This is a genomic window from Streptomyces prunicolor NBRC 13075 (assembly GCF_000367365.1).
GTDB lineage: Bacteria > Actinomycetota > Actinomycetes > Streptomycetales > Streptomycetaceae > Streptomyces > Streptomyces prunicolor.
Map to the genome: position 1 here is coordinate 1 of NZ_BARF01000042.1, position 115,343 is coordinate 115,343.

Annotated in this window: 99 protein-coding genes and 5 tRNA genes (1 of these 104 running past the window's edge); 63 read left to right on the forward strand and 41 right to left on the reverse strand. The window is 69.7% G+C overall.

What is annotated here, in order from left to right; all coding sequences use genetic code 11:
* Positions 1-42 precede the first annotated feature (42 nt).
* From SPR02S_RS18890 to gatB, 7 genes are all read left to right on the forward strand, one after another.
* A complete protein-coding gene (locus tag SPR02S_RS18890) occupies positions 43-1,050 on the forward strand; it encodes a methionine synthase (protein ID WP_019058558.1) in 1,008 nt (335 codons plus the stop codon).
* A 15-nt stretch (positions 1,051-1,065) separates the two neighbouring features.
* Complete coding sequence (gene ligA / locus SPR02S_RS18895) at positions 1,066-3,258, forward strand: NAD-dependent DNA ligase LigA (RefSeq protein ID WP_019058559.1); 2,193 nt, start codon at positions 1,066-1,068, stop codon at positions 3,256-3,258.
* A gap of 270 nt (positions 3,259-3,528) precedes the next feature.
* A complete protein-coding gene (locus tag SPR02S_RS18900; RefSeq protein WP_043258364.1) occupies positions 3,529-5,790 on the forward strand; it encodes a putative bifunctional diguanylate cyclase/phosphodiesterase in 2,262 nt (753 codons plus the stop codon).
* Positions 5,791-6,040: 250 nt separating this feature from the next.
* Positions 6,041-6,337, forward strand: a complete 297-nt coding sequence (gene gatC, locus SPR02S_RS18905; RefSeq protein WP_007384860.1) for an Asp-tRNA(Asn)/Glu-tRNA(Gln) amidotransferase subunit GatC — start codon at positions 6,041-6,043, stop codon at positions 6,335-6,337.
* A 5-nt stretch (positions 6,338-6,342) separates the two neighbouring features.
* Positions 6,343-7,845: an Asp-tRNA(Asn)/Glu-tRNA(Gln) amidotransferase subunit GatA gene (gene gatA / locus SPR02S_RS18910; RefSeq protein ID WP_019058561.1), complete on the forward strand. Its 1,503-nt coding sequence runs from the start codon at positions 6,343-6,345 to the stop codon at positions 7,843-7,845.
* Complete coding sequence (locus tag SPR02S_RS18915; protein ID WP_019058562.1) at positions 7,842-8,084, forward strand: hypothetical protein; 243 nt, start codon at positions 7,842-7,844, stop codon at positions 8,082-8,084. Before gatA ends, SPR02S_RS18915 begins: the two co-directional genes overlap by 4 nt.
* Positions 8,085-8,100: 16 nt before the next feature.
* Positions 8,101-9,618 (forward strand): Asp-tRNA(Asn)/Glu-tRNA(Gln) amidotransferase subunit GatB, encoded by a 1,518-nt coding sequence (gene gatB / locus SPR02S_RS18920; protein WP_019058563.1) that lies wholly within the window; start codon positions 8,101-8,103, stop codon positions 9,616-9,618.
* Positions 9,619-9,702: 84 nt separating this feature from the next.
* On the opposite strand, the gene SPR02S_RS18925 is transcribed toward gatB, so the two are convergent.
* Positions 9,703-10,491: an SAM-dependent methyltransferase gene (locus SPR02S_RS18925; protein WP_019058564.1), complete on the reverse strand. Its 789-nt coding sequence runs from the start codon at positions 10,489-10,491 to the stop codon at positions 9,703-9,705.
* Between the two features lie 116 nt (positions 10,492-10,607).
* Here SPR02S_RS18925 and SPR02S_RS18930 point away from each other — a divergent pair, with 116 nt between their 5' ends.
* From SPR02S_RS18930 to SPR02S_RS66155, 7 genes are all read left to right on the forward strand, one after another.
* Positions 10,608-10,910, forward strand: a complete 303-nt coding sequence (locus SPR02S_RS18930) for a hypothetical protein (RefSeq protein ID WP_026150684.1) — start codon at positions 10,608-10,610, stop codon at positions 10,908-10,910.
* A gap of 203 nt (positions 10,911-11,113) precedes the next feature.
* Positions 11,114-13,357 carry an MMPL family transporter gene (locus tag SPR02S_RS18935; protein ID WP_019058566.1) on the forward strand — a complete coding sequence of 748 codons (2,244 nt, stop codon included), beginning with the start codon at positions 11,114-11,116 and terminating at the stop codon, positions 13,355-13,357.
* Positions 13,335-13,910: a GNAT family N-acetyltransferase gene (locus SPR02S_RS18940; protein WP_019058567.1), complete on the forward strand. Its 576-nt coding sequence runs from the start codon at positions 13,335-13,337 to the stop codon at positions 13,908-13,910. Before SPR02S_RS18935 ends, SPR02S_RS18940 begins: the two co-directional genes overlap by 23 nt.
* 35 nt (positions 13,911-13,945) lie before the next feature.
* Positions 13,946-14,575 (forward strand): hypothetical protein, encoded by a 630-nt coding sequence (locus tag SPR02S_RS18945; protein WP_019058568.1) that lies wholly within the window; start codon positions 13,946-13,948, stop codon positions 14,573-14,575.
* A gap of 199 nt (positions 14,576-14,774) precedes the next feature.
* Positions 14,775-14,960, forward strand: a complete 186-nt coding sequence (locus SPR02S_RS18950; RefSeq protein ID WP_019058569.1) for a hypothetical protein — start codon at positions 14,775-14,777, stop codon at positions 14,958-14,960.
* 179 nt (positions 14,961-15,139) lie between these two features.
* Positions 15,140-18,220, forward strand: coding sequence for a helix-turn-helix transcriptional regulator (locus SPR02S_RS18955; RefSeq protein WP_020684187.1), 3,081 nt, complete (start codon positions 15,140-15,142; stop codon positions 18,218-18,220).
* 45 nt (positions 18,221-18,265) lie between these two features.
* Positions 18,266-18,712 (forward strand): DUF6191 domain-containing protein, encoded by a 447-nt coding sequence (locus tag SPR02S_RS66155; RefSeq protein WP_245607583.1) that lies wholly within the window; start codon positions 18,266-18,268, stop codon positions 18,710-18,712.
* Here SPR02S_RS66155 and SPR02S_RS18965 read toward each other — a convergent pair.
* Together SPR02S_RS18965 and SPR02S_RS18970 are read right to left on the reverse strand one after the other, a co-directional pair.
* Positions 18,669-19,823: a PQQ-dependent sugar dehydrogenase gene (locus SPR02S_RS18965; protein WP_019058572.1), complete on the reverse strand. Its 1,155-nt coding sequence runs from the start codon at positions 19,821-19,823 to the stop codon at positions 18,669-18,671. The genes SPR02S_RS66155 and SPR02S_RS18965 overlap by 44 nt on opposite strands.
* Positions 19,824-20,074: 251 nt before the next feature.
* A complete protein-coding gene (locus SPR02S_RS18970; RefSeq protein ID WP_019058573.1) occupies positions 20,075-21,073 on the reverse strand; it encodes an aldo/keto reductase in 999 nt (332 codons plus the stop codon).
* A 76-nt stretch (positions 21,074-21,149) separates the two neighbouring features.
* Between SPR02S_RS18970 and SPR02S_RS18975 the strand changes: the two genes are divergently transcribed.
* The 6 genes from SPR02S_RS18975 (at position 21,150) to serA (ending at position 31,115) form a co-directional block, all read left to right on the forward strand.
* Entirely contained in the window at positions 21,150-22,103 is a 954-nt protein-coding gene (locus tag SPR02S_RS18975) for a 2-hydroxyacid dehydrogenase (protein ID WP_043258365.1), read from the forward strand.
* Between the two features lie 455 nt (positions 22,104-22,558).
* Complete coding sequence (locus SPR02S_RS18980) at positions 22,559-25,537, forward strand: putative bifunctional diguanylate cyclase/phosphodiesterase (RefSeq protein ID WP_026150686.1); 2,979 nt, start codon at positions 22,559-22,561, stop codon at positions 25,535-25,537.
* 237 nt (positions 25,538-25,774) lie between these two features.
* Positions 25,775-27,628 carry an acetolactate synthase large subunit gene (locus SPR02S_RS18985; protein WP_019058576.1) on the forward strand — a complete coding sequence of 618 codons (1,854 nt, stop codon included), beginning with the start codon at positions 25,775-25,777 and terminating at the stop codon, positions 27,626-27,628.
* A gap of 20 nt (positions 27,629-27,648) precedes the next feature.
* Positions 27,649-28,176 (forward strand): acetolactate synthase small subunit, encoded by a 528-nt coding sequence (ilvN, locus tag SPR02S_RS18990; RefSeq protein WP_019058577.1) that lies wholly within the window; start codon positions 27,649-27,651, stop codon positions 28,174-28,176.
* Between the two features lie 120 nt (positions 28,177-28,296).
* Positions 28,297-29,295, forward strand: coding sequence for a ketol-acid reductoisomerase (gene ilvC / locus SPR02S_RS18995; protein ID WP_019058578.1), 999 nt, complete (start codon positions 28,297-28,299; stop codon positions 29,293-29,295).
* Between the two features lie 230 nt (positions 29,296-29,525).
* Positions 29,526-31,115 carry a phosphoglycerate dehydrogenase gene (gene serA / locus SPR02S_RS19000; RefSeq protein ID WP_019058579.1) on the forward strand — a complete coding sequence of 530 codons (1,590 nt, stop codon included), beginning with the start codon at positions 29,526-29,528 and terminating at the stop codon, positions 31,113-31,115.
* A gap of 85 nt (positions 31,116-31,200) precedes the next feature.
* On the opposite strand, the gene SPR02S_RS19005 is transcribed toward serA, so the two are convergent.
* The gene (locus SPR02S_RS19005; RefSeq protein WP_019058580.1) at positions 31,201-32,763 is read right to left on the reverse strand and encodes an MFS transporter; all 1,563 of its coding nucleotides are present in this window, start codon (positions 32,761-32,763) and stop codon (positions 31,201-31,203) included.
* Positions 32,764-32,860: 97 nt separating this feature from the next.
* Between SPR02S_RS19005 and SPR02S_RS19010 the strand changes: the two genes are divergently transcribed.
* Positions 32,861-33,436 (forward strand): TetR/AcrR family transcriptional regulator, encoded by a 576-nt coding sequence (locus tag SPR02S_RS19010; protein WP_019058581.1) that lies wholly within the window; start codon positions 32,861-32,863, stop codon positions 33,434-33,436.
* Here SPR02S_RS19010 and SPR02S_RS19015 read toward each other — a convergent pair.
* The 3 genes from SPR02S_RS19015 to SPR02S_RS19025 all read right to left on the reverse strand — a co-directional run bounded on the left by SPR02S_RS19015 (position 33,387) and on the right by SPR02S_RS19025 (position 35,189).
* Positions 33,387-34,619 carry an MFS transporter gene (locus tag SPR02S_RS19015; protein ID WP_019058582.1) on the reverse strand — a complete coding sequence of 411 codons (1,233 nt, stop codon included), beginning with the start codon at positions 34,617-34,619 and terminating at the stop codon, positions 33,387-33,389. The two genes, SPR02S_RS19010 and SPR02S_RS19015, sit on opposite strands and share 50 nt — an antisense overlap.
* A 118-nt stretch (positions 34,620-34,737) precedes the next feature.
* A complete protein-coding gene (locus tag SPR02S_RS19020) occupies positions 34,738-35,007 on the reverse strand; it encodes a DUF7848 domain-containing protein (protein ID WP_019058583.1) in 270 nt (89 codons plus the stop codon).
* Positions 35,004-35,189, reverse strand: a complete 186-nt coding sequence (locus SPR02S_RS19025) for a hypothetical protein (protein ID WP_019058584.1) — start codon at positions 35,187-35,189, stop codon at positions 35,004-35,006. The genes SPR02S_RS19020 and SPR02S_RS19025 overlap by 4 nt, the downstream gene beginning before the upstream one ends.
* 193 nt (positions 35,190-35,382) lie before the next feature.
* On the opposite strand from SPR02S_RS19025, the gene SPR02S_RS19030 reads away from it, so the two are divergent.
* The 3 genes from SPR02S_RS19030 to SPR02S_RS19045 all read left to right on the forward strand — a co-directional run bounded on the left by SPR02S_RS19030 (position 35,383) and on the right by SPR02S_RS19045 (position 37,129).
* Positions 35,383-36,210: a helix-turn-helix domain-containing protein gene (locus SPR02S_RS19030; protein WP_026150688.1), complete on the forward strand. Its 828-nt coding sequence runs from the start codon at positions 35,383-35,385 to the stop codon at positions 36,208-36,210.
* Positions 36,207-36,413: a DUF397 domain-containing protein gene (locus tag SPR02S_RS19035; RefSeq protein ID WP_019058586.1), complete on the forward strand. Its 207-nt coding sequence runs from the start codon at positions 36,207-36,209 to the stop codon at positions 36,411-36,413. Before SPR02S_RS19030 ends, SPR02S_RS19035 begins: the two co-directional genes overlap by 4 nt.
* A gap of 326 nt (positions 36,414-36,739) precedes the next feature.
* Complete coding sequence (locus SPR02S_RS19045; RefSeq protein WP_019058588.1) at positions 36,740-37,129, forward strand: hypothetical protein; 390 nt, start codon at positions 36,740-36,742, stop codon at positions 37,127-37,129.
* Between the two features lie 14 nt (positions 37,130-37,143).
* Here the strand turns inward: SPR02S_RS19045 and SPR02S_RS19050 are convergent, their stop codons facing one another.
* The 7 genes from SPR02S_RS19050 to SPR02S_RS19080 all read right to left on the reverse strand — a co-directional run bounded on the left by SPR02S_RS19050 (position 37,144) and on the right by SPR02S_RS19080 (position 44,825).
* Entirely contained in the window at positions 37,144-37,806 is a 663-nt protein-coding gene (locus SPR02S_RS19050; RefSeq protein ID WP_019058589.1) for an HAD family hydrolase, read from the reverse strand.
* 76 nt (positions 37,807-37,882) lie between these two features.
* Positions 37,883-38,770: a hypothetical protein gene (locus SPR02S_RS19055; protein WP_019058590.1), complete on the reverse strand. Its 888-nt coding sequence runs from the start codon at positions 38,768-38,770 to the stop codon at positions 37,883-37,885.
* Positions 38,767-39,789 carry a protein phosphatase 2C domain-containing protein gene (locus SPR02S_RS19060; protein WP_019058591.1) on the reverse strand — a complete coding sequence of 341 codons (1,023 nt, stop codon included), beginning with the start codon at positions 39,787-39,789 and terminating at the stop codon, positions 38,767-38,769. The genes SPR02S_RS19055 and SPR02S_RS19060 overlap by 4 nt, the downstream gene beginning before the upstream one ends.
* Before the next feature lie 11 nt (positions 39,790-39,800).
* Complete coding sequence (locus SPR02S_RS55945) at positions 39,801-40,505, reverse strand: vWA domain-containing protein (RefSeq protein ID WP_019058592.1); 705 nt, start codon at positions 40,503-40,505, stop codon at positions 39,801-39,803.
* 15 nt (positions 40,506-40,520) lie between these two features.
* A complete protein-coding gene (locus SPR02S_RS19070; protein WP_019058593.1) occupies positions 40,521-41,291 on the reverse strand; it encodes a hypothetical protein in 771 nt (256 codons plus the stop codon).
* A 9-nt stretch (positions 41,292-41,300) separates the two neighbouring features.
* The gene (locus SPR02S_RS19075; protein ID WP_158697841.1) at positions 41,301-43,013 is read right to left on the reverse strand and encodes an Hsp70 family protein; all 1,713 of its coding nucleotides are present in this window, start codon (positions 43,011-43,013) and stop codon (positions 41,301-41,303) included.
* Positions 43,014-43,307: 294 nt separating this feature from the next.
* Entirely contained in the window at positions 43,308-44,825 is a 1,518-nt protein-coding gene (locus SPR02S_RS19080) for a helix-turn-helix domain-containing protein (RefSeq protein ID WP_019058595.1), read from the reverse strand.
* A gap of 132 nt (positions 44,826-44,957) precedes the next feature.
* Between SPR02S_RS19080 and SPR02S_RS19085 the strand changes: the two genes are divergently transcribed.
* The 4 genes from SPR02S_RS19085 to SPR02S_RS19100 are packed head-to-tail and all read left to right on the forward strand — an operon-like array spanning position 44,958 to position 49,029.
* Entirely contained in the window at positions 44,958-45,884 is a 927-nt protein-coding gene (locus SPR02S_RS19085) for a proline dehydrogenase family protein (RefSeq protein ID WP_019058596.1), read from the forward strand.
* Between the two features lie 37 nt (positions 45,885-45,921).
* On the forward strand, positions 45,922-47,553 hold the full coding sequence (pruA, locus tag SPR02S_RS19090) for an L-glutamate gamma-semialdehyde dehydrogenase (protein WP_019058597.1): 1,632 nt from the start codon (positions 45,922-45,924) through the stop codon (positions 47,551-47,553).
* 54 nt (positions 47,554-47,607) lie between these two features.
* Positions 47,608-48,462, forward strand: coding sequence for an alpha/beta fold hydrolase (locus SPR02S_RS19095; protein WP_019058598.1), 855 nt, complete (start codon positions 47,608-47,610; stop codon positions 48,460-48,462).
* Between the two features lie 24 nt (positions 48,463-48,486).
* Positions 48,487-49,029 carry a GNAT family N-acetyltransferase gene (locus tag SPR02S_RS19100; protein ID WP_019058599.1) on the forward strand — a complete coding sequence of 181 codons (543 nt, stop codon included), beginning with the start codon at positions 48,487-48,489 and terminating at the stop codon, positions 49,027-49,029.
* Between the two features lie 7 nt (positions 49,030-49,036).
* Here the strand turns inward: SPR02S_RS19100 and SPR02S_RS19105 are convergent, their stop codons facing one another.
* Positions 49,037-50,038: an NADP-dependent oxidoreductase gene (locus tag SPR02S_RS19105; RefSeq protein WP_019058600.1), complete on the reverse strand. Its 1,002-nt coding sequence runs from the start codon at positions 50,036-50,038 to the stop codon at positions 49,037-49,039.
* Between the two features lie 104 nt (positions 50,039-50,142).
* Between SPR02S_RS19105 and SPR02S_RS19110 the strand changes: the two genes are divergently transcribed.
* Positions 50,143-51,036, forward strand: coding sequence for a LysR family transcriptional regulator (locus SPR02S_RS19110; protein WP_019058601.1), 894 nt, complete (start codon positions 50,143-50,145; stop codon positions 51,034-51,036).
* Between the two features lie 257 nt (positions 51,037-51,293).
* On the forward strand, positions 51,294-51,425 hold the full coding sequence (locus tag SPR02S_RS65715) for a hypothetical protein (protein WP_019058602.1): 132 nt from the start codon (positions 51,294-51,296) through the stop codon (positions 51,423-51,425).
* An 85-nt stretch (positions 51,426-51,510) separates the two neighbouring features.
* Here SPR02S_RS65715 and SPR02S_RS19120 read toward each other — a convergent pair whose 3' ends face one another.
* Positions 51,511-53,118 carry a purple acid phosphatase family protein gene (locus SPR02S_RS19120; protein WP_052347010.1) on the reverse strand — a complete coding sequence of 536 codons (1,608 nt, stop codon included), beginning with the start codon at positions 53,116-53,118 and terminating at the stop codon, positions 51,511-51,513.
* A gap of 152 nt (positions 53,119-53,270) precedes the next feature.
* On the opposite strand from SPR02S_RS19120, the gene SPR02S_RS19125 reads away from it, so the two are divergent.
* Together SPR02S_RS19125 and SPR02S_RS19130 are read left to right on the forward strand one after the other, a co-directional pair.
* Positions 53,271-54,314 (forward strand): 3-isopropylmalate dehydrogenase, encoded by a 1,044-nt coding sequence (locus SPR02S_RS19125; RefSeq protein ID WP_019058604.1) that lies wholly within the window; start codon positions 53,271-53,273, stop codon positions 54,312-54,314.
* A gap of 264 nt (positions 54,315-54,578) precedes the next feature.
* On the forward strand, positions 54,579-55,667 hold the full coding sequence (locus SPR02S_RS19130) for a branched-chain amino acid aminotransferase (protein ID WP_019058605.1): 1,089 nt from the start codon (positions 54,579-54,581) through the stop codon (positions 55,665-55,667).
* Here the strand turns inward: SPR02S_RS19130 and SPR02S_RS19135 are convergent.
* Positions 55,664-57,091 carry a cytosine permease gene (locus tag SPR02S_RS19135; RefSeq protein WP_019058606.1) on the reverse strand — a complete coding sequence of 476 codons (1,428 nt, stop codon included), beginning with the start codon at positions 57,089-57,091 and terminating at the stop codon, positions 55,664-55,666. The genes SPR02S_RS19130 and SPR02S_RS19135 overlap by 4 nt on opposite strands.
* Before the next feature lie 117 nt (positions 57,092-57,208).
* Between SPR02S_RS19135 and ureA the strand changes: the two genes are divergently transcribed.
* The 7 genes from ureA to cimA all read left to right on the forward strand — a co-directional run bounded on the left by ureA (position 57,209) and on the right by cimA (position 65,810).
* On the forward strand, positions 57,209-57,889 hold the full coding sequence (gene ureA, locus SPR02S_RS19140; RefSeq protein WP_019058607.1) for an urease subunit gamma: 681 nt from the start codon (positions 57,209-57,211) through the stop codon (positions 57,887-57,889).
* Positions 57,886-59,559: an urease subunit alpha gene (locus SPR02S_RS19145; RefSeq protein ID WP_019058608.1), complete on the forward strand. Its 1,674-nt coding sequence runs from the start codon at positions 57,886-57,888 to the stop codon at positions 59,557-59,559. The genes ureA and SPR02S_RS19145 overlap by 4 nt, the downstream gene beginning before the upstream one ends.
* Positions 59,560-59,582: 23 nt before the next feature.
* Entirely contained in the window at positions 59,583-60,602 is a 1,020-nt protein-coding gene (locus tag SPR02S_RS19150; protein WP_026150691.1) for an agmatine deiminase family protein, read from the forward strand.
* 25 nt (positions 60,603-60,627) lie between these two features.
* A complete protein-coding gene (locus SPR02S_RS19155) occupies positions 60,628-61,230 on the forward strand; it encodes a TetR/AcrR family transcriptional regulator (RefSeq protein ID WP_019058610.1) in 603 nt (200 codons plus the stop codon).
* Positions 61,231-61,354: 124 nt separating this feature from the next.
* Positions 61,355-62,605, forward strand: a complete 1,251-nt coding sequence (locus tag SPR02S_RS55950; RefSeq protein ID WP_158697842.1) for a TolB family protein — start codon at positions 61,355-61,357, stop codon at positions 62,603-62,605.
* Positions 62,606-62,635: 30 nt separating this feature from the next.
* Positions 62,636-63,895 (forward strand): TolB family protein, encoded by a 1,260-nt coding sequence (locus SPR02S_RS19165; protein WP_019058612.1) that lies wholly within the window; start codon positions 62,636-62,638, stop codon positions 63,893-63,895.
* A 310-nt stretch (positions 63,896-64,205) separates the two neighbouring features.
* Complete coding sequence (cimA, locus tag SPR02S_RS19170; protein ID WP_019058613.1) at positions 64,206-65,810, forward strand: citramalate synthase; 1,605 nt, start codon at positions 64,206-64,208, stop codon at positions 65,808-65,810.
* 13 nt (positions 65,811-65,823) lie between these two features.
* Here the strand turns inward: cimA and SPR02S_RS19175 are convergent, their stop codons facing one another.
* Genes SPR02S_RS19175 through SPR02S_RS19185 form a run of 3 tightly spaced genes read right to left on the reverse strand, consistent with a single transcriptional unit; the run spans position 65,824 to position 68,780 of the window.
* Positions 65,824-66,300 carry a hypothetical protein gene (locus SPR02S_RS19175; RefSeq protein ID WP_218006580.1) on the reverse strand — a complete coding sequence of 159 codons (477 nt, stop codon included), beginning with the start codon at positions 66,298-66,300 and terminating at the stop codon, positions 65,824-65,826.
* A 23-nt stretch (positions 66,301-66,323) separates the two neighbouring features.
* Entirely contained in the window at positions 66,324-66,866 is a 543-nt protein-coding gene (locus SPR02S_RS19180; protein ID WP_158697843.1) for a hypothetical protein, read from the reverse strand.
* 45 nt (positions 66,867-66,911) lie between these two features.
* The gene (locus SPR02S_RS19185; RefSeq protein ID WP_019058616.1) at positions 66,912-68,780 is read right to left on the reverse strand and encodes a ricin-type beta-trefoil lectin domain protein; all 1,869 of its coding nucleotides are present in this window, start codon (positions 68,778-68,780) and stop codon (positions 66,912-66,914) included.
* A gap of 134 nt (positions 68,781-68,914) precedes the next feature.
* Between SPR02S_RS19185 and SPR02S_RS19190 the strand changes: the two genes are divergently transcribed.
* Positions 68,915-71,932 (forward strand): glycoside hydrolase family 3 protein, encoded by a 3,018-nt coding sequence (locus SPR02S_RS19190; protein ID WP_019058617.1) that lies wholly within the window; start codon positions 68,915-68,917, stop codon positions 71,930-71,932.
* Between the two features lie 35 nt (positions 71,933-71,967).
* On the opposite strand, the gene SPR02S_RS19195 is transcribed toward SPR02S_RS19190, so the two are convergent.
* Together SPR02S_RS19195 and SPR02S_RS19200 are read right to left on the reverse strand one after the other, a co-directional pair.
* Positions 71,968-73,059: a sensor histidine kinase gene (locus tag SPR02S_RS19195; protein ID WP_043258366.1), complete on the reverse strand. Its 1,092-nt coding sequence runs from the start codon at positions 73,057-73,059 to the stop codon at positions 71,968-71,970.
* Positions 73,052-73,756, reverse strand: coding sequence for a response regulator transcription factor (locus SPR02S_RS19200; RefSeq protein ID WP_019058619.1), 705 nt, complete (start codon positions 73,754-73,756; stop codon positions 73,052-73,054). The genes SPR02S_RS19195 and SPR02S_RS19200 overlap by 8 nt, the downstream gene beginning before the upstream one ends.
* A 116-nt stretch (positions 73,757-73,872) precedes the next feature.
* Between SPR02S_RS19200 and SPR02S_RS19205 the strand changes: the two genes are divergently transcribed.
* Together SPR02S_RS19205 and SPR02S_RS63820 are read left to right on the forward strand one after the other, a co-directional pair.
* Positions 73,873-74,859 carry an endonuclease/exonuclease/phosphatase family protein gene (locus tag SPR02S_RS19205; protein ID WP_019058620.1) on the forward strand — a complete coding sequence of 329 codons (987 nt, stop codon included), beginning with the start codon at positions 73,873-73,875 and terminating at the stop codon, positions 74,857-74,859.
* A 39-nt stretch (positions 74,860-74,898) separates the two neighbouring features.
* Positions 74,899-76,269, forward strand: a complete 1,371-nt coding sequence (locus SPR02S_RS63820) for a hypothetical protein (protein ID WP_019058621.1) — start codon at positions 74,899-74,901, stop codon at positions 76,267-76,269.
* A gap of 87 nt (positions 76,270-76,356) precedes the next feature.
* On the opposite strand, the gene SPR02S_RS19215 is transcribed toward SPR02S_RS63820, so the two are convergent.
* The 3 genes from SPR02S_RS19215 to SPR02S_RS19225 form a co-directional block, all read right to left on the reverse strand.
* Positions 76,357-77,142: a S1 family peptidase gene (locus SPR02S_RS19215; protein WP_019058622.1), complete on the reverse strand. Its 786-nt coding sequence runs from the start codon at positions 77,140-77,142 to the stop codon at positions 76,357-76,359.
* Positions 77,143-77,339: 197 nt separating this feature from the next.
* Positions 77,340-78,011, reverse strand: coding sequence for a response regulator (locus SPR02S_RS19220; RefSeq protein ID WP_019058623.1), 672 nt, complete (start codon positions 78,009-78,011; stop codon positions 77,340-77,342).
* Positions 78,008-79,177, reverse strand: a complete 1,170-nt coding sequence (locus SPR02S_RS19225) for a sensor histidine kinase (RefSeq protein ID WP_019058624.1) — start codon at positions 79,175-79,177, stop codon at positions 78,008-78,010. Before SPR02S_RS19225 ends, SPR02S_RS19220 begins: the two co-directional genes overlap by 4 nt.
* A 107-nt stretch (positions 79,178-79,284) precedes the next feature.
* On the opposite strand from SPR02S_RS19225, the gene SPR02S_RS19230 reads away from it, so the two are divergent.
* Genes SPR02S_RS19230 through SPR02S_RS19240 form a run of 3 tightly spaced genes read left to right on the forward strand, consistent with a single transcriptional unit; the run spans position 79,285 to position 82,549 of the window.
* Positions 79,285-80,256, forward strand: a complete 972-nt coding sequence (locus tag SPR02S_RS19230) for an ABC transporter ATP-binding protein (RefSeq protein WP_019058625.1) — start codon at positions 79,285-79,287, stop codon at positions 80,254-80,256.
* Entirely contained in the window at positions 80,253-81,782 is a 1,530-nt protein-coding gene (locus tag SPR02S_RS19235; RefSeq protein ID WP_019058626.1) for a DUF1349 domain-containing protein, read from the forward strand. Before SPR02S_RS19230 ends, SPR02S_RS19235 begins: the two co-directional genes overlap by 4 nt.
* The gene (locus tag SPR02S_RS19240) at positions 81,779-82,549 is read left to right on the forward strand and encodes an ABC transporter permease (protein WP_019058627.1); all 771 of its coding nucleotides are present in this window, start codon (positions 81,779-81,781) and stop codon (positions 82,547-82,549) included. Before SPR02S_RS19235 ends, SPR02S_RS19240 begins: the two co-directional genes overlap by 4 nt.
* Here SPR02S_RS19240 and SPR02S_RS19245 read toward each other — a convergent pair.
* The 3 genes from SPR02S_RS19245 to SPR02S_RS19255 are packed head-to-tail and all read right to left on the reverse strand — an operon-like array spanning position 82,530 to position 83,877.
* Complete coding sequence (locus tag SPR02S_RS19245) at positions 82,530-82,805, reverse strand: DUF397 domain-containing protein (protein WP_019058628.1); 276 nt, start codon at positions 82,803-82,805, stop codon at positions 82,530-82,532. The genes SPR02S_RS19240 and SPR02S_RS19245 overlap by 20 nt on opposite strands.
* A complete protein-coding gene (locus SPR02S_RS19250) occupies positions 82,805-83,059 on the reverse strand; it encodes a DUF397 domain-containing protein (protein WP_019058629.1) in 255 nt (84 codons plus the stop codon). The genes SPR02S_RS19245 and SPR02S_RS19250 overlap by 1 nt, the downstream gene beginning before the upstream one ends.
* The gene (locus SPR02S_RS19255; protein WP_019058630.1) at positions 83,056-83,877 is read right to left on the reverse strand and encodes a helix-turn-helix domain-containing protein; all 822 of its coding nucleotides are present in this window, start codon (positions 83,875-83,877) and stop codon (positions 83,056-83,058) included. Before SPR02S_RS19255 ends, SPR02S_RS19250 begins: the two co-directional genes overlap by 4 nt.
* A 112-nt stretch (positions 83,878-83,989) precedes the next feature.
* On the opposite strand from SPR02S_RS19255, the gene SPR02S_RS19260 reads away from it, so the two are divergent.
* On the forward strand, positions 83,990-84,409 hold the full coding sequence (locus SPR02S_RS19260; protein ID WP_019058631.1) for an ATP-binding protein: 420 nt from the start codon (positions 83,990-83,992) through the stop codon (positions 84,407-84,409).
* Here the strand turns inward: SPR02S_RS19260 and SPR02S_RS55955 are convergent.
* Positions 84,400-86,553, reverse strand: coding sequence for a tetratricopeptide repeat protein (locus SPR02S_RS55955; protein ID WP_158697844.1), 2,154 nt, complete (start codon positions 86,551-86,553; stop codon positions 84,400-84,402). The two genes, SPR02S_RS19260 and SPR02S_RS55955, sit on opposite strands and share 10 nt — an antisense overlap.
* A gap of 329 nt (positions 86,554-86,882) precedes the next feature.
* On the opposite strand from SPR02S_RS55955, the gene SPR02S_RS19270 reads away from it, so the two are divergent.
* The 3 genes from SPR02S_RS19270 to SPR02S_RS19280 all read left to right on the forward strand — a co-directional run bounded on the left by SPR02S_RS19270 (position 86,883) and on the right by SPR02S_RS19280 (position 90,267).
* Positions 86,883-88,331 (forward strand): AAA family ATPase, encoded by a 1,449-nt coding sequence (locus SPR02S_RS19270; protein ID WP_174447551.1) that lies wholly within the window; start codon positions 86,883-86,885, stop codon positions 88,329-88,331.
* A gap of 120 nt (positions 88,332-88,451) precedes the next feature.
* A complete protein-coding gene (locus SPR02S_RS19275) occupies positions 88,452-89,204 on the forward strand; it encodes a DUF6461 domain-containing protein (RefSeq protein ID WP_026150692.1) in 753 nt (250 codons plus the stop codon).
* Positions 89,197-90,267, forward strand: coding sequence for a DNA glycosylase AlkZ-like family protein (locus SPR02S_RS19280; protein ID WP_019058635.1), 1,071 nt, complete (start codon positions 89,197-89,199; stop codon positions 90,265-90,267). The genes SPR02S_RS19275 and SPR02S_RS19280 overlap by 8 nt, the downstream gene beginning before the upstream one ends.
* A 22-nt stretch (positions 90,268-90,289) precedes the next feature.
* Here the strand turns inward: SPR02S_RS19280 and SPR02S_RS19285 are convergent, their stop codons facing one another.
* Positions 90,290-90,898, reverse strand: coding sequence for a YceI family protein (locus SPR02S_RS19285; RefSeq protein ID WP_019058636.1), 609 nt, complete (start codon positions 90,896-90,898; stop codon positions 90,290-90,292).
* Between the two features lie 447 nt (positions 90,899-91,345).
* On the opposite strand from SPR02S_RS19285, the gene SPR02S_RS19290 reads away from it, so the two are divergent.
* Positions 91,346-92,929 carry an acyl-CoA carboxylase subunit beta gene (locus SPR02S_RS19290; protein ID WP_043258367.1) on the forward strand — a complete coding sequence of 528 codons (1,584 nt, stop codon included), beginning with the start codon at positions 91,346-91,348 and terminating at the stop codon, positions 92,927-92,929.
* Between the two features lie 56 nt (positions 92,930-92,985).
* Positions 92,986-93,177: an acyl-CoA carboxylase subunit epsilon gene (locus SPR02S_RS19295; RefSeq protein ID WP_019058638.1), complete on the forward strand. Its 192-nt coding sequence runs from the start codon at positions 92,986-92,988 to the stop codon at positions 93,175-93,177.
* 65 nt (positions 93,178-93,242) lie between these two features.
* Here SPR02S_RS19295 and SPR02S_RS19300 read toward each other — a convergent pair whose 3' ends face one another.
* The 9 genes from SPR02S_RS19300 to SPR02S_RS19340 all read right to left on the reverse strand — a co-directional run bounded on the left by SPR02S_RS19300 (position 93,243) and on the right by SPR02S_RS19340 (position 107,275).
* Positions 93,243-96,347, reverse strand: a complete 3,105-nt coding sequence (locus tag SPR02S_RS19300; protein WP_043258379.1) for an NACHT N-terminal Helical domain 1-containing protein — start codon at positions 96,345-96,347, stop codon at positions 93,243-93,245.
* 104 nt (positions 96,348-96,451) lie between these two features.
* Positions 96,452-97,033 (reverse strand): GTP-binding protein, encoded by a 582-nt coding sequence (locus SPR02S_RS19305; protein WP_026150693.1) that lies wholly within the window; start codon positions 97,031-97,033, stop codon positions 96,452-96,454.
* Positions 97,014-97,589 carry a DUF742 domain-containing protein gene (locus SPR02S_RS19310; RefSeq protein ID WP_026150694.1) on the reverse strand — a complete coding sequence of 192 codons (576 nt, stop codon included), beginning with the start codon at positions 97,587-97,589 and terminating at the stop codon, positions 97,014-97,016. Before SPR02S_RS19310 ends, SPR02S_RS19305 begins: the two co-directional genes overlap by 20 nt.
* A gap of 94 nt (positions 97,590-97,683) precedes the next feature.
* Complete coding sequence (locus SPR02S_RS19315; protein WP_019058640.1) at positions 97,684-98,097, reverse strand: roadblock/LC7 domain-containing protein; 414 nt, start codon at positions 98,095-98,097, stop codon at positions 97,684-97,686.
* 10 nt (positions 98,098-98,107) lie between these two features.
* Positions 98,108-101,389, reverse strand: a complete 3,282-nt coding sequence (locus SPR02S_RS19320; protein ID WP_026150696.1) for a nitrate- and nitrite sensing domain-containing protein — start codon at positions 101,387-101,389, stop codon at positions 98,108-98,110.
* Between the two features lie 401 nt (positions 101,390-101,790).
* On the reverse strand, positions 101,791-102,366 hold the full coding sequence (locus tag SPR02S_RS19325) for a GTP-binding protein (RefSeq protein WP_006375318.1): 576 nt from the start codon (positions 102,364-102,366) through the stop codon (positions 101,791-101,793).
* Positions 102,347-102,745 (reverse strand): DUF742 domain-containing protein, encoded by a 399-nt coding sequence (locus SPR02S_RS19330; RefSeq protein ID WP_019058642.1) that lies wholly within the window; start codon positions 102,743-102,745, stop codon positions 102,347-102,349. Before SPR02S_RS19330 ends, SPR02S_RS19325 begins: the two co-directional genes overlap by 20 nt.
* 111 nt (positions 102,746-102,856) lie before the next feature.
* Entirely contained in the window at positions 102,857-103,270 is a 414-nt protein-coding gene (locus tag SPR02S_RS19335; protein ID WP_005479910.1) for a roadblock/LC7 domain-containing protein, read from the reverse strand.
* Positions 103,271-103,279: 9 nt separating this feature from the next.
* Positions 103,280-107,275 (reverse strand): sensor histidine kinase, encoded by a 3,996-nt coding sequence (locus tag SPR02S_RS19340; RefSeq protein ID WP_026150697.1) that lies wholly within the window; start codon positions 107,273-107,275, stop codon positions 103,280-103,282.
* A 572-nt stretch (positions 107,276-107,847) separates the two neighbouring features.
* Between SPR02S_RS19340 and SPR02S_RS19345 the strand changes: the two genes are divergently transcribed.
* The 10 genes from SPR02S_RS19345 to SPR02S_RS19390 all read left to right on the forward strand — a co-directional run bounded on the left by SPR02S_RS19345 (position 107,848) and on the right by SPR02S_RS19390 (position 112,526).
* Positions 107,848-108,033: a hypothetical protein gene (locus SPR02S_RS19345; RefSeq protein ID WP_019058645.1), complete on the forward strand. Its 186-nt coding sequence runs from the start codon at positions 107,848-107,850 to the stop codon at positions 108,031-108,033.
* 79 nt (positions 108,034-108,112) lie between these two features.
* The gene (locus tag SPR02S_RS19350) at positions 108,113-108,889 is read left to right on the forward strand and encodes a fumarylacetoacetate hydrolase family protein (RefSeq protein WP_019058646.1); all 777 of its coding nucleotides are present in this window, start codon (positions 108,113-108,115) and stop codon (positions 108,887-108,889) included.
* Entirely contained in the window at positions 108,882-110,366 is a 1,485-nt protein-coding gene (gene gltX, locus SPR02S_RS19355) for a glutamate--tRNA ligase (RefSeq protein WP_078622940.1), read from the forward strand. The genes SPR02S_RS19350 and gltX overlap by 8 nt, the downstream gene beginning before the upstream one ends.
* A 114-nt stretch (positions 110,367-110,480) precedes the next feature.
* The gene (locus SPR02S_RS19360) at positions 110,481-111,140 is read left to right on the forward strand and encodes a DUF4241 domain-containing protein (RefSeq protein WP_019058648.1); all 660 of its coding nucleotides are present in this window, start codon (positions 110,481-110,483) and stop codon (positions 111,138-111,140) included.
* A 49-nt stretch (positions 111,141-111,189) separates the two neighbouring features.
* Positions 111,190-111,921, forward strand: coding sequence for an HAD family hydrolase (locus tag SPR02S_RS19365; RefSeq protein ID WP_019058649.1), 732 nt, complete (start codon positions 111,190-111,192; stop codon positions 111,919-111,921).
* 91 nt (positions 111,922-112,012) lie between these two features.
* A tRNA-Gln gene (locus SPR02S_RS19370) sits at positions 112,013-112,084 on the forward strand.
* 42 nt (positions 112,085-112,126) lie between these two features.
* Positions 112,127-112,199, forward strand: a tRNA-Glu gene (locus tag SPR02S_RS19375).
* A gap of 61 nt (positions 112,200-112,260) precedes the next feature.
* Positions 112,261-112,333, forward strand: a tRNA-Glu gene (locus tag SPR02S_RS19380).
* 20 nt (positions 112,334-112,353) lie between these two features.
* Positions 112,354-112,425: transfer RNA gene (locus SPR02S_RS19385), tRNA-Gln, on the forward strand.
* Positions 112,426-112,453: 28 nt separating this feature from the next.
* Positions 112,454-112,526 (forward strand) — tRNA-Glu (locus SPR02S_RS19390).
* 50 nt (positions 112,527-112,576) lie between these two features.
* Here the strand turns inward: SPR02S_RS19390 and SPR02S_RS19395 are convergent.
* Positions 112,577-113,221: a MerR family transcriptional regulator gene (locus SPR02S_RS19395; RefSeq protein ID WP_019058650.1), complete on the reverse strand. Its 645-nt coding sequence runs from the start codon at positions 113,219-113,221 to the stop codon at positions 112,577-112,579.
* 79 nt (positions 113,222-113,300) lie between these two features.
* Between SPR02S_RS19395 and SPR02S_RS19400 the strand changes: the two genes are divergently transcribed.
* Positions 113,301-113,813: a DUF4188 domain-containing protein gene (locus tag SPR02S_RS19400; RefSeq protein WP_019058651.1), complete on the forward strand. Its 513-nt coding sequence runs from the start codon at positions 113,301-113,303 to the stop codon at positions 113,811-113,813.
* 63 nt (positions 113,814-113,876) lie between these two features.
* Here the strand turns inward: SPR02S_RS19400 and ndgR are convergent, their stop codons facing one another.
* Positions 113,877-114,593 (reverse strand): IclR family transcriptional regulator NdgR, encoded by a 717-nt coding sequence (ndgR, locus tag SPR02S_RS19405; protein WP_019068721.1) that lies wholly within the window; start codon positions 114,591-114,593, stop codon positions 113,877-113,879.
* Between the two features lie 191 nt (positions 114,594-114,784).
* Between ndgR and leuC the strand changes: the two genes are divergently transcribed.
* Positions 114,785-115,343, forward strand: partial view of a 3-isopropylmalate dehydratase large subunit gene (leuC, locus tag SPR02S_RS19410; RefSeq protein ID WP_019058653.1) — the 5' end (the start) only. The gene runs 866 nt beyond the window's last position; only the first 559 of its 1,425 coding nucleotides appear in the window; its start codon is at positions 114,785-114,787; its stop codon lies beyond the right edge, outside the window.

Genomic DNA, 115,343 nt, shown 5'->3' on the forward strand with positions numbered 1-115,343 from the left:
GGGGCGCCGCCACACCCCCGGAGGGTTCCGTAGTCTTCCGGGGTGAGCAACAACAGCCAGTTCAGCTTCGGCGCGGCCACCGGTGTCGGTTCCCTGCCCGGCACCGACGCCCGCGAGGCCGCGAAGACCGCGACCGGGGCCTTCGAGGACTTTCCGTTCCTGCCCGAACTGCCCGCCCGGGGACCCGGCGCGGACATGATCGGCCGGACCGCCGGACTGCTCGTCGAGGTGTACGCGCGTGTGGAGCCCAGCGGTTGGCGGATCGGGGACCGGCCGGGGCGGGACACGAAGCGGGCGTGGGCGTGGCTGGGGGAGGACCTCGACGCGTTCGAGGAGTTCACCCAGGGGTACGAGGGGCCGCTCAAGGTGCAGGCCGTGGGGCCCTGGACGCTCGCCGCCAGTCTGGAGTTGCGGAACGGCGAGGCCGTGCTCTCCGACCCCGGCGCCTGCCGCGACCTCGCCGGCTCGCTCGCCGAGGGCCTGCGCATCCACCTCGACGAAGTCCAACGCCGTGTCCCCGGCGCCCAGATCGTGCTCCAGCTCGACGAGCCGTCCCTGATCGGCGTACTGCGCGGACACGTCAGGTCCGCCAGCGGCTACCGCACCTACCGCGCCGTAGACCGCCAACTCGTCGAGAGTGCGCTCCGCGAGGTCGTCCGGGTGCACGTGGACAGCCCGGTCGTCGTCCACTCCTGCGCACCGGACGTGCCGTTCGCCCTGCTGCGCCGGGCGGGCGCGGCCGGGGTCTCCTTCGACTTCTCGCTCCTCACCGAGCGTGACGACGACGTGATCGGCGAGGCGGTCGAGGCCGGCACCCGGCTCTTCGCCGGTGTCGTGCCGGGCACGGACACCGCGTTGTCGGACCCTGCCGGTAGCGTCATGGGTGTCAGGACGCTGTGGCGCAGGCTGGGGCTGCGACCGGGACTTCTCGCGGAGTCGGTCACGATCACCCCGTCGTGCGGACTCGCGGGGGCTTCTCCCGAGTACGCGCGCCATGCCCTCGCCCACTGCGTCCGGGCGGCGAGATCCCTCGCGGACAACCCTGAGTGACGGAAGGACAACACGGTGGCCGGCGACAGGCAAGCGGAGACGACGGTGCCCGCAGAGGCACGGGAGAAGCACGCGCAGCTCGCTGAGCAGATCGAGGAGCACCGCTTCCGGTACTACGTGAACGACGCTCCGGTCGTCAGCGACGCGGACTTCGACAAGCTCCTGCGCTCCCTTGAGGCACTGGAGGAGGAGTACCCGGAGCTGCGGACGCCGGACTCGCCGACCCAGAAGGTCGCGGGGGCGTACGAGACGGAGTTCACCTCCGTCGTCCACCGCTCCCGCATGCTCTCCCTGGACAACGCGTTCGACGACCTGGAGCTCGCGGCCTGGGCCGAGCGCGTCCACAAGGACGTCGGCAGCGCCGAGCACCACTTCCTGTGCGAGCTGAAGGTCGACGGCCTCGCCGTCAACCTGACGTATGAGCACGGCCGCCTCACGCGCGCGGCGACCCGCGGTGACGGCCGTACGGGCGAGGACATCACGCCCAACGTCCGCACGATCGCGGAGATCCCGGACCGCCTCACCGGCGACCGCGTGCCCGACCTCGTGGAGATCCGCGGCGAGGTCTACTTCCCGATGGAGAAGTTCGAGGAGCTCAACGCCCGCCTGGTCGAGGCCGGCGACAAGCCCTTCGCCAACCCCCGTAACGCGGCGGCCGGTTCACTGCGCCAGAAGGACCCCCGCGTCACCGCCACCCGCCCCCTGCACATGGTCGTGCACGGCATCGGCGCCCTGGAGGGCTTCGCCCCCCTCACCCGCCTCTCCGAGGCGTACGGCCTGCTGAAGACCTGGGGCCTGCCCACCTCCCCGTACAACAGGGTCGTCGACGACCTCGACGCCGTACGGGAGTTCATCAGGTACTACGGCGAGAACCGCCACTCCGTGGCGCACGAGATCGACGGCGTGGTCGTCAAGCTCGACGAGATCCCCCTCCAGGGGCGGCTCGGTTCCACCTCCCGCGCCCCGCGCTGGGCGATCGCGTGGAAGTACGCGCCCGAGGAGGTCAACACCAAGCTCGTCAACATCCGTGTGGGCGTGGGCCGTACGGGCCGGGTCACGCCGTACGCCCAGGTCGAGCCGGTGACGGTGGCCGGCTCGGAGGTCGAGTTCGCGACGCTGCACAACCAGGAGGTCGTCAAGGCCAAGGGCGTCCTCATCGGCGACACGGTGGTGCTGCGCAAGGCCGGTGACGTGATCCCGGAGATCCTCGGCCCGGTCGCCGACCTGCGTGACGGCAGCGAGCGGGAGTTCGTGATGCCGGCCGAGTGCCCCGAATGCGGTACGCCGCTGCGGCCGATGAAGGAGGGCGACATCGACCTCCGCTGCCCCAACGCCCGCACCTGCCCTGCCCAGTTGAGGGAGCGCCTCTTCTACCTCGCGGGCCGCAAGGCGCTGGACATCGACCACTTCGGCTATGTGTCGGCCGCCGCCCTCACCAAGCCGCTGGAGCCGGCGGACCCGCCGCTGCGCGACGAGGGAGATCTGTTCGGCCTGACCATCGAGCAGTTGCTGCCCATCAAGGCGTACGTCCTCGACCAGGACAGCGGGCTGCCCAAGCGGGACCCGAAGACCGGCGAGGAGAAGATCGCGACGGTCTTCGCCAACCAGCAGGGCGAGCCCAAGAAGAACGCGCTCGCGATGCTGGAGACCATCGCCGCAGCCAAGGACCGCCCGCTCGCCCGCATCCTCACCGGCCTGTCGATCCGTCATGTCGGCCCGGTCGCGGCCGAGGCGCTGGCCCGTGAGTTCCGTTCGATCGAGCGGATCGAGCAGGCCACCGAGGAGGAGCTGGCGAACACCGACGGCGTCGGCGCGATCATCGCCGCCTCCCTCAAGGAGTGGTTCGCCGAGGACTGGCACCAGGAGATCCTCCGCAAGTGGCGGGCCGCCGGGGTCCGGATGGAGGAGGAGGGTTCCGCCGAGGACGAGGGCCCGCGCCCGCTCGAAGGGCTCACCGTCGTCGTCACCGGCACTCTCGAACACTTCACGCGCGACGGGGCGAAGGACGCCCTGCAGAGCCGGGGAGCGAAAGTGACCGGTTCTGTTTCGAAGAAGACGTCTTTCGTCGTCGTAGGTGACAATCCTGGTTCGAAGTACGACAAGGCGATGCAGGTCAAGGTGCCTGTTCTCAACGAGGACGGCTTCACCGTCCTGCTGGAACAGGGGCCCGAGGCAGCCGCCGAAGTCGCGCTTCCGGTCGAGGAGTAGCGAGGAGCAGCGGTTGAAGGCCACCCGATCGGCGCATACCAGATGCATACGGGTGGCCGGGTCGCATTCGGGCAACCGTCTACGACCGCTGCCCGTGGAAGCCTTCTGCGGCCTACTGTTGAGGTGTGCACCTGCCGTGCCCAGCTGCGGTTGGGGCAACCCCCTGCTCTTGGTGAGCAGGGGGAGTGGTTTTCCAAACGCGGTGCCGTTGACGGAAGTCGGGCAGCGGACCGCGTGGCGTGGGCACCGCCGGCTGTGAGAGGGACGGGAATGGAACCGACCGAGAGCGCCCCCCCGGACTCACTCCTGCGCCGGCTCACCGGCGCCTGGCGGGGGAGTCGTTGGGGAGCGCGCCCCGTGGAGCGTCCGGGCAGCACCCAGCCGCGCGCCACCGGACAGTACTCCACACCGGACGCGCGCCACGACGCACCACTCTCCGCCGCCCACACCTCCGGGCTGCCGGGCGGTGAATCCGGCCGGCACCTGACCTGGCCCGCGCTGCCCACGGCGGTCGTGGTCGCGGCCGGCCTCGTCCTCGGCGCCGGCTTCTTCCGGGCGTTCACCGGCGACCACGCGCTCTTCCCGTCCGGCACGGTCGGCTGGTCGCTGGCCGTCCTCACCGGCATCATCGTCGGCCACCTGGTCGCGCTGGGCCGCGCCCGCTGGTGGGGCGGCACCGGCTCGGGCGCCGCCCTCACCCTCGGCGTCCTGCTGCTCTACGGCTGGGTCGCCGCCGGCATGGTCAGCCTCACCGTCGTCGTCCTGGTCGGCATAGCCAGGCGCAACCGCTGGCGCCAGGGCCTGCTGCACGGCGCGGTGGACATCCTCGGCATCGCCGCCGGAGCACTCGTGCTGGGCGCGTTCGGCCGGGTGCCGTCCGTCGAGACGCCGTGGAACCCCGACACCTGGACGGTCTACACCGCGCCCGAGGTCGTGCTGGTCGCCCTTGCCTATCTCGCCGTGACCCGCACCCTGCTCTGGTATCTGCACGCCCCGCGCCACGGCGGACTGCCCACCGTCGCCCGCACTGCCCTGCTCAGACAGGGACTGGTCGCCGTAGCCCTGCTCGGCATCGCACCACTCATCTGCGTGGTCGCCGTGGCGCAGCCGGTCCTGCTGCCCCTGTTCTCGATCCCGCTGATCGCCCTCGACTCCACGCTGTGGATGGCCCGCGCCCGCGCCGAGGAGCAACTGCGCGATCCGCTGACCGGGCTGCCCAACCGGCAGTGGCTGCTGGAGCGCATCTGGACCGCCCTGGACGACGCCGAGCGCATCGGCGCCAAGGCCGCGCTCATGCTGATCGACCTCGACCGGTTCCGGTCGGTCAACGACACCCTGGGTCATCTGGCCGGAGACCGGCTGCTGTTGCAGATAGCCGACCGGCTGCGGGTGGCGCTGCCGCGCGGGGCGGAGGCCGCGCGGCTCGGCGGTGACGAGTTCGCCGTCCTGCTGCCCGTCGCCGACTCCACGACGTCCGCGACCCGGGTCGCCCGCAACCTCGTCGCCGCGCTCAGCTCCCCGCTCGACCTCGACGGGCTCACCCTCGTCCTGGAGGCCAGCGCGGGCGTCGCCGTCTTCCCCGATCACGCCCTCGACGCCGAGGGCCTGCTGCGCCGGGCGGACGTCGCGATGTACCAGGCGAAGCGGGACCGTACGGGCGTAGAGGTCTACGAGTCCAAGCGGGACTCCAACACCCCTGACCGGCTGGGTCTGTTGGGGGATCTGCGGCGGGCGCTCGACGCGCACGAGGTGCAGGTGCACTACCAGCCCAAGGTGCGCTTCGACGGTCAGGTCGCCGGCCTTGAGGCGCTGGTGCGGTGGGTGCATCCCGAACGCGGGAAGGTGCCGCCGGACGAGTTCATAGCGATCGCCGAGTCGTCCGGGCTGATGCCCCATCTCACCGAATACGTCCTCGACACGGCGCTCGCCCAGGTCGCCCGATGGCGGGCCCAGGGCCTGTTCGTACCGGTCGCGGTGAACGTCTCCCCGCGCGATGTGCACACCCCCGGCTTCGCGGGCTCGGTCGCCGCGCGCCTCGCCCGGCACGGGGTCCCGCCGGGCTCGCTCCAGCTGGAGATCACGGAACACGTCCTCCTGGAGGACCCGCAGCGCGCCGCGGACACCCTCAACGGGCTGACCGGGCACGGCGTGAAGATGTCCCTCGACGACTTCGGGACGGGGTACTCGTCCCTGGTGCATCTGCGGCGGCTGCCGGTCAGTGAGTTGAAGATCGACCGGTCGTTCGTGGCGCGGCTCGCGGTGGACACGGAGGATGCGGAGATCGTTCGGTGCACTGTTGATCTGGCGCATTCCCTTGGGTTGCTCGTCGTGGCTGAGGGGGTTGAGGACGACGAGACGTGGGAGCGGTTGCGGGATCTGGGGTGTGACGCGGTTCAGGGGTGGCTTGTTGCTGCGGCTATGCCGCCGGAGGATATGACGGCTTGGTTGCGGGCGAGGGGTTCGCGGGGTTGGCAGCGGCCTCGGGCTGCGCTTCCGGCTGCCGCGGCGGATGATCCGGGGCGGATCGGCTGACCTTTTGCGCCTAATGGGGAGGAGCTTCTGTCGGTTTGCGGCTGCAGGCGCGTTGTGGCTGGGCGCGCCCACGCGGCGGAGCCGCAAAACGACACAGCCCCGCGCCCCTGGGGGGTTGGCCTCGGCCCCGTTGTGAAGTGGGCGACTAGCAGCCCCAGCCAAGGCGGCGCGGAAACCGTTTAACGGGTATGGCCCCCCGCCCCATAGGATTGGCCCCAAACCACACACACTCACCCCAGAGGAACGCTGCATGCCTGGCATCACGCGCGAGGAGGTCGCCCACCTCGCCCGGCTGGCGCGTCTGGAGCTGAAGCCCGAAGAGCTTGAGCACTTCGCGGGACAGCTGGATGACATCATCGGCGCGGTCGCCCGCGTCAGCGAGGTCGCCGACCAAGACGTACCGCCGACCTCCCACCCGCTGCCGCTGACGAACGTCATGCGCGCGGACGAGGTCCGTCCCTCGCTCACCCCCGAGCAGGCGCTCTCCGGCGCCCCGGCCCAGGAGCAGCAGCGTTTCAAGGTGCCGCAGATCCTGGGGGAGGACTAATCACCATGACGGACCACAGCAGCATCATCCGGCTCACCGCCGCCGAGACCGCCGCGAACATCGCGTCCGGCGTGCTCACGGCCGTCGAGGTCACCGAGGCCCACCTCGCGCGGATCGAGGAGGTCGACGCGAAGGTGCACGCCTTCCTGCACGTCGACCGCGAGGGTGCCCTCGCGCAGGCCCGCGCCGTCGACGCGAAGCGGGCCAGGGGCGAGCAGCTCGGGCCGCTGGCCGGCGTACCGCTCGCGCTCAAGGACATCTTCACCACCGAGGGCATCCCGACCACGGTCGGCTCCAAGATCCTCGAAGGCTGGATCCCGCCGTACGACGCGACCGTCACCAAGCGGCTGAAGGCCGCCGACGTGGTCATCCTCGGCAAGACCAACATGGACGAGTTCGCCATGGGGTCGAGCACCGAGAACAGCGCTTACGGGCCTACCGGCAACCCCTGGGACCTCACCAGGATCCCCGGTGGCTCCGGCGGTGGCTCCTCCGCCGCGCTCGCCTCCTTCCAGGCGCCGCTCGCGATCGGCACCGACACCGGCGGTTCCATCCGCCAGCCGGCCGCCGTCACCGGCACGGTCGGCGTCAAGCCGACGTACGGCGCGGTCTCCCGCTACGGCATGGTCGCCTTCTCGTCCTCCCTCGACCAGGGCGGGCCCTGCGCCCGTACGGTCCTGGACGCGGCGCTGCTGCACGAGGTCATCGCCGGCCACGACCCGCTCGACTCCACCTCCATCGACGCCCCGGTCCCGCCGGTCGTCGAGGCCGCCCGCAACGGCAGCGTGCAGGGCATGCGCGTCGGCGTCGTCAAGCAGTTCCGCGGCGAGGGCTACCAGGCCGGCGTCATCCAGCGCTTCGACGAGGCTGTGGCCGTACTGAAGGAACTGGGCGCGGAGATCGTCGAGTTGGACTGCCCGTCCTTCGACCTCGCCCTGTCGGCGTACTACCTGATCGCGCCCTCCGAGTGTTCGTCGAACCTGGCCCGTTTCGACGGCCTGCGCTACGGCCTCCGGGTCGGCGACGACGGCACCCACTCGGCCGAAGAGGTCACCTCGATCACCCGTGAGGCGGGCTTCGGCCCCGAGGTGAAGCGCCGCATCATGCTCGGGACGTACGCCCTGTCGAGTGGCTACTACGACGCGTACTACGGCAGCGCCCAGAAGGTCCGTACGCTCATCACCCGCGACTTCGAGAAGTCGTTCGAGAGCGTCGACGTGATCGTGTCGCCCACGACGCCGACCACCGCCTTCCCGATCGGCGAGCGCGCCGACGACCCGATGGCCATGTACCTCGCGGACCTGTGCACCATCCCGACCAACCTGGCGGGCAACTCGGCCATGTCGCTGCCCTGCGGTCTCGCGCCGGAGGACGGTCTCCCGGTCGGGCTGCAGATCATCGCCCCGGCGCTGAAGGACGACCGGCTTTACAAGGTCGGCGCCGCCGTCGAGGCCGCCTTCGTGGAAAAGTGGGGCCACCCGCTGCTTGAGGAGGCACCGTCGCTGTGAGCAATGCACTGTCGAAGGCCAAGGGCTTCAAGAAGTCCAAGTCCGGCACGTATGTGTCGATGGCCACCACCGCGTTCGGCGCGCTGGGTGTCGCCAAGCAGATCAAGAAGGCGCGCACCGAGCACGACACGCTCCGTCTGATCGACGCCACGGTGTCCGCCGTCGCGCTCGTCACCGGCTTCGCCATCCTGTACCGCGAGCTGAAGCGGCTGGGCGACGACGACGTCCTGCTGGGCTGAGAGGGAAGTTTTCACCGTGACCACCACGACCGACGAGTTGGTGTCGTACGAGGACGCCCTGGCGACCTACGACCCCGTCATGGGCCTCGAAGTCCACGTCGAACTCGGTACCAAGACCAAGATGTTCTGCGGCTGTTCGACCGAGCTGGGCGCCGAGCCCAACTCGCAGACCTGCCCCACCTGCCTCGGCATGCCCGGCGCGCTCCCGGTCGTCAACGCGATCGGCGTCGAGTCCGCGATCAGGATCGGCCTCGCGCTGAACTGCGAGATCGCCGAGTGGTGCCGGTTCGCCCGGAAGAACTACTTCTACCCGGACATGCCGAAGAACTTCCAGACCTCCCAGTACGACGAGCCGATCGCCTTCAACGGCTATCTGGACGTCCAGTTGGAGGACGGCGAGACCTTCCGGGTGCAGATCGAGCGCGCCCACATGGAGGAGGACACCGGCAAGTCGCTGCACGTCGGCGGCGCGACGGGCCGTATCCACGGCGCCTCGCACTCGCTGCTCGACTACAACCGCGCCGGCATCCCGCTCATCGAGATCGTCACCAAGCCGATCGAGGGCGCGGGCGAGCGCGCTCCCGAGGTCGCGAAGGCCTACGTCGCGGAGCTGCGCGAGCTGATCCGGGCGCTCGGTGTGTCGGAAGCCCGCATGGAGCAGGGCCAGATGCGCTGCGACGTGAACCTTTCGCTGCGCCCGCACGGCCGCGAGAAGTTCGGCACGCGCAGTGAGACCAAGAACGTCAACTCGCTGCGTTCCGTGGAGCGTGCCGCCCGCTTCGAGATCCAGCGCCATGCCGCGGTGCTGAACTCCGGCGGCACGATCATCCAGGAGACCCGTCACTTCCACGAGGACACCGGGTCGACGACCTCGGGCCGCGTGAAGGAGGAGGCGGAGGACTACCGGTACTTCCCGGAGCCGGACCTGGTTCCGGTGGCCCCCTCGCGCGCGTGGGTCGAGGAGATCCGCGCCGAGCTGCCCGAGCAGCCGCTGGCCCGCCGCAACCGGCTCAGCGAGGAGTGGGGGATCACCGCGTTCGACATGCAGTCGATCCTGAACGCCGGTGCCATCGACCCGATCGTCGCCACGATCGACGCCGGTGCGGACTCGGCCTCCGCGCGCAAGTGGTGGATGGGTGAACTCGCCCGCAGCGCCAACGAGTCCGGCAAGGCGCTCGACGAGCTGCCCATCACGCCGGAGCAGGTCGCCCGGGTCACCGCGCTGGTCACCGCCGGCGAACTGAACGACAAGCTGGCCCGCCAGGTCATCGAGGGCGTCCTCGCCGGCGAGGGCACCCCGGACGAGGTCGTCGAGAAGCGTGGCCTGAAGGTCGTCTCCGACGACGGCGCCCTCACCACCGCCGTCCAGGAAGCCATCGCCGGCAACCCGGGCATCGCCGACAAGATCCGCGGCGGCAAGGTGGCGGCGGCCGGCGCGCTGGTCGGAGCGGTCATGAAGGCCACCCGCGGCCAGGCCGACGCGGCCCGCGTCAAGGAGCTCATCCTGGAGCAGCTGGGCGTCAGCGAGGGCTGAGACGGCCGTAGGAAATCAGCCGTAGGACATCAACAGCCCTGGGGGGATGCATCGGTTGCGATGCATCCCCCCAGGTGTGTCACTTCACAGTCGGCGCCCCACGACGCGTGTGAAGCCGATCAGATGTTCCACGTCGGCGTTCACCAGCTCCGCCGACGTGCGCGCCATGTCCGCCATGAACTCGCTCGGGCTCTCCTCGGCGCACACCTCGCTCCACAGCAGCCAGTCGCGCCATCCGTCGGGCAGCCAGTCGGCCGTCTCGACCTCCGCTGCCTTGCCGCGTGTCCAGTGCCTGCGCCACCAGGCGGGGGAGTGGAAGGCCCAGAAGCCCGGGTCCCCTTCCCAGTACTGCTTCAGGTGCTCCGGCGGTTCGGCGCCCGGCAGTTCCTCCCGCAGCGCGGGCATGACGACGCCGATCCGGCCCTCCGGCTTCAACAGCCGGGTCAGCGTGGGCAGATAGAGGTCGGCGGTGCCGAAGTACTGATAGGCGTCGATCGACACGATCGCGTCGAACGTGCCGTCCCCGAAGGGGAGAGCGTGTGCCTCCACGTGGAGGGGGAGCACCTGATCGGCGACGCCCGCCTCGGCGATCCGTACGGCGTTCTCCTCGGGCTTCACCCACAGGTCGGCCGCGGTGACCTGGACGTCGTACTCCTTGGCGAGGAAGACGGAGGTCATGGCGCGTCCGCAGCCCAGGTCGAGCACGCGAGCGCCGGGGCGCAAGGTGTCCAGGCCGAGGGCGGGGGCCAGCCATTCCAGCAGCCACAGGGCGTGCGGGCCCATCTGGTTCTCGATGGTCCAGCGGGGGTCGTAGGTGTTGCTGCGCGGGTAGCGGGGGTGGGTCAGGCGGGCGGTCAGGTCGGTGTCGGGCATCGGTGAACGGTGTCCTCCGGTTCTGCGTAGCTCCTAGGGGAAGGCAACGAGATTGTGGAGGACGTCGGTTGGCCGCGCACCAGGTTTCTCAGGTGGAGGCGCTACGCTCGCCCGCCATGGACGGACGCGGAGATTCCGAGATATCCGAAGTGCAGGACTTCGGGGATCCGGCACTGGACGCGCGACGGGCCCGCTGGACGGCCGCGCTGACCGGTGCCGTGCTGGCCCTCGCGGGGGTGGCCGCGGCGGTGTTGCGGGCGAGTGGATCCGGGCCGGTCGTTGTTCCGGCCGCCTATGCCCTCGGCGCCGCGGTGTGTGCGCTCGCGTCGGTGCTCGGGTCCAGGGGCCGTACCAGAAGGGCGCTTTGGCTGTTGGTGGTCGGGGCGATGGTGATGGCGCTGGGGGACCAGTTCGACTGAGCCGGGTGCCCTGACAGAGTTGCCGTTACTGTCCTGTGATCTGGCTCCCACTCCCGTGATCCGGCGCACGAACGCCGTAAACGATCATTTTCTGCTGCAAGAGTGGGCCACGCATTGCTCATGCGTTCTTTGCGGGCTGTTCATCCCTCGAACCTGGATTCCCGGTCAAAGATCCACAATTCGCCATCCCCGGGAGCACGTTCGTGGCAGCCCTTGCCCGCTGGTGTGTTCAACACCGCCTCGTCGCCGTCCTGTTGTGGCTCCTCGCGTTCGGCGGGGTCACCGCGGCCGCCGCCGTCGCCGGTTCGGCGTACTCGAACGACTACGAGGCACCCGGCACCGAGTCGGGCCGCGCAACTCAACTCCTCCAGGAGGGGTTTCCCGGTCTCGGCGGCGACAGCGACACCGTTGTCTGGCGCACTTCGCCCGGCTCGGTCCGCGCCGCCGCCGTCGAACAGACCATGACCGGCGTTCTCGACAAGATCGCCGACCTGCCCGGAGTCGCCTCCGTCGTCAGTCCGTACGACGGGCAGGGCGCCGGCCGGATCAGCGCCGACGGGCGGACCGCCTACGCCACCGTCACCTTCGTGCACCAGGCCGAGGACATCGACAAGTCCCAGGCGCAGGCCGTCGTCCGCGCTGCCAAGGCCGTCGAGACCGACGGGCTCCAGGTCGAATCGGGCGGCAGCGCCATCGCGCTCACCGAGGCGTCGAGCGGGCACACCGCCGAGATCGTCGGGGTCGCCGTCGCCGCGCTCGTCCTGTTCCTCGCCTTCGGGTCGCTCGCCGCATCCCTTCTGCCCATCGGCACCGCCCTGGTGAGCGTCGGCACCGCGTACGCGGCGATCGTGCTGCTCGGGCATGCCATGACCGTCGCCGACTTCGCGCCCATGCTCGGCATGCTGATCGGGCTCGGCGTCGGCATCGACTACGCCCTGTTCATCGTGACCCGGCACCGGCGCGGGCTGAAACGCGGGCTGTCCGTCACCGAGGCGGTCACCAACGCGGTCGTCACCACCGGGCGCGCGGTCGTCTTCGCGGGCGCCACCGTGTGCATCGCCCTGCTCGGCATGCTGATCCTGCGGCTCGGTTTCCTCAACGGGGTCGCGATCGCCGCCTCGTTGACCGTGGTGCTCACCGTCGCGGCCTCCGTGACGCTTCTCCCGGCCCTGCTGTCCTTCATCGGCCCCCGCGCCCTCAGTCGCCGCGAACGGCGCCGACTGGCCGAGCACGGGCCCCAGCCGGAGCTGCCCACCGGCCTCGCCGCCCGCTGGTCCGCGTTCGTCGAGCGCCACCCCAAACTGCTCGGCGCCCTCGCCCTGGTCGTCATCACCGTCCTCGCGCTGCCCACCCTCGCCCTCCACCTGGGCACCTCCGACCAGGGCAACGACCCCAAGTCGTCGACCACGCGCCAGGCCTACGACCTGCTTGCCGGGGGCTTCGGGCCCGGTGTCAACGGCCCCCTCACCCTCGTGACGAAGATCGACAGCGCCGAGGACAAGCTCACCCTCGACAACCTCGACGCCACCCTGCGCACCACCGAGGGCGTCGCCTCCGTGACCCCGGTGACCTACGACGCCGGCGGCTCCACCGGGTACTTCAGCGTCGTACCGGACTCGGCACCGCAGTCACAGAAGACCAGCGACCTCGTCGACCGGCTGCGCACCGAGGTGCTGCCGCGAGCCGAGACGGGGACCTCGCTCGACATCCACGTGGGCGGGGTGACGGCGAGCTACGACGACTTCGCCGAGGTGATCGTCGGCAAGCTCCCGCTGTTCGTCGGGGTCGTCATCTCGCTCGGCTGTGTGCTGCTCCTGCTCGCCTTCCGCTCGGTCGGCATCCCGCTCAAGGCCGCCGCGATGAACGTCGCCGCCGTGGCCGCCGCCTTCGGGGTCGTCGTCGCGATCTTCCAGTGGGGGTGGGGGAGCGAGTTCCTCGGCCTGGGACGCGCCGGGCCGATAGAGCCCTTCCTGCCCGTGATCATGGTGTCGGTCCTCTTCGGGCTCTCGATGGACTACCAGGTCTTCCTGGTGAGCCGGATGTACGAGGAATGGCTGGAAACCGGCGACAACCGCCGTGCCGTCCGCGTCGGCCTCGCGGAGACCAGCCGCGTGATCAACTCCGCCGCGGTCATCATGATCTCCGTCTTCCTCGCCTTCGTGCTCAGCGGCGACCGCGTGATCGCCATGTTCGGCATCGCGCTCGCGTCCGCCGTCGCCCTGGACGCCTTCGTGCTCCGTACGCTCCTGGTGCCCGCCCTCATGCACCTGCTCGGCGGCGCCAACTGGTGGCTGCCCCGGGGCCTCGACCGCGTCCTGCCCCGCATCAGCATCGAGCCCCCCGAGTGCCGCGCCGCCCATGAGAGGCTGGCCGCCGCGACGGACGCCGAGGTGGCGGACGTCCTGGCGAAGGAGCGGGAACAGGATGTACGCGATATCCCTGGGTGACGACGGAGCCGAACTGCGTCCCCTGGAGCCGTGGCACGCCGAGGAGTTCCTCGCGCACCTGGACCGCGGCCGGGAGTTCATCGGCCAGTACATCGCCTTCGGGTCCAAGGAGACGGACGTCGACTCCGCGCGGGTCATGCTCCAGCGCTACGCCGACCTCCGTGCCGCCGACAGCGCGTCCCTGCACGGCATCTGGCTGGACGGCAAGCTCGTCGGCGGGGTCCTCTTCCTGAACTTCCACGCCGACCAGGGCAACTGCGAGGTCGGCTGCTGGCTGGAACCCGCCGGTGCGGGCCACGGACTGATCACCCGCGCGATACGGATTCTCATCGACTTCGCGATCGAACAGCGCGGTATCCACCGCGTCGAATGGCATGCCGCCGCGGGCAATGAGAAGAGCCTGAATGTTGCCCGCCGCACGGGCATGACCAGGGACGCGGTCCTCCGCGAATCACACCCCCACAAGGGCGTACGGCATGACATAGAGGTGTGGTCCGTGCTCGCCCCCGAGTGGCGCGAGGCACGCGCGCGTGCACAACACGGCGATCTTTAAGGAACTTCTCATACTTCACCCCTACCGTGCGCACCATGGGTACCAAGACTGTTGACGAGGCCGCGAACGAGGCCCCCGAGGTGAAGAGCGACGCGGAGTCCGTCGACGTCACCAAGACCGATGTCACCAAGACCGACGAGGAAGTGACCGAGCCGGACACCGCGAGCACCGAGGCCGAGGCCGCCGAGGCCGTCGAGGACGAGGACGACCTCTCCGAGGAGGAGTACGCGGCCGAGCTCGCGAAGCTCCAGCAGGAGGAGCCTGAGGGCCCCTCCGGCGTCGGCCAGGGCGCTGCCGCCGTGGTCTCCGCCGCGCTCGGCTTCATCTCGCTCTCCGGCGGCTGGATCGGCACCGTCGCCGGCGCCCGCGCGCAGCTCAACGGCCAGCTCCACACGGCGTCCACCGCGAGCGTGGCCACGCAGATCAAGGAGGTCTACGGCACCTCCTGGCATGCCACCGCGATCTGGGCCGGTATTTTCGCGCTCGTGGCCGCCCTCGTGGGTGTCGGCGCGCTCATCCGGCCCGCGTTCGGCGTCCCGGGCAAGCCGCAGGCCACCTGGATCAAGTCGGTCGCCTGGGCGGGCGTCGCGCTCGGCGTCGTAGGCCTGCTCCTGGCCGTCCTCAAGTACACCGACGTCCTGCTCAGCATGCCGTCGGCCACCTGAGTCACCGCAGTTCACCAGGGGGCTTAGGCGGCTCCGTAAGCACCTTACGGAGCCGCCTGAGCCCCCTTACGCATGTCTAAGGCCCGCCCGGCCCCGCAAGATGCGGAACTCTCCCGATGTGGCGGACCCCCCTTGGAGACGAAGGTTGAGGCATCGCAGAAAGCGAAGCCCGAAACCGCACTCCACCAAGGGACTTGAGATGTACGAGTACGAACTCCACCAGATCCGCTCCGCCGAACTGCGCCGGCAGGCCGCGAACGAGCGCCTCGCCCGCGAGGCCGTACGCGGTGCCCGCGCCGCCCGCCGCGAGCAGGCCCGCCTGGACACCGAGGGGGAGGTGCATACCAAGCGCCCCCACAAGCACCTGTTCGCCCGCGCCTCGTGACCGTCCGGGTACGGGACGACGGTCGTACGGCACGGGACGACGGCGGTCGTACGGTACGGGACGACGGTCGTACGGCGCAGGACAACGGCCGTACGGCGCCTGCCCGGCAGGCCGGTGGGGCGCTCCTCCCCGTGGCCGTCCGCCCGAAAACCGGTGCCGCGTTGTCAGACCCGCGTGACATGCTCGCAAGTGTGGAGACCAGGTCCGTCAGTCCGGTCTTCGTCGGCCGCGCCGACGAACTGGACACGCTGAACGATGCGCTCGCCCGCGCCGCCGCGGGCGAGCCGCAGGCGTTGCTGCTGGGCGGCGAGGCCGGCGTCGGCAAGACCCGGCTGGTCGAGGAGTTCGCCACCGCGGCCTGCCGCCGGGGCGCCGTCGTCGCGCTCGGCGGCTGTGTCGAGATCGGCGCGGACGGACTGCCCTTCGCCCCCTTCTCCACCGCCCTGCGCGCGCTGCGCCGCGAACTGCCCGACGCGCTGTCCGCCGCGGCCGCCGGCCAGGAGGAGGAACTCGCCCGGCTGCTCCCGGAGTTGGCGGAGACAGCCACTCTTCAGCGGGCCGGACGGCACGACGAGGAGGGCATGGCCCGTCTCTTCGAGCTCACCGCGCGCCTCCTGGAGCGCGTCGCCGCCGACCGCACGGTGATCGTCGCCCTGGAGGACCTGCACTGGGCCGACGCCTCCACCCGCCACCTCCTCGCCTACCTCTTCCGCACCCTGCGCACCGGCCGCCTCCTCGTCCTCGCCACCTACCGCGCCGACGACATCCACCGCCGCCACCCGCTGCGCCCCCTGCTCGCCGAACTCGACCGGCTCCGCACGGTCCGCCGGATCGAACTGGGCCGCTTCAACCGGCAGGAAGTGGGCCGCCAGATCGCCGGCATCCGCGCCGCCGAACCGGACGCCGCCCAGGTCGACGAGATCTTCGAACGCTCCGACGGCAACGCCTTCTTCGTCGAGGAACTCGCCGTCGCCGCCCACGACGGCTGCCGCTCCAACCTCACCGACTCGCTGCGCGACCTGCTCCTCGTCCGGGTCGAGTCACTGCCCGAGAGCGCCCAGCGGGTCGCCCGGATCGTCGCCGAGGGCGGCTCCACCGTCGAGTACCGGCTGCTCGCCGCCGTCGCCCGGCTGTCCGAGGACGACCTCATCGAGGCGCTGCGGTCCGCCGTCGGCGCCAACATCCTCCAGGCGGCGCCCGGCGACGACGGCTACCGCTTCCGCCACTCCCTGGTCCGCGAGGCCGTCGGCGACGACCTGCTGCCCGGCGAGCGCTCCCGCCTCAACCGCCGCTACGCCGAAGCCCTGGAGGCCGACCCGACGCTCGTCCCCGCCGACCAGCGCGTCATGCGCCTGGCCAGCTACTGGTACCACGCCCACGATCCCGCCAAGGCCCTCCCGGCCGTTCTGGACGCCTCTGTCGCGGCCCGCGGCCGGCACGCCCACTCCGAGCAACTACGGCTCCTGGAGCGGGCGATGGAGCTCTGGGACACCGCCCCCGAGGCCGTCCGCGCGAGCCTGCGTCCCGTGGACTACGCCGAGGTCTACCCGCCCTGCGGCTGCGACCCGGAGACCGAACCCCTGGGTTACCTCGACCTGATGGCGGAGGCCGCCGTCGCCGGACGGCTGAGCGGGGAGCGCGAGCGCGCCCTGAAGATCACCAAGCGGGCACTGCACCTCATCAACGACGAGGAGGACCCGCTGCGGGCCGCCTGGTTCTGGGTGCAGCGCTCCACCCTGATCCGGCACCAGGCCCGCGGCGACGGCTGGTCGGAACTGGCCGCCGCCCAGGAGCTGGTCCGCGGACTGCCGCCCTCCGAGGTGCACGCGGAGGTGCTCGCCAAGGTCGCCGGCTGGTCCATGGTCCATGTCCCGGGACCCGACGCCTATGTGGCCGCCGAGCGCGCGGTCGAGTACGCGCGCATGGTGGGCGCCCGTGAGATCGAGATGGACGCCCGCCTCACCCTGGCCGGCCTCATGGTCGCCTCCGGCGACGTCGAGGCGGGCCTCGCCGAGCTGGTCGAAGTGAAGGAGCGGACGGTCGCCGAGGGCATCTCCAGCGTCGCCGGCCGCAGCTATGTGAACCTTCCGTCCTCCCTTCAGACCGTCGGCCGCTCCCGGGAAGCCGTGTCGATCCTGGAGACCGGGCTCGCCTTCGCCAAGAAGTTCGGCCAGTTCGACAAAGAGGCCTGGATCTGGGGGAACCTCGCCGAATCCCTGTTCACCCTCGGCCGCTGGGACGAGGCCGCCGAGGCGGCGTCCCAGTCGGAGCGCGTGGGCCCGAGCGCCTCACCCCGCGGCTTCCACGCCCGGCTCCGCGCCGAACTCGCCCTCGCCCGCGGCGATGTGGCCGAGGCCCGCCGCCAACTGGCCACGGCCCGCGAGCACTTCGGCACCCATGACGTCGCTCCTCAGCACCATCTGCCCCTGGAGCGGATCGAACTCCAGATCGCCGCCGCCGAAGGCCGCTTCCTGGACGCGCGAGCCATTCTCGAACTCGTCCTGGACTGCGGCTTCCGGCCCGGCACACAGTTCGAGGCCTGGCCGCTACTGGTCACCGCGGCCATCGCCGAGACCCGGACCATCGGCGTGCCCGCCGCGGATCCCGGCCGCCCCAAGATCCTCGACCGCATCCGGGAGGCCGCCAAGCCGGTCCCCTCCAACGTCCCCGTCTGGCAGGCCCACGAACGCTGGCTGCGCGCCGAACTGCGGCACGGCGAGGGCCGCGCCACCCCGGACGACTGGTCCGAGGCGGTCGCCGCCTTCGAATGCCTCGACCGCCCCCACGACCTCGCCCGCGTCCGGCACCGGCTGGCCGAGGCGCTGCTGTCCGACCCCGACGGCGGCGACGACGAGCGGGACCGCGCCACGGAACTGCTCCGCCTCTCCGCCGCCGTCGCCGACCACCTCGGCGCCCGCCCGCTCGCCGACTCCGTCACGCTGCTCGCCCAGCGGGCCCGGCTGACGCTCACGAAGGTCCCGGCGCGCAGAGCGGCGCCCACCGACCCCACCGACCCCGCCGATCCCGTCCAGGCGCTCGGCCTCACCAGCCGGGAACGGGACGTGCTGCGCCTGGTCTCCGCCGGCCGCACCAACCGGCAGATCGCCGAGGAACTCTTCATCTCCCCGAAGACCGCGAGCGTCCACGTCTCGAACATCCTCGGCAAGCTCGGCGTCTCGGGCCGGGGAGAGGCGGCGGCCGTCGCCCACCGGCTGGAGCTGTTCCCGCCCGACCCGCTCACCGTGCGCTCCGCGCGATGAGTCGTACGCTGTAGGGGACCGGCCAGGGGAGGCGCCGTGTTCAACATGTTCGAGGAGTTGTTCTCACCGGGCCGCAAACACACCCAGGACGAGGCCAACCGGCTGGAGCTGACCAGGGTCGACGTCGCCGACGGAGACCCGGGGCGCGGGCCGATAGACCTGGAGTCCGGGAGGGTGGTCGTACGGTTGCGTGGCGGGGAGGCGGACGGTGAGTCCGACGCGGACGGTGAGTTCGACGCGGATGCCGAGTCCGACGCCGACACCGACGTTCAGTCCGACGCCGAGTCCCACTCCGACGTTGAGTCCGACGCCGACGTAGACGCTGAGCCCGATGCCGATGCCGATGCCGATGCCGACGCCGGTGCCGAGTTCGACATCGACGCCGATGTTGAGTCCGGCTCCGATCCTGTGTCCGACGTCGACCCCGGCTCCGCTCCGTCGCCTGGGCCTACGTCACCTGAAGCTCCAGAATCCGGTCGTCCCCCGACTTAGGCGTGCCCCGGCCGTCCGTGTTGCTGGTCACGAGCCACAGCTTGTCGTCGCCGGCCGACACCACCGTGCGCAGCCGGCCGTACTCGCCGGTGAGGAAGGCCTGTGGGGCGGCGGACGCCTTCGTGCCGTCCAGCGGGATGCGCCACAGACGCTGGCCCTTGAGCCCCGCCATCCATATGGAGCCCTCGGCGTAGGCGATGCCGCTGGGGGAGGCGTCGTCCGTGTGCCACTGGGTGATCGGGCTGTGGTACTTCGGGTTGTCGGTCTTGCCCTCGGCGTTCGGCCAGCCGTAGTCGTCGCCGGGCTTGATCGTGTTCAGCTCGTCCCAGGTGTCCTGGCCGAACTCCGAGGCGAACAGCCGCTGCTTGGAGTCCCAGGCGAGGCCCTGCACATTGCGGTGGCCGTAGGTGTACACCGGTGAGTTCGGGAACGGGTTGCCCGGCGCCGGGTCGCCCTCCGGGGTCAGCCGCAGGATCTTGCCCCCGAGGGATTTCTTGTCCTGGGCCAGGCCTCGCTGACCGCTCTCGCCGGTGCCCGCGTAGAGCATGCCGTCGGGGCCGAAGGCGATGCGGCCGCCGTTGTGGATGTAGCCCTTGGGGATGCCCTTGAAGATCGTGTCGGGGGCGCCCAGCTGCTCACCGGCCGGCTTCTTCTCGTCGTACAGCATGCGGACGATGCGGTTGTCCGAGGCCGAGGTGAAGTACGCGTAGATCATGTGGTCCGAGGCGTAGTCGGGGGAGAGCGCGATGCCGAGGAGGCCGCCCTCGCCGGCCGGGGAGACCCCGGACACCGTGCCCAACTCGGTCTTCTTGCCGGTCTTCTCGTCGATCCGGGTGATCGTGCCGTCGTCACGCGAGGACACGAGCAGGTTCCCTTCGGGCAGCGGGGCGAGGCCCCACGGGGTCTTCAGGCCCTCGGTGACCGTACGCAGCACCTTCACGGTGCCCTTGGCGGGCGGGGTCTGCTCGGCGGCCTGCGCGGAGGGCGAGGATCCGGTCGCCGTACCGGAACTGCCGGACGACGTGCTGTGGACACCGTCCGGGAGACCTTCCCCGCCGGAGGAGCAGCCTGCCGCCAGCAGGAGTGCGGTCACGGCCAGGGTGGCCGACACGACTCGACGTTGCACGATCAGGTCCCTTCGACGGGCGGGTACTCACCAATGGATACGGCGAGCTCTTACAGCGGGCTCACGGCCGTCCCCCGCGGCTGGTTCTACTTTTCATACACCGCTCACCCCGCCCGAGTTCCCGATCACCGCGCACCGACGCACGATCGAGCCGTTCCCTTCGGGCGACCGAGCCGACGGCCGGTACCGGAACCGGTACGGCGGCCGGCCTCATCACCGGGCAACCACCACGGCGGTCAGTCCCAAGACCCCAGCGCCGCAGGCAACTCCGCCACCTCGCTGAGATCCTCCGCCGTCAACCGCACCCCCGCCGCCCCCGCGTTCTCCCTGACCCACCGCTCCTGCTTGGCCCCCGGTACCGCCACCACATGCGCCCCCTGCGTCAGCACCCACGCCAGAGCCACCTGGGCCGGGGTCACCTCCGGGCCGTGGCGGCGGGCCACGCGGCGCAGGCCGGCGATGATCGGCTGGTTCGCGGCGGTCATCTCGGCGGTGAAGCGGGGGTGGCGGGCGCGTAGGTCGTCCGGTTCGAAGCCCTCGCCCGGGGTCAGGGTGCCGGTCAGGAAGCCGTTGCCCAGGGGCATCGCCGCGAGGAAGCCGACGCCGCGGGCCGCGCACCAGGGCAATAGTGCGTCCAGGGCCTCCGGGGACCACACCGACAACTCGGCCTGTACCGCTGTGACCGGGAACACCTGTTGTACGCGCTGGAGTTGGCGGATCGTTCCGTCATGGAGGCGTGCACCGGGGCGGCGGGCGGCGCGGGCGCCTACCGCGCACATGCCCAACGCCCGTACTTTTCCGGCCTGTACGAGGTCCGCCATCGCACCCCATGTCTCCTCGATGGGGACCTCGGGGTCGGCGCGGTGCAGTTGGTAGAGGTCGATGACGTCCGTCTGGAGGCGGCGCAGTGAGGCGTCGCACGCGCGTTTCACGTAGCCGGGGCGGCCGTTGGCCACGATGTGCTGTTCGCCGACCAGCAGGCCGACCTTGGTCGACACGAACGCGTCCGCGCGCCGCTCCTTCAACACCCGCCCCAACAACAGCTCGTTGGTGAACGGGCCGTACATGTCGGCGGTGTCCAGAAGCGTCACGCCCAGATCGAGCGCCCGGTGCACGGCCCTGACCGACTCCTCGCCCCGGCGCCGCGACCCGCTGTACGCCCAATTCATGGGCATGCAGCCGAGTCCGACGGCCCCCATCGCGAGCGCCCCCGCACCGATCGTCCTGCGCTCCACGTGCTCGTGACCCTCCCTCTCCTGGCCCACAAACCTAACCTCTGCACGCGCGCGTGCCTGACATAGCCTCCTGACCATGACGACCATTGACGTGTGGCTGCCCATTCCGCCGGAGGAGATCGAAGGGCTCCCCGACGGGCCCAACTACCTTTTCTGGGACGGGGGTGAGGACTTTCCCGCGGACCCGGGCGCCTGTGCCTTCTATGCCGTGCCGTACATGAAGAGCAGCGAGGTCGGCCTGCGGCCGCTGCCGGAGATGGGCTCCGTGCAGGTCGTACAGACGCTGTCGGCCGGCATCGACCATGTGCAGCCGGGGCTCAAGTACCTGCGCCCCGGTGTGCAGTTGTGCAACGCACGCGGGGTGCACGAGGCGAGCACCGGTGAGTTGACCCTGGCCCTCGTTCTCGCCTCGCTGCGTGGGATCCCCGACTTCGTGCGGGCGCAGGACAAGGGGGAGTGGGGCGGCGGATTCCACCCCGCGCTCGCCGACCGGTCCGTTCTCATCGTCGGCTACGGCTCCATCGGTTCCGCCATCGAGGACCGGCTCACTCCCTTCGAGCTCGCGCGGGTGGCGCGGGTGGCGCGCTCCGCGCGTACCACCGCGCGCGGGCCGGTGCATCCGCTCGCCGAACTGCCCGCCCTGCTCCCGGAAGCGGACGTCGTCATCGTCTCCACGCCCCTGAACGAGACGACCCGGCACCTGGTCGACGCCGAGTTCCTGGCCCGGATGAAGGACGGGGCGCTGCTGGTCAACGTGGCCCGCGGCCCCGTGGTCGACACCAAGGCGCTGCTCGCGGAGCTCGAAAGCGGCCGTATCACCGCCGCGTTGGACGTCACCGACCCCGAACCGCTGCCCCAGGGGCACCCGTTGTGGCACGCGCCCGGCGTGCTGATCAGTCCCCATGTCGGCGGGCCCACCTCGGCGTTCCTGCCGCGGGCGAAGCGTCTGGTTGTCGACCAGTTGGGACGATTCGTGAACCGGCAGCCGCTGCGCAACGTGATCCTTACGACAGGCGAAACGGGGAACTAGCCACAACAGGGCGGTAATCCGCTTTCGGCACCCTCCGCAACCTTTCGGAAGCGGGGTGTGTACGTATCCCTGCTGGTCGTCACGGAGCGTAGAGGGACTATGTCCCTGAGTGACGAGTCTGGTGTATCGTCCCGGCAGGGGCTGCGCCGCGCACCGTTCGGCGCCGGGGTTGGACATTTCAGACTGTGAGGGGGGCGACGGGCGATGCACGGCCTATGGACGAGCGATCCGACGCGGCGGGGCCGCCGGCGGCGACCCTGGCGCACCGCCGCGCGCAGCCGCGGCCAGCACGCCAATCACGCCGACCACTGCGGGCACGGCGGTCATGGCGGCCGCGGCGGGCAGCACGGCAACCACAGTCATCACCACCGCAGGCTCAACAGCCGCCGCAGGCACGCTCATCCAGCGCACCGGGGCCCGCGGGACCCGGGAGCGACGCGGACCGGGAGGGCACGGTGAGTTCGCCACCGTCTCCGACGACCACCCTCAACGGGGCGCTCCGGGACCGGACTTCGCCGGGAGCGCGGCAGCCACGACCGCCGGGAACGAGCGGCGTGTCGAGCCTGGTCCAGCAACTCGTCCTGGCCCTGGTGTGCGCGGGATACGCCGTCGGTTCCGCGCTCGACTGGGGGTCCGCCCAACTCGCCCTGATCATGGGCGACTTCGGGCTCAGCGCGGCAGCCGGTACCGCCGCCGTCTCGTGCTTCCTCTACGCGCGAAGCCGCCGTATCCGCTTTCGACCCGCCTGGCTGCTGTTCTCGCTCTCCTCGGCGATGGCGGCACTGGGCAACGGGGTCTGGGGGTGGTACGAGGTCGTGCTGGAGCGACAGGTGCCCAGCCCCAGTTTCGCCGATCTGTTCTTCCTGTGCTTCGCGCCGCCCGCCATCGTCGGGCTCCTCGTCCTCGCCAAAAGGCCTGTCACCAAGGCCGGTTGGGTCTGTCTGGCACTGGACGCCTGGCTGATCGGGGGCTCGCTGCTCACGCTGTCCTGGAGCCTCGCGCTGGCCCAGGCCGCCAAGTTCGACGGGCCGAGCGTGGCCCACACCGCGCTGTCGCTGGCGTACCCGCTGCTCGACATCGCGCTGGTCAGCATGGTGCTCGCGCTGCACTTCCGGCGCTCCTCGGTCAACCGCACCGCGGTGAACACCGCGATCGGCGCACTCGCCCTGACGGTGATGTGCGACGCCCTGTTCACCTCGCCGCTGCTCCACAACAACTACCACTCGGGCCAGTTGCTCGACGCGGGCTGGTTCGCCGGCTCGCTGCTCCTGGCGTACGCCCCCTGGGCCGCGCCCCGGCACACCCAGCCCGAGGACGACCGGCACACGCGCGTGGTGCACGAGCACCGGCCCGGACGGCGCACCGGCATCCAGCACCAGGCCGCCGCGCCGGGCGCCGATCAAGGACGGTATCCGGCCACCCGGCCCATCGCGGGTTCGCTGGCCGCGCTCACCCCGTATCTCGCCGCCGCCGTCTGCACGTTGGGGATTCTCTACAACGTGCTCAACGGCCGCAGCCCCGACCGCGTGGTGCTCATCACCGCGGGCTGCGTGGTCCTCGCCCTCGTCGTGCGCCAGGGCATCATGCTGCTCGACAACATCACCCTCACCCAGGAGTTGGCCCAGAAGGAGAACCACTTCCGCTCCCTGGTGCAGGGCTCCAGCGACGTCATCATGATCGCCGCCCCGAACGGCATCCTGCGCTACGTCTCCCCGGCCGCCGCCGGTGTCTACGGCAAGGCCGCGGAGGAACTGGTCGGGACCGAACTGGCCTCGCTGATCCACCCCGAGGACCTCGGCTGTGTGGTGCACGAGGTGCGCCGTTTCCTCACCGCCAGCCCCTACGAGGAGTCCACCACCCGCATCGAATGCCGCTTCCGCTCCGGCGACGACGGCTGGCTGAACGTCGAGTCGACGGTCAACCGCCACCACGGCGGCCTCATCTTCAACAGCCGGGATGTCACCGAACGAGTGCGCCTCCAGGCGCAGTTGCAGCACAACGCCGAGCACGACCCGCTCACCGACCTGCCCAACCGCGCGCTGTTCACCAAACGCGTCCAGCAGGCCCTCTCCGGCCGCCGCTCCACCGACCGCGGCACGGCCGTCCTCTTCATCGACCTCGACGGCTTCAAGGCCGTCAACGACACCATCGGCCACCAGGCCGGCGACGAACTCCTCATCCAGGCCGCCCGCAGGCTCGACGGCGCCGTCCGGCACGGCGACACCGCCTCCCGGCTCGGCGGCGACGAGTTCGCGGCCCTGATCGTCGGCGACGGCACCCGGGACCGCGCCGCCCGTGAGCGGCACATCATGGAGCTCGCCGACCGCCTGCGCGTCACCCTGTCCCAGCCGTACCTCATCGACGGCAACGATGTCCGCGTCGCCGCCTCCATCGGCGTCGCCTTCGCCGAACCGGGTCTGGGCGCGGGGGAGTTGCTGCGCAACGCGGACCTCGCGATGTACCGCGCCAAGGGCGCCGGCAAGGGCCGCGTCGAGCTGTACGCCCCGCAGATGCAGCAGGACGTCGTACGGAAGGCGGAGCTGGCCACGCGGCTGCGGGCCGCGCTGCACGACGGGGAGTTCGCGCTGCTGCACCAGCCCGTGGTGTCGCTGGTGGACGGCCGGATCGCGTCGGTGTCCACGCAGGCGCGCTGGCGGTCGTCGCAAGGAGTGCTGTTCACGCCGGCCGAGTTCCTGCGGGTGGCCGAGGACAGCGACAAGACCGCCGAGCTGGGGCGCTGGATGCTCGAGGAGGCCGTGGAACAGGCCGCCGAGCGCACCGCGACCGGGCTCGCCGTGTCCGTCGCCGTACGGATAAGTGCCCGGCGGCTGCTGGACAAGTCGATGCCGCTCGGTTCCATCGAGGCGCTGCTGACCCGGCACGGGCTGCCGTCCGGTGCGCTGCTGATCGAGCTGTCCGACACCGACCCGCGGGTCTCCCTGGACGAGCTGGAGCGCCGTCTGACCGCGCTGCGGAGGCTCGGCGTCCGGATCGCCCTCGACGGCTTCGGGAGCGGCTACGCGGCCATCACGGCGCTCCGGCGGCTGCCCGTCGACGTACTGAAACTGGACCGCAGCCTGGTCGAGGGCGTCGTCGAGTCCGCGCGGCTGCACAAGATCACCAGCGGGCTGCTGCGGATCGCCTGCGATCTCGGGCTGCAGTCCGTGGCCGACGGGGTCGATCTGCCGGAACAGGTGGTCGCCCTGCGCGCGATGGGCTGCACGCACGGGCAGGGCATGGCCTTCTCCGCGCCGCTGGACGAGTACCGGCTGCGCAGGGCCCTCGCGCGCGGCCACTATCCGGTGCCGCACGGCCCGGCCGAGCCCGCGTTCGCGGGGGGCGCCCTGGGGGTGTACACCAGTGGTGTGCCCGCGGTTTTCGGTGCCGGAACGGCCCTCCGTTCACATAATGAGACTCCCGTCCCACCCACTTGACAGTGGATGCGTGCCGGGGGGAGGGTCAATGCCATGCGCACCCGAATTCTCGTACTTGGAAAGCGCGTCGGCTGACGCTGGTGACCTCCGGACGGACCCGGAACTCCCAGCGACCGCACCCGGCGCGCTCCCCTCGCTTGCCTCACGGCACGAGGGGTTTTTTGTTGCACAGGAACCAGTCGTGCAGCAGCAGAACCCCGCACAAACCTCGCAAAAACCCTCAGCATCGAGAAGAGAATGACGATGACCGAGCAGGCCTCCGGGGCCCATCCGCAGCCGCGGCCCCGATCCGGAGGACATCAGTCCGCCCCCGAGCACGTCACGGGTGCGCAGTCCCTCATCCGCTCTCTCGAGGAAGTCGGGGCCGACACGGTATTCGGCATCCCCGGCGGTGCGATCCTTCCGGCGTACGACCCGCTGATGGACTCGACGCGGGTGCGTCATGTGCTGGTCCGGCATGAGCAGGGCGCTGGCCACGCGGCCACCGGTTACGCGCAGGCCACCGGCAGGGTCGGCGTCTGCATGGCGACCTCGGGGCCCGGCGCGACCAATCTGGTGACGCCGATCGCGGACGCGCACATGGACTCGGTGGCGCTCGTGGCGATCACCGGGCAGGTCGCGTCGAAGGCGATCGGCACGGATGCCTTCCAGGAGGCGGACATCGTCGGCATCACGATGCCCATCACCAAGCACAACTTCCTGGTCACCAAGGCGGAGGACATCCCGCGGGTGATCGCGCAGGCCTTCCACATCGCCTCGACCGGCCGTCCGGGTCCGGTGCTGGTGGACATCGCGAAGGACGCCCTTCAGGCGAAGACCACGTTCTCCTGGCCGCCGGTGATGGATCTGCCCGGCTACCGTCCGGTGACGAAGCCGCATGCCAAGCAGATCCGTGAGGCCGCGAAGCTGATCACCGCCGCGAAGCGGCCTGTCCTCTACGTCGGCGGCGGTGTCCTGAAGGCACACGCCACCGCCGAGCTGAAGGTCCTCGCAGAACTCACCGGAGCGCCCGTCACCACCACGCTGATGGCGCTCGGCGCATTCCCCGACAGTCACGAGCTGCACGTGGGAATGCCGGGCATGCACGGTGCGGTCACCGCCGTCACCGCGCTGCAGAAGGCCGACCTGATCGTCGCCCTCGGAGCCCGTTTCGACGACCGTGTCACCGGCAGGCTGGACAGCTTCGCGCCCTTCGCGAAGATCGTTCACGCCGATATCGATCCGGCGGAGATCGGCAAGAACCGTGCCGCGGACGTGCCGATCGTCGGTGACGCCCGCGAGGTCATCGCCGACCTCGTCCAGGCCGTGCAGAAGGAGCACAGCGACGGTCACACCGGCGACTACAGCGCCTGGTGGAAGGACCTCAACCGCTGGCGCGAGACGTACCCGCTCGGCTACGAGCAGCCCGACAACGGTTCGCTCTCCCCGCAGCAGGTCATCGAGCGCGTCGGTCAACTCGCCCCGGAGGGAACGATCTTCGCGGCGGGCGTCGGCCAGCATCAGATGTGGGCCGCGCATTACATCCAGTACGAGAAGCCGGCGACCTGGCTCAACTCGGGTGGTGCAGGGACGATGGGCTACGCGGTGCCGGCTGCGATGGGCGCCAAGGCCGGAGCGCCGGACCGGACGGTCTGGGCGATCGACGGTGACGGCTGTTTCCAGATGACCAATCAGGAACTGACCACCTGTGCCCTGAACAACATCCCGATCAAGGTCGCCATCATCAACAACGGCGCCCTCGGCATGGTCCGCCAGTGGCAGACGCTGTTCTACAACCAGCGCTACTCCAACACCGTGCTGCACAGCGGCCCGGAGGCGGACGGCAAGCAGCCCAGCGCCGGCACGCGCATCCCCGACTTCGTCAAGTTGTCGGAGGCGATGGGCTGTTACGCGATCCGCTGCGAGTCCCCCGACGACCTGGACAAGGTCATCGAGGAGGCGAACTCGATCAACGACCGCCCCGTCGTGATCGACTTCATCGTCCACGAGGACGCCATGGTGTGGCCGATGGTCGCCGCCGGCACCTCGAACGACGAGGTCATGTTCGCCCGGGACGTCCGCCCCGACTTCGGCGACAACGAAGACGACTGAGCGAGAGAGACGAAAGAGAAATGTCCAAGCACACGCTCTCCGTCCTGGTGGAGAACAAGCCCGGTGTCCTCGCCCGGATCACCGCCCTGTTCTCCCGGCGCGGCTTCAACATCGACTCCCTCGCCGTCGGCGTCACCGAACACCCCGACATCTCCCGCATCACGATCGTGGTGAACGTGATCGAGGCACTCCCGCTCGAACAGGTCACCAAGCAGCTCAACAAGCTCGTCAACGTGCTGAAGATCGTCGAACTGGAAGCGGGTTCCGCGGTTCAGCGCGAACTCGTTCTGGTGAAGGTGCGCGCCGACAACGAGACGCGCTCCCAGATCGTCGAGATCGTCCAGCTGTTCCGCGCCAAGACCGTCGACGTCTCCCCGGAGGCCGTCACCGTCGAGGCCACCGGCTCCAGCGACAAGCTGTCCGCGATGCTCAAGATGCTGGAGCCGTACGGCATCAAGGAGCTGGTCCAGTCCGGCACGATCGCCATCGGCCGCGGCGCCCGCTCCATCACCGACCGCTCGCTGCGCGCGCTCGACCGGTCCGCGTAACCCCAGGAGGCGGGCGGTCGACAAGTGTCGGCCGCCCGCATTCCGAGACCCGGAAACTTCCCCCACCCCCGCCGTCATACGGTGGGACGCAACACCTGCACTCCAAGGAGAGAACCCAAAGTGGCCGAGTTGTTCTACGACGCCGACGCCGACCTGTCCATCATCCAGGGCCGCAAGGTCGCGGTCATCGGCTACGGCAGCCAGGGCCACGCCCACGCGCTGTCGCTGCGTGACTCCGGCGTCGATGTGCGCGTCGGTCTGCACGAGGGCTCCAAGTCCAAGGCGAAGGCCGAGGAGCAGGGCCTGCGTGTGGTGACGCCCTCCGAGGCCGCCGCCGAGGCCGACGTCATCATGATCCTGGTGCCGGACCCGATCCAGGCCCAGGTCTACGAGGAGTCCATCAAGGACAACCTCAAGGACGGCGACGCGCTGTTCTTCGGCCACGGCCTGAACATCCGCTTCGACTTCATCAAGCCGCCGGCCGGCGTCGACGTCTGCATGGTCGCCCCCAAGGGCCCGGGCCACCTGGTGCGCCGTCAGTACGAGGAGGGCCGCGGCGTTCCGTGTATCGCGGCCGTCGAGCAGGACGCGACCGGCAACGGCTTCGCACTCGCGCTGTCGTACGCGAAGGGCATCGGTGGCACCCGCGCCGGTGTCATCAAGACGACCTTCACCGAGGAGACCGAGACCGATCTGTTCGGTGAGCAGGCTGTTCTCTGTGGTGGTACGGCGGCGCTGGTCAAGGCCGGTTTCGAGACGCTGACCGAGGCCGGTTACCAGCCGGAGATCGCGTACTTCGAGTGTCTGCACGAGCTGAAGCTGATCGTCGACCTCATGTACGAGGGCGGGCTGGAGAAGATGCGCTGGTCGATCTCCGAGACCGCTGAGTGGGGCGACTATGTCACCGGTCCGCGGATCATCACGGACGAGACCAAGGCCACGATGAAGCAGGTCCTCGCCGAGATCCAGGACGGCACCTTCGCGCGTGAGTGGATGGCCGAGTACCACGGTGGCCTGAAGAAGTACAACGAGTACAAGCAGAAGGACGCCGACTCCCTGCTGGAGAGCACCGGCAAGCAGCTCCGCAAGCTGATGAGCTGGGTCGACGAAGAGGCGTAAGTCTCGGGGCCCGAGGGGCCGGAGCGAGCGCTCCGGCCCCTTTGTCCAACCCGTCCAGCCTCGGACGGGTGATCCTTCCACAGAGGCGCAGGACGACTGTCGGAGCGCCACTACACTGCCGTACTAATACGCGTCAGGCCCACAGCGTCGTGCGTCTCCGCGGCTAGCCCCTCCACCGCCTGCGGCCGTCGGGACGGCCGTCCGCACGCAATGGACTTGTGAGGACTCACGTGAGCTCGAAACCTGTCGTACTCATCGCTGAAGAGCTGTCGCCCGCGACGGTGGACGCCCTCGGCCCGGACTTCGAGATCCGGCACTGCAACGGCGCCGACCGGGGCGAGCTGCTCCCCGCGATCGCCGACGTGGACGCGATCCTGATCCGCTCGGCCACCAAGGTCGACGCCGAAGCGGTCGCCGCCGCACGGAAGTTGAAGGTCGTCGCACGAGCCGGCGTCGGCCTCGACAACGTCGACGTCTCCGCCGCCACCAAGGCCGGCGTGATGGTCGTCAACGCCCCCACCTCGAACATCGTCACCGCCGCCGAGCTGGCCTGCGGTCTGCTGCTGGCGACCGCACGCCACATCCCGCAGGCCAACGCCGCGCTCAAGAACGGCGAGTGGAAGCGCAGCAAGTACACGGGCGTCGAGCTCGCCGAGAAGACCCTCGGCGTCGTCGGCCTCGGCCGCATCGGCGCGCTCGTCGCGCAGCGCATGTCCGCGTTCGGGATGAAGGTCGTCGCCTACGACCCCTACATCCAGCCCGCGCGGGCTGCCCAGATGGGCGTCAAGATCCTGTCGCTCGACGAGCTGCTCGAAGTCTCCGACTTCATCACCGTGCACCTGCCCAAGACCCCCGAGACGGTCGGTCTGATCGGCGACGAGGCGCTGCGCAAGGTCAAGCCGACCGTGCGCATCGTCAACGCCGCGCGCGGCGGGATCGTCGACGAGGAGGCGCTGTACTCCGCGCTCAAGGAGGGCCGCGTCGCCGGTGCCGGGCTCGACGTGTACGCGAAGGAGCCCTGCACGGACTCCCCGCTGTTCGAGTTCGACCAGGTCGTCTCCACCCCGCACCTCGGCGCCTCCACGGACGAGGCGCAGGAGAAGGCCGGTGTCTCGGTCGCGAAGTCGGTGCGGCTCGCCCTCGCCGGTGAACTCGTCCCCGACGCGGTGAACGTCCAGGGCGGCGTCATCGCCGAGGACGTCAAGCCGGGCCTGCCCCTCGCCGAGAAGCTCGGCCGCATCTTCACCGCCCTCGCGGGCGAGGTCGCGGTCCGGCTCGACGTCGAGGTCTACGGCGAGATCACCCAGCACGACGTCAAGGTGCTCGAACTCTCCGCGCTCAAGGGCGTGTTCGAGGACGTCGTCGCCGAGACGGTGTCGTACGTCAACGCTCCGCTGTTCGCGCAGGAGCGCGGTGTCGAGGTACGGCTGACCACCAGCTCGGAGTCCGCCGACCACCGCAACGTCGTCACCGTGCGCGGCACGCTCGGCAGCGGCGAGGAGGTCTCGGTCTCCGGCACGCTCGCCGGCCCCAAGAACCTGCAGAAGATCGTCGCGGTCGGCGACTACGACGTCGACCTCGCGCTCGCCGACCACATGGTGGTGCTGCGCTACGAGGACCGCCCGGGGGTTGTCGGCACGGTCGGCCGTGTCTTCGGTGAGGCCGGGATCAACATCGCCGGGATGCAGGTGTCGCGGTCGGTGGCGGGCGGCGAGGCGTTGGCCGTGCTGACCGTTGACGACACGGTGGCTGCGAATGTCCTGGCGGAGGTGGCCGAGGAGATCGGGGCGACGTCCGCCCGCTCGGTGAACCTGGTCTGACGCACCCGCCTGACGTTTCACGAGAACGCCGGGTGGGTTGAGGATCATCTCCTCAACCCACCCGGCGTTTCTGTGTAGTTGGGGGTCACACCTCCGCCTTCTGCGGCTCCGCCGCCACCGACTCGGGTGTCTTCACCTGGATGCCCCGCAGTGTCCACGCCGCCGCGAACGCCGCCCCCAGCAGGAGCACCGCCCCGGCGATCGCCGCCCCGTGCATGCCGTCGGTGAAGGCCTGGCGGGCGGTCGCGATCAGGGCGTCTCCCGTGCGCCCCGGCAACTGGTGGGCGACGGCGAGGGCACCGCCGAGGGTCTCGTGGGCCGGGGCGGGGGCCGAGGTGGGGATGCCGTGCCGGTAGATCGCCGTACCGATGGAGCCGAGGACGGCCATGCCTAGGGCGCCGCCGAACTCCGCGCCGGTCTCCATCAGCGAGGACGCGACGCCCGCTTTCTCCACCGGGGCGCTGCCCATCGCGAGGTCCATGATCTGGGACATCACCATGACGATCCCGGAGGCGAGGATGCCGGCGGCGGCCAGGGCCGGCCAGAGGGAGTCGGTGCCGGTGAGGGCGAGCATGCCGTAGCCGCCGGAGGCCAGGGCGAAGCCGGCCGCGACGACGTGGGCGCGGTCAACTCCCTTCTGGACGAGGGTCGTTGCCAGCGGGGCCGCCACGCCGACCAGGACCGAGGGGAGCAGCGCCCACAGGGCCGCGTCCATCGAACTCTTGCCGAGCACCGACTGTAGGTACTGCGTGGTGAAGAGGGCCGAGCCCATGATCCCGAAGGCGGAGACGAGGTTGAGGACTACGGAGGGGGCGAAGCCGCGGGCCCGGAAGAGGGCGGGGTCGATCATCGGGGAGGCGGTGGTGCGCTGGCGGTGGACGAAGAGGGCCGCGAAGAGCAGGCCTACGGTGATCGAGACGACGTACTGCGCATGCCAGCCCTCGGAGGTGATCTCCTTGAGGCCGTAGATCACCGGCAGGACACCGGCCAGGGACAGCGGGACGCTCGGCCAGTCGAAGCGGCCGGGGGCGGGGTTCTTGGACTCGGGGAGCAGGAACGGGCCGATGAGCAGGAGCAGGGCCATCGCGGGGAGGTTGACGAGGAAGACCGAGCCCCACCAGAAGTACTGGACGAGGACACCGCTGAGTACCGAGCCGAGCGCGACGCCCGCGGTCATCACGCCGGACCACAGACCGATCGCCTTCGCGCGCTGGCCGGGGTCGGTGAACATCGTGCGCAGCAGCGCCATCGTCGAGGGCATCAGGGTCGCGCCGCCGATGCCGAGCACCGCGCGGGCGGCGATCAGGGTCTCGGCGCTGTTCGCGTAGGCCGCGATGAGCGAGGCGGTGCCGAAGGCGGCGGCGCCGATCAGGAGGAGCCGGCGGCGGCCGATGCGGTCGCCGATCGAGCCCATCGTCATCAGCAGGCCGGCCAGGACGAAGGCGTAGATGTCGAAGATCCACAGCTGCTGGGTGCCGCTGGGCTCCAGGTCCGCGCTGATCGCCGGGATGGCGAAGTAGAGGACGGAGACGTCCATCGAGACGAGGAGCAGGGGGAGCATCAGGACGCCGAGGGCGGTCCATTCGCGGCGCCCGGCACGGGAGTTGGGGGTGCGCGGGGCGTTCGGGGGGTTCGGTGAGTTCGTCATGAGAGGGAATGTACGCGCGTCTAGAACGGTTGTCTATGACGTACGTATAAATCGAGCGTCTAGGACAGACGTATGGATCGGCGGTAGGCTGGCGCCCATGGGACACCGTGAGGATCTGCTCGAAGGCGCGAAGCGCTGCCTGCTGGAGAAGGGGTTCGCGCGCACGACGGCGCGCGACATCGTCAAGGAGTCGGGGACGAACCTCGCGTCCATCGGCTACCACTACGGCTCGAAGGACGCGCTGCTCGCGCAGGCGTACGTGTCACTGGTGGACGGCATGTCCTTCGAGTGGGGTGACCGGCTCGAAGGGGCGCCGGGCTCGCTGGAGCGGTTCAGGGAGGTGTGGTCGAACGTCGTCGCCTCGCTCCGCGAGCCGGGCTCGATGTGGCGGCTCAGCGGGGAGATCATGGCGATGGGCGACCAACTGCCGGAGGTTCGCGACCAGTTGTCGCTCGCGCAGCGCGAGGGCGGCCGAGGACTGGTGTCGCTGCTCATGGGCGTACCGGAGGCGGAGGTGTCGGACGAGACCGCCGACACACTCGGCTCGTTCTACATGATCGTGATGTCCGGTCTGATCATGCAGTGGACCTTCGACCCGAAGACCGCGCCCGACGCGGAGCAGCTCACCGAGGGTCTACGGCAGGTGCTGGAGGGTGTGCGGAAGGCGGAGTGACCCGGCGGTCCCGCAGCGCCGGTGCCACCGCACCCAGCATCAGCAACGCCGTCAGCGCGAAGGCCCACGGGTAACCGGTCAGGCCGGCCGTGATGCCGAAGCCGGCCGCGCCTACGCCCATTCCGCCGTCGTAGGCCAGGTTCCACAGGGCGCTGACGGTGCCGTACGAGGCGGCGGAGACGCGGGTGTACATCACGGCCAGCGTGGCGTTCTGGGTGATGCCGAAGCCGGCGCCGAACAGGGCGGTGCCCGCAACCACGGCTACCGGGTTGGTAGTTGGGGCGATGGCGAGGACGCCCGCCGCCGACAGGAGCAGGCCGGGGAGGACGAGCCGCGCGCTGCCGTGCCGGTCGCCATGGCGGCCCGCGAGCCAGCGGGTCAGGGTCGAGGCGGCGGTCTGCATGAACAGTGCCACCGCGACGACTCCGGCCGACGCCGACGGGACGGCCAGCGGCAGGAAGGTGACCACGATGCCGGCGGCGGTGGCGGTGGCGGCGAAGACCAGGACGGGCCGGAGCAGGGCGCCGGTGCGCAACCCCCGTACGACACCGAGTGGTTGCTCTTTGCGCTCCGCCCGGTCCGGCAGTCCGAGGACGAAGACGATCGCGGCCAGCGCGGCGAGGCCCCCGCTGACGGCGACCGGCCCGTAGCCCACGAGTCCGGCCAGCCACAGGCCCAGCGGCAGCGCGACCAGTGACGGCACACCGGACACCACACCCACCAACGCGAGCCCCTCGCCCCGCCGTTCGTCCGGGATCAGCGACGCGGTGAGGGCCCCACCCGCGACGATCGTCAGCGCGAAACCGAGTCCCCGTACGAAGCACACGGCGACGATCCACACGGCCTGTCCGGAGACGGTCAGTACCAGCGCCGGGGTGCCGAGCAGGAACAGCCCGGCGATCAGGGTCAGTCGATAGCCGAAGCGGCCGACGAGCCGGGGAGTCACCAGTTCCCCGAGCACCGTCGCGAGCATCAGCGAACCGGTCGCGAGGCCTGCCGCGCCTCCGCCGCCCCGCTCGGCCGCGTACGCCGGTACGACCGAGAGCAGCAGGAAGAAGCTGAGACTGGCGCCGATCATGCTCGCGAAACGGAGGAGGAGGGGGCGGGTGAGGAGCGGGGGCGGGGGCCGCACGTCCGAAGTGGCCTCGGGTGAGGGGGGTTTGGGGAGCGGCCCGGTCGTCATGGCATCGACAGTAGGGTCCCGGCGTGGCGCCGGTCAGCTCCAATTCCGGGCCACTGGACTGGTTGGCCTGTGCTGTCAGGGTCGCGCAGGCGGGGTTGGAGTTGGAGTTGGGCGGCGGTCATGTCGGGGTGCCCTCCCACATCACCCATGGGCGTTCGATCAGCTCGGCGTAGCTGGTGTGCCCGGGGTGTTCGCGGAGGTGGGTGAAGGCCCAAGTCTGGGGTTCTGTCGGGTCGTTGCTCGGGGACGAGCGCGCGGCGCACTCCGTGTCGTCGGCGTTGAGCGCGAGGCAGCGGAACGCGTACGTCAGCGGTGGGGCGTCGGGGTCGTGGTCGGGTCGTAGCGTCCAGTCGACGAAGCGGAAGGTGCGGCGGATCGGGACGGTCACAGCAGCTCACCCCGGCTTCGGGCGTTCGCGCGGGCGGTCTCGGCACGTAGGCGCTGTTCGGGGGTGGGGGGTCGTACGTCCTCGGGGGACACCGTCCATTCCGTCCCGCCGGTGACCCTGCGCAGGGACCACGCGCCGCACCATTCGCCGCGGAACTCCCCGATCCGGCCCTGTGCGTCCACAACGAGCGTGCCGAGAGGCGGAGTTGGTGGATTCGGTGAAATCGGCGGAGGGGGCTCGGATCTCACGGGTACGTTCTCGTCGGGCACGGCCGCTCCTCTCCGTAGCGCTTCCACTACTCAGGGGGTTCAGCGTGACGGTCGGCCGGGAAGCATTCAACTTCTCGGACCAGGACGAAAGGTTGGTGAAAGTCCTTTGAATCGAAGGGAATTGGATCCCGACAGCTCACCCCAGGCGGCGTTCGGCGCACGTTTGCGCAGGGCACGGGAGGAACGCGGCTGGACGCAGGAGAAGTTGGCCGAGGAGATGGGGTACTCCAGTACGCACATCTCGTCGGTCGAAGTCGGGCGCAAACTTCCTACCTTGCGTCTCGCGCGGAGTGTCGACGCGGCGTTGGGCGCCGGTGACATGTTCGAACGCGCCTGGCGCAAGGTGCGGCATGCCGGACTCCTCGAAGGGTTCCCGCAGTTCATCGACCACGAGGCGCAGGCGGCGGAGATCCGGCTGTACGAGGTCGGTGTCGTCCCCGGTCTGCTCCAGACCCCGGACTACGCGGCCGTCCTCGCGCAGGGCGCCGTCAAGCGTGGAGCCATCAACGACGACCAGGCCGAGGAGCGCGTCACGCTCGTCGCCGAACGGCAGGCCACGCTGGTGAGGACGCCCGCGCCGTTGGTCTTCGTGGTGCTGGACGAGAGCTGTCTGCGTCGGCCCGTCGGTGAACCCGCCGTCATGAACGGTCAGTTGGAACGGTTGCTTGAGTTCGCGGAGCTGCCCAACACCGTGCTGCAGGTCGCCCCCTTCGCGATGGGGGAGCGGCGATCGTTCGACCTGCCGGTGTATCTGCTGACCCTGCCGGACCGCTCGCTCGTGTCGTACGCCGAGTCCGCCCACCGGGGTCATCTGGAACGGGAAAGCGCGTTCGTACTGCCGATCCTTACGGCCTACCATCAGCTACAGGCCCAGGCCTGCTCGCAGGCTGAATCCGTGGCCATGATCAGTCAGTTGAGAAAGGGCACCTCGTGACGACCGAAGCCCCGCAGTGGTTCACGTCCTCCTACAGCAACAACGGCGGCGCCTGCATCGAGGTCGCCACCAACCTCGTCGCCTCACGCGGCGTCGTCCCCGTCCGCGACTCAAAGAACCCTGGCGGTCCGGTTCTTGACCTTCCGGCCGGTGCTTTCGCTTCCTTCGTGACGAGCGTGAAGGCTGCCGACACCCGCCGGTGAGGACCCTCTTCGTGGAAGTGTGACGCTTCGCCGGAAAGTGTCACACTTCTGCACCCTGCCTATCCACCCGGAGGGCGATGTCAGTGCCGCCTGGATCATGGGCTGGTGCTCCGACGACAGCTTCTTCTACCTCCAACTCTGATCCACACGCCTCTACGGCCCGCCCGCTTGCGACGGCGCGCACGCCCCCTCATCCGCCGGGGGCGTACCCCGTCACCCGCACGGGCGGCATCAACTCCGTTCACCCGTATGGCCGCTGCGGGTCGTTCCGGGCCTCCTCCATGATCGCCGTGCAAGCAGGCACCGCACGCAGCGAGGAGCAGGCAGTGAACGTGCGGAAGAAGATCACCATGCTGGCCATGGCGGGCGCGCTGGCGCTGGGGATGGCGTCGGCGCAGTCGCCGGCGAGTGCGACCTCGGGCACCACCACGGTGAAGTCCGCGAGGGCCGAGTGCGGTGTGCGTTCCGATGCTCGGCTGTACTGCGGCAACAAGGCCGGGGCCAAGGGGTACGCGGACCGGTCCTATCGTTCCGCGACCCGGGGGCAGTTGAACGGGACCTTCAGCTGGTTCCAGTGCTGGGGCCACGGCGACCCGCACCCTGGCGGCAACGACATCTGGTACTGGACCCAGCTCGACAACGGCGCCTGGGGCAACGTCCCCGCGGTCGACGTCTCGACCGGGCAGGACCCGGCGCCCGGTCTGCGGCAGTGCTGACGTGCTGAAGTCCCTTATGGGCGGGCTGTTTTCGGGGCTCCGATGACGTGATGGATCGCCGACCCGGTGTCCAGGGCGATGTGGGTGGGGCGGAAGGCCGGCTCGGTCCACGTGCGGCCGTTCGACACCCACACACTGCGCGCGTCCACGCCCACCGCGCCCCCGATGTCGGCGGGTGCCGAGTCGCCGATGAGCCACGACGAGTGAAGGGGCTGCCCGGCCTTGGCCGCCGCCGCGTGGAAGATCTCCGGGGCCGGCTTCTTGTGGCCGGCCGACTCGGAGATCACCCAGCCGTGGACGAGCTTGTCCAGCCCGGTGTTCCGGATCTTCAACTCCTGTTGTGAGACACGGCCGTTGGTGACGATCACGCATGTCCAGCCCGCCGCGACGGCCTTTGTGAGGGCGTCGCGGGTGGGCTCGGCCAGGGTGACGTGGTCGGCGGCGCCCCGGTCGAGGAAGGTGTGGATCGCGTCGGCGGGGACGGTCCCGTCGTAGCGCTCGGTCATGGTCCTCGCGAGGGCCTGCCTCGGGGTGTAGCCGCTGGCGTCGGCCGACAGCAACCAGGTGACGTCGGTCGGCGGCAGGTCGTGCGCGGACAGGAACTCCCGCACCGCCTTTCGGAACGCGGCGTCGCGGTCGATCAGGGTGTTGTCCAGGTCCAGCATCAACAGCGGCATGCCGGACAGTGGATCATCATCCGCCCGGCGATGCCTGCGACTTGGGTCCCCTATGGCAGCCCCCTGAGGCAGCCACTTAGGGCATCACCGAGTTCCAGTACCGGTACCACTCGTGCATCGACGGGCGCTCCGACGGCTGGTCCGACAGGGCGCGGCGCAGGAGGTGGAGGCCGGTCTGGTTCAGGGTGCCCTGGAGGTCCGTGGGGTCGCGGCTGACGCTGCCCATCTCCCGGCCGACCAAGGTTCGCAGGACGTAGAGGCCGTATTTGTAGCGGTCGGAGGCCTTGCTCTGGACCGAACCGCCCTCCGGCTGTGCCCAGTCGACGCCGTGGAGTTGGGGGAGCGGGGAGACACTGCCGGTCGCGCGGACGGCGTCGCAGTCCACGACGACCAGGCCGCAACCGCCCCCAGGATCCGACCAGTAGAGGACATTGCGCTGGTTGAGGTCGCCGTAGACGACGCCGATGCCGTGCAACAGGCCCAGGACGACGGACAGTTCGCGGCAGAGTGCGCCGCGCTGGCCGAGCCTGGCCGGGACGATGCCGGCGTCCTTGTTGTCCTCCGGCGGGGCCATCAGGTGCTGGACGTCGCGCGGGCGGCGCACGATCTCGCCGTTGGACCGCTGGAAGGAGTGGAAGAAGCGGTCGGGGATGCGGCGCATCAGGATGCCGCAGGCTCTGGAACCGTCCTGGATCAGGCGGACGGGCCACATGGTCCGCTCGTCGAGGATCTGCCGTTGTTTCGGCGTGAGGCGTTCCCGCAGGGCGACGATGGCCAGCATGGGTTCGGCGAAGCCGTCCGGCAGGGACTGGTGGTACTCCTTGTAGACCAACGGGCCGGGGCAGTCCGGGAGTTCGAGGTCCGGGACGGCGTACACCAGGGCCTGGCCGCCCCGGTCGAGCGGCTCCATGGCGCCGATCTTGTCCCTGGACAGGACCAGATGGTCGCGGCTGGACACCATCATGAGGCCCAGATCCCCACGACCGTACGGTCGTCGGTGAACGTGGAGCGCTGATAGTCCACCTGCGCGGCGAACGCGTGCGGCTCCGGCGGCCGGCGCCAGACGGAGTGCAGGGCCGTGCCCACCTCGCCGCTGCCGTCGCCCAGGGCGTCGCCGACCCCGTCCGTCATCAGCACCACCACCTCGTCCGCCGCCAGTGTGAACATCGCCCGGTGCCAGGACTCCCGGCCCAGCAGCGGCAGCGCGGCCGTGGTGCCGGTGACGACCTTCTTGCCGCCGTCCGCCTTGAGTTCGGTCAGCGGCAGCCAGCCCTTCGCGTCGCTCAGCGTCCACGCGGTGACATCGCCCACCCACAGCAGCAGGGCCTCCCGGCCGGCCTCGGGTGCGGCGCCGGCCGGTACCACCGCGTAGACCACGGCCGCCGAGGCCAGCTGCGCCACCGCGCCCAGCGGCAGCACACCGGTCTCCCCGGTCTCCCGGGCCAGCGAGTGATGGACCGCGCGGACCACCGCCTTGGCGCTGTCGCGCAGCACGGACTCGCAGTCCAGCTCCTCGGGCGCGACGCCCGCCCGGAGTTGGGTCGCCAGGGCATGGCAGCCGGTCTCGGCCGCCGCCTCCGCCGCGAGATGCGACAACGCGCCCTGGGACACCCCGTCGGCGACCGCCGCGACGAGCCAGTCGTCGGTGCCGTAGAGGCAGTAGTCGTCCTGCCGTGGCGTGCCGCCGTGCCGGTGGCCGTCGCCCCGGGTGCTGGCGGCCCGTACGGTCAGCGAGCCGTGCCGGGCCCCGTCGAACACGGTGTCCGGCTTGCGCCAGCCGGGGCAGACGGGCACCGGGAAGTTCCCGTACTCGGCGTGCGGCTCGGCCGGGAGGGCGAGCCGGGGCAACACCTCCTCGTGCGAACCGGGGTCACCGATCCGGAAAGTGCAGGGGGCCGACTCGGCGAACTCCTCGGCGTCGATATCGCCGGTGTCGCCGACCTCAGCGATGCCGTCCACGTCGTCGATGCTCTCCGCGGTCATCCGGTGCCTCCTCAGTCCTTCCAGGGGATGTCCTCGTCCATGGGGACGGGGATCACCGCCTCGGTCTGGAAGTCGGGGTCGAGGACGAAGCCGTCGGCGCCCTCTTCGGTGCCCTTGGCCGAGGCCAGGACGCTCTGGATCAGCAACTGGGTGGTCTCCTTGATGGCGTCGGAGGCGGTGTGCCCCTCCGCCACCGTGTAGGCGTGGAACCGGTCCTTGGGATGGACCAGTTCGTTCAGCGTCGTCGGATTGGTCTCGCCCACCCCGAACGGGACGACGTTCGGAAAGTTCGTGCCGGTCACCAGCGTGTCGAACTCCCGGTGCCACACGTCGTCGGCGTCGGTCGGCTCCCCGTCGGTGATGAAGAAGATCGCCGGCCGGTGGAACGAGAAGTCGTCGGCCCGCAGTTGCTCGGTGTCCGTCTCGATCAGCTCGCGTACGAGGCGGAAGGCGGCGGCGTACGAGGTCGCCCCGTCGGCGGTCAGCAGCGGCGGCTTCTGCACATCGCGCAGATCGCTGAGCGGCACCCGCAGATCTGCCCGGGACGCGAACTCGATCATGCTGAAGCGGACCTTGTCGCGCAGGGTGGGGTTCTCCCGCAGCAGGTCGCACAGGGTCGGAATGATGTCGTTGACGGAGTCGATCGGCTCGCCGGACATGGACAGGGAGCTGTCGACGACGACGTAGAACGGCAGCAGGATGGCCTTCGCGGGCATGATGTCTCCCGGGGTTCAGGGGCGTTGGACTGGGGTGCCGAACTGTGCGGCGAGGGCCGTGAAGACCGTCGCCCGTACATACGGCGGCCTGCCGGGCACGACATAGGCCGGGATGACGACGTGCCGGATCGGGGCCTGCTCGGAGGCGGTCTGCCACAACTGGTACTTGTCCGGCGAGTAGACACTGCCGGGCCGTACCTCGAAGTCCCAGCGGAAGGCGGTACCCGTCTCCGCGATCGCGGCGCGCAGGGCGTTCACCTCCGCGCACAGGGGTTCCGCGAGCGAGGCGGCCTGCTTCTCCGCGCCGGGACCGGCGCTCGCGGCGTAAGGCCTGAACAGATCGCGCACCTCGCTGTTCATGGCCGGCAGTGCGCCGAACAGGAGTCGGCACAGCAGCCGGACGAGGATCATGCGCCGCTTCTGCATGTCGATCTCATGCGTGCTCGGGCAGTACGCCTCGACCGTCATGCAGGTGGGCACCACCTTGAGCTGCACCAGATCCTTGAAGCCGGCCGCCAGGGTGTGGTGCCGTTCCTCGGCCGCGCCGCTCAGCTCCACCCGGAGCTGGTTGTGGAGTTGCAGCAGGTTGTTGAGCTGCGCGTCCTGCTCGCGCAGCTCGTTGCGCAACTGGCCGAGGTCACCCTGCCGTTGCTGCGACAACCGGTGCAACTGGTTCGCGTAGTTGGTGAATCGGGTGCCCATGTCCCCGAGGTACTGGGCCATCGCACCCGCGACATCCTGCGGCTGCTCCCCGTCGTGCTGTGCCTGTGCCTGATGCATCGTCATCTCGCCGCCTCACGAACCGGTGTCGGGGTTGAAGGACAGGGCCGTCCGCAGGGTGTGGCCGGTGTGGACGTTGCGGGACGTCACCTGGATCTCCGTACCGCCGAAGCACATGGAGATCTCCACCTTCCGGTCGTCGATCGGCAGCCGCATGGCGCTGCCCAGGTCGACCGTGACCGTGCCGAGGACGCGCACGTCCGCGCCGGTGCAGTAGCGAGGGTCCTTCTCGGTGGTCGCCAGCAGGTCGTAACTCATGTCGGACTGGTCATTGCGGATCGGCACCAGCTCGTTGCTGACGGTCTGGTCGATGTCCACGGACTCCCCGTTACGCACGAACACCAGGAAGCGGTCCCGGCACCTGAAGATCCCGCGGTCGTCCACGAACCGCAGCCGCGCGGGGTCCACGTCCGGCTCGAAGGGCAGGCTGCAGCTGATGCCGTAGGTGAGTTCCACCGTGCGCGAGGAGACGACGCTGGGCTGGTACGTGTAGTGGACCGCCCCGGCCAGCACCGCCCGCGCCGGGTCCGGCGGGATCAGCAGCTCCACCGCGGAGCCGTACCGCTTCTGCAGGAAGGCCGTCAACTGGCTGCGCAGATACGGCGATTGGGCGAAACCGCCGACCAGGACGATCCGGATGCCCGCCTTGCGGTCGCCCAGCAGGTTGCGCATGTCGACGATCCGCTCGGCGACCAGGTGGGTGAGCGGCCGGACCACTCCGTCGAACAGCTTGTCCGCGTCGGCGGAGTCCACGAGCACGTGGAAGTCCTGGCCGCCCTGCAACCGCGCCAGCCGCTGCAACCCGCCCCGGCTGTGCAGCAGTTGGTAGATCTTCCCCGGGATGGTGATCGACAGGGGCGTGTCCCGGCCGACGTCGTGCTGCCGCTTCGCGCCCTCGAACGCGTCCAGCATCTCCTGCAGGGCGTCCGGCGCGTGCTGCTCGATGTGGGCGAGGAGTTCGGCCCCGAACCGCGGCTTCACCACCCCGGTCAGAAACCGCTGGTTGATGTACGACGACCCGAGGTCACCGCCGTCCGTGTGGCCCAACTGGGCCAGCCTGCCGCCGGGTTCGGGGCGGTAGGCGGCGATGTCCACGGTGCCGCCACCGCAGTCCACCACCATGATCGGCAGCTCGGCCGCGCCGGCCGGGGTCCGCGCGAAGGCGTGGATGGCCGCCGCCTCCGGCTCGGTGATCAGCAGCAGCCGGTCCGGTGTCGCCGGGAACCCGGCGCGCTCGGCGGCCTTGCGCATGGCGTTGCGCTGGTACTCCGTCCACATCGCGGGGACGGTGAGGCACCAGCGGATCTCGTCCTCCCGGTACCCGCCGTCCGTAATGTGCTGGACGGCCACCTCCCGCAGCCGCCGCAGATAGGCCGCGATCAGCGGCAGGGCCTGCGTGGGCGTGCCGTTGAGGTGTCCGTTCGCCGGTGTGTCACCGGCGCGCAGCCACATCTTGAAACCCTGGACCAGCCGGAGGTCCCCGGCGCCGGAGCGCATCCCGGCGTTCGACAGCGCGCGCCGCGCGGAGTACCCCCAGTCGATCACCTTGTCCTGGCCGTCCAGGAGCAGCGCGGTGAGGTTCTTCGGGTACACGACCGGCTGGTCCTGCCACTGGTCGAAGTAGTAGATCTTCCGGTCGGCCTCGTCGTTGACCGAGTCGACGGGACACCAGGCGAAACCGGACCCGTGTGTTCCGAAGTCGACGGCCGCCACTACCCTGATCGTCAAAATCTCCCCCTGAGCCCGTCGACGCGCCGCCCACGACCCCCGTCGGACGTGGTGGCGCGCATGCGTGTGCACAAGGGAGATGCCGGGACCGGCCCCAGACGGACCACGGCACGCTTCAGTACTCGCGTGACTACTAACTCCCCCGCTCACGCTGCCTGTTGGGCGTGCGAAGAGCGTTGCACAAGATCGCCTTTTTCGGACAGGGTGATGAGTTCAAATACGCATACGGCCGGTGGCACTGCGTAGTTGAACTCATCCCTTCGTGACCCGTCCGCCCCGTGCAGGGCGCGATCGTCACAGGCGGTGACTCTTCAGCGTCATGTGCAGCAGCAGCCGGTCCTCGCCGTCGTCCAGATCCAGCCCCGTCAACTGCTCCACCCGGGACAGCCGGTAGTACAGCGTCTGCCGGTGGATCCCCAACTCGGCCGCGGTACGCCCCGCTTGGCCCGCCCGGTCGAGGTACACCTCGGCGGTATGGGCGAGTTCATGGTGCGCGGGGGAGAGCAGCGGCGCCACGACCGGATCGTGCGCGGCCTCCGGCGGCAGCGCGGCCAGCAGCCGGTACGGCCCGATCGCCGCCCACTCGACCACCGTCCCGAACCGCGGCTCCGCCAGCCCCGCCCGACACGCGGCCGTGGCCTCCTGCCAGGCGACACCGAGATCGCTGAGGCCGGTGCGGGGGGCGCCGATACCGGCGACGGGGGTGGCGCTCGACGGGGGAGTGCGTCCGGCGGCGGGCGGCCGCGGGGTACCGCTCGCGCCCGGACTCCGGCCGTCCGCCGACGGCCGTGAAGCGGCACCCGCTCCCGTGGCCCGGCCGTCTGCCGACGGCTGTGAAGTGCCGCCGGCTCCCGCTTCCCGGCCGCCGGCCGGCGACTGTGCAGCGGCACTCGCCCCAGCAGCCCGGCCATCCGTCACCCTCCGGGATTCGGCGCTCGCCTCCGGCCCTCGCCCGTCCGCCGGCACCGGCGCCGCCGCACTGGCCCCCGACCCCGGGGCATTCCCGGGCACCCGCGCCGTCGCACTCGCCCCCCGCGCACTCCCCAGCACCCGCGCCGCCGCACTCGCCGCCGGTGTCCGTACGTCCGTCGTCCGCAGCCGGACCAGTACCGCCAGGCTCTGCTGCCCGGCCGCGCCCCACGGCACCGTGCACAACGCGGTCGCGTGCGGCACCGTACGCGCGGAGGGGGCGTCGTCCGGGTCGGCGGACGGCCAGGGGGCGACGCAGACCACCGCGTGCGGGCCGTCGCCGCGTGGGCCCAGGGCCGTGCGGAGGGCGGCCACCGCCATGTCCCGCTGCCAGCCGCGCTCGGCGGTGAGCACCTCCCGCAGCTCACGCGTGAGGTCGGCGCCCGCCTGGGCCTCGTCCGCGAGGAGCGCGCCGATCCGGGCCGCCACCTCCATCGCCGCGTCCAGCTGGGGAACGGCGGGGCCGGGATCGTCGTCGTCCAGGAGCCAGACGTAGCCGAGGACGACACCCCGATGGCGTACGGGGAGGCAGATACGGCCGCGGTAGACCCCCGCCTCGGGGGTCGGCGGGATGCGGACCGGGCCGGTCGCCCGGGTGATGCCGAAGCCCTCGAACCAGGTGCGGATCGCCGCCGTGGAGCGCCGGGTCAGGATCGAGCGGGTGCGGACCGGGTCCAGCGCGGACGGGTCCAGGTCGCCCTCACCGTCGTAGGCCCCGAAGGCGATCAGCTCGAAGTCGCGGTTCTCCAGGGTCGCGGGGGCGCCGAGGAGCTCCGAGATCTCGTCCACGAGCTCCTGGTAGTCGCCTCTGGAATCGGATGTCACCCGGGCATTCTCCCGCATTCCCGCGCCGCCTTCATACATCTGTCTGAGATCTGCGGCACGGATGCGTGACAGCTGTCGATGGCCGACGATCGGAGACAACCCTAGGTTTCACGGTGGTTCCCGTATGTCCGACTGCTTGGAGGTACCCCCGTGCTGGGTCCCGTGATTCTCGCCGCCTCGCGCAGCGATCAGATGCGTCGGCTGATCTCGGCGGCGCCTGTGACCAAGCAGGTCGTCGACCGCTTCATCCCCGGCGAGACCGTGGACGAGATCGTGCCGATCGTCCAGGACCTCACCGCCAAGGGCCTCGAGCTGACGATGGACGTCGTCGGCGAGGACATCACCACCCCCGAGCAGGCCGCCGCCGCCCGCGACGCGTACCTCCAACTCGTCGACCGGCTCAAGGAGTTGGAGCTGGGAACCCGGGCCGAGATGTCCATCAAGCTGTCCATGTTCGGCCAGGCGCTGGACGGCGGCCACGAACTCGCCCTCGCGAACGTCCGGCCCGTCGTCGAGGCCGCCGCCGCCATCGGTACGACCGTCACGCTCGACGCCGAGGACCACACCACCCTCGACTCGATGTTCGCGATCCACGAGGAACTGCGGAAGGACTTCCCGCAGACCGGCTGCGTCATCCAGGCCTACCTCTTCCGCACCGAGTCCGACGCCCGCCGCCTCGCCGGGGCCGGCAGCCGCGTCCGGCTCGTGAAGGGCGCGTACAAGGAGCCCGCCGAGGTCGCCTACCAGCAGAAACACGAGATCGACAAGGCGTACGTCCGGATCCTGCGCATCCTGATGGAGGGCGCGGGGTACCCGATGATCGGCTCCCACGACCCGCGCCTGATCTCCATCGGCCAGGAACTCGCCCGCCGCGCGGGCCGCAAGCCCGACGAGTACGAGTTCCAGATGCTCTACGGGATCAGGAGCGACGAGCACTTGCGGCTCGCCGCCGAGGGTCACCGCATGCGCGTCTACACCGCGTACGGCACGGACTGGTACGGATACTTCATGCGGCGCCTCGCCGAGAAGCCGGCCAACCTCCTCTTCTTCGCACGATCCACCCTTACCAAGGGCTGACCTAACACCCGCTCACGTACAAGGAGTTACGGATCCCATGGACGCTGTGACCCAGGTCCCCACCCCCGTCAACGAGCCGGTGCACGGCTACGCGCCCGGCTCTCCCGAGCGGGCCCGTCTTGAGGTCAAGCTCAAGGAGCTGGCCGAGAACCCGATCGACCTGCCGATGACCATCGGCGGCGAGCGGCGACTGGGCGGCGGCGAGCGCGTCGACGTCGTACAGCCGCACAACCACAAGGCCCGCATCGGCACGTACGCCAACGCCACCCAGGACGACGCCCAGGACGCGATCGACGCGGCCCTCGCCGCCGCGCCCGCCTGGCGTGCGATGTCCTTCGACGACCGCGCCGCGATCATCCTGCGCGCCGCCGAACTCCTCTCCGGCCCCTGGCGCGAGACCCTCGCCGCGTCCACGATGCTCGGCCAGTCCAAGACCGCCCAGCAGGCCGAGATCGACTGCCCCTGCGAACTGGTCGACTTCTGGCGCTTCAACGTCAAGTACGCCCGCGACCTGCTCGCCGAGCAGCCTCCGGCGAACTCCGCGGGCGTCTGGAACCGCCTCGACCACCGCCCGCTCGAAGGCTTCGTCTACGCGATCACGCCCTTCAACTTCACGGCGATCGCGGGCAACCTGCCGACGGCCCCGGCGCTCATGGGCAATGTCGTCGTCTGGAAGCCGTCGCCGACGCAGACCCACTCCGCCGTCCTGCTCATGCAGTTGCTGGAGGAGGCGGGTCTCCCCAAGGGCGTCATCAACCTCGTCACCGGTGACGGCATCGAGGTCTCCAAGGTCGCCCTGGAGCACCGCGACCTGGCGGCCATCCACTTCACCGGTTCCACCAAGACCTTCCAGTACCTGTGGAAGACGGTCGGCGCGAACATCGAGAAGTACCGCTCCTACCCCCGCCTGGTCGGCGAGACCGGCGGCAAGGACTTCGTCGTCGCCCACCCGAGCGCGGACCGCGCGGTGCTGAAGACGGCGCTGACCCGGGGCTCCTTCGAGTACCAGGGCCAGAAGTGCTCCGCCAGCTCCCGCGCGTACATCCCGGCGTCGATCTGGAACTCCGGTTTCAAGGAGGAATTCGCCGCCGAGGTCGACCACTTGACGATGGGTGACGTCACCGATCTGTCGAACTTCATCGGCGCGGTCATCGACGAGCGCTCCTTCGCCAAGAACAAGGCGGCGATCGACCGCGCGAAGGCGGACCCCAACTGCACGATCGTCGCGGGCGGTTCGTACGACGACTCGGTCGGCTACTTCGTCCGCCCGACGGTGGTGGAGTGCAGCGACCCGACGAACGAGGTCTTCACGACGGAGTATTTCGGCCCGTTCCTCGCGGTCCACGTCTACGAGGACGAGAACTACGACGAGATGCTGACCCAGATGGAGTCGGTGTCCGACTACGCCCTCACCGGCGCGGTCATCGCCAACGACCGTGCGGCGGCGGCTTACACGATGGAGAAGCTCCGCTACGCGGCCGGCAACTTCTACATCAACGACAAGTCGACGGGCGCGGTCGTCGGCCAGCAGCCCTTCGGCGGCGGCCGCTCCTCCGGCACCAACGACAAGGCCGGCGCCCCGCAGAACCTGATGCGCTGGACGTTGACCCGCGCCATCAAGGAGACCCTGGTGGCGCCGACGGACTACACGTACCCGCACATGGGCTGACAGCCGCACCGGGCGCCCGCAGCGGGCAGACTCCCCGCCATGACCCCAACCCGTATGCAGGACACGGCGGTTACGGCGGACGACGGAGTACGGCTGTGGGCCTCCCGGTCCGGCCGTGGCACACCCGGCACCACACCCCTGGTGCTGTGCCACGGCGGGCCCGGGCTGTGGGACATGTTCGAGGACGTGGCCGCGATGCTCAACGGCCGTGCCACGGTGGTCCGTTGGGACCAGCGCGGTGGCGGCCGGTCCGAGCCGTGCGCGGGCCCGTGGACCACCGAGCGCTTCGTGGCCGATCTCGACGCCGTACGACGGCACTTCGCGCTGGAGCGGACCGTGCTGCTCGGCCACTCCTGGGGCGCGTCGCTCGCCCTGAACTACGCCCTCGCCCACCCGGAACGGGTCGCCGCTCTCGTCTACGTCAGCGGCACCGGCATCGGGCCGGACGCCGACTGGCACGGCGCCTACGAGGCGAACCTCCTCGCACGCCTCGGCGAGAACCCTCAACGGCTCGCCCGCTGGCGGGAGTTGCCCGGCGAGAGCCGTGAACGGGCGGTGCTCCAGTGGTCGGCCGACTTCGCGGACCGCGAGCGGGCCGTCGAGCACGCGGAGCGGATGGCCGACCCCTGGTTTCCGATCAACTCCCCCTGCAACAAAGCCCTGAACGCCGAGGCGAGACAGGCCACCGGCACCCCCACCCTGTACGCCGTCTGCCAGGCCCTCGACCTGCCGGTGCTCATCGTCGACGGGGAGCGGGACATCCGGCCCCGGTCGGCCGTCGACTCGCTGGAGCGGGCACTGCCCCGCGTGCGCCGAGTGACCCTGCCGAACGCCGGGCACCTCCCCTGGGTCGAGGACCCGCACGGATTCCGCGATGCGGTGAGGACGGTGATGACGGCAGCGCGCTGAGCCCCCGTCTCCGATACTGACCCCGTGACCATCCGTATGCGCACCGTCCACACGGCCGACCTCACCCCGGCCGACCTCCGCGCCGCCCGCGAACTCCTTGACGCGGCCTTCGGCGGCGACCTCACCGACCAGGACTGGGAGCACGGCCTCGGCGGCGTCCACGCGCTGCTCGCCGACGACACGGGGCGGCTCCTCGCGCACGGCTCGGTCGTCATGCGCCGGGTGCGGTATCGGGGGCGGTGGTTGCGGGTCGGGTACGTGGAAGGGGTCGGGGTGCGGCCCGATGCCCGGCGCAAGGGGTACGGGGGGTTCGTCATGGCCGAGTTGGAGCGGATCGTCGACCACGCCTACGACGTCGGGTTGCTCGGGGCCAGTGACGACGGGGCCCGGCTCTACACCGTGCGCGGCTGGCGGCTGTGGGGCGGGAAGATCTCCGCCCTCGGGCCGGACGGGATCGTCCATCTGCCCGAGGAGGAGGACAGCACATACGTCAGACCCGCGCTCGCCGGGTCGCTCGACCTCGGCGCCGATCTTCTCTTCGACTGGCGGGACGGGGACGTGCTCTGACGATCCGTCACGCTGCCGCCCGTACCAGGATCTTGCCCGTGTTCCCGCCCCGGAGCATCGACAGGAACGCCTCCACGATCAGCTCGAAGCCGTCCACCACCGTCTCGTCCAGGGCCAGCGTCCCGGCGCGCAGCCGCGGTACGGCGAATTCGTACAACTCCTCCTGCACGTCCCGGTGGTCGCGCACCAGAAAGCCCTCGATGCGCAGGCTCTTCTCCACGACATCGGCGTGGTTGAAGAGCGCGGGCGGCGGGTCCGGGGTGTTGTACTGGCCGACCGTGCCGATGCGCACCACTCGCCCGCGTTCGCGCAACGCGCCCACCGCGGCGCCGAGTTGGTCGCCCCCGACGTTGTCGACGAACAGGTCGATGCCGTCGGGGGCCGCCTCGGCGAGGAGTTCGGCCACGGGAGCGGTGCGGTAGTCGAAGGCCGCGTCGTAACCCACGTGCTCCGTCAGGTACTTGACCTTCTCCGCCGAGCCGGCGCTGCCGATCAGCCGGCCCGCCCCCAGCAGCTTCGCGAAGCGTCCGGTCGCCGTGCCGACTCCGCCCGCCGCCGCGGACACGAACACGTCGTCGCCCTCGCGGAGTCGGGCGATCCGGGTGAGGCCGACGTACGCCGTCAGACCGGTGCCGCCGAGCACGCTCAGGTAGGCGGACAGGGGAACCCCGTCGTGGTGGGGGAGTCGGCGGACCTCCTCGGGTCGTACGACCGAGTGCGTGCGCCAGCCCGAGCGGTGGAAGACGATCTCGCCCTCGGGCAGTGCCGGGTCGCGGGAGGCGACGATCCGGCCGAGGGCGCGGCCCTCCAGCGGCGCGTTCAACTCGAAGTCGCCGTCCATCATTTCGCGGTGGTAGGGGTCGACGGACCAGTAGAGGTTCTCGACCAGGGCGGTGCCCGGAACCGGCTCCGGAACGGGTGACTCCACGAAGCGGAAATGGGCGGGCGTGGGGAAGCCGGTCGGGCGGGACGTCTGGTGCACGGTGAGCGCGATGTCGGACTTGGTCATGGGACGGGACCGTAGACAGGAATGCGGGGGTCGGGGAGACGGTTGCGCTCATGGAACGGGTCGGTCCATGAATCGTCCTCATAGCAGCAGGTGGGAGACCCCGAGTGCAGTCTGTCGATCTTGCGCCGCAGGAGCTCAGGACCCTGGTCGCGGTGGTCGACGAGGGCGGTTTCTCGGCCGCCGGTGCCCGGCTCGGGAGCACCCAGTCCGCCGTCTCGCACGCGGTGCGCGGCATCGAACGGAAGCTGGGCGTCGTGCTGTTCGAGCGCGGGCGGTACGGTGCCCGGCCCACGCCCGCCGGTGCGCGGGCCGTCGCGCACGCACGCCGTGTGCTGCGGATGCTGGAGGTGATGGTCGCCGAGACGCGGGCCGTCCAGGCGGCCGTGGTCGCCGGGCCGCTGCGCATCGCCGCTTTCCGGAGCGCGGCCCTGCATCTGCTGCCGCCGGTGCTGGAGCGCCTCGCCGTCTCCCACCCCGGGATCGAGCCGACCGTGCGGGTGGTCCGCGAGATCGGGTCCGGCACCGCCGGCGAGGTGGCCGAGGGGCGCGCGGACCTCGGTATCGCGACCATCGGTACCGGTTCGCCGGTCCCGCCGGGGCTGGTGGGCGACGTACTCCTGGAAGAGCCGTACGCGCTGGTGCACCCGGCCGGTCACCCGGCGCCGCGCTCGCTGCCGCTGGTCGACTGGGCCGAGAACTGCTCCTCGTACACCCGCGCCTGGTGGGCCGCGCAGGACTGGATCCCGGCGGCGACGGTGCGTGCCGAGGACGACGGGGCGGTGCTCTCCATGGTGGGCAGCGGTTTCGGCATGGCCATCATGCCCGGGCTCTCCCTCACCGGGGCGCCGCCCTCGGTCGAGGTCACCGATCTCGGGGCGGGGCGGCCGACGCGGAAGGTCGGCTATGTGACCACTCCCGAACTTGCGGCGACGACGGCCGTCCGGGCACTCGTCCGTGAACTCAGGGCCGGAAGGAAATCGCAGGTCAGCGCCGTGTGACTCGTTTCACCGTCTCAGATAGTAGGAAGTCCGAGTAATTGTGGAGACAGATGCACGGTCCTGTCCTAGCTTTGTAGGAGCCGAACGTCTCGCTAGACCAAGCGAATGGCGGTCGTGAGCCGGACAACCGCGCAGGCAACCCCTGCGGTCCGCCGCTCCCCGTCTCTTCTGGGGGCACCTCCCACGCCCATTAGGCAGTGGGGGAGTCTCGTAACCCCCTTCAGTACTCCAGGAATTATCGAAGGAGTCGGTTCCCCATGGCCGAGACGACCGCCCGCCGCCGAGTCCGCCACGTGCCCCGCACGAGCGAGTCCGAGCGCAAGGACGCCGCCGCTGCCCTCCAGCGCGCCCTCGACCGCCGGGACAACGGTGGAGAGACCGGCCACTGAGCCGAGGTAACGCCTTAAAAAGCACGCCCATCTTGAAGCACGCCCACAAGCCGGGAGCCGCGCCCGCACGGGGTGCGGCGCGGTCTCAGTGACCGCGCCGCACCTCGAAGTGGTCGATGCGCTTGCCGTCCCCGTCCAGGGCCGAGACCCTGAGCCGGGGCGTACTGCCGCTCTCCGCCTCCACCGAGAGGAGGGAGAAGCCCCGGTAGCGCACCCGCGACCACTCCACCGTCTCCGCCTTCGTGTGCTGGCCCTCGCCCCACTGCACGGTGTCGACCGTCCCGTGCCGCGTGACGTGCCCCTCGTAGCTCTCCTTGACGCCCGCCGGGAAGCCGTACAGATCGCGCCCGCCGCCGCCCGCCGTGACGTAGACGATCCCGTCCTTCGTCGGATCGGTGGACGCGCCGATCGGTACCGCCCTGCCGACCGCGTTGTCCCTGATCGCGTCGGTCCGCTCGTAGACGTGGTTGTGCCCGTTGATCACCAGGTCCACCTGGTGCTTCGCGAACAGCGGCAGCCACTCGGTCCGTACCCCGCCGTCGGATGCGTGCTGCGAGGTCGAGTAGGCGCAGTGGTGGAAGAAGACGACGACGAAGTCGATCCCCTTCGTCGCCCGCAGCTCACGCAGCGTGCCGTCCAGCCACTTCGTCTGCTTCCCGTCCGTGTAACCGAGGTTGGCGGTGATCTCGTACGACACGTCGTTCGCGTCGAGCGCCACGATGCCGACGTTGCCGTAGACGAAGGAGTACACGCCCGGCGCGTGCGACGGGTCGAAGCCGTTCTCCGGGAGGGACCAGCGGGCGAGCTGGCCGCCGTAGCCGTCGGGGGAGTACCAGGCCTCCATGTCGTGATTGCCGGTCGTCACCATCCACGGGACGGACCGGGAGACCGGCTCGTTCTGCTTGAGGAACAGGTCCCAGTACGTCGGGTCGTAGCCGTCCGTCGTCTTGCCCAGGCCGTTGGTGTCGGCGTAGCAGATGTCACCGGCGTGGAGGTGGAAGGCGGGATCCTCGCGCAGGATCACATGGTCGTTGGCGGCGGCCGCGTTGCTCACACCCTGGTCGCCGAAGGCCGTGAACACGAACTTCTCGGGGTTCGCCGGTGCCGTACGGAACGAGCCGATCGTCGGGCGGTGTGCCGGTGCCGCCGGGTCGTAGCCCTCGTGGCCGACGCCGTAGTAGTACGTCGTGCCGGGGCGGAGGCCGTTCAGGGCCGCGTGGACGTAGTACTGCTCCACCGCGGGGCGTACGCCGGTCAGCCCGGGGGTGTGCAGGTCGCGTACCTCGGCGGTGATCCGGCGGCTCAGGTCGTCCGGCCGCGTCCCGACGCGCACGTACGGCTTCCTGACCGCGAACGGGACCTGCCAGGAGATCCGCATCTCCGTCTTCGGGTCGCCGCCGAAGGCGAGATGGCGGCCGAAGGGGGTGACGACGGCGCCGGGCACCTTCGACGTGGCGGGGCTGCTCGTTTTCCCGCCGGCCGCCTTGCCGTCGGTGGTCCCCTTGCCGGCGCATCCCGTGAGCAGTCCGCCCGCGGCCACCGCGCCCGCCGTCACCAGCGTGCGGCGTCTGGTCCGCTTCGTGCGCAGGTACTCGTACTGCTCGGCCATGCTCATCCGGGCCGCGAGGTGTTCCGGGATGCCGCAGTCGGGTACGGGGGGTTCGGGGGGTGTCCCCCCGATAAGCACAGTCATGTCGATGAAACTCCCCCAGAAGTCCAACGGCCTCCCGGCATAAGGGTGAACACCGGTCGAACGGCCGACACCGGCGCCCGCGAACCATCCGCCCCCGTCCGCATCATGGACGCCCGGTGTCATCCCATGGGACGCGGAGTACGGTGTCGGGCATGTCTCGCAGCATCGATCTCGCAGTGATCCCCGGTGACGGCATCGGTCAGGAAGTCGTGGCCGAAGGTCTGAAAGTCCTCTCCGCCGTCCTTCCGCAGGATGTGAAGCTGGAGACCAAGGAGTTCGACTTCGGCGCCCGGCGCTACCACGCCACCGGTGAGACCCTCACCGACGCCGACCTGGCCGCGCTGAAGCCGCACGACGCGATCCTGCTGGGCGCGATCGGCGACCCCTCGGTCCCGTCCGGGGTGCTGGAGCGCGGCTTCCTGCTGAAGCTCCGCTTCGCCTTCGACCACCACGTGAACCTGCGGCCGAGCAAGCTGCTCCCGGGAGTGGCGACCCCCCTCGCCGGTGAGCCGGAGATCGACTTCGTCGTGGTCCGTGAGGGCACCGAGGGTCCGTATACCGGCAACGGCGGCACCATCCGCAAGGGCACCGAGCACGAGGTCGCCACCGAGGTCTCCGTCAACACGGCCTTCGGTGTCGAGCGCGTCGTCCGCGACGCCTTCGCCCGCGCCCAGGCCCGCCCGCGCAAGAAGCTCACGCTGGTCCACAAGAACAACGTGCTGACCTTCGCGGGCCACCTGTGGACGAACGTCTTCAACAAGGTCGCGGCCGAGTTCCCCGAGGTCACCACCGACTACATCCACGTCGACGCGGCGACGATCTACCTCGTCACCGACCCGGCCCGTTTCGACGTGATCGTCACCGACAACCTCTTCGGCGACATCATCACCGACCTCGCCGCGGCCGTCTCCGGCGGCATCGGCGTCGCCGCGAGCGGGAACATCAACCCGTCCGGCGAGTTCCCCTCGATGTTCGAGCCCGTGCACGGCTCGGCCCCGGACATCGCGGGCCAGGGCAAGGCCGACCCCACCGCCACGGTCCTGTCCGTCGCCCTCCTGCTGCGTCACCTCGGCTACGAGCCCGAGGCCGTCCGCATCGAGGAAGCCGTCTCCGCCGACCTCGCGGAGCGCACCGGCAAGCCTGCCCGCTCCACCACCGAGATCGGCGACGCGCTCGCCGTACGAGTAGCCGGCTGACCCCGCCGCCACTCGAAAAACTCTCGCAGTATTTCGAAGCCGCCGGGTCGCATACGCACCCGGCGGCTTTTCTTACGTCCCCGCCGGGTGCCACCATCATCCCTGGGTCGCATTCACGCCGTTTTCGTCCACGGTCCTCCCCGCGCGATAATCGAACGCGGAGCCGCGGAATGAGGCAATGCTCGGACGTCCTAACACTGGCCACTGGCAGTCGAGGGGCGTGAGCGCGGCCCGTCACACACAACCGGTGAAGGACAACCACTCATGACGACGCCCACGATCGAGCTCAAGCCCTCGGCCTCGCCACTTTCCGCCGCCGAGCGCGACGCGATTCTGGCGAACCCCGGGTTCGGCCGCCACTTCACCGACCACATGGTGACGATCAAGTGGACCGAGGGCCGCGGCTGGCACGACGGCCAGCTCGTGCCGTACGGCCCGCTCTCCCTCGACCCCGCGAACATGACCCTGCACTACGCGCAGGAGATCTTCGAGGGCCTCAAGGCCTACCGGCAGGCCGACGGCTCCGTCGCGACCTTCCGCCCCGAGAAGAACGCCCGCCGCTTCCAGACCTCCGCCCGCCGTCTCGGCATGCCCGAGCTGCCGGTCGAGACGTTCATCGAGGCCTGTGACGTGCTGGTCCAGCAGGACCGCGACTGGGTCCCGGCGCACGGCGGCGAGGAGTCCCTGTATCTGCGCCCGTTCATGATCGCGACCGAGGTCGGCCTGGGCGTGAAGCCCGCCAACGAGTACCTCTTCCTGGTCATCGCCTCGCCGGCCGGCGCCTACTTCCCCGGTGGCGTGAAGCCCGTCTCCATCTGGGTCTCCGAGGACCACGTCCGCGCCGTCCCCGGCGGCATGGGCGACGCCAAGACCGGCGGCAACTACGCCGCCTCCCTCCTCGCCCAGGCCGAGGCCGCCGAGCAGGGCTGCGCCCAGGTCTGCTACCTCGACGCGGTCGAGCGCACGTGGGTCGAGGAACTCGGCGGCATGAACCTGTACTTCGTCTACGGCAACCGGATCGTCACCCCCACTCTCACCGGCTCGATCCTGGAGGGCGTCACCCGTGACTCCCTCCTCACCCTCGCCCGTGACCTCGGCTACGAGCCGGAGGAGGGCCGGATCTCCATCGACCAGTGGCAGCGCGACTCGGAGAACGGCACGCTGACGGAGGTCTTCGCCTGCGGTACGGCCGCGGTCATCACCCCGGTCGGCACGGTCAAGCGCACCGGCGCCGAGTGGCACCAGTCCGACGGCGAGCCCGGCGAGGTCACCCTGAACCTCCGCGCGGCCCTCCTCGACATCCAGCGCGGCGACGCCGTCGACAAGCACGGCTGGATGCACCAGCTCGGCTAGACACGACTGCTCACCTCGGTGGCCGTCGCGGACCCGGTGTCCGCGGCGGCCTTCGCCGTCAACAGGACGAACGTCAGCCCGCCCACCACCCCCGACAGCAGGAAACTGCAGTCCACCCCGCCGGTGAGCGACAGCAACGGCCCCTCGTACGACGGCAGCGACACCGCCAGCAGACCGACCGCCGCGCCCACCGCCCAGGAGATCACCGCCGGGACGTTCCAGCCCGCCCGGAACCAGTAAATCCCGCCCCGGGAACGGCGGTTGAAGACCTGGAGGGCATCCGCGTCGTACATCCCGCCGCACCGCACGAAGCCGATCAGCGTGATGACCGCCCACGGCGTGCCGATCGCCGTCAGGAGCAGCACGAAGGACGTCATCGCCGACTGCGCGTTCCAGGCGTAGTGCCCGACGAACACGCACACCGTGGCGACGATCGCGACCGTGCAGGTCGCCCGCGCCCGGGACGCGCGCGGCAGGATCGCGTCCAGGTCGAGGCCCATGGAGTAGAGCATCAGCCCGGCGTTGCCCACCGACCCCGCCGAGGCGGCGAGCAGCAGCGGGACCAGGTACCAGGTGGGCGACGCCGACACCAGCGGGCCCGCGTAGTCGAGAGCCGCCCGCGCCCCGAACGCCGTGAACGTGCCGAAGAGTTGGGGGACGAGGAGACCGGCGATCAGGCCGAGCCAGGTCGCGTGCAGGACCCGGCGCGAGGAGTGGCGGGCCGGTGAGATGTAGCGCGTGTAGTCGCCGAGGAGGGTGATGAACGCGATGGGCCCGGACAGTCCCGCCGCCACCGTCGCCAGACACCACGTCGGCCAGAACCCGCCCAGCAGATAGCCGCCCGCCTCCGGCAGCGCGCCGGTCGTGAAGTGCGGGGCGTACGCGACCACGCCCAGGATCAGCAGTGCCGTCATGCCGACCGACAGCACCCGGGACATCGCGAGCAGCACCCGGTAGCCGTAGACCGCGCCCGCGACGGTCGCCCCGGCGAGCAGCGCGTACACGACGGCGTACGACGCCCCGTTCGCCGGCAGCCCGAACAGCCGCCCCAGCACACCCACCATCACATCGCCGCCGATCCACACCGTCAGCGCGGTGTAGCCGAGGGCGAGCAGCAGCCCCACGACCGAGCCGACCAGCCTGCCCCGCACCCCGAACTGGGCGCCGGACGACGTCGACAGGTTGGTCGCGGTACGCAGGGACACCAGTGCCAGCGGCGCCGTGAACACCGTCCCGACCACCGTGCCCGCGACGATCGACGACACGGAGGCCCACCAACCGAGCCCGAACGACGGCGGCAGCCAGCCGAAGATGATCACGCCGAGGCAGAGGTTGGAACCGAGCAGGATCGACACCAGATCACGCGGACCGCTGGTGCGTTCCTCGTCGGGGATGGTGTCGACTCCGCGCTGTTCGATCGGCATGGTGAGTCCCCTCATTCTTAGAGTGACGTTCAATGTGAACCGGGTGCAGCTGGCGCGTCAAGCCTTTCAGGATCGGGTTTTACTGTTTAGAGTGATGCTCTAAAGGAGGGACACGGGATGCGACTGACCCCCACGGAACGCGACCGGCTGCTGCTGTTCTCGGCCGCCGAACTGGCCCGCGCCCGCAAAGCGCGCGGCCTGCGGCTCAACGTGCCCGAGGCCACCGCGCTCATCGCGGACACGGTGTGCGAGGCGGCCCGGGACGGGAGGCGGCTGGCTGAGGCCATCGAGCGTGCCCGGTCCGTCCTCGGTCCCGACGACGTGCTGCCGGGTGTCGCCGACATCGTCACCGAGGTGCACGTCGAGGCGGTCTTCGACGACGGTTCGCGCCTCGCGGTGGTCTCGGATCCCATCGGCGGGGGACTGGCGGCCGATGCCCCGGGCGCGCTCCTCCCCGGCCCCGCGCACGCCGAACCCGAGGCGGTCGTACGGCTCACCGTCACCAACACCGCGACCGTCCCCGTCTCCGTGACCTCCCACTTCCACTTCTTCGAGGCCAACCCGCGCCTCGACTTCCCCCGCGCCGAGGCCTACGGCATGCGGCTCGCCGTCCCCGCCGGATCGTCCGTCCGCTTCGGCCCGGGCGAGAGTGCCGAGGTCGGCCTGCTGCCGATCGGCGGCGAGCGGATCGCGATCGGTTTCGCGGGCCTCGTCGACGGCCCGCTGGACGCGCCGGGCGCGAAGGCGGAGGCGCTGCGCCGGGCAACTGCCTGCGGTTACCTGGGAGTTGAGCTGTGAACCCGTACGAGTACGCTGCCACCCACGGCCCCCGCGCCGGCGACCGGGTCCGCCTCGGCGACTCCGGCCTGACCATCCGCGTCGAGTCCGACGCGCAGCGCTACGGCGACGAGTTCCTCGCCGGGTTCGGCAAGACGGCCCGCGACGGACTGCACCTCAAGGCCGCCGCCGTGCGCGAGACGTGTGACGTCGTGATCAGCAACGTCGTCGTGATCGACGCCGTGCAGGGCATCCGCAAGGTGTCCATCGGGATCAGGGAAGGGCGGATCTGCTCCATCGGGCGGGCCGGTAACCCCGACACCCTGGACGGGGTGGACGTGGTCGTCGGCACCGGCACGTCGATCGTGTCCGGCGAGGGGCTGATCGCCACCGCGGGCGCGGTCGACACCCACGTGCACCTGCTCTCGCCGCGCATCATGGAGGCGTCGCTCGCCTCCGGGGTGACGACGATCATCGGGCAGGAGTTCGGCCCGGTCTGGGGCGTCGGCGTCAACTCGCCCTGGGCGCTGCGCCACGCGTTCAACGCCTTCGACGCCTGGCCGGTCAACATCGGCTTCCTGGGCCGGGGTTCGTCGTCCTCGGACGCCCCGTTGATCGAGGCGTTGGCGGAGGGCGGCGCCTCCGGCTTCAAGGTGCACGAGGACATGGGCGCCCACACCCGCGCGCTGGACACCGCGTTGCGGGTCGCCGAGGAGTACGACGTCCAAGTCGCCCTGCACAGCGACGGGTTGAACGAGTGCCTGTCCGTCGAGGACACCCTGCAGGTCCTGGAGGGCCGGACGATCCACGCCTTCCACATCGAGGGCTGCGGCGGCGGACACGTGCCCAACGTCCTGAAGATGGCGGGAGTCGCGAACGTCATCGGCTCCTCCACCAACCCCACCCTCCCCTTCGGCCGGGACGCGGTCGCCGAGCACTACGGCATGATCGTCTCCGTCCACGACCTGAAGACCGACCTGCCCGGCGACGCCGCGATGGCCCGCGACCGTATCCGCGCCGGGACGATGGGCGCCGAGGACGTGCTGCACGACCTGGGCGCGATCGGCATCACCTCGTCCGACGCGCAGGGCATGGGTCGAGCCGGTGAGACCGTGCGCCGTACGTTCGCGATGGCCGGGAAGATGAAGGCCGAACTGGGCGCCCCGGACGTCGGCCACGACAACGACCGCGTCCTGCGCTACATCGCCAAGCTGACCATCAACCCCGCGATCGCCCACGGACTTTCCCACGAGGTCGGCTCCATCGAGGTCGGCAAGCTGGCGGACATCGTGCTGTGGCGCCCCGAGTACTTCGGCGCGAAACCGCAGCTCGTCCTCAAGTCCGGCTTCCCGGCCTATGGCGTGGTCGGCGACCCCAACGCGGCGACCGACACCTGCGAACCCCTCGTCCTGGGACCGCAGTTCGGCGCGCACGGCTCGACACCCGCCGATATCTCCGTGGCCTTCGTGGCCCAGGCCGCCCTGGACCAGGGCGGCGACGCGATGCCAACTCGCCGTATACGCGTGCCGGTTCGCGGCACGCGGGGCATCGGGCCCGCCGACCTGCGGCTCAACTCCCGTACGGGAGCGGTCGATGTGGACCAGCGGACCGGACTGGTCACCCTCGACGGCGAGCCGATCCGCTCCGAACCGGCCGAGTCCGTCGCCCTCAACCGCCTGTACTTCCTCTAGTACCAAGAGACTTGGGACTTCTGATGAGCTTCCGTATGCCCCCCGAGTGGGCCCCGCACGAGCGCACCTGGATGGCCTGGCCCGGCCCCAACCCGACTTTCACCAACGCTGAGGAGCTGGCCGAGGCCCGCGCCGCCTGGGCCTCCGTCGCCCGTGCCGTGCGCCGCTTCGAACCGGTGACGATGGTGCACGGGCCGGGGCAGGGCGAGTCGGCGCGCGAACTGCTCGGACCGGACGTCGAGCTGGTCGAGCGGGAGCTGGACGACGCGTGGATGCGGGACATCGGCCCCACGTTCGTCACCGACGGCAACGGCCAACTGGCCGCCGTGGACTGGACGTTCAACGGCTGGGGCGCGCAGAGCTGGGCCCGCTGGGAGCACGACTCCAAGATCGCCCGCCATGTCGCCGACCTGACCGGGGCACCGGCACTGAGCAGCAGCCTCGTCAACGAGGGCGGCGCGATCCACGTCGACGGCGAGGGCACGGTGCTGCTCACCGAGACCGTCCAACTCGGCGCCGGCCGCAACCCCGGCTGGACGCGCGAGCAGGTCGAGGCGGAGATCCACGCCAAGCTCGGCACCACAAAGGCGATCTGGCTCCCGCACGGCCTCACCGGCGACTACGGCGTCTACGGCACGCAGGGCCACGTCGACATCGTCGCGGCCTTCGCCCGGCCCGGCACCGTGCTGGTCCACAGCCAGCGCGACCCGGCCCACCCGGACCACGCCCGCTCGCAGGAGTACCTCGCCCTCCTCCGCGCCGAGACCGACGCGAAGGGCCGCCGACTGGAGGTCGTCGAGGTACCCGCCCCGACCGTCCTCAAGGACGAGGACGGCGACTGGGTCGACTACTCCTACATCAACCACTACCTCTGCAACGGCGGGGTCGTGCTCTGCGCCTTCGACGACCCGGGCGACGAGATCGCGGCCGGCATCTTCCGTCGCCTCTTCCCCGAGCGGACGGTGACACTGGTGGACGCCCGTACGATCTTCGCGGGCGGTGGAGGCATCCACTGCATCACCCAACAGCAGCCGAAGATCTAGGGACCCGGCGAGAGGGGGTCGGACGATGGCCGGTGCGCGGAAGAACGCGCCGCCGCGCGAGGACGTACTCGCCGCAGCCATGCGCATGATCGCCGAACGCGGCCTGGAGCAGCTCACCATGGCGGCGCTCGGCCGCGAGGTCGGCATGAGCAGCGGGCATCTCCTCTACTACTTCCACTCCAAGGACGAACTCCTGCTCCAGGCCCTGGAGTGGAGCGAGGGCAGGCTGGGCGCCGAGCGCGGCCGACTGCTCACCCGCAGCACGGCGACGGCCCGCGAGCGCGTCGACGCGTACGTCGACCTGTACGTCCCGGACGGCCACCGCGACCCGCACTGGACCCTGTGGCTGGAGGTCTGGAACCGCTCGCAGAACGCCGACGACGAGGCCCGCGACCGGCAGGCGGCCATCGAGGGCGTCTGGCATCGCGACCTGGTCGCGCTGATCGCGGAGGGGGTGTCACGGGGCGAGTTCCGGGCCGTCGACCCGGACCGTTTCGCCGCCCGGCTCCGCGCTCTCCTGGACGGTTTCTCCATCCATGTGGCGATCGGGCTGCGGGGCACGGACCGGGCGCAAGTTCTCGGCCACGTACGGGAGTTCATCGACGAGGGGCTCCTCGCGGACGCGTGACCTTCCGTCCGGGTTGTACGCAATAGGGCCGATTGACCATGTGGCCGGTGCTGCGTTTGCCTCAAGGGGAGCCCTCGGCGCAAGGGCCCGGGGGGAAGACAAGGTTTCGGGGGGAACCATGTTCATGTCCGCACGCATCACCGTCGGCCTCGCCGCCGGCGTCGTGCTCGCCTGCACCGCGGTGACCGCGACCGCCGCACCGCACGCGCCCCGCGTCGAGCGGGTCAGCACCGGCACGCACCACACCCAGGCCGACGGCGCCTCCGCCGCGCCGGCGATCAGCGCGAACGGCCGCTATGTGGCGTTCACTTCGGCCGCGACCAACCTCGTCCCCGGCGACAAGAACGGGGTCGCCGACGTCTTCGTCCGTGACCTTCGCACCGGCCGCACCGAGCGCGTCGCCGAGGGCCCGGCGAGTGCCCCCGCGCTGAGCGGGGACGGCCGCTACGTCGTCTTCGCCACGGCGGCCCCGCTCGCGAAGAGTGACGACAACGGTGTCGACGACGTCTACCTCCTCGACCGCCGCACCCATCGCACCGAGCGGGTCAGCACTGGCCACCCGACCGCGGCGAACGTCCACATGATGCCCGCGATCAGCGCGAACGGCCGGATGGTCGCGTACGTGACCTCGGCCCCGGACGCCGCTCCGGGCGACACGAACGGCCGGGACGACGTCGTGGTCCACGACCGCGGGACGGGCCGGAACCAGCTGGTCCAGTACACGACTTCCGGTGTCCTGGCCGACGCGGACGCCCTGTTCCCCTCCCTCAGCGCGGACGGCCGGTACGTCACCTTCGACACCCCGGCCCTGCTCGATCCCGAGCACGCGGACGTCTCCAAGACGCGGCTCGTGTACCTGCGCGACCTGCGCACCCAGACCACGGAACTGATCAGCCGGCCGAACAGGTACGCCTACAAGCAGTACGCGGACGCCTCGTCGATCAGCGGGAGCGGGCGGTCGGTGGCGTTCGAGTCCAGCCTTTACTACCTGGTGCCCGACGACACCAACAAGGCCACCGACATCTTCGTGTACGACCGGACGGCACAGACCACCGTCCGGGTCAGCACCGCAGCCGACGGCGCCCAGGCCGACGGCGCGAGCGGCGACGTGAGCCTGAGCGCCAACGGCCGCTACGCGGCGTTCGGTTCGGCCGCCACGAACCTCGTCCCGGGGGACACGAACGGCGTCGCCGACATCTTCGTCAAGGACCTGCGCACCGGGGCGATCCGCCAGTTGACCGGCGGTGCCGACGGAGCCTCCGGTGCCGTCGCCCTCGACGCCGACGGCCGCACCGCCGCGTTCTCCTCCGCGGCCACGAACCTCGTCCCGCGCGACACCAACGGGGTCCCGGACGTGTTCATCCACCGGCACTGAACGACCGACCGTCATCAGGGGGAACAGATCGTGGACATCAGCGCACGGGCCGCACTGGCCACCGCCCTCGTCACCGCCGCGGTGACCATGGCGGGAACGACGGCGACCGCCGCACCCGAGATCCTTTACACCGAGCGCGCCAGCCTCTCCACGAGCGACGGGCAACTGACCGACGCGTCGTTCGGGGCGGCCGCGACGGACGACGGTGTCGTGTTCACCACGAACGCGGCCGTGGACAGCGGGGACACCAACGGCCAGTCCGACGTCTTCTTCCGCAGCTCGACCGGGACGCACGCGGTCAGCTACGCGGCGAAGCCCGGTGACGTCATGGCCGACGGCCCCTCCTACGAGCCGTCGGCCTGTTCCACCGGCCGCATGATCGCCTTCGTCTCCCAGGCTGCCGACCTGACGACGACCCCACGCCAGGACCACGAACCGCTGATCTATGTGCGCAACCGCAGCGTCGGCAAGATCAGCCCGTTGCCGCGCAGTTACCAGGGAGTGCCGTTCACGTCGATGGGCAGTCCGGCGATCAGCTTCGACTGCCAGTGGGTCGCGTTCGTCGCCACGCTGCCCTCCACGCCCGACCACGTGGAGCAGGCGCGCGTCTACCGCTACCGCGTCTACGACGGCTCGATCGCGCCGGTCAGCCAGGTCTCCGAGGACGGCTCACGCGCCGCGGGCCGGCCCTCGATCAGCGCCGACGGCCGCCACATCGCCTACCAGTATTCGATCCCGCACCCGGGAGGCCCCGCCAACGACAGCGACATCTACGTACGCGACATGGAGACCGGGACCCTGGAGAAGGCGTCCGTGGCGCGGAACGGGGGACCGGCGAACCGCGAGTCCACCGGACCGTCGATCAGCGCGGACGGCCGCCGGGTGGCCTTCGACTCCTACGCGTCGAACCTCGCGCACGGGGACACCAACGGCAGCGCCAACGTGTTCGTCCGCGACCTCGACACGGACCGCACGCGCCTGATCAAGGGCAAGGGCCGGGGCGCCTTCACCTACGGGGCCTCGCTCAGCGCGGACGGGCTCCGGGTCGCCTACGAGTCCGGACGCCTGGCCCGTCCGGACGGGCCGCGCCAGGTCTGGCTCGCGGACCTGACGGCCGGCACCGCACAGCTCGTCAGCGCGAACGCGCGGGGCGGCCCGGGTGACGGGTCCTCGACAAACCCCTCCGTCCAGCCGGACGGACTGGCCGTCGCCTTCGCGTCGTACGCCGACGACCTGGTGCCGGACGACACCAACGGCACGCTCGACGTGTTCGTACGGCACCTGAGTTGATCAACCGGCTGTTCGCATCATGAGACGGACGGTGAGCACGGACGCGGGGTGTGCCAAACTGCGTCCGTGTTCTCGTTCGCCACGATTATTGGCAGCAGGCGCGCCGGTCCGCAGTGACCGCCTCGTACGACCAGGTACGGGCGGCCACCGTCGTCACTCGACCCGCGCGCAGACCTCTCGCACCCGCGAGGGGTTTTTCGCTTTTCTGGCCCACCTTCAGCCGGGAAAGCAGTGCGAGGGATCATTGAGGGACGGTGGAGCCGGTCATTCCGGTACAGACCGAGATTCAGATCCTCAGGAGCCAGACACCATGACGGAAACCAGCGAACTCGACGACTCGTTCCACGTCTTCGACACGACCCTGCGTGACGGCGCGCAGCGGGAGGGCATCAACCTCACCGTCGCGGACAAGCTGGCCATCGCACGGCACCTGGACGACTTCGGCGTCGGCTTCATCGAGGGCGGCTGGCCCGGCGCCAACCCGCGGGACACCGAGTTCTTCGCCCGCGCCAAGCAGGAGATCGACTTCAAGCACGCCCAGCTGGTCGCGTTCGGTGCCACCCGGCGAGCCAAGGCCAAGGCGAGCGAGGACCCGCAGGTCAAGGCGCTCCTGGACGCCGGCACCGAGGTCATCTGCCTCGTCGCGAAGTCCCACGACCGCCATGTCGAGCTGGCCCTGCGCACCACCCTGGACGAGAACCTGGAGATGGTCCGCGACACCGTCTCCCACCTGGTTGCCCAGGGCCGCCGCGTCTTCGTCGACTGCGAGCACTTCTTCGACGGCTACCGCGCCAACCCCGAGTACGCGAAGGCGGTCGTACGGTCCGCCGCCGAGGCCGGCGCGTCCGTAGTGGTCCTCTGCGACACCAACGGCGGGATGCTCCCGGCGCAGATCCAGGCCGTCGTCTCCACGGTCCTCGCCGACACCGGCGCCCGGCTCGGCATCCACACCCAGGACGACACGGGCTGCGCGGTCGCCAACACCCTCGCCGCCGTCGACGCGGGCGCGACCCACGTCCAGTGCACGGCGAACGGCTACGGCGAGCGCGTCGGCAACGCCAACCTCTTCCCCGTAGTGGCGGCCCTGGAGCTGAAGTACGGCAAGAAGGTCCTCCCCGACGGCAAGCTCCGCGAGATGACCCGCATCTCGCACGCGATCGCCGAGGTCGTGAACCTCACCCCGTCCACGCACCAGCCGTACGTAGGCGTCTCGGCCTTCGCCCACAAGGCGGGCCTGCACGCCTCCGCGATCAAGGTCGACCCGGACCTGTACCAGCACATCGACCCCGAGCAGGTCGGCAACACCATGCGGATGCTGGTCTCCGACATGGCGGGCCGCGCTTCGATCGAGCTCAAGGGCAAGGAACTCGGCGTCGACATCAGCGGCGACCGCGAGCTGGTGGGCAGGGTCGTAGAACGCGTGAAGGAACGCGAACTCAAGGGCTACACGTACGAGGCGGCGGACGCGTCCTTCGAACTCCTCCTGCGCGCCGAGGCGGAGGGCAAGGCCCGCTCCTACTTCGAGGTCGAGTCCTGGCGCGCGATCGTCGAGGACCGCCCCGACGGCACCCACGCCAACGAGGCCACGGTCAAGCTCTTCGCCAAGGGCGAGCGCATCGTCGCCACCGCCGAGGGCAACGGCCCGGTCCACGCGCTCGACAGCACCCTGCGTGTCGCCCTGGAGAAGATCTACCCCCAGCTCGCCAAGCTGGAGCTGGTCGACTACAAGGTCCGCATCCTGGAGGGCAAGCACGGCACGTCCTCCACGACCCGCGTCCTGATCGCCACGTCCGACGGCTCGGCGGAGTGGTCGACGGTAGGCGTCGCGGAGAACGTCATCGCCGCGTCCTGGCAGGCGTTGGCGGACGCGTACACGTACGGCTTGCTGCGCGCGGGAGTCGAGCCGGCCGAGTAGGCGATCCAGAGATTCAGCAGGAGTCCTCGGCGAGCTTCTCGAACTCGCCGAGGCTCATGGCCTTGCCGTCGGCCCAGACCTGGCCGGGATCGAGGGCAGTGAGATCGGCTGCGCGGAAGGTGACGGTGCCGGTGTACTCGTAGTTGAACTCGGCCTTGCCGAAGGCGAGTTCGTACGTGTAGTCCGGCACCAGCCGCTGCTGTCCCGCGGCACGGGCCCGCCAGCCGGACGGCGGGGTGAAGAGCGGGAACTCGGCGTCGGCGCCGTGCCGCTTGCCGGGTACGCGCCAGCCCGAGAAGTTCCGGTCGGAGTCCGTGTCGGTCGGAGCCCCAGTGAGCGACAGCCCCTGGATCAGGTCGTCGCCGCACGTCCGCAGGACCGCCTGCGGCGCGCCGCTCGCATCTGGGCGCGCCGCCGCCAGTGGCAGATCCAACGCCCCGCACCCACTGAGCAGCAGACCCCCGGCCGCCACACCCACAACTACCGCCACGCCCCGTCGACCCCGCGCCCGGCTCAGCACTTGTCGTCCACAAGGTCGTCGAAGTCGCCCCGGCTCATCGCGCGGTCGTCGGCCCAGACCTGGCCGGGGTGCAGCGACGCGAGGTCCTTCGCGGTGAAGTAGAGGTCGCCGGTGTACTTGACGCCGGTGCCGTACACCTTGAACGTCAGGGAGTAGGTGCGGCCGGGAGCCAGTGCCTGAGGCCCGGTCGCCTCGGTCCGCCACGAGCGGGGCGGCTCGAAGAGCGGGAACGTCGTCGTGCCGAAGGGCTCCAGCGGGGGCCCTACCAGGGGTGTCCGCCAGCCGGTGCCCAAGCTTGGGCTCTCCGCGCTTGCGCTCTCCGCTGTCTCGCTCGCCACGTCGGCCATTTCCTCCTCGGTCCAACTGCCGAGGTCGATGTCCCCCGCGCGGTCGTGACCGCACGGCTTCACCAGTACGACCGGCTGTCCGTCCGTGCCCAACCAGGCCGCCGCCAACGGGAGTTGCGCGGGACTGCACGCGCTCAGCAACCCCACCCCGGCCGCCACACCCACAACCGCCCCCACGACACGTTTCATGTCCCGCCCCCCGTCGAGGGCGGGACACGACACGACCCGCCCCGCCTACTGCAGATGCCACTTCTGGTTGGCAGCCCCCGAGCACGTCCAGATCTGCGCCCGAGTCCCGTTCGTCGACGAATTGCCCGTCACGTCAAGGCACTTGTTGGCCGCCGTGTTCACCACATCACCGGTGGTCGCGTTGTACGACCACTGTTGCGCGGCGGTTCCATTGCAGTCGTACAACTGCACCTTCGCCCCGTCGGCGGTCGAAGCCGACGTCACGTCAAGGCACTTGCCGAGCGAGCGGACCGTGCCGTCGGTGCCCACGGTCCACTGCTGGGCGGTGGAGCCGTTGCAGTCGTAGAGCTGGACGGCCGTGCCGTTGGTGGTCGAACCCCCGGCCACGTCGAGGCACTTGCTCGCGAGGCCGACGAACGCGCCGGTCTGGCTGCCGCCGCCGGACTGCGTGCCCGCCCAGGTGAACGTGGCGGACGTCTTGCCGGGGAGGGAGTAAGTCGCGTGCTGGCCACCCCAGTTGATGGTCACCGTCTTCGCCGTGGACGCGTCGTTGTACGCGATCAGCGCCTTCGATCCGTCCGGGTTGCGCCACGCCACGTTCGGCACGTTCGTGGACGCGGTGGAAGCGATCCGCTGGGCGCCGGGGCGGACGAACTTCGTCAGCTGGCCCATCGTGTAGTACTCGACGGTGTAGTCGACGGTCCCGCTCGCGCCGTCGCCGTTGTGCACGGTGATCAGGCCGGTGCAGGTGCCGCAACCGCCGTTGTGCGGGCCCATGTTCTGGTCCACGGCGAGCGACCACTTGGTCACCGACTTCGCCCAGTTGCGGGTGTAGTCGATGATGTTGTTCATGTCCTCGCGCTGCTGGTTGGCGATCCAGGTGCCGCCGGAGTGCTCGGTGCCGAAGGCGTCCAGCGTCGGGTACTGGTTGTGGACGGTGGTCTGCTTGGCGATGTCACCGCCGTAGCCGTGCCAGGCGATCCCACCGAAGTTGGGGTTCGAGCGGACGGCCGCGTCGTCCACGGTCGCCGCCGCGTACGAGTCGTACACGTCCCAGTTCCAGTCGTGCGCCAGCACCTTCGTGGTCAGGCCGGACGCGTTGAGCTTCGGGAGCAGCTCGCTCTTCGTGAAGTAGGCGAGCCCGGACGCGTTCCAGCTCATCGACGGGTAGCCGGAGCAACACGTCGGCTCGTTCTGGACGGTCACGTACGAGACCGGAACGCCCTGGTCCTTGTACGCCTGGAGGTACTTGACGAAGTAGTTGGCGTAGGCGCCGTAGTCCTCGGACTTCAGCCAGCCCCCGTTGAGGGAACCGCTGTCCTTCATCCACGCCGGTGCCGTCCATGGCGAGGCCATGACAGTCAGAGACGGGTTCAGTGAGAGCGCCTGCTTGGTCAGCGGGACGACATCGGCCAGGTCGTGCGCGATCGAGAAGGAGTTGAGGTTCGGGTCGGTCTGACCGGCCGCCACGTCGTCGTACGAGTAGCCGTAGCGGGCCAGGTCGGAGGCGCCCATCGGGTTGCGCAGGAACGACAGGCCGATCCCGTCGGTTGGTGAGAACAACTTGGTCATGGTCGCGTTCCGGGTCGCCGTCGACAGTGCGCCGCTGCTGTTCATCAGCCAGGCCGCCGTGTCCGTGAAGGACGCGCCGCCCCCGGTGAACGTCTGGTAGCGGGTGTTCTCGTCGACGGTGATGTTCTCGCCGCTGCCACCCGTCCCGGACGAGAAGGCGAACGGCGTCTGGGCCTGGAGGCCGCGCGTGATATGGCGTCCGGCGGCGTCGTCGGTGGTGGTGAGCCAGGCCGTGACCTGTTCACCGGCCGCGTGTGCGGGGGGTACGGCGGCGGTGAAGCCGGCCACGGAGAGCAGTCCGGCGAGCAGCAGCCGGGCCGTGCGGGGGGTTCTCCTGGACATGGATGCGTTAGCCCTTCCTGACGAGATGTCTTGACGGGTCTGCGGGCCGTTAGTTAACTCACGGCGTGATCTAAGTCATGAGTGAACTGTGCGAACCCAGAGTGAACCAGAGCTCCAGAGCCGAGGGAAGGTCCATGCCAAGAACCGCCCTGCTCGTTTCCACCGCCCTGTGCGCCGCGCTGCTGTCACCGGCCGCCGTCTCCCAGGCGGTCGCCGCCGCCGATCCGGCCCCCACCCCCGTCGACCGCTTCGAGGGCGAGGTGCCCTTCGCCAGCCAGCCCGCCGAGGGCATCTTCACCTGGGGCGGTGACACCGACGACCCGCCCCAACTCGCCCTGACCGCGAGACCGGACGCCCCAGAGGGCGAACACGTACTCTCCGGCACCTACGACATCAGCGGCTACGGCGGCTTCACCCACGACTACGCCGCGACCGAACCCGGCCACGACTGGTCGGCGCACCAAGGCATCCGGTTCTGGTGGGACGGCCAGAACACCGGCAAGTCCACCAACTTCGAGATCAAGGACGGCGGCGCGAACGGTGAGGCCTCCGAGCTGTGGACGACGTCCTTCACGGACGACTTCACGGGCTGGAAGCAGATCGAGATCCCGTTCACGAACTTCGTCTACCGCACGGACTACCAGCCCGTCGGCGGCATCGACCACGTCCTCGGCCTCACCCAGATGTGGGGCTACGCGGTCACGCTCCCGGCCGGCGTCAAGAGCCAATTCGCCATGGACGACGTGGAGTTGTACGGCAAGGCCGACCAGTCGCTGCGCGCCTCCGTCACCACCGACGCGGCCGTCTACCCGGTCAAGGAGGGCGCTACGGCCACGGTCAAGGTCACCGTCGCCACCACCGGCGCCGTCCCGCTCGACGACCCGGTGACCGTCGCCTATGCGCCGGACGGCGGCACCGCCACCTCCGGCAAGGACTACACCCCGGTCTCCGGCACCCTCACCTTCCCGGCGGGCACCGCGTCCGGCGCCACCCAGACGGTCAAGGTCCGCACGCTCAAGGACAAGTCCGCCGAGAACGCCGAGACGATCCCGCTGAAGCTCACGGTCACCGGCGCCAAGGCCCCGGCCGAGAACCCGCAGGTCGTCGTCGACGCGCACGGACTGCCGTACCTGGACAGCAAGTTGCCCATCAGGAAGCGCGTCGCCGACCTCGTCAAGCGCATGTCGCTGGAGGAGAAGGCCGGGCAGATGACCCAGGCCGAGCGCGGCGGTGTGGGCACGGGCGCCGACGTCGCCACCTACGACCTCGGCTCACTGCTCTCAGGCGGCGGCTCGACCCCGACGCCCAACACGGCGGCGGCCTGGGCGCAGATGGTCGACTCGTTCCAACTCCGGGCGCAGGCAACGCGGTTCCAGATCCCGCTGATCTACGGCGTCGACGCGGTGCACGGTCACAACAACCTGGCCGGCGCCACGATCATGCCGCACAACATCGGCATCGGCGCCACCCGCGATCCCCAACTCGCCGAGAAGACAGGCGCGGTGACGGCCAGCGAGGTCCGCGCGACCGGCGTCCCGTGGGACTTCGCACCCTGCCTCTGCGTCACCCGTGACGAACGGTGGGGCCGCTCCTACGAGTCCTTCGGTGAGGACCCGGCGCTTGTGCAGTCCATGGAGACGATGATCCAGGGTCTCCAAGGAGCCGCGAACGGCAAGCAGTTGAAGGACGACGACAAGGTCCTCGCCACCGCCAAGCACTTCGTCGGCGACGGCGGCACCGCGTACGGCTCCTCCACGACGGGCACGTACACGATCGACCAGGGCGTCACCACGGTCACCCGGCAGCAGCTGGAGGCTATCCACCTGGCCCCGTACCAGACGGCGGTGGACCGGGGCATCGGAACAGTAATGCCCTCCTACTCCTCGCTCGACATCGTCGGCGACGGCCTGGGCCCGGTGAAGATGCACGCCCGCGCCGACATGATCAACGGCGTCCTCAAGAAGCGGATGGGCTTCGACGGCTTCGTCATCAGCGACTGGAACGCCATCGACCAACTCCCCGGCGACTACGCGTCCCACGTCAGCACCTCGGTCAACGCGGGTGTCGACATGATGATGGTCCCGTACAGCTACAAGGACTTCAGCTCGACGCTGATCGCCGAGGTGAAGGCGGGCCACGTCACCGAGAAGCGGATCGACGACGCCGTATCGCGCATCCTCACCCAGAAGTTCAAGCTCGGCCTCTTCGAGAAGCGGTCCGTCGATACTGCCACGAGCAACGCTTCGAAGATCGGCTCGACTTCGCACCGGGCCGTGGCCCGGCAGGCGGCGGCGGAGTCGCAGGTGCTGCTGAAGAACGCGAACAACGTCCTCCCGCTGAAGAAGTCGCAGAAGGTCTACGTCGCCGGTTCCAACGCCGATGACCTCGGCAACCAGACCGGCGGCTGGACCATCACCTGGCAGGGCGCGTCCGGCACCAACACCACCGGCACGACGATCCTCCAGGGGATGAAGAACGCCGGCGGCAACGTCACGTACTCCAAGGACGCGTCCGCCTCGACCAGCGGCTATGACGTGGGAGTGGTCGTCGTCGGCGAGACCCCGTACGCCGAGGGCATCGGCGATGTCGGCAACGGCAACGACCTGACCCTCACCCCGGCCGACCAGGCAGCGGTGGACAAGGTGTGCGCGGCGATCAAGTGCGCGGTGCTGATCGTCTCCGGGCGCCCGCAGTTGATCGGCGACCGGCTCCCGAAGATCGACGCCGTGGTGGCCTCCTGGCTGCCCGGCACGGAGGGCGACGGCGTGGCCGACGTGCTCTACGGAAAGCGGTCCTTCACCGGCCAACTCCCGGTCACCTGGCCGAAGTCGGAGGCCCAGCTCCCGATCAACGTGGGTGACACGTCGTACGATCCGCAGTTCCCGTACGGCTGGGGACTGACGACGCTGACGAAGGCGCCGACGGGTGGCACGGCCACCCTGAAGGCGCTGGAGGCCGCCGCGGGGAAGACCCGGTCGGCGGCGACCGGCAAGGCGCTCGTCACCAAGGCGCGGCTGATCGTGCAGGCGAAGGCGGGCCAGAACGTCACGGCCGCGGTGTCGAAGCCGTTCGCCGACGCGGACCATCTGCTGCTGACCGGCAAGTACGCGGCGGCCGTGAAGAAGCTGGAGGAGGCGTACCGGGCGGCGTAGGTCCTGCCCGATGACTCACCGCACCCCCCGCGGCCTCAACGGCGCGGGGGGTGCGGCCAGTTGGTGTCGGCGGGCAGTTCCACCGTGACGCGGAGCCCACCGGCCGGGCGCGGGGTCAGGGTGAGGGTGCCGTCGTGTGCGCCGGTGATGGTCTTGACGATCGCCAGGCCGAGGCCGACTCCTTCGTGGTCGGTACGGACGCGCTCGGTGCCGCGCTGGAACGGCTCGGTGAGGGTCGAGACCTGGTGGGCGGTGAGCGGGTCGCCGGTGTTCTCGACCGTGAGCACGACGGTCGTGGCGCGGACGGCGGTGGTCACCCACACCGTGCCCTGCTCGGGCAGGTTGTGGACGATCGCGTTCTGCACGAGGTTCGTGGTCAGTTGGAGCAGGAGCGTCTGCGAACCGTGTGCGGGGGAGATGTCGCCGCCGGTCTCGACGGTGACGCCGTGCTTCTCGGCGAGCGGGAGGAGCGTCTCGGTGGCCTCTTCCGCAAGGAGGGACAGGTCGACGGGTTCCCGGGTGAAGGACCGCTGGTTGGCGCGGCTGAGCAGGAGCAGTGCCTCGGTGGCGTCGATCGCCCGGGTGTTGACGGTGTGCAGGCGGTCGATGATCTGGCCGGTGTCGTGGTCCGGGTCGGCGCGGGCCAGGTCGAGCAGGGACTTCGAGATCGCCAGCGGGGTGCGCAGCTCGTGGGAGGCGTTGGCCGCGAACCGCCGCTGTTCGGCCACGTGGGCTTCGAGCCGGGCGAGCATCGCGTCGAAGGCGTCGGCGAGTTCGCGGAACTCGTCCTTGCGGCCCGGCAGTTGGATGCGGTGGGACAGCGAGCCGTCCGTGGCCATGCGGGTGGCGTCCGTGATGCGGGTCAGCGGGGCGAGCATGCGGCCCGCGAGGATCCACCCGCCGACCAGGCCGAACACCAGCAGGAACCCCAGGGCGACGGCGGCGATCGGAGCGAAGGCGCGCAGCACGGACAGGGTGTAGTCGGGCTCGATGATGAGCCCCATGTGGGGCACACGCGTCAGGAACAACCACGCGGCGGCGAGCAGCAGGACACCGGCGAGCATGAGAAAACCGACGTAACTGAGGGCGAGTTTGAGCCGGACGCTCAACCCGGGCGCCCTATCCACGGTTTCCTCCGTCGGCTCTGTCGTCTCCGGCCTCGGGTCGCGCGTCGATGCGATAGCCGACGCCCGGCACGGTGGCGATGATCCAGGGTTCGCCGAGCCGCTTGCGCAGCGCCGAGACGGTGATGCGCACGGCGTTGGTGAACGGGTCGGCGTTCTCGTCCCAGGCCCGCTCCAGGAGTTCCTCGGCGCTGACGACACCGCCCTCGGCGGCGACGAGGACGTCGAGCACCGCGAACTGCTTCCTGGTCAACGCGACATAGCGGCCGTCCCGGTAGACCTCCCGGCGGAACGGATCGACGCGCAGGCCCGCCAACTCCCGTACGGGCGGCCTGTTGTGGGCGCGTCTGCGGTCCAACGCCCGGAGCCGGAGCGCGAGTTCCTGGAGTTCGAAGGGCTTCGTCAGATAGTCGTCGGCGCCGAGTTCGAACCCGGTGGTCTTGTCGTCGAGCCGGTCGGCGGCCGTGAGCATGAGGATCGGCATACCGCTCCCGGAGGCGACGATACGGCGCGCGACCTCGTCGCCGGAGGGGCCGGGGATGTCGCGGTCGAGGACGGCGATGTCGTACCTGTTGACGCTCAGCAGCTCCAGCGCGGTGTTGCCGTCACCGGCGATGTCGGCCGCGATCGCCGCGAGGCGCAGGCCGTCGCGAATGGCCTCCGCCAGATAGGGCTCGTCCTCGACGATCAGAACACGCATACGTTTGATGCTGGAAGTCGACGCATGTCGTTGATGCTAGAAGTCGGCACCTATCGTCCGCGTATCGAAAACCCGATACGCGCCGACAACACCGGGCCGTCTTGGCTGACGGTGTGATGATCCCCCGGATTCCCCTCGCCCCCTGGAAGCGCGGCCCGGTGCTCGCCGTGCTGGCCCTGCTGCTGGGTCTGCTCATGCTGCTGCACGCCCAGGTCCCGACCTTCGCGGGCATCGGCAGCCTGGTGGAGAACCTCCTGCCGTGGCTCGGCGTGTGCGTCCCGGTGCTGCTGGCCGGGGCGGTATGGCGCCGCTCCGCCTCCGCGACGGTCGCCCTGCTGCTGCCGGTCACGGTGTGGCTGAGCCTCTTCGGCGGGCTGCTCGTCGACAAGTCCCACCCGGGCGGCGACCTCACCGTGGCCAGTCACAACGTCAGCGCCGACAACCCCGACCCGACCGGCACCGCCCGTCAACTGGCCGCCTCCGGCGCGGACTTGCTGGCCCTGGAGGAGCTGACCCCACAGGCCATGGGCAGGTACGAGAAGGGGTTGGCGAAGGCGTACCCGTACCACGCGGTGCGGGGCACGGTCGGCCTGTGGAGCAAGCTGCCGCTGTCGGACACCCGGTCGGTGAATGTCGTACGGGGTGATGTCGGGCCGTTGGCGAAGACCAAGCCGGCCGACGCCCCGAAGGAACCGGCCCGGGCACTGCGCACCACGGTGGCCACGGACCACGGGCCGCTAGCGGTCTACGTGGCGCACCTCGGGTCGGTCCGTTTGATGCCCAGCGACGGCTTCTGGACGGACTCGCGCGACTTCGGCGCCCGCGCGCTGGGCAAGGCGGTAGCCGCCGAGCCGAACAAGCGGGTGGTACTGCTCGGCGACCTGAACGGCACCACGGACGACCGCGCCTTCCACACCCTCACCGCCCACCTGCGCTCGGCCCAGGAGACGGCAGGCAACGGCTTCGGCTTCACCTGGCCGGCGTCCTTCCCGATCGCGCGCATCGACCAGATTCTGGTACGGGGGGTGGGGGCGCGGAGTGCGTGGGTGCTGCCGGAGACCGGCAGCGATCACCTGCCGGTGGCGGCCCGGATCAGCTGGTGAGCACCGGCCAAAGGGACCGACCTCGGGTAGCGTCGAGTCATGAAGGCCGTGATCCGGACCCGAAGCCTCCCGGGGCTACCGCTGGGGCTGCTGCTGGCCCTGCTGCTCGCCGCCCTCACCATGGCGACCCCGGCCGCCGCGGACACCGGCGTCTCGACGATCGGCGACGCCCTGCGCAAGAGCCCGGTCTACGTCGACCCATCGGCGAGCGCCCAGCTGTCGACGACAGACGCCGACGCCCTGGCCAAGCGGATCAAGGACGCCGACAAGCCGGTGTTCGTCGCGGTCCTCCCCGCCGACTACCCGACGGCGAACCTCTTCACCAACCTCCGCACCGCCACCGGCATCACCGGCCTCTACGCGATCCGCCTCGGCGACCGTTTCGACGCCCGCGCCGACTCCCGGGTGCTGTCGAACGCCGCCGTGAAGAACCTGGTCAGCAGCGTCCAGGGCGAGGACGCGAAGACCCAGCTCACCGACTTCACGAACCGCGCGCTGGCCAGCATGGGCGGTTCGGCGCCCGCGTCCTGGGGCGGCTCCTCGGACGGCGGCGGGGGAGTCTCCGGTACGGCGCTGATCGTCGCGGGCGGGGTGCTGGTGGCGGGCGGCGCGGGGGCGTACACCCTCGTACGCCGCAGCCGTCGCCGCCGCGAGGAGGAACAGCGCGCGGCGCTCGACAAGCTACGGGTGGTCGTGGACGAGGACATCACGGCCTTCGGCGAGGAACTGGACCGCCTCGAATTCCACCCGGCCGAACCAGGCGCCGACGACGCGATGCGCGCCGACTACGAACGCGCCCTCGACGCCTACGAACAGGCGAAGTCGTACATGGCGGCGGCCACGAAACCCGAGGACGTCCGCTCGGTCACCCAGGCACTGGAGGACGGCCGCTTCTCGCTCGCCCAACTCGCCGCCCGCCGCGAGGGCCGCCCGCTCCCCGAGCGCCGCGCCCCCTGCTTCTTCGACCCCCGCCACGGCCCCTCGGTCGCCGACGCCACCTGGACCCCGTCCGGCGGCGCACCCCGCGAGGTCCCGGTCTGCGCGGCCGACCAGGCCCGCCTCGCGGACGGCCGGGACCCGATGATCCGCGAGGTCGACACCGACTACGGCCGCCGCCCGTACTGGGACGCCGGCCCGGCCTACGGCCCCTGGGCAGGCGGCTACTTCGGCGGCGGCCTCCTCCCCGGCCTCCTCGTCGGCACGGTCCTCGGCAGCATGATGTCCACCCCGTCCTACGCCTCCGACTACGGCACGGGCTACGGCGACTTCGGCAGCGGCGGCTACGACGGCGGCGACGTCTCCGGCGCGAACTTCGACTCCGACGACTTCGGCGGCGGCTTCGGAGGGGGCGGGGACTTCGGAGGGGGCGGAGACGGGGGAGGCGGCGGGGACTTCGGCGGCGGTTTCTGAAGGAGCGGGGGGCGAGAAACACGGGCCCGGCGCACATGTGGCGCCGGACCCGCAGAAGAAGGACGTACGTCAGAAGAAGGACGTACGTCAGAGCGAAGCCGCCGCCGACGCGATCGCGGAGGCGAACGTGGACACCTCGCTGTACACGCCGGGCGCGTTCGCGCGGGCGCACCCTATGCCCCAGCTGACGATGCCGACCTGGATCCAGGCGTTGGCGCTGTCCCGGCGGAACATCGGACCACCGGAGTCACCCTGACAGGTGTCGACCCCACCGGCCGTGTACCCGGCACAGATCTCGTCACTGGCGACGAGCCCGCTGTACCCGCTGTAGGACCGGCAGGTGGCGTCACTGACGAACGGCACGGTGGCCTTGCGCAGATACCGCTGCTGAGCCCCGCCCTCACTGGCCGAACCCCACCCGGCGATGGTGAAGGTCCCGGTGTTGTACTGCGTGGTCGTGGCGATCTTCAGCGTCGGCACGGTGGTGATGGGCGAGGCGAGCTTGATGAGCGCCCAGTCCTTGCCGTTGCCGTTGTACCCCGGCGCCCGGTACACGTACGTCGACTTGACCTGGACCCGCCCGGTGGTGGACTGCAGGTCCACCACACCCGCGGTGGCGGTGATGCTGGTGTTGGCGCCGCTCCCGCTCACGCAGTGCGCGGCGGTCAGCACGATCTGCGGGGTGTAGAGCGCACCCCCACAGCCCATCGAGAGCCGGACCATGAACGGGAACTCGCCCTGCGTCGCGGTGGTTCCGCCGACGACGGGCGTGGGGGCGGCCTGTGCGGCCGAGACGGGCTGAAGGCTGGCGATCGCGAGAGCGGCGGCGCCGACGGCCGCGCATCTCTTGAGGGCTGTGAGGAGCTTCTTCAACGTGATGCCTTCCGTGGGGGGTGGCAATGACGCGCACATGTCAATCGAGAGCATCAAAGAAATGCTCAATTTCTGACATGGGCTGGTCAAATCTGTTGAAGGATTATGGGAACCCTGTGAACGTCCGCACAAGGGGTGGGTTTCAGCCATCGGCCAGCCGGGGTGAGCTCGGCCTCGGTGCCGCGCGCCCGCCGCCGTCAGCCGGTCCTCGGCACGACGAGTCCCGTCTCGTAGGCCATCACCACGGCCTGCGTACGGTCCCGCAGCCCCAGCTTGGACAGGATGCGGCTGACGTGGGTCTTCACGGTCTCCTCGCCGACGTGCAGGCGAGCGGCCAGCTCGGGGTTGGACAGGCCCTGGGCCAGCAGCCGCAGGACGTCGGTCTCGCGTGGGGTGAGGGCGTCAAGTGCGGTGTGCGCGGGGCCGGTTCGGGGCCGCTGACGGGCGAACTCGGCGATCAGCCGCCGAGTGATCCCGGGCGCGAGCAACGCCTCACCGGCCGCCACGACCCGCACCGCGTCGAAGAGTCGCTCGGCCGTCACGTCCTTGAGCAGGAACCCGCTCGCCCCCGCGGTCAGCGCGTCGTAGACATGCTCGTCGAGGTCGAAGGTGGTCAGCACCAACACCCTTGGTACAACAGGGCAGTTCTGGAGTCGTGCGGTGGCTTCGATGCCGTCCATGACCGGCATCCGTACGTCCATCAGCACCACGTCCGGCGACTCCTCGCGGCAGACGCGTACCGCCTCGGCGCCGTCGCGGGCCGTGCCCACGACCGTGAAGTCGGCCTGGGTGGCGAGGAGTCCGGCGTATCCGACCCGGACGATCTCGTGGTCGTCGGCGACGACGATACGGATGGGCGTGATGTTCATGGCCGCGCCGCCCCCTCCTGCTTCTGCACCTGCTTTTGCTCCTCCTCCGACTTGACGGGGAGTCGTGCCTCGACGACGAAACCGCCGCCGGGCGCGGGCCCGGTGCGCAACGTCCCGCCGACCGTCGCGGCTCGCTCACGCATACCGAGCAGGCCATGGCCGGAGAGACCGGCGGCGACGGGCCCCGGTCCGTTGTCGCGCACGCGCACCGCCAAGTCCTCGTCCCCGTAACGGAGTTCTACGTCCACTGCGGCGCCCGGCGCGTGGCGTCGGGCGTTGGTGAGGGCCTCCTGGACGATTCGGTACGCGGTGACCTCGATCCCGGGGTCCAGCGAGGTGACGTGTCCGCTGACGATGAGGCGGGTGCGGGAGCCGGCCGCGTCGCGTGACTCGTCGACCAGGTCGATGAGTTGGGCGAGGCCGGGCTGGGGCCGCCGTTGGACCCCCGTGTCGGCGTCCTCCCGCAGCACGCCCAGCAGCCGCCGCATCTCGGTCAGGGCGGTGCGCGCGGTGTCGCCGATGGCGAGGAGGCGGGTGGCGCCCTCCGCTGGGAGACCCGGGGTGGTGAGGCGGGCGGTCTCCGCCTGGACGGCGATCATCGAGATGTGATGCGCGACGACATCGTGCAACTCCCGTGCGATACGCGCCCGTTCACCCCGGGCGGCGTGTTCGAGGAGCGTGTCCGCGAAGGCCTGTTCGGTCGCGCTGTGGGCCAGGGCCGTACTGCGTGCGTGGTGGGCGATGCCGGTGGCCGCGGCGGCGGAGGCGAGGGTCGCGACGAGGACGGCGACGATCCTGGTCGGTTCCTCCTGACTGCCGAGGGCGATCACGACGTAGGGCAGGACGAGCAGTCCGCCGAGGCGGGTGGCTCCGGCGCGGCCCAGCACGTACACGCACACCAGTTGGGCCACGACCCCGCCGACGGTGAGGATGCCGAAGGGCACGAGGGACAGTACGCAGGCCGTACTGACGGCGACGGCGGTACCACTGCGCGCGGGGCCGCCGGATCCCAGTACGAGGGCGAGGGGCAGGGTGGAAGCGAGGGTGAGCAGCAGGAGGGCGGCGAACCCAGCGCCCAAGTCGGTGCTGCGCAGCAGCACTTCGGAGACCGCGAGAACACCCAGGACACCAGAGGCGACGAGATTCCCCGGCCCGCTTCTCTCCACAGCCACCCCCTCATTGTGCCGACCCCTGTCCGGCCCGGCGTCCCCCGCGCGAGGGACCTCCCGGGCGTGACGACGCACCGCACCGGCCGCCCCTAGCCTCCCTCACCATGAGCCATACAACCGGCGCAACCGATGCGGCCGAAGCGACCATCGAAGTCCGCGATCTGCGCAAGCGGTTCGGCCGGACCCTGGCGGTCGACGGACTGTCCTTCACGGTCGAGCCCGGCACGGTGACCGGCTTCGTCGGTCCCAACGGCGCGGGCAAGTCCACCACCATGCGTACCGTTCTGGGGCTGGACGCCCCCGACTCGGGGCAGGCGTTGATCGGCGGCCGTCCCTACCACGCCCTGCGCACCCCGCTGTTGGAGGTCGGCGCGCTCCTGGACGCCGCCGCCCTGCACCCCAGCCGCCGGGGCCGCGACCACCTCCGCTGGCTGGCCCACTCGCACGGCCTGCCGATGCGCCGCGTGGACGAGGTCCTCGAACAGGTCGGCATGGAGCAGGCGTCCCGGAGGCGGGCGGGCGGCTACTCCCTCGGGATGCGCCAACGCCTTGGCATAGCAGCAGCATTGCTCGGCGATCCTCCGGTGCTGTTGCTCGACGAACCGGTCAACGGCCTGGACCCCGAGGGCATCCAGTGGATCCGCACCCTCCTGCGCCACCTGGCTTCGGAAGGCCGCGCGATCCTCGTCTCCAGTCACCTGATGAGCGAACTCGAAGACACCGCCGACCACTTGGTGGTCATCGGCAGGGGCCGTCTGATCGCCGACACGGCGGTGGCCGACCTCCTCACGGCGGCCTCCGGCGACCGGGTAAGGCTGCGCACGAGCAGTCGTACGGAAGCGATGGAACTGCTGGCGAGGGAGGGCGGCACGGTCGCTGTCATCGACCGGGACACCCTCACGGTCACCGGCCTGCCCGCCGAACGGATCGTGGAGCTGCTCGGCGCGTCCCGCGTCCCCTTCGCCGAAGTGGGCGCGCACCGGGCGACGTTGGAGGAGGCGTACATGGAACTCACCCGGGACGCGGTCGAGTTCACGTCCACGCCCGCCTCGGACGCGGATGAGGTGACCCGATGACGACTCCCACGAAGACCGTCCAGCCGTACCGCTCGGCCCTCCACCCCACCCGGGCCGGCTTCGGCCGGCTGCTGCGCGCGGAGTGGACGAAGTTCTGGACGGTGAGGGCCTGGCTACTGGTGCTCGCGGTGGCGGCCGTGGTCACGGTGGTGATCTCCCAGATGGGCGCGAGCGGCTCCACCACCGGCGGTGGCCCTCCGGTCGTCGTCGGTCCGGGCGGCGAGGTGGTCAACGACTCCTTCCGCTTCACCCACCGCACGCTGACCGGCGACGGCACGATCACGGCGCGGGTCACCGGCCTGAAGGACGCCTCCGGCAAGGGACTTGGGCCCTGGACGAAGGCCGGGATCATCGTCAAGTCGAGCCTGAAGCAGGGCTCGCCGTACGTGGCGGTGATGGCGACGCCCGCCCACGGCGTCCGCATGCAGTGGAACTTCACCCACGACACGGCGGGTCCGAGCAGCGACCTGGCGAAGGCGCCGCAGTGGCTCAGGCTGAAAAGGCTGGGGGGAAAACTAACCGGCTATGCGTCGGTAGACGGTGAGAAGTGGACCCAGCTTGGGGAGGTGGGGGTCGGGGGGATGCGGGGGACGGTCCAGGTGGGGCTGTTCCTGGCGGCTCCCGTCCACGAGATCGTCCACCGCTCCTTCGGCGGTACGAGCGAGGTGGCGGGCAGCGGCCAGGCCACCGGCACCTTCGACCGTCTCACCTTCCAGGGCAAGTCGACGGCGGGCGGCTGGACGGACACGGACATCGGCGCCCCGACTGCCGACGGCCCGAACAGTCAACCCGGTACGACGACGGTGTCCCCGACCGGCACCTACACCCTCACCGGCCAGGGAGACATCGCCCCGGACGAGAACAGCCCCGACACGGTCCAGATGAGCTTCCAGGGAGTCTTCATGGGCCTGCTCTTCATGGTCGCCCTGGGCACGCTCTTCGTGACGACCGAATACAAACGGGGCCTGATCCGTACGACGTTCACGGCGACCCCGTCCCGACTGAAGGTACTGGCGGCGAAGACGACGGTGATAGCGGCGATCACCTTCACAACGGGCCTGCTGGCAACGGCAATTGGCTTCACCCTGGCCCAGAAGACACTGCGGTCGAACGGCTTCAAGTCCCCCGAGTTCCCGGACCTCTCCTTGTTGGAGAACCCGGCCCTGAGGGCGGTGGTGGGCAGCGCGGTACTCCTGTCCCTGGTGGCGGTCCTGGCCCTCTCCCTGGGCGTGGTCCTGCGCAACAGCGCCGGCACGATCGCCACGGTGGTCGTCCTGGTGATCCTCCCGCAGATCCTGTCCTTCGCCCTCCCGCTCCCCGTCGCGCAGTGGCTGCTCAGGGTCACACCGGCGGCGGCCTTCGCCGTCCAGCAGGGCGTGACGTACTACCCCCAGGTCCAACACAACTGCCTCCCGGAGAGCGGCTGTTACCCCCTCTCCCCGTACAACGGCCTGGCGGTCCTGGTGGCGTACGCGGCGGCGGCGCTCCTGCTGGCGGCCTGGACGGTAAGGAGGCGGGACGCGTGAGGTGGCGAGGTTCTCTGCACGCTCTCCATGCCGAGTGGACCAAACTCCGTACCCTGCCCAGCACTTGGTGGCTCCTGGTGGCAACGGTCGCCCTGACGGCGGCGATGGGCGCGGCGGCGGCCTCGTCGCTCACGACCCGCGTATGCCCGACACCGACGGCCTGCCACGAGGACACGGTCAAACTGGCCCTCACCGGCGTCCAGTTGAGCCAGGCGGTGTGCCTGGTCCTGGGTGCGCTGTCGATCGGCGCGGAGTACGGCACGGGCACGATCCGCACGACGCTGACGGCGATGCCGGGTAGGTGGCGGGTGCTGGCGTCCAAGGCGGCGGCATTGTCACTGCTGACGTCGGCTGCGGGGGTGCTGGCGGTGCTGTCAGCCCTGGGGCTGGCCCGCCTGATCCTTCCGACCCCGCCGCCGGTGGACGGCGCGATGTTCCGCGCGGCGGGCGGTTCGATCCTCGTCCTGGTGCTGGTGACGCTCCTGGGCCTGTCCCTGGCGACCCTGCTCCGCGACACGAGCGGCGCGATCACCCTGGGCCTGGGCATCCTCTACGTCGTCCCGGTCCTGTCCCACGTCGTCAACTCCCCGACCTGGCAACACCGTCTGCAACGCTGGGCCCCCATGCCGGCGGGCCTGTCCATCCAGGCGACGAAGAACCTGGCGGGGTTGGCGATCGGTCCGTGGGCGGGGTTGGGGGTACTGGCGGCGTATGCGGTGGGGTTGTTGGTGGTGGGGGGAACGGCGTTCAGGCTGCGGGACGCGTGAACCGGCTCAGGAACTCTGTCCAAGTGCTGGGCGAGACGGTGAGGATGCCACCGGCGGGGGCCTTGGAGTCCCGGATGTGGATGGCGGAGGGGTGGGTGGCGACTTCGATGCAGTTACCGCCCTCGTTGCTGCTGTGGCTGGACTTCCGCCAGGCGTAAGCGACTTCGATGCAGTTGCCACCTTCGCTGCCGCTGTAGCTGGACTTGAACCACGCCAGGTCGTCCGAGCGGTCGAGCTGTCCTGCTGCGGCGTTCATTACTCTCCTTGCATTCGCTCCAGGAATTCCGTCCAAGTGCCGGGAGAGACGGTGAGGATGCCACCGGCGGGGACCTTGGAGTCGCGGATGTGGATGGCGGCGGGGTGGGCGGCAACTTCGATGCAGTCCCCGCCCTCGCTACCGCTGTAGCTGGACTTCCGCCAGGCATAAGCGACTTCGATGCAGTTGCCGCCCTTGCTGCTGCTGTAGCTGGACTTGAACCACGCCAAGTGCTGCCGTGCTGCGGTGTTCATTGCTCTCCTAGCAGTCGCTCCAGGAGGCGCATGCTCTCGGAGGGAGAGAGCGCCTGTGACCGCAGCATTCCATATTTCAGGTGATAGTTACTCACCTCTTCCGGGTCCTCGACGAGGAAGCTGGCGCGCTGAACTTCGAGGTAGGCGAGGCGGTCGTGGTGCGGAGTCTCCAGCAGCACCAAGGGACCGTCGAGGGAGGCGTGGGGCATCCGGTCCATGGGCATGATCTGCACACCCATGTGCGCGGGCTCGTTGGCCTCGATCAACTTGCGGATCTGGTCCCGCATGACCTCCGGGCCGCCGACGTTCCGCCGCAGGACGCTCTCCTCGATGATGAAGTGCCCCACCGGAGGCCGATCGCGCGTCCAGATCTCCTGCCGTTGCATCCGGTTGGCCACCCACTGGTCGGCCGTCTCGTCCCCGACCGCCGGATGCAGGGACTCGAAGACACAGCGGGCGTACGCCTCCGTCTGGAGCAGGCCAGGCACGACCTGTGTCTGGTACGACAAGATGGCGATGGCCTCCTGCTCATTGTCGACGAGCCCTTGTGCGAAGGCGGGCATCCGCTCCTGCACCGGCAACTTGTCGACGACGGCGAACAACGCCCCGCCCGTGTGCAGCAGTTCATCGAACTCGGTGGCCCGATGATCCTGTAGCGCAAGCCTCCCTTGTTCGTAGGACCTGATCGTGTCAACGTGCAGGTTCGCGATCTCCGCGAACTGCTCCTGTGTGAGCCCGGCCTGCCTTCGGAAGTGGGCGACCAGCCCGCCGACCGCCTGCCAAGTACCGACCTTCTTGGGCCTCTTCGCCGATTGCATGCGTGTCCCTTTCCCCCGCGCACACCCGAAGTCGTCGTAGTGAGGTCGTAGAGAAAACAAATACGACCTCACTCACTGCCCCAAGATAGTGACCGCCAGTGACAGTGGTCCCATGAACGAACAACTCCACCAAAGCCACACCCGCGAGGCGTTCTACCGACGCGACCGCAGATCAGTAGCCCTGGCCCGCGAGTTCACCCGGAACACCCTCGCGGACTGGGAGATCATCGACCGGGCCGACGAAATGCTGCTCTGCGTAAGCGAGTTGGCGACCAACGCGATCCTGCACGGCGTACCACCGGGCCGGGGCCTCGCCCTCCGCCTCTGCGTCCACCTCGACGGAATCCTCCGCGTCGAGGTCCACGACAGCGGCACCGGTCAACTCCGTGACGTCAGGACCCGGTATCGGGACCTCCACGCGGAGGATGGCCGGGGCCTGATGCTGGTCTCCATGCTTGCGGACAAGTGGGGGGTGGGGGAGCGGGCGCCGGGGAAGGTGGTGTGGTGCGAGTTCGCGGTGGGTTATGGGTGAGTCTTCAAGATCGCGGCGATGTTGCGCTCGGCCATCGCGATGTCGTCTTCGTCGCCGAACTCCCGGAACAGATCCAGCGCTTGGTGGGTGGCCGACAGAGCTTCCTCGCACCGGCCCACCGCGCGGAGCGTGACGCCTATGTTGGTGCCGGCCAAGGCCTCTCCACGGCGATCGTCGAGGAACGCATACCAATTCCTGGCCCGTGTGTGGGCCGAGAGGGCCTCGTTGAATCGCCCGAGATCTTTCAACGTCAGGCCCAGGTTGTTCCAGGACTTGGCCCTGCCGTGCCAGTCGCCGAGTTCGGCGGAGAGCCCCAGGGCGTGGGTGAGGGAAGTGATGGATTCTGTGTGGTGGCCCAGGTTGCGAAGAACGATGCCGAGGCTGTTCCTGATCGATGCCTCGACCTCCCTGTCACCCAATTCCGCACATATGGCAAGGGACTCCTCAAGGGCGACGAGCGACTCGTCCAGGCGTCCTAGGTCATCCAGCGCGATGCCGAGATTGCAGCGTGCCTTGGCCGCTTGGTGCCGGTTGCCCAGATCGCCATAAAGCCGCGCACTGTGACCGTAGGCCTCGATCGCCTCGCTGTACCGCCGCATCTCCCGCAGGACGAGTCCGAGGTTGTTCCAGGCCAGGGCCATCCCGTCGCGGTCGCCGAATTCCTCGAAGAGGCCCAGCGCACGGCGATATACATCCACGGCCTCTTCCAATCGCCGTGAAGCGAGCAGAGCAGAACCGAGGGAGCTGTCCGTCATGGCCTGGACCTGGCAGTCACCCACCCGGCGCGAGGCCTCGCAGGCGGTCTCCGCCACGGTGACCCAGTCGTGGAAGTCCCGGCGGCGGTGGAGGTCGATGCCCAAGCAGTGGGACAGGAGCAGAGTGTTCCGGATCTGTTCGTCGTCCTCGGTATCGGTCCACTGGGCGGCCGCCAGCAGTCCCGTGCGCTCGGCATTCAGCCAGTTCAAGGCCTGGGCGCGGTCGGTGAAAGTATCGCCGGGCACGTCATCGGCCTGCGGCCGGACGTGTGCCACTGCCGACAGCGTCCTCTGCGCGTAGTGGCCCACCAGCTGACTCCGGGCCTCGGCCGCCTCGTCGAGGAATTCTGGATCTTCAGCGACGACGGTGTGCGCGTACAGCCGTACCAGGTCGTGTAGTTGCCAGCGTTCGCCGTCCGGGAACACGGTGAGAAGAGAGCAGGCGGTCAGATCGTCAAGGTACGGCTCCAACTGCTCAAGGGGCAGTCCGGTCAGACAGGCCGCCACCTCAACGCCGATGCCGTCCCCCGGCGCTTGCCCCAACAGCCGGAAAGCCTGGGCTAGTTCAGGCTCCAACCGTGCATACATCTCGTCGAGCACGGGCCGCAGGCTCAGCTCCTTTCTGTACTGATCAACCCCCCTGACCTTCAACGTCCGCACCCGATCGCTCGCGACCTTCAGTCTGCTGACCAACGTTGCAACGGGCCGCTGCCGACCTCGTCGTAGCAACGCGGAGACGATCAGTAGAGCAAGCGGCAAGTGCCCGCACAGCTCGGCGAGTTGACGTACGGCCTCCGGCTCCTCCGCAACCCGTTGATCCCCGGGGTCGTACTGCCGCAACGACCGGTCGATCAACTCCCGTGACGCATCAGGCGTAAGCCCGTCAACCCTGAACTGCCGTACCGGAAGCGAGTCCTGGACCTCCCGGGAGGTCACCAGAACCCGATGCCCGCTCCCTTCTCCCGGCAACAGGGGAGAGATCTGTGCCGGGTCGGACGCGTTGTCCAGAACGATCAACACCGGGTCACGGGAACTCAGTTCGGCCCGATAGCGCGCGTACTGCTCATCAGCCGTAGGCGGCAGATCCTCATCCCCGACCCCCAGCGCCCGCAACAACTCCAGCACCGCCTGATCCGCCGTCATCGGAACCTTGTCGTACCCCCGAAGGGTGACGAAGAGCGCACCCCCGGAAAACCATCCGCACTTCCGCGCCGCATGCCCAACACGCAACGCCAGCGCGGTCTTTCCGACGCCGCCCAGCCCGGAGAAGGCGAAGATGACGACGGACTCGGAGCCACCATCGACACCCGGATCGAGGGCGCTCAGCAGCTCGGCCACCTCCTCCTCACGGCCGGTGAAGGCTGCCGGCTCGGCAGGCAGCGTGGACATCGCGGTGGGGGAGGGGGCCGCCCGCGGGGTCTCCGCCTTGCCGGTGACGGGACCGTAGAACGTACTGCCCCGCAAGTCGATGTGATCCCCGTCGCCCACTGGCCCCGCCCACCGCTCGTCCCCACGCAGCACCACCCACTGCTGCACCCATCCATAGTGCCCGCAGAAAGGTCGGAGCCGTCGGCGTTGCAGCCGCCGTGACCGAGATCCCAGTCCCTCGTTAAGGGAAGCGTATTTCCGGGAAACGTACTTCCCTAAGATGCCGCCTGGAGGCGCTCATGCCCGGCCCCTACTCCCGCCCTCTTCTCAACCTCCCCAAACCCCCAGACATGTTCGCCCGAGACTGGGAATGGAGCGAACTCACCGCCTTCGCCGCCGACGAGGGGCCGGAAGCCACCATGGCCGTGGTGTCGGGGCGGCGCCGGCAAGGAAAGTCCTTCCTGCTCGACTCCCTCGCCCGGGCCGCCGGGGGGTTCTACTTCTGTGCGTACGAGGCGACGGAGGCGGAGTCGCTGCGCCGCTTTGGTGAGGAACTCGGCCAGTACACCGGCAGCATCGCCCCGATGCGCTTCGACCGCTGGGAGCAGGCCGTCGACGCACTGCTCGCTCTGGGCAAGGGCAGACCTGTCCCTGTGGTCATCGACGAGTTCCCGTACCTCGCCAGGGCCACGCCCTCCCTTCCCTCCATCGTGCAGGTCGCCTACGGCCCCCGCCGCCCCGAACGGCTGGAGTCCCGCACCCGCCTTCTCCTGTGCGGCAGTTCGCTGTCCTTCATGGGCAAGCTGCTCAGCGGTACGTCGCCCCTGCGGGGCCGCGCCGGTCTCGAACTCGTCGTACAGCCACTGGACTTCCGGCAGGCGGCGGCGTTCTGGGGCATCGAAGAAGACCCCCGGCTCGCACTCCTCGTGCACAGCGTCGTGGGCGGAACTCCCGCCTACCGAAGGGAGTTCGTACGTGACGACGTCCCGGCCGGCCTGGACGACTTCGACGCCTGGGTCTGCCGTACCGCTCTCTCGCCCCGCTCCCCGCTCTACCGCGAGGCCCGCTACCTCCTGGCCGACGAATCCGACCTCCGGGACCGGGCCCTATACCACTCCGTGCTCGCTGCCCTCGCCTCCGGCAACGCCACGGCGGGCCGGATCGCCGGATGCCTGGAGAGGCCGACCAGCGACATCACCCACCCCCTCACGGTCCTTCAGGACTGCGGACTTGTCCGCAAGGAGACGGACTCCTTCCGCCGGAACCGGAGCGTCTACCGCGTCGGCGAACCGCTGATCGCCTTCGACCACGCCATCTCCCGGCCCAAACTCCCCTTGCTGGACAGGGGGTTGGCGGAACAGGTCTGGGCGAGTTCCCGGTCCCGGTTCCTTTCCGGTGTCGTAGGACCGCACTTCGAGCAGCTCTGCCGCGAGTGGGCTGCCCACTTCGCCGCTCCCGAGACCTTCGGCGGCATGCCGATCGACGTCTCGTACGGGACCGTTCCGGACCAGGCGGAGCGCACCGCCCACGAGATCGACGTGGTCGTACGAGGCGCGGTGGGCCAGGACAACGGCGTACTGCTCTCCCTTGGCGAGGCCAAGTGGGATCAGGTCATGGGCGTGGGACACCTGGAGCGGTTGCGTCATGCTGCCGCGTTGCTTGCTGGACGTGGAGTCGACACGTCGGCCGTCCGACCCGCCTGCTACAGCGGGGCCGGATTCACCGACGAACTGCGCGCCGCGGGAGACCGGGGAGAGGTCGTACTGGTGGACCTGGAGCGTCTGTACCGGGGTGACTGAGACGTCGCCCGCCCGGGAGTGATACCAGGACAGGCCGACGGACGACCGAGATGTCAGTGGGGCGTCCTAGGGTCAACAGACACAGGCAGGGCGTCTGTTCGTTGCTGAAAGGGGCGGCACGTGGGGGACGGCATTCAGTGGCTGGTGGGCGCTACGTCGAGCTCCGGGTGGGTGCTGGACGTCCACTTCGCCCGAGGGATCGGCGTCGACGAACTGGCGCTCCGCCTGGGCGCAACCCTCGGGCCGAGGCCGGAACCGATGACCGACGCCGAGCTGGCCGATCTCGACATCGACGCCTACCCCGACCGCGGGCCGGGCAGCGCCGTGATCCGCGTCGGTGAGGACGCCGGCTGGGCGTTCGCCATCACATACGGCCCGTACATCGAGCGGCTGGCGGAGGTATCGCGGGACGGTGTCGAAGCCGTCCATTACCACTACAACTCGGAGCACCCGCCCACGATCGTCCTGTACGCCCGCGACGGCCGCACCGTCTGCGGATTCGGGCTCTGCGAGGAGAGCAACCGCTACGGACACGAACCCGATCTGCTCCTGCCCGACCTCGTCGCCGCGGGCATCCTGCGCCGGGACGGACAGACCTACCGCCATCCCCGCATCGACGACTATGGCGACTACTGCGACCGCAAGCGCCTCGGCCTGGCCGTCTTCGAGGAACGCTTTGGCCTCTCCCTGCCCCGTTCCGCACTCGCCGAGGACCCCCTCCCGGTGTACGCGATCATGGGTTCACCGGCCCCCGACTTCGAGGAGATCTCCGCGTGGGCCGCGGCCAAGGGCAGACCCCTGCCCGACACCCACCTACGCCTGATCCCGGCCTGCCTGCGCAAGGAGTACGAAAGGAGTACGAACGGTGCATGAACTGACCCGCCCCGAAGCCCGCCGCATCGCCGTCCAGGCCCAACTTCTCGACGCCGACCGCCCCACCGAACTCCACGCGGTAGTACGCCAGTTGACGCTCCTCCAGATCGACCCCACGGCCGCGATCGCCCCCAACGCCGACCTGGTCGCCTGGAGTCGCCTGGGTTCGTCGTACGCGCGGGAAGACCTCACCGCCGCGCTCGCGAACCGCACCCTCCTCGAACTCCGCGCGATGATCCGCCCGAGCGAGGACCTGGTGCTGTACCGCGCCGACATGGCCGTATGGGAGAAGGAATCGAAGCACTACCGCGAGTGGGTCGCCGCCAACGACGCCTGCCGTCGCGACATCCTCGACCGGCTCGACAGCCAAGGGCCGCTCACCTCAAGGGAGTTGCCCGATACCTGCGCGGTGCCGTGGCAGTCGTCCGGCTGGACGCACAACCGCAACGTCAGTCAGCTCCTGGAGCTGATGGTGTTGCGAGGGGAGGTCGCGATCGCGGGCCGGGCGGGACGGGAGCGGCTGTGGGACCTGGCCGCACGCGTCTACCCGGACGAACCCGCCGTACCACTCGACGACGCGCGCAGACTCCGCGACGAACGGCGACTGCGCGCGCTCGGTATCGCCCGCGCCACCGGCACCGCCCTCCCGGTCGAGCCCGCCGTCGTCGGCGAGGCCGGCGAACCGGCCGTCGTAGAAGGGGTGAAGGGGGAGTGGCGGGTCGATCCGGCGTACCTGGAACGGCCGTTCAGCGGGCGGGCCGCACTGCTGTCGCCCTTCGACCGGCTGATTCACGACCGGAAGCGCACCACCGAACTCTTCGGCTACGACTACCAGTTGGAGATGTACAAACCGGCCGAGAAGCGCCGCTGGGGTTACTTCGCCCTGCCGATCCTCTACGGCGATCAGCTCGTCGGGAAGCTCGACGCCGTCGCGGACCGCAAGGCCGGCGTGCTCCTGGTGAACGCCGTCCATCAGGACGTGGAGTTCAGCAGGAGCATCGCCGATGCCGTGGAGGCCGAGATCGAGGATCTCGCGGTCTGGCTCGGCCTCAGGCGTTCTTGAACCTCGACCTTGAACCTCGGGCTCAGGCGCTCTTGATCGCCGAGATGTCGAAGTTCAGCTTGATCTTCTCGGAGACGAGGACGCCACCGGTCTCCAGCGCCGCGTTCCAGGTGAGGCCGAACTCGGAGCGCAGGATCTCGGACTTGCCCTCGAAGCCGACGCGCTCGTTGCCGAACGGGTCCTTCGCCGCGCCGTTGAACTCCAGGTCGATGGTGATCGGCTTGGTGGTGCCGAGGATCTCCAGGTCACCGGTGATGCGGTAGTCGTCGCCGCCGAGGGCTTCGGCCGAGGTGGAGCGGAAGGTCATCGTCGGGAACTCGTCCGTCTTGAAGAAGTCCGAGCTCTTGAGGTGGCCGTCGCGGTCCGGGGAGCCGGTGTCGATGCTGTCCATCTTGACGTCGAGGGACGCGGTGGACTTGGCCGGGTCACTGCCGTCCAGGTGCAGCGTGCCGGTGAAGTCGAGGAACTTGCCCTTGACGTTGGTGACCATCGCGTGGCGGGCGGTGAAGCCGAGCGTGGTGTGCGACGGGTCGATGGTGTAGTCGCCGGTCAGCGCGGCCAGGTCGGGGTTGACGGCGCCGGGGGTCGAGGTGGCGTCGGTCTCGTCGCTCTTGCGGCCGAAGATGCCCATGATGACGTGCTCCTAAAGGGGACGGGAGTGGTGCGGGGGGTTGTGCGGGATGGTGCAAAGCGGTGCAGGGATGAATCTGTTGAACGTTCAACGATGCCAACACGAAGGACCGTAGACCTATTCCATTCAATTTTCAACATCATCCGCAGCGCGTTGCTCCAACTACTACGAGTACGCCCTCCCGGCTGCCCCGGCAACGCGGGGAGCCGGCTCGCGAGCCACTCGGGAATCGCTCGTGAATCACTCCGGGGATGGCATCCGCCGCACATGAATGTGAGGTGGCTCTCAGCTGACGCCTTTGTGTGACTCCTACAACGGGCAAGCCCCTTGAGCAGTCGGAACGGCTGCATGGCGCCGAGGTTCTGTTCAGGGGTACCAGGAAAACGGGCCGGAGACTGTGCAGAGTCAACGGCGCCCTTTCCTTGGTGTCCTTCGTAGGGTCAGTACATGACCGTTTTGGATGAGGCGCCGGGTGAGCCGACGGACGCGCGCGGGCGAGTGGCCGAGCTGCACGAGATCCGTGCGCGGGCACTGGCCGGCCCGAGCGAGAAGGCGACCGAGGCGCAGCACGCCAAGGGGAAGCTGACCGGCCGGGAGCGCATCGACCTGCTCCTTGACCCCGGGTCCTTCCGTGAGGTCGAGCAGTTGCGCCGGCACCGCGCCGTGGGCTTCGGCCTGGAGGCGAAGAAGCCGTACACGGACGGTGTCATCACCGGCTGGGGCACGGTCGAGGGCCGCACGGTCTTCGTCTACGCGCACGACTTCCGGATCTTCGGCGGCGCGCTGGGCGAGGCCCACGCCACGAAGATCCACAAGATCATGGACATGGCCATCGCGGCCGGTGCGCCGCTGGTGTCGTTGAACGACGGTGCGGGTGCGCGTATCCAGGAGGGTGTCTCCGCGCTCGCCGGGTACGGCGGCATCTTCCAGCGCAACACCAAGGCGTCCGGTGTCATCCCGCAGATCAGCGTGATGCTCGGCCCGTGCGCGGGCGGCGCGGCCTACAGCCCCGCCCTGACGGACTTCGTGTTCATGGTCCGCGAGACCTCGCAGATGTTCATCACGGGCCCGGACGTGGTCAAGGCGGTGACGGGCGAGGAGATCACCCAGAACGGCCTGGGCGGCGCGGACGTGCACGCCGAGACGAGCGGCGTCTGCCACTTCGCCTACGACGACGAAGAGACCTGCCTCGCCGAGGTGCGCTACCTCCTGTCGATGCTCCCGCAGAACAACCGCGAGAACCCGCCCCGCGCGGAGTCGAGCGACCAGGCCGACCGCCGCTCGGACATCCTGCTGGACCTGGTCCCGGCCGACGGCAACCGGCCGTACGACATGACCAAGGTCATCGAGGAGATCGTCGACGACGGCGACTACCTGGAGGTCCACGAGCGCTGGGCCCGCAACATCATCTGCGCGCTGGCCCGCCTCGACGGCCGGGTCGTCGGCATCGTCGCCAACCAGCCGCAGACCCTCGCGGGTGTCCTGGACATCGAGGCCAGCGAAAAAGCTGCGCGCTTTGTCCAGATGTGTGACGCTTTTAACATTCCGATCGTTACGTTCCTGGACGTTCCGGGGTTCCTTCCCGGCGTGGACCAGGAGCACGGCGGAATCATCCGGCACGGAGCGAAGCTGCTCTACGCGTACTGCAACGCCACCGTGCCGAGGATTTCGCTCATCCTGCGCAAGGCGTACGGAGGTGCCTACATCGTCATGGACAGCCAGTCCATCGGCGCCGACCTCACCTACGCCTGGCCCACCAACGAGATCGCCGTGATGGGCGCCGAAGGTGCCGCCAACGTCATCTTCCGCCGCCAGATCGCCGACGCCGAGGACCCCGAGGCGATGCGGACGCGCATGGTCAAGGAGTACAAGTCCGAGCTGATGCACCCGTATTACGCGGCTGAGCGCGGACTCGTCGACGACGTCATCGACCCGGCCGAGACCCGCGAAGTACTCATCAGCTCCCTCGCGATGCTGCACACCAAGCACGCGGACCTGCCCTCGCGCAAGCACGGCAACCCCCCGCAGTAACCCAGCGGACCCTCCGCGCTACCCGTGCGGAAACCTCAGCCACGGAGACTGAACCTATGAGCACCCCTGACATTCGCGTCGAGAAGGGCCACGCCGAGCCCGAGGAAGTCGCCGCGATCACGGCGATCCTGCTGGCCCGCGCGGCGGCCACGCCCGCGGAAGCCCCGGCTCACCGTCCGCTGCCCAAGGCCGGCTGGCGTCGGCTGGAGCGCGAGGGTGGATTCCGCGCTCCGCACAGCTGGCACTGAGCTTTCAGCGCGTTCACGGCGGCCCCACTCTTCTTCGGGAGGGTGGGGTCGTTGGTGTTTGCGGGTCAGGTGATGGTGAGGTTCTTGACCGGGAGGTCGAGGGTGGTGATGGGGGTGCCGTCGGGGGAGCGGCAGGACCTGATGAGCAGCGAGTCGAGGGAACTGAGGTCGCGGTAGGCGCGGGAGTCCCCAGGCACGACGCAGTCCTCCAACGTGAGCGTTCGCAGTTCGGCCGGAAGGGGTTCACGTGCTGTCAGCCACTCCGGCAAGTGGATGTCGTTGAAGCTGAGGTATTCGAGCCCGGGCATGGCGGAGATGCTGCTCAGGCCACGCGGCGTACATGTACTCGCGGTCGACAGAAGAAGGGTTCTGACGTCGGGGAAGTTACTCAAAGCGGATAGTTCGCTGGTACCGCTCAGCCCAAAGAGGTTCAGCCAGGACATGGTCGGCCCAAGACGCAGGCTGCCCAGGCCAGCCATAGCCTCGCGGCCGAGACCCAGGAAAGTGAGGTTCCTCAAGTTCTCCACGGATCCGAGCCCGTGCAACTTCCCTCGCCCCAGGATCGAGAACATTTGTAGCTGTGGGTGAGCCGTCAGCACTGAGAGGTCCCCGGGGCCACGGAAGCTGTAGACAGCCAGATCTTCCATGGGCGGGAGCTGGTCCACGGTGGCGAGCCTCGAGAACGGGTAGTGAATCGACAGTGCCCTGATGGACCTCAACTGAGTCGCCGCGCGCCACTGCTGAGAGTGCGTGAGTCGCACTTGGTGTCGCTCCAACGGCAGCCCGGCAAGTACCTGCTCGCCGTAGGCGTCCGCGTCGAAGTACGCCCAAGCCTCGATGATTGCGTCGACGACGGGGGCGCGCCGGTCCTCGGCATACCTCACCATCAACGCCAGAGCCTCCTCACCACCGACCATCGCCACGGTCCGCACGGTGTGTACCGCGGACCTCTCAGTCAACTCGCCCAATGAACGCGGCAACCGCCGCAGCAAGCTCGTCCCCACAGCCGCCAGTGCCGGCGCATCCGTACGACGACGAGCCGGAAGCAGCGCCGACATCGCCCCGTCCAACCGCCCCGCCAGCTTCTCCGGGACCGACGGCAACGTCTCCTGACAAGAAGCCGCGAGCAACCGCAGCACCCGCGCATACCGGGGCTCCGCCTCCGCCCGATCCAGGATCCCGTCCAACAACTCCCGTCGCTGACCGGAGTTGGCATGCCCCGCGGCCATGATGATCGTCTCGCGCCACAAGTCGAGATGCGCCCGCCCGACCAGGTTGCCGATCCGGTCCTCCTCCGTCGCCTCCTCGGCGGCCAGGTACTCCTGGAAGGTCCGGTGGACGAAGTCGAGGCGGCCCTCGACGGGGGAGCGGAGGATGCCGGAGCGATCCCGTAGCTGTTCTAGGACCCCCTTGCTGTCCTGTATCTCCAGATGCCGCATCGCCGAGAGCTTGGACGCGACGTGGACGGCGGCCTGGTCCAGGGCGATCTCGCTGCGGTTGTTGTCCGACAGGCGCCAAGCGAGATCTCGCAGCACGACCAGCTTGTCGCCGAGACTGAGCTTGCTGTTCAGCGCGCTCGGTACGTTCCGGTCGGCGTCGCGGTCGTGGACCAGGGTGTGGAGCGCGTTGCGGTACAACTCCATGCGGTCCCGGGGGAGTTGGCTGCCTCGGTTCAGGTGCATGGCGCACAGCATCGCGGCGAGCAACGGCGTGCCCGCCAGGGACTGGAGATGCGCGCGGTCCTTGAGGCTGTTCAGCAGAGACTGTTCGTAGCGTGGCAACTCGTCGACAGCGCAGGGGAGTTCGTCGCCCAGTTCCCGGACGGCCTCGTGCCACTGCCGTACGAACGCGGGCAGGTCCGGTGGTGTCATCCGGTCCAAGTGCAGCGCGGTGAAGTCCTCCCGGCGCAGCCAGTCCGCCCCGGCGGCGGTCGGACGCGACGTCACCACCACACGTATGCCGCCGTACGCCCCGAGCAGCCTGCGCAGCCAGTCACGCACCAACCGGCGCTCCGAGCCGAGGAGTTCGTCGACTCCGTCGACCAGCAACAGGACCTTGTTGTCCCGGAGTTGGCGTTCCACCCAGCCCCTGGGCATGATGCCGGTGATGTTCCCGGCGACGCCGTCCAGCAACTCCTCGGGCTTCTTGGACAACGAACGGCCGCTGTACTCGCGGAGCTTGACGAAGACGGGCGTGAGGCCGTTCCAGTCGGCGAGTTCGGCGGTGAAGGCGCCCCGTGCCGCCGTGATCGCCAGCCAGCGCAGAAGCGTGGTCTTGCCGGAGCCCGCCTCGCCGCGCAGGAGCACCCTGGAGGCGCCGCCGAGCGCCGACTCCACCCGCATCCCGGAACTCTCCGTCCCGGACTCCTCCCAGCCGCTCAGATCCGGCCTGAGCGGCAGTGCCCGGGCCGTGCGGCGCCGGGTTCCGTCGTCACCCGTGGCGCGCAGGCTGACGTAGGCCACCGACAGCCGTACCTGCGCGGCGGCGCGGTCGGACGTGCGGCGGAACAGTTCCACCTCGTCGAGGCTGTTGCTGACCAACTCCATGTACCAGCGGCGGAATTCCTGGTCCTGGTCTGTGCCGTCGGGGGCGAACAGCGAGCGGTCGGGGAGGCGTTCGAGGACTCGGGCGACCCGGTCGCTCAACGAGCTGGTGCGGGCCAGGAGTTCGGCCAGAGTCCGCTCCTCGAAGACCGGGAGGGTCCGCACGATGCTGACGTAGTACTCGCAGTACTCGCAGCACTCGCTGAAGAGGAGCTCGTAGAGGCGCGTCTCCGGTTCGCTCAGGCCGACCGGTGGGCTCACCGATGCCGTGATGCGGCGGATCAGTTCGGCCGGTTGCGCGTCCGCCGCCAGGACCGCCTCGTCCGACAGGTCGGCGCGTGCGAACGTGTCGCACACCCCGTTGAGCGCTGCCTCCCGGCCGCTCTCGTCCAGGCCGCGGAACTCCTGGGCCAGGAACGGCTCCAGCCGCGCGGCCACCGTGTCGGCCATCTCCTCGAACTGGCGCTGGACGCTGCGCTGTTGGCGCAGGCCCGGCAGCCGCCGCCGTACGAGGTCGTCCATGGGCAGCCGGCGCTCCTGCTCCTGCCGCTTGCCACCCAGCCATGTCTGCGCCGCCGCCTTCACCACGGTCGTCCCCAGACGTAGTGCAGCCGCCTCCGCGCTCATCGCGCCCCCCTTGCCGAACCGAAGAGCGTTCATTGTGGCAGGGGGGTACGACAAAGGGGCCTACTCCAGCCGGAGTTGGCCCCTTGGCGTGGTAATGCCCCGTGCTACCGGAGGCGGGCCATGAGCGCGTGCTCGACCAGCGTGATCAGCGCCGACTTGGCGTCCGCGCGGTGCCGTGCGTCCGTCGTGATGATCGGAGTGTCCGGGCCGATCTGCAGTGCCTCGCGGACCTCGTCCGGGTTGTACGGCTGCGAGCCGTCGAAGCCGTTGAGGGCGACGACGAAGGGGAGACCCGAGTTCTCGAAGTAGTCGACCGCGGGGAAGCAGTCGGCGAGACGGCGGGTGTCCACGAGCACGATCGCGCCGATCGCGCCGCGTACCAGGTCGTCCCACATGAACCAGAAGCGGTCCTGACCGGGTGTACCGAAGAGGTACAGGATCAGGTCCTGGTCCAGGGTGATACGGCCGAAGTCCATCGCGACCGTCGTGGTCGTCTTGTCTCCGGTGTGGGTGAGGTCGTCGATGCCCGCGGACGCGGACGTCATCACAGCCTCGGTACGCAGCGGGTTGATCTCCGAGACGGCCCCGACGAACGTGGTCTTGCCCACGCCGAAGCCACCCGCCACCACGATCTTCGCCGAGGTGGTGGAGCGGGAAGGCCCTCCGCTAGAGCTTGCGAAGTCCACTGAGCACCCTTTCGAGCAGTGTCACATCTGGCTGGCCGCCGGCGTTCTCGTCGCCGCCGGGTTGATGAATGGCGACCAGGCCCGCCTCCGCCAAGTCGGCGACAAGAATCCTGGCCACACCGAGAGGGATCGTCAGGAGGGCCGAGATCTCGGCCACCGACTTGATCTCCCGGCAGAGGTTGCAGATCCGCTGATGCTCGGGCAACTGGCCCTGCATCTGGTGCGGTTGTGCGGTGGTGTGCACCAGCGCCTCGATGGCGAGCTGGTAGCGGGGGCGCGTCCGGCCGCCGGTCATGGCGTACGGGCGCACCAGGGGATTGCTCGTCGACCCCGCCGGCGCCGACTCGGGAGAGCGCCGATGGGGCTGCACGGGCTGGATACGCGGCGCCGGCGGCTGGTCGTACGGCGAAGGGCCGGGGCCCTGCGGGTACGGCTGCTGGCGGCGCGGGGACGGCGAGGAGGGGAAGTTGTACCGGTTCTGGGAACCGTCGCCCTGCCCCTGGCCGGGGCCGTACGACCAGTTGCCCGAAGACGAACCGCCTGGGGGTGTTGCCACTTTCTCCTCCTCCGACTGTGCCGGGCACCCATCAATGTGGAGCCGCGTCCCGAAACCTTATGGCCTCAGGACGCCAAAACGCACCGTCCATCTGTTAGTTGAGAAGGCTCCCCTGGAGCTCTGCTCGAAGGTCCGGGGTCAGGACCGTGCCGGCCCGGTCCACGAGAAGGGCCATCTCGTACCCAATGAGGCCGATGTCCGCCTCGGGGTGCGCGAGAACCGCGAGCGAGGAACCATCGGATACGGACATGAGGAAGAGGAATCCCCGCTCCATCTCCACAACCGTCTGGTTCACGGCGCCGCCCTCGAAGATGCGGGAGGCACCTGCGGTCAGCGAGGTCAGGCCCGACGCGACGGCCGCCAACTGGTCGGCACGGTCGCGCGGGAAGCCGTCGGACATCGCCAGAAGGAGTCCGTCGGCGGAGACCACCACCGTGTGGGACACACCGGGGGTGTTGTCCACGAAGTTGGTGATCAACCAGTTCAGGTTCTGCGCCGCCTGGCTCATCGGACTCACACTAACGCTCCTGGTTGTAGGTGCTGTCGGTACCGAAGCCCCGACCGTTCGTTTCGCTTCCTTCGCTGCGTCCCCGCTGGACCCCGCGACGCAGGTTGCCCAGTCTGCTCCGGATGTCCTCCGGAGCGCGAGAGACCTGGGGGCCGCCCTGGGGGGTGCTCTCGGCGGTGCCCTCGACCAGGTTGGCCTTGGGTACCCGCCGCGGCAGGCCGGAGGAGGTGACCCCGCCCGCCTTGGGCTTCTTCAGCGCCGAGGCCTGCTGCCAGCGCTCGTCGTTCGCCGACTGCCAGTCCGTGGTGCCCGTGCTGCCGTTGGCACTCGCGGTACCGAAGATGTCGACCTTGCTGCTCCCCGGTGCCGAGGACCCCGGCTGCGCGGGCTGCGAGCCGTTGCTGCCGTTCGCGCCCGAACCGCGGCGCGGAAGTCCCGCGTCGGTCAGCGCGTGCACGGCGGAGGGCGCCGGTCCCGGACGCTCGAAGCCTACGTGGTCCCGCTCACTCACGTCAGCGGCCTGCGTGGACTCCGCTTCCGGAGCGTACTGGTCGGGGTACCCGTTGCGGTAACCGTCCTGCTGCGGCCAGTCGTCCCGGTAGGACGGCTCTTCGAATCCCGAGAACGTCTCCGGTGCCGCGGAGTGCGCGGACGCGTGCTCCTCCTGCACCGGCTCCGCGTACCCGGGCTCCGGGTAGCCGCCGTTCGACGGGAAGGAGTCGGCGAAGGTGTCGTTCTGCCCCGCCGTGCCGTTCGGCGCGAAGTACTGCTCGTCGTACGAGGGTTGGCGCGGCTCGTCGTACGACGTCTGCTGCTGCTCCTCGTACGCCGGCTGGCCGGTGAAGCCGGTCGGCTGCTCCTGGTAGCCCTGCTGCCCGTTGCCGTACGGCTGCTGCTGGTCGTCGAACTCCGGGTAGTCGCCGGCCTCCAGCTCCTGGCCGGGCTTCTGGGTCTCCAGGGCCGCGCGGCGCTCCTCGCGCATCAGCGAGCGGCCCACCGGGTCCAGCTCACGGATGTCGTCCGGCACCTCGGGATAGCGGGTGTCGTCGAAACCGAGCTCGGCGGCCGTGCGCAGCGGGGTCTGGCTGAAGTTCTCGCCCTGGTACTGCGGCTGCGGCTGCTCCGGCATGATCTGCGAGACGGTGAACTCGTCGCGCTGGAGCTGCGATTCGCCACCGCCACCGTGCGTGATCGCGTCCGGCAGCATGACCAGCGAGGTCGTACCGGCCTGCTCGCCGGAGGGGCGGAGCTGGACGCGGATGCCGTGCCGGTCGGAGAGGCGGCCGACCACGAACAGGCCCATGCGCTGGGAGATCGCGACGTCCACGGTCGGCGGGTTGGCCAGCTTGTGGTTGATGTCCGCGAAGTCCTCGGCGGTGAGGCCGATGCCCTTGTCGTGGATCTCGATCATGACCCGGCCGTCGGGGAGCCGGGTGGCCGTCACGCGAACCTTGGTCTGCGGGGAGGAGAACGTCGTCGCGTTCTCCAGCAGCTCGGCGAGCAGGTGCACGAGGTCGGTCACGGCGCGGCCGTGGATCTCGGCCTCCGGGACACCCGACAGCTCGATGCGCTCGTACTGCTCCACCTCGGAGGAGGCGGCGCGCAGCACGTCGACCAGCGGGACCGGCTGGTCCCAGCGGCGGCCGGGCTCCTCGCCGGCGAGGACCAGGAGGTTCTCGCCGTTGCGGCGCATACGGGTCGCGAGGTGATCCAGGCGGAAGAGGTTCTCCAGCTGGTCCGGGTCGGCCTCGTTGTTCTCCAGGTCGGTGATCAGGGTCAGTTGGCCCTCGATCAGCGACTGGTTACGGCGCGAGAGGTTGGTGAAGATCGCGTTGATGTTGCCTCGCAGGAGGGCCTGCTCGGCGGCGAGTCGTACGGCCTCGCGGTGGACCTGGTCGAAGGCTCTGGCGACTTCGCCGATCTCGTCCGTGGTGGTGATGGGGATCGGCTGGACGCGGGTGTCGACGCGGCCGGGGTCGGTGCGCGAGAGCTGGTCGACCAGCATCGGGAGGCGCTGCTCGGCGATGCCGAAGGCGGCGTTGCGCAGCTGGCGCATCGCGCGGCTCATCTGGCGGGCGACCGCGCCGGCCAGGATGAAGGCGAGGAGCAGGGCGACGACGACGGCGGCACCGGTGATGATGGCGTCGCGCTTGGCGTTGTCCGCGATGTCGGAGGCCTCGCTCACCGCGATGTTGGCCTTGTCCTCCTCGATCTTGCGGTACGCCTCGTACTTGAGGGTGGTGCCCGCCCACCAGTTCTGGGCGGTGATGCCCTGTGCGGCGAGGGCGGTGCGCGCCGAGGTGTCGGTGGTCTGCAGCTGCGACATGGCCGTGACGATCTTGACCGGGTCGCTCGGCGGCGGCACGTACGTCTTGTCCTGGGCCTTCGCCTGCGCGGCGGCCTGCTTGACCATGGCCGCGCCGTCGGTCTGCACCTTCGCCAGCGCCGTGTTCAGCTTCGCGATGTCCGCGTCGGTACCGCCGGCCTGGTACTCCTGGATGGCGATGCCCTCCAGGTAGGCGTACGAGGTGATGGCGGTGCGCTGGGTCGCCAGGCTGGTCTGGTCGGGGCCGGGGCTGATCAGCAGGTGGGTGCCGATGGAGCGCTCCAGGGAGAGCGCGCCCTTGGCCAGCGCGATGGCGTAGACCGAGCGGCCGTAGCTGGTGATGTTGCCGGTGCCGAGGCCGAGCTCGTTCGAGAACTCGAGGAGCGGGTGCTCCAGGTTGACGTAGCTCTCCTCGGTCTGCACGCCCTTCATCTTCGAGGTGTAGGCGGCGGTCCGGATCGACTGCAGCTGCGGCTCCACCTTGCGGAAGCGGCTGAGCCGGCGCTCAAGGCCCGGCTGGTCCGGCATGTTCTGCGCGGCCTTGTCGAAGACGTCGGCGGCGTCGTCCGTGGCCTTGCGGGCGGCCACGACCGTCGCGTCCTTCGCGCCCTTGCCCTCCAGCAACGGAGCGGCGGTCACGTCACGCTCGTTGGTGATCGCGTTGCTGTAGGTCAGCGCGGCCTGCACCACGCGGGCGGTCTTCTCCGCGTCCTCGGCGTTCTGCCAGGTGTCGATCGAGCTCTTGACCTGGAAGCCGCCCATGATGAGGCCGACGCCCACGGGTATGAGCAGGATCGCGTTCAGCCTGGTCGGCACCCGCCAGTTGCGGGGGGAGAAACGGCTGCCGCTGGGAGCGGGTGGCGCCGTGGGCTCCGAGCCTGGCACAGGGGCGGGCGCCGCTCCGCGCGGCGGCGGGGTGAAGTTGCCCCGGGCCGACGGCTCGGGACCGTTCTTGCTTCGCCTCACTCGACCAACAACCTTCCGGCGGTCGGCACCTATCGTCGTGCCGCAGTGTCTCAAGCCCGTCAACGACCTCTGCTTATCAGTACGTCGTTGACTATTGGGCAGTTCACGCATTCCAGCACGTCAGCATCCGCGATTCCAAACAGTCGGAACCGCGGATTCCGAGTGATGTAAGCCCCAGATAAAACGGTCATAAAGAGCGAGCCCCGTCAAAAGACGGGGCTTTGTTAGCGCAGCGGCACCGGATGAACGCGACGCGTTGCGGTACCACCGGATTCCTCTGCCGAAACGTTATGAACACCGGGGCCGACCGTGTCAAAGGCCACAGCCGGCTCCGGGGTGTCTACGACAACTGCCGTATGGCACTGCCGACTTGAGAACTGCATGCAGGGGCCCGCCGGGAGCTACCGGAGCCGGGCCATGAGCGCGTGCTCGACCAGCGTGATCAGCGCACTCTTCGCGTCCGAGCGGTGCCGGGCGTCCGTCGTGATGATCGGCGCGTCCGGACCGATCTGCAGCGCCTCGCGGACCTCTTCGGGGTTGTACGGCTGGTGGCCGTCGAACCCGTTGAGGGCGATGACGAAGGGCAGCCCGCTGTTCTCGAAGTAGTCGACCGCGGGGAAGCAGTCGGCCAGCCGGCGGGTGTCCACCAGCACGACGGCGCCGATCGCGCCGCGTACCAGGTCGTCCCACATGAACCAGAAACGGTCCTGACCCGGCGTACCGAAGAGGTACAGGATCAGGTCCTGGTCCAGGGTGATGCGTCCGAAGTCCATGGCCACCGTGGTAGTGGTCTTGTCCCCGGTGTGGGTGAGGTCGTCGATGCCCGCGGACGCGGACGTCATGACGGCCTCCGTGCGCAGCGGGTTGATCTCCGAGACGGCACCCACGAACGTGGTCTTGCCGACGCCGAAGCCACCCGCCACCACGATCTTCGCGGAGGTGGTCGCCCGCCCTCCGTCAGAGCTTGCGAAGTCCACTGAGCACCCTTTCGAGCAGCGTCACGTCCGGTGCGCCGCCGTTGTTCTCGTCGCCGCCCGGCTGGTGGATGGCCACCAGTCCGGCCTCGGCGAGGTCCGCGACGAGGATCCTGGCCACACCGAGGGGCATGGCGAGGAGTGCCGACACCTCCGCGACCGACTTGACCTCGCGGCACAGGTGGCAGATGCGCTGGTGCTCAGGGAGCAGTCCCATCAGCGCTGCCGGGTCGGCCGTCGTGCTGATCAGCGCCTCGATGGCGAGCTGGTAGCGCGGCCTGGTCCGGCCGCCGGTCATCGCATACGGACGGACCAGCGGCTGGTCGCCCTCGTCCCCGTACGGCTCGGCGTACGGGTCGTGAGAGGCGGTGGGCGGGGTCATGAATCCTCCGGGCGGGACAGCAAGTCGGTCGGGCTAGCCGTCTGACAGGGCCGGTGGGGGGATTGTGGCGGCCGGACGGTGATTTGGTGAGACGGGTGGTGCCGGGGCCGGTCAGTGAAGCAGACTGCCCTGGAGTTCGGCGCGCAGGTCCGGCGTGAGAACCGCCCCCGCACGGTCGACGAGCAGTGCCATCTCGTAGCCGACGAGACCGATGTCGCACTCGGGGTGCGCGAGCACTGCCAGGGACGAGCCGTCCGAGACGGACATGAGGAAGAGGAATCCCCGCTCCATCTCCACGACCGTCTGTGCCACGTCGCCGCCCTCGAAGATCCGGGATGCCCCGGCCGTCAGCGAGGTGAGCCCGGAGGCCACGGCCGCGAGTTGGTCGGCGCGGTCGCGCGGGAACCCTTCCGACATGGCCAGAAGGAGTCCGTCGGCAGACACGACGACGGTGTGGGACACCCCGGGGGTGTTGTCCACAAAGTTGGTTATCAACCAGTTGAGGTTCTGTGCCGCCTGGCTCATCTGGCTCAACTAACGCTCCTGCTGGTGAGTGGGGCTGGGGAAGCTGCCGGTCTGGCCGGTACCCGTACCGGCCTGTCGACCCTGTGCGATGCCCCGACGGAGATTGGTCAGCCGGCCACGTACGTCGTCAGGCGCACGGGAGACCTGCGGACCGGTTTGGTGCTGTTGCTGCTGAGCCGTGCCCGGGACGAGGTTCGCCCTGGGCACCCGGCGCGGCAGGCCGGAGGTGGTGACGCCGCCCGCGGCCGGTTGCCTCACACGCTCTGCCTGCCGAACGAGATCGTCGTTCGGCGAGCTGCGCCAGGTACCGCCCGTGGGACGTTGGGGGGGTGTCGCCGGTACCGACGGTGCCGACGACTGCGGGGCGGGAGCGGAGCCGTTGCTCAAGGAGCCGGTGCTCTGCTGCTGTTCCGCCTGCTGGCCGTGGAACCAGTTGGTCTCCAGCGTGTCGTACAGCGGCGTCCTGCCGTCACCGGGACCCGTGGCAGGCGGCAACGCCTCGGGCTCCTGGCGGGTGGGACGCTGCGGGGCGGGAGGCCGCTGGGCGCCGAGGTCGGCGCCGTTGCGGTTCCCGTTGACCTGCGGCCGCTCGAACTGCCCGGTGTTCGCGGGGTTCTGACGGTTCGGCAGATTGTGCTGACCAGTGGAGCCGTTGTCAAAGCCGGGGGTGGCGAACTGACCCGTGGAGCTGGGGTCGTACGCCTGCGGGACGGCGAACTGTCCCGTGTTGGCCGGGTTCGACGGGTTGTTGGCCTGGTTGTTCGGTGAGCCGAAGACGTCCGAGCGGACGAACTGGCCGCCGTTCTGCGGGGAGTTGGCGCCGGGACGCGGGGCGTCGGAGTCCGGCCGCGGGAACTGCCCGCTGTCCTGCGCTCCGTTCACACCGGGACGGGGGAACTGGCCCGTGTCCTGCGGCCCGCTCGTGCCCGGGCGCGGGAACTGCCCGCTGTCCTGGGACCCGTTGGCGCCCTGCCGGGGGAACTGCCCGGGGTTCTGCGACCCGTTGGTGCCGGGACGGGGGAACTGGCCCGTGTTCTGCGCTCCGTTGGCACCGGGACGCGGGAACTGTCCGCTGTCCTGGGCGTCGAAGCGCGGTATCGCCGGCATCTCCGTCGTGGCCGCAGGGCCCTGGCGGTCGTCGATGCGCGGCATCCGGGAGGTCTGCTCGGCGTCCCGCTCGTCGTGACCACGCGGGGCGTCGAGGTTGCCGCGGCCCAGCGGGGGCTGCGCGTTCTCGTCGCTCCAGCTGGGGCGCTGGTTGCTGTTGCCGCCGGGCAGCTCGGCCCGCGCACCACCGCGCGGCGGGAGCTGTGGCTGACGCCCGCGCCGCCGGCCACCACCGCGGGGCGGCTCGGGCTCGTCGTTGCTCGTGCGCTGCGGCGGCACCGGGTTGTTGCTCTGCGGCGGCATCCCGCCGAAGGCGTCCTGGCGACCGTCACCGAAGCCCTGCGGCGTACCCGTGCCGGCGGCCTGCAGACTCTGCGGGGTGCCCGGCGCCTGGCCGAAGAGACCGGCACCTGAACCGGCACTGGCACCCGCGCCGGCCGGACGGCCCTGCGGCGCCGAGGGACCCTGAGGTCCACGCGCACCGCCCGGACCACCGGGTCCGCCCGGCCCAGCCGGACGTCCACCGCCCGCACCGGGCAGCGCGGCCCGCGGGCCCTGACCGGAACCGACCTGGCCGCGCGGAGCGGCCCCGGCACCGAGAAGTCCACCGTTGCCACCGGCGGGCGCACCCGCGCCGAGCGCGGAGCCACCCTGGCCGTTGCCCCGGCGGGCCGCACCGGCACCGGCCGCGGCAGCTGCCGCCGCGGCGCCGACGGCGGCCTGACCGGGCTTGCCCGGAGCGGGCTTCTTGCCGCCCTGGGCGACGTCGACGGGGAGCATGACCAGCGCGGTCGTACCACCGGAGTCGGAGGGACGCAGCTGGATGCGGATGCCGTGACGCTGGGACAGCCGGCCGACCACGAACAGACCCATGCGGCGGGAGACCGAGACGTCCACGGTGGGCGGCGAGGCGAGCCGCTCGTTGATCGCCGCGAGGTCCTCGGGGGAGAGGCCGATACCGGTGTCGTGGATCTCGATCAGGACGCGGCCGTCGGGCAGCGCGTGACCGGTGACCTTGACCTTGGTCTGCGGCGAGGAGAAGGAGGTCGCGTTCTCCAGCAGCTCGGCGAGGAGGTGCACGAGGTCGTTGACCACGCGGCCGGCCACTTCGGTGGTCGGCACGGAGGAGAGCTCGATGCGCTCGTACTGCTCCACCTCGGAGGCGGCGGCGCGGAGCACGTCGACCAGCGGGACCGGACGGGTCCAGCGGCGGCCGGGCTCTTCACCGGCGAGGACCAGGAGGTTCTCACCGTTACGGCGCATGCGGGTCGCGAGGTGGTCGAGCTTGAAGAGCGAGGACAGCTGGTCCGGGTCGGCCTCGCGGGACTCCAGCTCGGAGATGAGCGAGAGCTGACGCTGGATGAGGCCCTGGGAGCGGCGCGAGAGGTTGGTGAACATCGCGTTGACGTTGCCCCGCAGGAGGGCCTGCTCGGCGGCGAGGCGGACGGCCTCGCGGTGCACGTCGTCGAAGGCCGCGGCCACCTGGCCGATCTCGTCCCGGGAGTGCACACCGACCGACTCCACGGACGTGTCGACGTCCTGCGGGTCGGACTCGGAGAGCTGCTTGACCAGCTCGGGCAGCCGGTCCTGGGCGACCTTGTTGGCGGTCTCCTGCAGGCGGCGCAGCGAGCGGATCATGGACCGGGCGATGACGAAGGCGCCGACGAGGGAGACACCGAGCACGAGCAGGATCAGCGCACCGGAGATGATCGCCTCGCGCTCGGAGGCGGAGCGCAGCTCGCGGGCCTTCTGCTCCATGTCCTCGAGCAGCGTGTGCTCGATCTTCTTCATCTGCTCGATCTTGGTCGAGCTGTCGTCCACCCAGTCCTTGTAGGACCGCTTGTCCAGCGAGGCCAGGCCGTTCTGGTTGTCGAGGACACGCTGGGCGTAGGTGTCGGCCGACTCGATGATCGGGTTGCTGTCCTCGATCGGCGTGATGAGCTCTTCGGCGCCCTGGTCGCCGTAGATGTTGCGGAAGATGCTCAGTTCCGACTTCTCGCTCTCCAGAGCGGAGTCGGCATACAGCCGGTCGTTGGCGGAGAGGCTGCCCGCGACCGTGTTGCTCGCGGGCAGGGCCGCCGCGATCACGGCGCGCTGCACGGACGAGAACTCCTTGGCGGAGGAGAAGGCCGCCAGGGCGCGCGTGCGCTGGATCATCTCCGGGTTGCTGGTGGCCTCCGCCATGTCCTGCGAGAGGTCCAGCAGCTGGGTGATCAGGCGGTGGTAGGCGTCGACTGTCTGCGTCGAGTTGTTCGGCGACTGGTAGGCCGCCTTGCGGATCCTGTCGAGGTTGTCCAGCTCGGTGGCGAGGCCGACCAGGCTCTCCCGGACGCCCTGGAGGTTGCCGCTCTTGCTGGCGCTGTCCACCTCTTCCGAGGCGTTGATGAAGTTGTCGCGGGCGCGGTCGGTCTTCTCCTCGTAGCCCTTGACCTCGTAGTCGGTGGCCTTGCCGCCGTGCGAGAGGGGGCCGGCCGACAGGTCGCGCTCGTCCTGCAGCGCGGTGGCGAGCGCGGTGGCCTGCTTGGTCATGTCCGTCAGCAGCTTCATGTTGTCGAGCTGCTGGATGTCGGTCATGGAGTCGCTGATGCGCAGCGCGCCCAGCGAGGTGGCCGCGACCACCGGGAGCGCGAGCAGCGACACCAGACGCGTGGAGATGCGCCAGTTACGCAGAGCGACGCGCGAGCCGGGTCCTGGCGCGCCGGACGGCGGCTTCACCGGGGGCGCGGGGGTCGGGGCTGCGGACACACCGGGGCGGCCGGGGCCTCCACCGTCGCCTGACGGCGCCGGGCCCGGGTTCTGGGCGTGCTGGGGCGAGGAGCTGCCGGTCTTGGGGCCAGCCCCGCCATGCGGCTCCGGCTCCGCCGAAGCACTGCCATCCCTCTTGAAACGTCCCTGCACTAGCGTCGCAACCTCTGGACCAGGCGCCCCTCCGCGTGAACGGAAGGACGGTGTCGGCGTCTTAGGGAGCGCCCTGAACGCGCACCCCAGTGTGTGGTCGTGAGTGACCGGCGCTGCTCCCCCTTCCGCCGCCCCTGGCGCTGCGTTGCGCCCTCTGAGCGCCGGGCTGATTCTGCGGCGGTCCGTGGAATTCCAGCACAGTGCCGGATCTCCAACAAGGCCCGTAGGCCAGGCTGTGACCTGTGTGACACCGCGTGAGGGGTGCGTCACGAGACGTAGAAAGCTATTCACTCCAAAGGGGGCATATCCCTACGACCCCTAAGGGCATGCCATGTGCCCAAGTCGCCATGATCAGGAGCGGAATGACAGCTTCAGGGGGTCAATGTCCGTTTCGTTGAGGTGAGTTGAGGGTCCGAATTGGACGCTTTGCCCATGCGGCCGTGAGCAAACTCACACACCGATCAAGGCCTCTTCGCGTCTTCGGTCGGGAATTGGATGTTTAGCCTGACGCTTTACATGAGGGCACATACTGCCAACCATCCACCCACGGACGACGAGGGTCGAGTACAACAGTGAAGACCACGATGATGTTCCGCAACATTGCCAACCCGCGACGCACGACGCTGGCGCACCTCACGGACGCCGAGCCGCTGCAGACGCCGGAGCTGCAGGAACACTCGCTCGACCTGCCGGCCCAGACCGCCAACCCGCGCCGCACCATCCTCATGGAGATCCCGGTCACCGCCGCCGCGGAGTAATCGCGCGAGCATGGCACCCGCACCGCGTTAGCCTGGAGCGTCAGACTCCAGCCAGCTCAGTGAGGGGCGCCAGGATCCCGTGCGCATCGCCAGATTCTCCATCGACGGGAACGTCGCCTTCGGCGCGGTCGAGGGCGACAAGCCGGACGAGCTCGTCCTCGACATCATCAAGGGCATCCCGTTCGCGGACTTCGAACTCTCCGGTACGAAGGTCCCGCTCAGCAAGGTCAGGCTGCTGCCGCCGGTCCTCCCGAACAAGGTCGTCGCCTACGGCCGCAACTACGCCGAGCACGCCCGGGAACTGGGCAACGAGGTGCCGGACGTCCCCTTCGCCTTCTTCAAGCCGTCCACCTCTGTGATCGGCTCCGGCGACGACATCCAGTACCCCTCCTTCACCGAGGACCTCCACCACGAGGCCGAACTGGCCGTCGTCATCGGCCGGATGTGCCGCGAGGTCCCGCGCGAGCGCGTCAAGGACGTCATCCTCGGCTACACCTGCGCCAACGACATCACCGCGCGGGACGTCCAGAAGCGCGAGAAGCAGTGGGCCCGGGCCAAGGGCTTCGACACCTCCTGCCCGCTCGGCCCCTGGGTGGAGACGGACCTCGACCCGAGCGACCTCACCATCCAGCTCACGGTCAACGGACAGCAGCGACAACTCGGCCGCACCAGCGAGATGATCCACTCGATCGAGGATCTGATCGTCAACATCACCGAGGCCATGACGCTGCTCCCCGGCGACGTGATCCTCACGGGCACCCCGGCAGGCGTCGGACCGCTCACCGTCGGCGACGAGGTCGCCGTCTCCATCGAAGGCATCGGCACTCTCACCAACAAGGTTGTCAAGCGTGGCTAGCGCATCTGCCCCAGCAGTCCGTGTCCGTTTCTGCCCCTCGCCGACCGGCAACCCCCACGTGGGCCTGGTCCGCACCGCCCTGTTCAACTGGGCGTTCGCCCGGCACCACCAGGGCACGCTGGTCTTCCGCATCGAGGACACCGACGCGGCCCGCGACTCCGAGGAGTCCTACGGCCAACTCCTCGACGCCATGCGCTGGTTGGGCTTCGACTGGGACGAGGGCCCCGAGGTCGGCGGCCCGCACGCGCCGTACCGCCAGTCGCAGCGGATGGACCTCTACAAGGACGTCGCGCAGCAGCTCCAGGCCGCCGGCCGCGCCTACCACTGCTACTGCTCCACCGAGGAGCTGGACGCCCGCCGCGCCGCCGCCCGCGCCGCAGGCAAGCCGTCCGGCTACGACGGCCACTGCCGCGACCTGAGCGCCGAGCAGATCGACGCCTACAAGGCCGAGGGCCGCACGCCGATCGTCCGTTTCCGGATGCCCGACGAGACGATCACCTTCACGGACCTGGTCCGCGGCGAGCTGACGTTCACCCCGGAGAACGTGCCGGACTACGGCATCGTCCGGGCCAACGGCGCCCCCCTGTACACGCTCGTCAACCCGGTCGACGACGCCCTGATGGAGATCACCCATGTCCTTCGCGGGGAGGACCTGCTCTCCTCCACCCCGCGCCAGATCGCCCTCTACAAGGCGCTGATCGACCTGGGCATCGCCAAGCAGATCCCCTCCTTCGGGCACCTGCCGTACGTGATGGGCGAGGGCAACAAGAAGCTCTCCAAGCGCGACCCGGAGTCCTCGCTCAACCTCTACAGGGAGCGCGGTTTCCTGCCCGAGGGACTGCTCAACTACCTCTCCCTGCTGGGCTGGTCGCTCGCGGCGGACCGGGACGTCTTCTCCATGGACGAGATGGTCGCGGCCTTCGAGATCTCCGACGTGAACCCGAACCCGGCGCGCTTCGACCTGAAGAAGTGCGAGGCGATCAACGCCGACCACATCCGCCTGCTCGACGTGAAGGACTTCACCGAGCGCTGCGCCCCCTGGCTGCAGGCCCCGTTCGCCCCCTGGGCGCCGGAGGACTTCGACGAGGCCAAGTGGCAGGCGGTCGCGCCGCACGCGCAGACCCGTCTGAAGGTGCTGTCGGAGATCACGGACAACGTCGACTTCCTGTTCCTGGCCGAGCCGGTCGAGGACGAGGCGTCCTGGGCGAAGGCCATGAAGGAGGGCTCCGATGCCCTGCTCCGTACGGCCCGCGAGAAGTTGGAGTCCGCGGACTGGACCTCGCCCGAGTCCCTCAAGGAGGCCGTCCTGGCCGCCGGTGAGACCCACGGCCTCAAGCTCGGCAAGGCGCAGGCCCCGGTCCGCGTCGCCGTCACCGGCCGCACGATCGGCCTGCCGCTCTTCGAGTCCCTGGAGATCCTCGGCAAGGAGAAGACCCTCGCCAGGATCGACGCGGCCCTCGCCAAGCTGGCCGCGTAACGCACGCACGCGTGAAGGGGCGGCAGCCGCAACGGCCTGCCGTCCCTTCGGCGTTGTCAGTGCGGGGCGTTAGGGTTCCGGATCATTGAAGATCGTTCAGGAGAGGCACCTTTCATGCCGATGACCGCTCGTGACTACACCTGGCTGTTCACGCCGGGCAGCGAGTTCAGGGAGGACGAGACCGGCACGGTCGGCGTGATCCACCTCGCCGACGGCGGCCAACTCTGGCTCCCCACCGGCCAGGTGGTCGCCTGCGACCCGTTCGTCTCCCTGGGCGGCGGCGAGTCCGAGCCCTTCACGGTCGCCGTGGCCCCCGGCCACTACCGAGTCGAAGCGGCCGTCGCCACCCTCACCCAGCCCGACGAACCCCCGTCCGACAAGCCCCACTTGCGCGTGGCCGCCGCCCGCCTGGTCATACGGGACGAACCCACCACCGCCTGGGAACTCGCCCTCCAGCCCGGCCAGGACCTCGCCGAACTCACCGAGGACGAGTTCTACGGCTACGGAGTCGACGCCGGCACGGGCGCGTTCTACGATGCGTCGGCCGACGGCTCCTTCCCCGAGTGCGAGGGCGACGAGGGCCCGCTGTGGGACGCCTTCGAGGAGACCGGCCACGCTCCGGGTCCCTACCTGGTCACCTCTCCCTCCACCGGCCACACCCTGGCGGCCTTCGGCTCCGGCTGGGGCGACGGCGCGTATCCGACCTTCATCGGCCGTACAGCGGCCGGTGAAGTCACCTGCTTCGTCACGGACTTCTTCGTCGTCCCCGTGTGACGACAGGCCGGGGCAGACGCGCCCCCGGGCCGCGGGATACCGTCGGATCATGACCATTCGGGCCGTTGTCTGGGACGTCGACGACACCTTGTTCGACTACACGGGTGCGGACCGCGCGGCCATGCGCGAGCACCTGGTGACCGAGGGGCTGGTCGACGGGCCCACGAGCGTGGCGGAGGCCCTGGAGCGCTGGCGGGTGGCCACCGAGTTCCACTGGGCGCGCTTCTCGGCCGGCGAGGTCTCGTTCGAGGGACAGCGGCTGGACCGCGTCCGGCTGTTCCTGGACCGGGAGTTGACCGACGCCGAGGCCGAGGACTGGTTCCAGCGCTACAAGGCCCACTACGAGACCGCCTGGGCCCTCTTTCCGGACGTCCTGCCCGTCCTGGACGCCCTCGCGGCCACCCACCGGCACGCCGTCCTCTCCAACTCCAGCCTCACCGTCCAGGACCGCAAACTGCGTGCCCTCGGTGTGTACGACCGCTTCGAGGCCGTCCTGTGCGCGGCCGAACTGGGCGTCTCCAAACCCGAGGCCGGCGCCTTCCTCGCGGCCTGCGAGGCGCTCGAACTGCCGCCGCACGAGGTGGCGTATGTCGGAGATCACCCCGAGATCGACTGGCGCGGCGCCGCGGACGCCGGACTGCTGTCCGTGTGGATCGACCGTCACGGCGGGCACACCCCTGGTGAGGCCCTCGCGGGGCGGCACCGGATCGCCTCGCTCGCCGAACTTCCCGCGCTCCTCGGCGCTGATACCCGTTTTGGAGCCCCGTCCACCTTCAGGTAATGTTCTTCCTGCGCCGCCGGAGAACAGACCGAAAGGTCAGCCACCTGGAGGCGCACGCTAGAACAAGATCCCGACAGGGATTGAGTCTTAGTGGCCTATGGTGTAATTGGCAGCACGACGGTTTCTGGTTCCGTTAGTCTAGGTTCGAGTCCTGGTAGGCCAGCTCGCAGAGCTCATCTGCAACCGCAGAGGTCAACTCTGCAAAGCCCCCGTTGTGTAGCGGCCTAGCACGCTGCCCTCTCACGGCAGTAGCGCCGGTTCGAATCCGGTCGGGGGTACAGATCCTTCCCAGGAAGGTGGTCGGGTCGCACCCGCCGCCTCTCATGCAGGATCGCTAGGGCCCCCGTTGTGTAGCGGCCTAGCACGCTGCCCTCTCACGGCAGTAGCGCCGGTTCGAATCCGGTCGGGGGTACGCTTTACCTTGCATCGCCTTGGTCTATGGTGTAATTGGCAACACTACGGTTTCTGGTACCGTCATTCTAGGTTCGAGTCCTGGTAGACCAGCTCTGATCTGCGGAAACGCACGATCTAGGCCCCCGTTGTGTAGCGGCCTAGCACGCTGCCCTCTCACGGCAGTAGCGCCGGTTCGAATCCGGTCGGGGGTACATACAGCAGAGCCCCTCCACTTCGGTGGAGGGGCTTTCGCGTGCCCGGCTCACTCGAAGCCGTACCGTCGCGCCGACTCCTCCTCCTGTGCCAGCCGGTGCAACGCCTGGAGCACCGGCTCGACGAAGATCGCGCCCGCGACCGCCGTCTCCACCTTCTCCGCCTCCGAGGGATGGGTCTCCACGAAGTCCAGGTCGAGGACGGCCGCCTGGTGCATCAACTTGGCGTAGTTCACGACGAGTTCGGGCGGCCAGTCGTACCCGAGCCGACGAAGTGCGGCCACCGCCACCACCAGTGAGCGGTAGGACGGCGAAATGGTCACCAGGGCCTGGGAGTTGGACCAGCCCAGCGTCTCCAGGAGCTTGTCCACCTCGCGGTGCGCGGACTGGACGTACTCGTCCTCCTCGTCCGGTTCGGGCACCTGCGGCAACGCCCAGAGGGCCGCGCCCAGCCGGATCGTACGGCCGAGGGAGTCGTCGTCGACATGGCCGAGCACCTCGCGGACCGTCGCCACCGGCAGCCGGCCGACCTGGATCATCGCGCGCACCAGCCGCAGTCGACGCAGGTGCTCCTCGTCGTACTCGGCGGTGGTGGTGTTGATCTGGCGGCCGGGGGCGAGCAGTCCTTCGCGCAGGTAGTACTTGATCGTCGCGACGGACACACCGCTGCGCTCGCTCAGCTCGGCCAGCCGCATGTCTTGCGCCCTTCCTCGGGTACCGGCACTATCCAAACACGGGTCATCGGATAGTGCTGGTACCCAACAAGGGGGCGTCATGTTCGCGAAGGCTGTCAACGGCCGTACCACCGCTGCCGCCGAGGGGGAGGTGGTGGTGCTGCTGATCGGGATGCGCATCAACCGCTTCTGGGCCGTGCATCACTGGGTGCCGGTGTTCCTCGCGATGCCGCGCATGCTGCGGGAGTTGGGGAAGGACAGGAGCCGCGGACTGCTCGGGCACGTGCTGCTGACGGCGTCGCCGCGGACGTACTACGTCGTCCAGTACTGGGAGTCCAAGGAGCAGCTCTACGCGTACGCGAGTTCGCCCGACATGTTCCATCACAGGGCGTGGGCGATCATCAACCGCAAGGAGAAGGCGGGGAAGGTGCGCGGCCATGTCGGGCTGTGGCACGAGAGCTATGTGGTGCCCGAGGGGTCCTATGAGGCGATCTACGCCGACATGCCGGCCTTCGGACTCGCGGCGGCGCACGGACAGGTGCCGGTGGAGCGGCGGGGGAGGCGGGCCAAGGGCCGGTTCGCGTACCGGTCGGGGAGTGCGAAGGCCGAGTAGGTCCGGACATGGCGGAGGGCCTGCCGCGGCGTTGAGGCAGGCCCTCCTGTGGTGTTCCGGGGATCAGCCGGTGCGGCGCAGGGCCTCGGAGAGGCGGGCGGCGGCGTCGATGACCGCCTGGGCGTGCATACGGCCCGGGTGGCGCGTCAGGCGCTCGATGGGGCCGGAGACGGACACGGCGGCCACCACGCGGTTCGAGGGGCCGCGCACGGGCGCGGAGACGGACGCGACGCCCGGCTCCCGCTCGCCGATCGACTGGGCCCAGCCCCGGCGCCGTACGCCCGAGAGGGCGGTGGCCGTGAAGCGGGCGCCCTGGAGGCCGCGGTGCAGGCGCTCCGGCTCCTCCCAGGCCATCAGGATCTGCGCGGACGAACCGGCTTTCATCGTGAGCGTCGAGCCGACCGGGACCGTGTCCCGCAGTCCGGACAGGCGCTCCGCGGCGGCGACGCAGATGCGCATGTCGCCCTGGCGGCGGTAGAGCTGCGCGCTCTCGCCCGTGATGTCCCGCAGATGCGTGAGCACCGGGCCCGCCGTGGCGAGCAGGCGGTCCTCGCCGGCGGCCGCGGCCAGCTCGGCGAGACGGGGGCCGAGAATGAACCGGCCCTGCATGTCGCGCGCCACCATGCGGTGGTGTTCCAAAGCCACGGCCAGCCGGTGTGCCGTGGGTCGTGCCAGCCCGGTCGCCGCGACCAGACCCGCGAGGGTGGCCGGACCGGACTCCAGGGCGCCCAGGACAAGGGCTGCCTTGTCCAGGACGCCGACGCCGCTACTGTTGTCCATGAAACGATACTCGCGTCTCACTCTGTGAAACGCAAGTTCCTTTTTTCGTGAGACGCGCAACTCTTGTAGGCACAGCGGCCCGCGTACGAAACGGGCCAGGCGGCGGCTGCCCGTGAACCAGGGGTGCGAGCGCCGTCTCCTCAAAAATCTCTAGTTGGGCCGGCGCTGTTTCGTCGGCCGGAGGGAAAGCGATGGGTAGGACACTCGCGGAGAAGGTCTGGGACGACCATGTCGTCCGGCGCGCGGAGGGCGAGCCCGACCTCCTCTTCATCGATCTGCACCTGCTGCACGAGGTGACCAGCCCGCAGGCCTTCGACGGTCTCCGTCAGGCGGGCCGTCCGGTGCGGCGCCTCGACCTCACCATCGCCACCGAGGATCACAACACCCCGACCCTCGACATCGACAAGCCCATCGCGGACCCGGTCTCCCGGGCCCAGCTGGAGACGCTGCGCAAGAACTGCGCCGACTTCGGCGTGCGCCTGCACTCCCTGGGCGACGTCGAGCAGGGTGTCGTGCACGTCGTAGGACCGCAGCTGGGTCTGACCCAGCCCGGTACCACCGTCGTGTGCGGTGACTCCCACACCTCCACCCACGGCGCCTTCGGCGCGCTGGCGTTCGGCATCGGCACCTCCCAGGTGGAGCATGTGCTGGCGACACAGACGCTGCCGCTGGCCCGCCCGAAGACCATGGCCATCACGGTCGACGGCGAACTGCCCGACGGCGTCACCGCCAAGGACCTGATCCTCGCCA

Coding starts and splice junctions, on each gene's coding strand:
- SPR02S_RS18900 (WP_043258364.1), top strand. CDS start 3,529: ATGGAACCGACCGAGAGCGCCCCCCCGGACTCACTCCTGCGCCGGCTC.
- gatC (WP_007384860.1), top strand. CDS start 6,041: ATGCCTGGCATCACGCGCGAGGAGGTCGCCCACCTCGCCCGGCTGGCG.
- gatA (WP_019058561.1), top strand. CDS start 6,343: ATGACGGACCACAGCAGCATCATCCGGCTCACCGCCGCCGAGACCGCC.
- SPR02S_RS18925 (WP_019058564.1), bottom strand. CDS start 10,491: ATGCCCGACACCGACCTGACCGCCCGCCTGACCCACCCCCGCTACCCG.
- SPR02S_RS18930 (WP_026150684.1), top strand. CDS start 10,608: ATGGACGGACGCGGAGATTCCGAGATATCCGAAGTGCAGGACTTCGGG.
- SPR02S_RS18940 (WP_019058567.1), top strand. CDS start 13,335: ATGTACGCGATATCCCTGGGTGACGACGGAGCCGAACTGCGTCCCCTG.
- SPR02S_RS18945 (WP_019058568.1), top strand. CDS start 13,946: ATGGGTACCAAGACTGTTGACGAGGCCGCGAACGAGGCCCCCGAGGTG.
- SPR02S_RS18950 (WP_019058569.1), top strand. CDS start 14,775: ATGTACGAGTACGAACTCCACCAGATCCGCTCCGCCGAACTGCGCCGG.
- SPR02S_RS18955 (WP_020684187.1), top strand. CDS start 15,140: ATGCTCGCAAGTGTGGAGACCAGGTCCGTCAGTCCGGTCTTCGTCGGC.
- SPR02S_RS66155 (WP_245607583.1), top strand. CDS start 18,266: ATGTTCGAGGAGTTGTTCTCACCGGGCCGCAAACACACCCAGGACGAG.
- SPR02S_RS18975 (WP_043258365.1), top strand. CDS start 21,150: ATGACGACCATTGACGTGTGGCTGCCCATTCCGCCGGAGGAGATCGAA.
- SPR02S_RS18985 (WP_019058576.1), top strand. CDS start 25,775: ATGACGATGACCGAGCAGGCCTCCGGGGCCCATCCGCAGCCGCGGCCC.
- ilvN (WP_019058577.1), top strand. CDS start 27,649: ATGTCCAAGCACACGCTCTCCGTCCTGGTGGAGAACAAGCCCGGTGTC.
- SPR02S_RS19005 (WP_019058580.1), bottom strand. CDS start 32,763: ATGACGAACTCACCGAACCCCCCGAACGCCCCGCGCACCCCCAACTCC.
- SPR02S_RS19010 (WP_019058581.1), top strand. CDS start 32,861: ATGGGACACCGTGAGGATCTGCTCGAAGGCGCGAAGCGCTGCCTGCTG.
- SPR02S_RS19015 (WP_019058582.1), bottom strand. CDS start 34,619: ATGACGACCGGGCCGCTCCCCAAACCCCCCTCACCCGAGGCCACTTCG.
- SPR02S_RS19050 (WP_019058589.1), bottom strand. CDS start 37,806: ATGCCGCTGTTGATGCTGGACCTGGACAACACCCTGATCGACCGCGAC.
- SPR02S_RS19055 (WP_019058590.1), bottom strand. CDS start 38,770: ATGATGGTGTCCAGCCGCGACCATCTGGTCCTGTCCAGGGACAAGATC.
- SPR02S_RS19060 (WP_019058591.1), bottom strand. CDS start 39,789: ATGACCGCGGAGAGCATCGACGACGTGGACGGCATCGCTGAGGTCGGC.
- SPR02S_RS55945 (WP_019058592.1), bottom strand. CDS start 40,505: ATGCCCGCGAAGGCCATCCTGCTGCCGTTCTACGTCGTCGTCGACAGC.
- SPR02S_RS19070 (WP_019058593.1), bottom strand. CDS start 41,291: ATGACGATGCATCAGGCACAGGCACAGCACGACGGGGAGCAGCCGCAG.
- SPR02S_RS19080 (WP_019058595.1), bottom strand. CDS start 44,825: ATGCGGGAGAATGCCCGGGTGACATCCGATTCCAGAGGCGACTACCAG.
- pruA (WP_019058597.1), top strand. CDS start 45,922: ATGGACGCTGTGACCCAGGTCCCCACCCCCGTCAACGAGCCGGTGCAC.
- SPR02S_RS19095 (WP_019058598.1), top strand. CDS start 47,608: ATGCAGGACACGGCGGTTACGGCGGACGACGGAGTACGGCTGTGGGCC.
- SPR02S_RS19105 (WP_019058600.1), bottom strand. CDS start 50,038: ATGACCAAGTCCGACATCGCGCTCACCGTGCACCAGACGTCCCGCCCG.
- SPR02S_RS65715 (WP_019058602.1), top strand. CDS start 51,294: ATGGCCGAGACGACCGCCCGCCGCCGAGTCCGCCACGTGCCCCGCACG.
- SPR02S_RS19120 (WP_052347010.1), bottom strand. CDS start 53,118: ATGACTGTGCTTATCGGGGGGACACCCCCCGAACCCCCCGTACCCGAC.
- SPR02S_RS19125 (WP_019058604.1), top strand. CDS start 53,271: ATGTCTCGCAGCATCGATCTCGCAGTGATCCCCGGTGACGGCATCGGT.
- SPR02S_RS19130 (WP_019058605.1), top strand. CDS start 54,579: ATGACGACGCCCACGATCGAGCTCAAGCCCTCGGCCTCGCCACTTTCC.
- SPR02S_RS19135 (WP_019058606.1), bottom strand. CDS start 57,091: ATGCCGATCGAACAGCGCGGAGTCGACACCATCCCCGACGAGGAACGC.
- ureA (WP_019058607.1), top strand. CDS start 57,209: ATGCGACTGACCCCCACGGAACGCGACCGGCTGCTGCTGTTCTCGGCC.
- SPR02S_RS19150 (WP_026150691.1), top strand. CDS start 59,583: ATGAGCTTCCGTATGCCCCCCGAGTGGGCCCCGCACGAGCGCACCTGG.
- SPR02S_RS19155 (WP_019058610.1), top strand. CDS start 60,628: ATGGCCGGTGCGCGGAAGAACGCGCCGCCGCGCGAGGACGTACTCGCC.
- SPR02S_RS55950 (WP_158697842.1), top strand. CDS start 61,355: ATGTCCGCACGCATCACCGTCGGCCTCGCCGCCGGCGTCGTGCTCGCC.
- cimA (WP_019058613.1), top strand. CDS start 64,206: ATGACGGAAACCAGCGAACTCGACGACTCGTTCCACGTCTTCGACACG.
- SPR02S_RS19180 (WP_158697843.1), bottom strand. CDS start 66,866: ATGAAACGTGTCGTGGGGGCGGTTGTGGGTGTGGCGGCCGGGGTGGGG.
- SPR02S_RS19185 (WP_019058616.1), bottom strand. CDS start 68,780: ATGTCCAGGAGAACCCCCCGCACGGCCCGGCTGCTGCTCGCCGGACTG.
- SPR02S_RS19190 (WP_019058617.1), top strand. CDS start 68,915: ATGCCAAGAACCGCCCTGCTCGTTTCCACCGCCCTGTGCGCCGCGCTG.
- SPR02S_RS19200 (WP_019058619.1), bottom strand. CDS start 73,756: ATGCGTGTTCTGATCGTCGAGGACGAGCCCTATCTGGCGGAGGCCATT.
- SPR02S_RS19205 (WP_019058620.1), top strand. CDS start 73,873: ATGATCCCCCGGATTCCCCTCGCCCCCTGGAAGCGCGGCCCGGTGCTC.
- SPR02S_RS63820 (WP_019058621.1), top strand. CDS start 74,899: ATGAAGGCCGTGATCCGGACCCGAAGCCTCCCGGGGCTACCGCTGGGG.
- SPR02S_RS19220 (WP_019058623.1), bottom strand. CDS start 78,011: ATGAACATCACGCCCATCCGTATCGTCGTCGCCGACGACCACGAGATC.
- SPR02S_RS19230 (WP_019058625.1), top strand. CDS start 79,285: ATGAGCCATACAACCGGCGCAACCGATGCGGCCGAAGCGACCATCGAA.
- SPR02S_RS19235 (WP_019058626.1), top strand. CDS start 80,253: ATGACGACTCCCACGAAGACCGTCCAGCCGTACCGCTCGGCCCTCCAC.
- SPR02S_RS19245 (WP_019058628.1), bottom strand. CDS start 82,805: ATGAACGCCGCAGCAGGACAGCTCGACCGCTCGGACGACCTGGCGTGG.
- SPR02S_RS19250 (WP_019058629.1), bottom strand. CDS start 83,059: ATGAACACCGCAGCACGGCAGCACTTGGCGTGGTTCAAGTCCAGCTAC.
- SPR02S_RS19255 (WP_019058630.1), bottom strand. CDS start 83,877: ATGCAATCGGCGAAGAGGCCCAAGAAGGTCGGTACTTGGCAGGCGGTC.
- SPR02S_RS19260 (WP_019058631.1), top strand. CDS start 83,990: ATGAACGAACAACTCCACCAAAGCCACACCCGCGAGGCGTTCTACCGA.
- SPR02S_RS55955 (WP_158697844.1), bottom strand. CDS start 86,553: ATGTCCACGCTGCCTGCCGAGCCGGCAGCCTTCACCGGCCGTGAGGAG.
- SPR02S_RS19270 (WP_174447551.1), top strand. CDS start 86,883: ATGTTCGCCCGAGACTGGGAATGGAGCGAACTCACCGCCTTCGCCGCC.
- SPR02S_RS19285 (WP_019058636.1), bottom strand. CDS start 90,898: ATGGGCATCTTCGGCCGCAAGAGCGACGAGACCGACGCCACCTCGACC.
- SPR02S_RS19290 (WP_043258367.1), top strand. CDS start 91,346: ATGACCGTTTTGGATGAGGCGCCGGGTGAGCCGACGGACGCGCGCGGG.
- SPR02S_RS19295 (WP_019058638.1), top strand. CDS start 92,986: ATGAGCACCCCTGACATTCGCGTCGAGAAGGGCCACGCCGAGCCCGAG.
- SPR02S_RS19300 (WP_043258379.1), bottom strand. CDS start 96,347: ATGAGCGCGGAGGCGGCTGCACTACGTCTGGGGACGACCGTGGTGAAG.
- SPR02S_RS19315 (WP_019058640.1), bottom strand. CDS start 98,097: ATGAGCCAGGCGGCGCAGAACCTGAACTGGTTGATCACCAACTTCGTG.
- SPR02S_RS19330 (WP_019058642.1), bottom strand. CDS start 102,745: ATGACCCCGCCCACCGCCTCTCACGACCCGTACGCCGAGCCGTACGGG.
- SPR02S_RS19335 (WP_005479910.1), bottom strand. CDS start 103,270: ATGAGCCAGGCGGCACAGAACCTCAACTGGTTGATAACCAACTTTGTG.
- SPR02S_RS19360 (WP_019058648.1), top strand. CDS start 110,481: ATGCCGATGACCGCTCGTGACTACACCTGGCTGTTCACGCCGGGCAGC.
- SPR02S_RS19365 (WP_019058649.1), top strand. CDS start 111,190: ATGACCATTCGGGCCGTTGTCTGGGACGTCGACGACACCTTGTTCGAC.
- SPR02S_RS19395 (WP_019058650.1), bottom strand. CDS start 113,221: ATGCGGCTGGCCGAGCTGAGCGAGCGCAGCGGTGTGTCCGTCGCGACG.
- SPR02S_RS19400 (WP_019058651.1), top strand. CDS start 113,301: ATGTTCGCGAAGGCTGTCAACGGCCGTACCACCGCTGCCGCCGAGGGG.
- ndgR (WP_019068721.1), bottom strand. CDS start 114,593: ATGGACAACAGTAGCGGCGTCGGCGTCCTGGACAAGGCAGCCCTTGTC.